The sequence below is a fragment of the Actomonas aquatica genome (assembly GCF_019679435.2).
GTDB lineage: Bacteria > Verrucomicrobiota > Verrucomicrobiia > Opitutales > Opitutaceae > Actomonas > Actomonas aquatica.
On the sequence record NZ_CP139781.1, the window covers coordinates 3,343,494 to 3,458,836 of the forward strand.

Below are 115,343 nucleotides of genomic sequence, written 5' to 3' on the forward strand. Positions count from 1 at the left end.
ACTGTTGAGCGGACGCCCCCCTTTACTATCAACACGGATCGGATGATCACCACTTACACGAGAGCGCAAATCATGCAACCCTTGACGACTCGAATCGCGAAGAGCATCAAATCTACTCGGATCAGGATCCAATCTCCTAATATTATATGGATCACCCTCAACCCCATCCCAACTCGCCAGAAAACCCATCTGCTCCTTAATCGCATAATTCGGAGCGACCATTTCGTCGGATTGCTCGTCGTATCCATCCCACAAACCCACGACAGCTTGATATTGACCGGCTTTCAGGTAAATTGGCAGTTTTATATTTTCGAACCGATACTGGAATTCTGCCCCTGGCTCAACAACTTCGGTTTCAACCGGAGGAACGTCCCACCAGCCGTCCGGCCAATCCCCTGCCCCCGGCTCCTTGTAGCTTAAACCAATCCAAAACCGGGCGGGAATGTTACCGGTATTTTTGCCATTAACTGTCACACTAACTGTATTCCCGGGCGATACCACCGCGAGTCCATTTATAACAGAGACGATTTCCGCATCTTTGGTCTCGTCCAAATCCACGTGCAATGTTCGCTGCGAACCCCAATGCGCTGTATCGGTCGTCTTGCTACCACCCGTTAGGTTATTGGTAATTACCTTGTATACAGCGAAGTAGTCCCCGATTACAGCCGGGGTGAAGGCAGGTAGATCGATGTCTTTTTCCTGCCCGGCAGCTATCGTTACACTACCTGATGTTTGGCTGTAGTCTGGAGCGCCAAAATTTCGGGTCCGCGATAGTCGCGCCTGAACCGATACGCTACGACTTATGCCGGAGTCATTGCGCACCCGTATTTGCGGTATCACGGATTCACCTACTTTGATTTCGTAATTCCCATCCTTTAACTGAACGCCGCTGGTTGCATATGGCAGGTTCCGCACGAAATGCAGCGGGGAATCCACCGTCACGGTTTCATCAATCCAACGCTCCGACTCATCCCAGGGATTGTCGCTGTTGGAGGTGGTATGGGATGCCCATACAGTTTGCTCTCCGGCAGGCACCAGCGTTACCACCGCCGGATTTCCGCTGCCTGTCCGACCACCAATATACCACTGCACATTCTCCGGATCCGCTCCGGTGGCGGTTCCATCCAAAGACAATGTCACGGTACGAGTATCAGGCTCCACCAACAGCGTCCGTTGGCTTCCCCAGTGCGCGGTATCAGTCGTCTTGTCGCCGCCGGTCAGATTTTTGGTCGTCACCTTGTAGACCGCAAAATAATCCCCTGCCTGCGTCGGCGTGAAGGAGGGAAGATCAATGGTCCTTTCCTGACCGTTCGTAATCGAGACGCATTCCGAGGTTTCATTGTAATCCAGGCCGCTGAAGCTCTTCGACCGCGAGAGTCGCGCCTGCACCGTTACGCTCCGGGTTGTGCCGGAATCGTTGCGCACCCGTATTTGCGGAACCACGGATTCCCCAACCAGGGTTTCGTATTGATCATCCTTGATCAGGACTCCGCTCGTCGCATACGGAAGATTTCGTTCGAAATGCAGGGGAGAGTCCACCGTCACCGTTTGGTCGATCCATCGCTCTGCTTCGTTCCACGGATTGCTGCTGTTATTCGTCGTGTGCGACGCCCACACCGTTTGACTTCCCAATGGCACTTCGGTCACCACCGCGGGATTGCCGCTGCCAGTCCGACCACCAACATACCACTGCACATTTTCCGGATCCGCCCCGGTGGGGGTTCCATCCAAGGACAATGTCACGGTGCGGGTGGGTGGGTTCACAACAACATCGTATTCCGCGACATCCCATCCCTGTTGATCCGTCGTATTGCGGTTTTCTCCTGAAATCGATATGTCATTGTAGTGATTCCCGGCCTTGTCGTTCATGGTGACCCGAACCCGAACCCTTAACGTTCCGCGCCTGTCCGGAGTCACTTGAAACGACGCTTCCCGGCGCTGCCCCGCGGGCCAGTCGTATTCCACGAACTCCACCAGTTCGTTCTGCGCGGTCATGGTGCCGCCGTTCATGCGATAAATAGGAGAAAAGCCAGGATTTCTATTTAGCCGCTGGTCCGCCCATGACGCGCTCAACCCCGAAACGTTGAGGTCGCGATCCGAGTCATCTGACCAATAGAGTGAAGCCGTGATCGAAGAATAATCACCGGCCTCCTGCCCGTCATTCTCCGCTTCAATCTGAATCGTTATGGGAACGCCGACCTGAGCGGGATTGGGAGAAATGGACACACTACGCAAGTCCGGGTCCGGCAACGGATCCGAGACGGTCACTGACCCCACAAACAACGTTTTTTCGCCCTGGTGATCGGTCGTTCCCGAGGTAGGAGCAGTGTAGGCTCCACCCGCTGAATCCAACAGATACATTTTGGCATAAACTCGGTAGGTGCCGGACTCGTTCGCCCTGAAGCGAACCGAAAGAGTCTTGCTCGTTTGCGCAGTCCAGTTGTTCCACACCGGCTCCACATGCAAATACTGCGCGGTATATGCACCATTGCTCAAGGAGTCGCCCTGCCACCTTTCGAAAAGGCCCGATGACCCGGAGGCGGTGACTGATTCGATGGATAGCTCCTCATCTTCACCCTTCGCCTCTCTTATCTGAATAGTAATCCCTCCTTGGCTGGCGTTGGATCCCCACGTGTTTTTCCCGGTGATGGTAACCGTGAAGGTCCCGCCGGTGGAGATGTTTTCGCCGGCTATTGCATCGCTGGTTATCTGTTGCGCGCTCAACGGCAACGCGCAAAACACCCCGGCGAACCACACGGCCGATGAACGCAAATTTCGCCAGAGCCGAATGCCTAGCATCGATTTCGACCGGGGCAGTGAAGAAAGGATCGACTGAAAGATTCCTAAGCTAGCCATACGCTCAAGTTTTAGAGATCTCCCAAGCATTCTTACGTCGGAAATTCAGAATGCGGAAATAACCGCATACTGTTCCTCCTGCCCACCGACATTTTCCTAGTCCAAGTTCTTCCAATTAAGTTGCCGGCGAATTCTCTGACATAGGCGGTTCTTAATTTGATAGATCGCGTTTGGCTTCATCCCGAATCCTTCCGCAACTTCGCTAACCGGACGTTTTTTGACGACATATGCCTCGAAAACGGCCCAAGTTCGCTGATCGATATCTGAACATTTTGAAACCTCGAGCAAGGCCTCTTCGTAAATCGACTCGCGCCACAGCTGCATTTGATCTTCTCGCAAACTGGACTGCTTGGCCTCTTCAATTTCCATCGGACTCGCGGAGTCCCACGGGACATTGGAATTTTTCAGTCCGCGTCGAAATACACCCATCGCCTTGCGATGAACAATGGTCAGCAGGAAATTGCGAAACCTCCCGCGAGATCGGTCGTATTCAAATTTCGGCAGGATGCGCATCAGGTCCACCATGGTTTCCTGCAACACGTCTTCCGCCTGGGTCTGGGATAGCCCCAGTTTCCGGCCATACCGAATAATCGCCGCCCAATAGTTGTCGTAGAATTCCTTCCAGGCCTCGTGAGCATCCAGTCGTTGCACGCGCTCCAAGAGTGATTCGTTCGTGGTGATCATCGTATTCGGTCGACGAACTACGGATTTTCCACGGCGTAAATGACCGTCGGGAGTTGCTCAAGGCTGGGCAACGGTTTGGCAGATTCCAGGGTCAAGGTCCAAGCGCTGTCCCGCACGTCGGAGGTTGAAACCGGATCGATCACCAAGCGCTGCTGGATCGTATTACGCTTGGACTCCGCTATCATTTGGAAGATTCGTCCCTCGGACTCCACGATGATCCATCGGTGTGGGAGTGCCGAGAGGACAAAGTTGCGACTGACTCGGGAACCTTGGGTATCACCAGCGTAAGCAATCTCCCACTGCCGCCCCTTGGTCGATGTGAGCATGACTTGGATTCCGCTACCCAGCGCGAGCCTAATGGCGGTAACTTCGTCGGCCATACTGGACAGCTCGACCACCCAGTGCCTTCGCACCACGTCCACCGGTGAGCCTCCACTGGATACGCTTCCCGAGGGCGGCAATTCATGGTCCAATCTCCAGATATTGGCACGCTCTTCCGTCCACCGAGTCTTATCACTCTGACCAGACCCAAGTTTCCGCACGGTAAATTTTCCTGTGCTCGGAACTGTCGCAAGAATGGGTGGCGTGCTCGTCCAAGAACCAAGCGCAAGTTCCTGCTCCCCAACGTAAGCATGAGCGAGGAAGAAGCGAGGAATTCCCCCCGGCATCCGGGTCACCTCGTATTGTCGTTTATCCGTGAATGAAAACTCCCCCCCTCGCGTTACCATCCTGCTATCCCGGTAGAATCCGCTCATCTCCGCCCAAAGCTGCGGCCAAGGTCCGGCGTCGATTTTGAGTTGGTCCCAATCCGCCACCTCAGCCACCTCTCCCAGCTCAGCCCGGACCATCGCCCGCCGGTCGTCATCAGCCGCATACTGCGCCTCCGTCGACCGATAAACATGGTCCTGCTCCCACGGCCACTGGAACTCCGCCGTATGCACGATCGGAGCAATCGGAGGATCATCCTCCAGCCAAAGGCTGAGCACTACTTCGTCATCCAGCGTGCGACGCCAAATGCGAAGGTCATCGAGCACGAAGTCACTTACAGAGGTAAGAGAATGTTGGTCGTGGCCCAGAATGAGGGAATAATGTGGCGAAATACTCAGTGGCAGCGCCCGTTCGATGGTTCGGGTTCCTTGCTCCTGACCGTTGAGGTAAAGGGTCACCGCGAGATCGTCTACCGCCACCGCGAAGTGAAACCACTCGTCATGCGACGTCGGCAGAATAGTAGCAACCTCCACGCCGTCATCCCCCCAATACCCTCGAAGTCCCGCCATCAGGACACCTCGATTCAGCGCCACGCTGAGTCCCAACGCCCCCTGATCGATCGGACGCAGCTCCAAAAACTGCCCACTATTGCCATCGGCCCTCACCCAACCGGCGACGGTTAGCTTGTGCCGGCCGTCCACGGCAAAGTCTTCCTCAAGTGGATAGGTGATTAAACTGCCCCACCCTATTCTCGCCGCCGCCTCTTCACGCCCGAATCGATCCGGAACCCACGCTACCCGCGACTGGGTCGCTTGGGGCAGGTTTCCAACCATATTGACCGTCGAGCCATCGAACGGAAATTGGCAGACCATTTCGACCGCCATTGAACCGTAGACAAAACGCGAACCTGGTAGGCCGGCTTCTTTAGCCCGTGAGTCGCTGCCCGTTCCGGATTCCTTACCAGCGATCAAGTTCGACGTGGTCTTTGCCACTTCTCCAATCTCCCCTTCGCCGGACGAAGCGAAATTATTATCGCTCCCAAGTCTAAGCCACAATGCCAGCCCCACCGCTCCTGCCGCCAACAAGCCCCAACGCAGCCAGTCGCGATGCCGAGATCGCACAACCCCAAAGGCTTTCGCCGCCCTGCGCGATTTGACTCCGTTCCCGGAAAGCTGGCCGACCAGTTCACCGACACTCGACGGTCGATCCTCGACCTTTTTGGCTAGGCACCCAGCAATGGCCTCTTCCCAATACAGGGGAATTCGCGAGCTACTACCAAGGGCCTCCCGTTTGCGGTTGATCAACATCGGCGTGCGATGGACCACTTGGGTGAACAAGTCGCCGCGAAGAAACGGAGGCTCTCCCGCCAGCAGCTCGTAAAGCGTAGCCCCCACCCCGTAGACATCGTCTCCGGTGCAGCTGAGCTCCCCCCAGAGCTGCTGAGGACTCATGTAAACCAAGGTTCCTCCGGACGCCACCGTGCTCACTCGCGCCAAAGTTTCCGTCGTTTGCGCCGCCACTCCAAAATCCGTCACCTTAATCACCCCCTTCTCAGACAGGATTAGATTAGCCGGCTTGATATCCCGATGCACTACGCCCTGCCCATGGGCGTAGTCCAAGGCAGACGCCAAATCGGGCAGCCATCGCAAAATGTCTTCCGGCGCGGCTAACTCCTCGCTCAGACCCAAACGCCAAGTCGACAAGGTCCGCCCAGTGACGAGTTCCATCGCAATCGCCAGCCCGGCTTCACCCACGTGCAAGTCGTGCAGGCGAACGATGTTGGGATGATGTAACTCTCGGGTGCGCCGCACCTCGTTGCGAATTCGGCGCATGCCGGCCTCATCCCAACGTAGAACTTCAGGCAGCACCTTCAGCGCAACCCGCTCCTCCAACACCCGATCCTTTACTTCCCAAACCGACCCCACGCCGCCACGGCCCAACATCCGCACAAACTCGAAACGATCAAACCAGACGACTCCCGGTTGCGGGGTACCGAAATGTTCCGTGGGCTCATCCGGTAAGCGATGGGACATTACTCCATGAGAAACAGTTACTTCGATCACCGGGCAAACAAAACCAGCGGCAAATCACCACAGCCGCGCTCTCTCCGGGAGAGAGCTTTCTCACGCGCTTTAACTATTGAAGCGGTATTCAGATTCTTACTCAGAAATGAAATAATCTCCGCAATACTTCGGAAACGGGGCGAAAACAGATCCGAGCACGTCTGCTCGACTGACCGTGCGTAACCGCGACCCCGATGGTCGTAGCCGCATCGCGAATAACCCAGGCGGCTATTGTGGGAGATAGGCGCATTGAAATCGAACAGGTTGCGCACCACCAGCCCGACCCTGAGTGCGGGTTCCGGCCACCAACCCAGCGATAGGTGAGTGAAGATCCCACTGCTCAGGTTAATCTCACCATCCACCGCATGGCCCCGACCCACTGAGCGGCCGATGTGGTTCGACTGCACTGAGGTGTTCCACTACCCGTGCTGATAGCTGCCGATCGCCCCCCCCCGCCAATGCGGCGCACCGGAATCTCCAGCCAACTGCCGGTTGCCACAGAGAGGATCCTCGCGCAAATCAGACACTTGGAAAGTCGCCACAAAGTTCATCCGCCATGACCCGTCACTGGCATCAGACCACGACGGCTTAGCAATGAAGTCCCAAACCTGCACCGAGGCCTCATTGATGTTCACATGACTATCATCAATCTGGCGTATCCCCCTAGGGCGTGTCTGGGAAAGACCGGAACAGGCAAAGTATCCATAACTGGGATACAATTGTTTGACTCCACTCGGTGCTCTGTTACGGATCTCGTTGTGAATCAGCAACCAAGGTTCGTCCTCGGCGATGTCGAGTGGGGCGAACTAAAAAAATTAAAGCCCGGCGTGATCAACTGACCGGGGCGAAGCGCTGTGGCCGCACGTGTAAAAACATGCGACTGCGCATTGAAGCGATCTTGTGGATCCTGCGCACAGGGGCTCCTTGGCGAGATTTGCCCGAGTATTTTGGCCACTGGAAGAGCGTGTATGATCGCTTTCGAGCGTGGTCTCAAAACGGTCTGTGGTCGGTGCTCTTGGCCCAGATCAGTGCTCAGGCGCGGGATGATGAATAACCCCAAGATTCATCAGTGTTTGTCCTTCCGAGCTTTTCCGACGCGTCGAATGTCGCGAGAATCAGCACGAGCACGTAGCTCCCCGTGGAGTTGCGAGACGCCGATCACCAACGTGCGAAGCTGCTCCAGCAGCGCGTCGATCGATTCCGCACGACGAAGCGCCTCGACATGACGCACTAGAGGCGCGTCAGACGGTAGCGACACGGCGTTCCATTCGAGACTTTGGAGGCAGTCCGTTGCTCCGTGAATGATGAGCGCCAGAGCCCGTAAGTTCGCCGGCGAAGAAAGGTCGTCGGGCCTCCCGCTGGCGACACCCTTGGCTAGTCGAGCGACCAGAGCTTCATGAACAATTTGCGACGCGTCGCAATCTAGCCGTGCTTGCTCTGCCGCGAGGAGCGCTTCTTCCGCCTTAGATATCGCAGTGCTTACTCGCCTGCTTCTCTTCCGTTTACTGCTCATCGATTTGCCCTCCCAAGGCATGTGGTAGGCCACTGCATAAACTTGCTGTCACAGCTCGTAGATCCGTCCGTCCGCCAAACCCTGAAGAAGGAGTGTGTTCCCGCCCTTGATTCAGTTCGTCCAAACAAACCCGACTTCAGTTGTTCCGATAGGGTACCATTCGCCCATCGTGTTGAACCCGATTTCGCGGCGCGTCGCCTAGATGAACTCCCCAAAAGGTTGTGAACCTGAGACACCCACCGAATTGGAGAGTGATTCGAATCTCCCCGAGGGGGCTGCCGTATTTGTGCGTCGACTACGCAACAACATATTCGAACGAGTCCCAGGCCCGTGCAATTAGGGTGAAAGGAAACCGCCCTAGGCTCCTTCGTGAAAGTCGGATCCGCGCTCAAAACAGTTCTCCTTGGCACCATGAACTGTGGTCCAGTTTTTTGGATTTTCTCTGCTCAGGCTCCTTAGGCATGGCAGGACGAATCGCGGGCAGAGATTCTCCCGTCGCCGCGACGCGTCGCGCACGAGCCCGTTCTTTAGCCAGTGCCTTTAACGCACTGGCCAAACCGTAGATTCTGGGACCGAATTTAGCGACGGCCGCCTCAAACAAAGGCAGTTGTTCCGGGGTTAGGAAAATCCGACGTTCAATCAGTTGCCCTTTTGTGAGCGCGCGCATCTTCGCGGCACGTTCTCGGTCCTTTTCACGTTTGATGGTCTTTTTGGTTTTCATAGGAAGGGGGGGGCGCAGCTACAGCGCTGAAAGCGCTTCAAGCACTTTGAGAACGGCCGGCCGCTTTTTCACATCGGCCCACAATGCGAGCATTCGCCGGTCGTCTTCGCTCTCCGCCACCATCACCACAGGGGAAGGCTTTGTGTCTTTCCGATCGCTGGACGGACGAAGTTCCGCTGCCATCGCGAGAATGGAGTCTGGACGAAGCCGAAGCTCCGCCGCCGCCTTGCGATCGAGTTGCTCACCTTGAGCGACCAGTCCAACCAGAATGCCAAGATCGTAACGCAAGACTCGGGCGTTGAGGCGGTCGGGTTCGAATCCTCGGATGGGCTCCCAACGAGCAACGGTGCGCGAGCTCACTCCAAGAGCAGCTGCAAGTTCCTCACGCGTGAGTTTCAGGCTATGGTGGGGCACAGCACAACCGACCAAGCCAATCTCCAGCTTGGGTGGTATGGTTGGAAGTCGACTCCTCCCCGAAAACGAGCAGCCCGGCCGCCCCCTTGTAGGGGGAGCTTTGATGCTCGGACTATCGGTCGGAGGTTCCATCTTCTACTTCCCATTATGGCGGACAGATCCGGGGGTGTGCCCAAACCGGCACCAAGCCCGCCCCCCGGAGTACACGGCCCTCGAAATCCACGGCTATACGGCCCACTAGGACTCCAGTCATCCAGTGCTGCGCGTTGGGAACCACGGGGCACGTTGGACGCGAACGCGGCTGGATCGCCCCCCCCAATCTCGCACAGATTGCAGAATCCTCCCGAACGCCTCGGCGTCTGAAAATTTTGTCATGAAACCGCCATAGTGGCGGCCTCCCACACAGCAGGTGCTTATAGGATTGGGGGCTGGATAGACTGTATGAATCGCGGAACCGCATCGGCCTTTACCTAATTATGGCGAATACCGTGGGGGGGGGGGGCCCGATACGCGTGGGGACCTGCAAATCAGGTCTGCCGATGCAACGTCGGTTGACTGCGCGAGCGCGGCTCTTCCGTGCCGGACAAAGGGGGGGGGGCGTTGGCCGGTTCATCCGGCGTCATTTGCCATAGCCCTCCTCGCGCGCACGCGCGCGCGAGTTTGACTGGCACCATCGACCCGTTACCAGAAATCGCTTTCTCTCGAGACCCCGCCGTCCCCCCCCCCCCCGCGCCCGAAGCCCGCAGAAGGCCCGAATCAGGGGCTCGAGGTAGCCGCAATACTGCAAAAAGAATGGAAGCCACCGGAGGCCCCCCCGGGGGGTGCGCGAGCAGGCGAAAGGCCGATCAGTTCACCTCGTGTATCTCTCCCAGCGCGACGCCGGTGGTGCTGTTCACACCGGAGACGGTAGCCGTGCAGGTGCCGGGATCCAACCCAACGAGCACGGCCGAATCCTTGTCCTCACCCACCAGTGCAGTCCGTGAAGCCCCCGTTCCCTACATTATGGGGGCTTAGTGGGAAGGTGGGGCGAGTCGGCAGGAGGACTGGGAAAATGCGGTGATTCAGGGGGCTATTCGCCGCAGAATGTGCGGCGAATCGGGCCCCGATCTGAAAGTTATCAAAAAACGCTAACTTGGGGTAACTTCGCTATAAATGGCGGCGACCAGTGGGGAGTGCGGTTTCCGTGAGGCCCGAAAAGGAAGCCATATTGCTATCGTTCTCGATCCTTCTGATCGACGCTGCGGATGGTGACAAAAACTTCGCCGCAACAAACCTATGCGAGCGACTTTGAGCGCGTGGGTAAGGAGAAGGTTTGGGAGGACCAAATCAGCAAGGAAGAGTTGGCAAATTCTTGGAAACCAAGGACGATAACCACGCAATGAATACGGACTTCTCAGTCTGCCGCGACACCTCGAGCGGGATGCTCGATCCGGGTAAGGTTGCTGCACTGTTCAGGTACTCTTTGGATGAACTGGCTGCTCTGCTGAAGGTGTCGCCGACGGAACTCATCGGCCAGAGCGACTCCGCGAGGATTCAGACCCTACTAGAGCCGTTTGATCAGGTCGCGCGCTACTTGGGTTGGTGCCGAGACAAACCCGAGCGATTTCAGGCATGGCTGGCTGATCCTAATCCAGACTTCGCCTCAATCGGCAACGTACAGCCATCTCCGCGGAAGCTTTTAGAAATGGGGCACATTAAAATTGTCGCAACCTACGTACGGAATCGATGCCTCGGCCTACCCTCCTGATGGGCCATCTCAGCCTCAAGCCAGTCGTTGGTTCTAGGAAATCCACACTCCCGAACAAGCAAGTTTGCCATGATTCCACTCCCGAGATCGTGGAGGAACAGTTCGCAAATGGGTTTGATTGCCCAGCCGAGCGAATTGTCGTCCTTCTCAGAATCAAGGCTGAGAACGTCGCCGCGATTGAGGAGTCTTTCAGCGCTCCGATGCCTTGGTTTCCGGCAGTGTTTACGGCCAGGGAGCGACATGCCCTCCTACCTAGTAAGCGCTCCTAGGATAGATGATGGAACGGCACACCGCCGCGCGAAGACGACGAACCAGTTCTCGTAGAAAAAGGTACGGTTCGCCTAGAATCACATTCAGGAAAGCACCTTCGCCGGATCGAGCGAGGCAGGCTTCCGCATCCCTCCGATCGCACGGACTGCCTCCGCAATCTCGTCGTCATCCACGTGCAGGTAACGCTGGGTCGTCGAGCAGCTCGCATGACCCATGACCGCCCGGGTCAGATTCAAGTCGTGTTGCGTGATCGAGTAGATTCGGCGGCAGAAGGTTTTCCGCAGGGTGTGCGTGCCGTAGACGCCATCGTCATCAAGCCCAGAACTCCTCAGCACCGCGTGAACAATGTCGGTAAGTCGCTTGCCGCGAAAGCGGCTGGGAAAGAGGGGTAAATTCATCGGCAACTCGCCCTCCCCTGCTCGATCCATCAAGAATCGGTGCAGGCAATCCACCGCAGCATCGTTCAACGGGACAATTCTTGAGGTCACGCCCCGGCGGCGAGCACCGCTGCCACCCTTCATCCGCGCACGCGTGACCTTAACTTGGGGACGCACTCCCGCTCCATCCCACACATCGCCGACATTGAGCGACAGGAGCTCGCTGATCCGAAACCCGGTCTGCAGCCCCAGCGTAACCAAGGCTTGGTCGCGGAGCGGGAAATCGGAAAGAACCGATAGGACGAGCGGGAGTTCGTTTTCGAGGATGGGTTTTCGACCTGGCACAGACCAAGTTGGGGCAACTCACCCCGGAAGACGGCGCCCGTCACGCTGCCCCATGCCGCTATTCCACCGCACCGTCCCGGCATCCAGGTCGATGTCGATACGAGCCGGTTCCGCAGCGGTGCTACGCCGGCGCCCAGGATTGAGGATAACCGACTGACCAACTCGCCCCACCCACCGCTTCGGCTGATGCACGTGTCCCGTCAAAACGAGCCGCGGTTTGAGCAGCTCAGCATCAAGGTAGTCGCGCAGGCCAATGTCGCCCCAATCCACACCTTCGGGCCTTTGAATAGCCGTGCACGACTTTGCCGGCGGCTGATGGCTGAGAAGCAGATCGAAATCTCCCCACATGGGCGCCTCACACCAATCCGAGATCCCGATCCGTAGACCATGGATTTCCACGACGGACTCCTTGGTGCCAATAGTCCGAGCTCGCAGCTCCTGAATCCAATCGGCCGCGCCATAGGGCAATTCGACGTCACGGGTATCGTGGTTCCCCGAGCAGATTAGCAACTTGCCCTGCAAGCCCTCCCCGAATTTCCGAACCATCTCAATCTGCCGATCGACCGGTGTGCGCAGGGCTTCATCGATCAGGTCTCCGGTCAAAGCCACGAGATCGTAGTTCGCCGCGTTGCGGGAAACCCAATCGAACCACGGCTGATGTCCATGGAAGTCGGTTACGTGCAGAATTCTCATCGTCACCAAGTTGGGCTCGTCGGGCGCGCGTCAAACGCCACTACCATTTCCACTCTTTCGCTTCATCGGAATCTTGAGCGGCACCGCATCCGGAGCCGACTGAAGAAATCGGCGCAGACCCTCATGGAGAGCGGGTTGAACGATCTGACACAGCCCGGTCCCCGTCTCGTAACCGAGGTAGCATCGCGGATACACTATCTCGTCTCGTGAGGGATTCTTGGGACGCGGCCTAGGCACCAGGACTTTGTTCGCATCGCCTGAAGTGTATCCATAGGTCGCGAGACATTCCACCGCACGACGAAACACAAAGAGAAGCAGACCGGGCCATGGACATTGGGTCCACCACCCACGTGCATCCATGGCGATCGGCGTTCCTTGGTTGTCGCCAGGAAACATTACAATGCCGAAGACCCACCTGGTGGTTGGTAGGTATCCCAGCTCGAGGTGCTCTTTCATTTCACTGAAAGGAGCGTGCCACGATTCCTGACCACCAAGTTGGCGCCATAGGGTATAAGTCGAACGGGAACCAGGAAGAGCATAGGCCATGCGATCCGCGAGGCAGAGTTCCTCGATGAGATCGGGACGGACCCTGAAATGCCACGGCTCCGGAACCCGCAGATAGATGCGATTTTTCGGAAGGTTTGAGTTCTCCATGACTCAAGTTGGCAACTGGCCATGACCACTTGGCCGGAACTGTGAATCCGAATCGGAGCGCATTGGGGTTTCTTGGAGGAATCGATCCCTCGGTTGCTCAAACCGACTGAAGACGGAAATAAGGGTGGATTCCCAGCGGATCCTCCTCTTCAAACACCTCGTTCTTTTTAGGGCCTGTAGCTCAATGGTTAGTTCCGAGTTCCGCTAGGCGGGACGACTCCCAGCATCGAATTTCGATGCTGGCACAGGGGACCCTCCCCTGCGGATTCACGCGATTCGAATCGCGTCGACCAATGGGTGACCAAGCCAAGTTTATGGGCCTGTAGCTCAATGGTTAGAGCAGGGGACTTTCACGGGTCGCCAGTGGGGAAACCTGTTGGTAGTCAGGTGTAAATTCGGTGAACGGCCTGTCCGTCAGGACGACCCAACGCCGAGCCAAGCTCCACTTCGGTGGAGAAGGTGTAGAGACTATAATCACCCACCTACCGTTCGGGAAACCGAGTCACGGTGAAGGCATAGTCCAGACCACGAATCCGACCAGCCGGTCAGAGCGGTGAAAACCGAAGTGGTAAGCATAATCCCTTGGTTCCGGGTTCGACCCCCGGCGGGCCCACCATTCGTTGCTCAGAAAGAATGGTGAATGGTCACGTTTCAGTATGTTGGCCTACTCATAAGCCGCGATGGCCAAGTGGACTATCGGTCGCTTCAGCAACTAAGGTTCGACCCATGGGAGGCTTCGGTAGAAACCGACGATTATCTGAAACGACTCATCAAAGTCAGCAAGTGGGTGCGGTAGCTCATCGGCCAAGGTGTGATAGTCGTGTTTGGCACGTTCCCTCACTTCTGGGGAGCCTAGGGAGTCAATGCTCGGTTCAATTCTGCGCGAACGGGATTTAATCAAAAGGCTTCCGTGAAATTGGCCGAGGTCGAACTCACACAGGTGGACGCTGCGAATCATCAACGTGGGCCATCAGATTTCGGGAGGGACCTCGGTCTGCTGCCAAACCCAATCACAATTAATCTGCCACGAGTTGAACCAACTCGGTATGGCGAAGTGGTTTGAATTATGTGGTCAAACGGCGGCTCGGTATCAATCGCCCACTGCCCCGACCCCTCCACTTTATGCAACGTGTTGCATGGAGATTGATTTGCCGCGGACAAGCGTCAACGTTGTCCCTGGTTTCCCCCTTACCATCGACTCGACTCGCCGGTGATTTCACCCACCCCGATCGGTAACCCCTGGCCCCCAACCCCGATGAAAAACGACCTCGCCTCCCTCGGTTCGGCGTCCGCGCCTTCCATGGAGACCATTGCCGCCGCCGCCGGTGTTGCCACCAGCACCGTTTCCCGCGCCCTCAAGGGCGACGCGCGCATCAGCCCCCAAACCAGCCGGCGCATCCGCGAGATCACCGAACGCCTCGGTTACCGCCCGAACCCGCTGGTCTCCGCGCTCATGACCCAGCTACGCTACGGCCACCCGCCGGTCGCACGCTGCAATCTGGCTTGGTTGGACTTCTTTCCCGGCCCGGAAGACTGGCGCGACGACCCCGTCCAGGTCGCCTTCTGGCAAGGTGCCCAACGCCAGGCCCAGCGCCTCGGCTACGCCATCAACCGCATCCGCACGCAGGACAAATCACCCAAACGTCTCGCCGGCCAGCTGCACAGTCGCGGCATTCAGGGCGTGCTGGTGCCGCCGTTCGATGAGAGCGACGGACTCGCCACCACCATTCCGCTCCCGCTCGACTCCCTCACCATCGTGGGGGTAGGCACCCGATTCGAAAAACCCGCACTGCACTACTCCAGCGACGACCAGTTTGAATACGGTCGCATGGCGGTGCAGAAACTTTGGGAACGAGGCTATCGCCGCATCGGTTACGTCGGCGAACCACGCGTCGAAAAATTCGTCAACGGCCGCTTCTTCGCCGGCTACTACAGCACCCTCTGCAGCGAACTCGGCGGCACCCCGCTGCCGCCGCTCGTGTCGGCCCGCGACGACGACGCCATCGAGTGGCTGCGCCAAGCCAAACCCGATGTGATCGTGACCGCCAACCGCCGCCTGCTTTCCGTGTTGCGCAAGGCCGGCCTGCGGGTGCCCGACGACGTCGCTCTGGCCCACCTCAACATCGAGGATGTCGAGGGCGCGTCTGCCGCCGAGGTCGCCGGCATTCGCCAGGACAATGTCGGCGTCGGCGCCAATGCCGTGGAGCTCCTCGTAAGTCTGCTCTACCAAAACGAGAGCGGTATTCCCGTGCATCCCCGCGGCATCCAGGTCCACGGGGTGTGGGTCGATGGTCCGACCGTGAGCCGACCCAAGCCGGAACGCCAGACAGCCACCAACTGAGCGACCTCCTTAGCCGCTCCCACCTCACGTTCCATCCTGCCCGGCGGGCTCCCTTCAGGAGCCCGCTTTCATTTTTACAGTCGCAGCAGCGGCACCAGAAACGCCTTCGTTCCGCTCTTCAAAGTAGGCAAAGCCCATCAACTCATCGCGCACCGCCGCGATTTGCGAACGCATGATCGGCGCGGAATAGAGCGAGCGATGCTCCGCCAGTCCGTGCTGCGCCATGAGGGCCTCCAGTCCGTCGTTGGCGGCTTCGATCGCCTCGATGGCCTCGACCACATTAAAGCGGCCCGGCGACGTGGGGGCGGGCGGCCAGCGGGCATCGCTGACGTAGGCCGTGGTGATCCGACGCATGACTTCGCGAAACTCCACGGTATCGCGCAGAGTGGCACCGAGGTGATCGGCCACCGCTTCGAGCCCTTGGTGCACACTGCGGCACACCGGATCGAGGATGCGGGCATGCGGCGTGTTGGCCCAGGCCTTCGCCGTGCCGCCGTGCCATGCACACCCATTCTCCACCCGCTCAAAATCGCGGCCCGACACCACCGGATAGGTGGCCACGGCCTGGCTCGGGGTGATGAGTTCGAAATCGAGGTCGCGGGCCAGTTGCAGCACTTCCGCAAAACGGCGCAAGCTGTCCGGCGCGGGCTCGAAGAAGCGCGCCTCGCCAAACTGCTTTACATAAAAATAGGCGGTCGTGCCGATGTATTCGGCGTCCTCCGCATAAGGTAGGATGAAGCCCTGCCCCCCTGGAATCCGATCGCGCCAGCGCACGAGCGTCTCGCGCACTTCGGCCAACGAGATCGGTTCTTCGCGATTCCCTTCGGTCGCGCCCATGAGATACCAGAGCAGGATGTTGCACATCATGTCCGAGCGCAGGACGACCTTGAGGCCGTTCGCCAGCTCACTCGGCTGAAAGAGCGCCCGCAGGATCTCGGGCCGATCCGCGATCTCCTGCTCGATCTTGAAGAGCGCGTTTTTGTTGCTGTGCCCGCGCACGTCGAAGCGCAGCCCCGTGGCTTCCCGCAGACCGGGCACACTCGACAACAGAAACGAATCGGCGTCACCGATGAGGGTCTCAAAACCCGCCTCCCGATAAATGTCGGGAATGAATCCCGCCCAGCTGCACTCCGGATTCCAACCGGTCACCGGGCGCACACCGGTCAGGCGCTCCCACGTGTCGAGGCCATTGCGCAACGAATCGAGACCGATCACCGGATCGATGTTGGCCAGCATGATGTGGGTCTGCGGTGACGCCACCGCCTCGATGCGCCCGGCCTTGATGCCGGCCACGAGTTTTTCCAACACCTCCGGCGCTTCCTCCGCCACGATTTCCAAGGTCTCGCCCGAAGCCTCAAAAGCGATGGGGGCGTTCGCGCGCTCCGACATGTCGAAGAGCGGTCCATAGGATTGGCGGGCCACCCACGCCCGTTGCTCGGGACGTAGCTGGGAATACTGCAGGTTGCCGTGGGGTAGGAAAATGATTCCGGGTCGCATAGATGAGGCCCCGATTAGCCTACGCCCACCCGGGACTTGCGAGGGCCCGCGCGTGCAATGCCTTGCACATGCCCGACGCGCCCCGGCTCGCCTGCGAGGTTGGGTTACGGCGCGTCGCTCGGACGGTCCGGTCGCGCCGGAAAATCGTCCGTCAGGGGCCGCCCAAATTCGATCGCCCCCATGTCCGGGCCGTCACCGGCAAAGTCGTCGTTAAAACCCGGCAGCCGCACGCCCTGATCACTGCCCGGCGTGCCCGGAGCGAGGGCGACGCTCCAGGATCGCTCCGCATCCAGCGGTGCCGCAAAGACCGGCACCGCGTGCACGCCGTGGGTTTCACTGCCGTCCACCGCCCGCACCAGTCCGTTGAACAGATCGTAGTCAAAGTCGTTGGTCGGCGAAGCCTGCCCATCAAACACCGCGATGTTCCGGTCCATGCGCGTCCACAGCACATTGTTGCGGCTGAAAATCTGGGTCTGGTGTTTGTTGGCCGCGGAGAGACGCACCCCGCCGGTCGCCCCCGAGGTGGCATCGAATCCGCCCCACGGTTCCGGTTGCAGCACCGTGTTGTGCAGCACGTAGGTGCGGCCGTGAGCAAACTCCGCCTGCCGCGGATCGGCCCCCAGCTTCAGGAACAACTGCCCTTTGTAGGACTCCTCGTCCGTCCCCGGTCCGCGCCGCGAGTGCAGGTAGATGTTGCGATAAATGTAGGCCGGGCCGAGCGAGGTGGTGGCCGCGCCGATGCCCACGTAGGTCCAGTCAATGACGTTGCCCCAGCAGCGCACATTCTGGTTGGCGCCCTCCATCTCGATGCCGTCGTCCCAACAGTGCGAGATGCGGTTGCCATGGATGTCGGAGTCCCGCCCCGGAAACCCGGCGTAACCGAAATTATGATACTCGCCCATGGCGTCGTTGAACATGTGTTCGAAGTCCGAATAGATGTCGTTGTGGCGGATGACGATTTCGCCGTCGGCGTTGATGAAGCTGATCGCCTGCGGTCCGATCGGGTGCTTGCTGCCCTTGCGACTGGCGCGCGGCTGCAACCACGAGTTGGCGTTGGCGCGCGGGTGATGCAGGCGGTTGCGCTGAATCACAATGCGGCGCAGCACGCGCGGCGCGTCGTCCTCCACGCGGTGATAGATCGCCGAGTCGAAGTTCCGTCCCCAGCCATCCTCAAGGTCCTGCCCCCAGCCGGAGATGTCGCAGTCTTCGATCACCACGTGTTGCACTGTGCCCAGCTCGATGCCGTGCCGGCGCGCACCGACCAGATCGAGGCCTCGCACGATGACATAGGGCGCGTCGATGCGGATGTTTACCTCCGCCTCATTGCGTCCGTCGATGCGGCTGCGCGTGCCCGCAGGTGAGGTGTAGACGACATAACCCGACTCCGCACTGCCGCCTTCGCTTATGACCAGCGTCTCGTGGCTCAGCGCCGGTAATTCCACCGTCTTCGCCACCGGCCAACGCTCCGCCCAGGTCTGTGTTTCGAGGCGCACTTCCGGCCCGTCCGGCAGGAGCTTGAGGCGAATCTCGTAGGCCGTGCCCGGCGTCAACCCGACCAGACTACCGCGGTATTCCCGGCTGCGTTCCGGTCGCTCCGGATGTTCCATGGCGTCGAACCACAAGGGCATGGCCTCACACCAATCCGCGTCTCCCACCGCCCGATACGACACCGCGCAGGTGCGATCCGCCGCCCCTTCCGCCGGTCGCCAATAAAGCCCGATGTTCTCAAACGTCGGCACCGCCTGCGGCGTCGCTCGCACCAGTCCCGCACTGAGGGCGACGAGCAGGACTCCGCCCGCCAATCGCGCCAACCACCCACGGCCAAGGATTCCGGAAAGGATCATGCCGTCGACATTGGGACGCGGCCCGCACCGAGACCAGTCAATCACCCGCCGCAGCATACTTCGTCTCATGCAACGCCTTGCAGAAAGCCCGACTCACGCAGGCCGCCCGACCTCCATTCGACGCGCCTGCCCGCTTCGCGTTTCACCTCTAAACCGCCCCGCAATTCACTCGCCTTGCCCCCTCGCACAGGCGCCCTGAAATCGCCCCGATTACCTGCGCAACGGATTGCACATGCCACTGCGTTGTTCACCTTCCCGGGTCACGCCTTTATTCGAGTTGCAACCAAGACGCTGATCACTTCGACACGCCCAATGTGGGCCGCTCGTCATGGTCTTGCACCGACCCTTAACCCCCAAGCAACACCATGAAGATTGTATGCGAGGCGCCGATCCGGCGGCATCGTTTGATCATCATCGCAGCGTCCCTGGCCGCTGCCTTTTCTCAGCCGCAAGGCATTCTGGCGCAGTCGGCCTCCGACGCCCCCCCCACCGACGATGACATCGTCACCTTGAGTCCCTTCGAGGTAAACACGTCACAGGATATTGGTTACATGGCGACCTCGACGCTGTCGGGCACGCGCACCAACACCGCCCTCAAGGACGTCGCCAACCCGCTCGACATCATCACCGCCGAGCTCATGGAGGACCTCGCCATCCAGGACATTCAGGACCTCACCAGCGTCGCGAACGGCGTGGAGCCCAACGCCGCTGGCGACCTCAATTCCGACGGCCAGGAACGCGAGGTCTGGAACTACAACTACATGCAGATCCGCGGCTTCAAGACCGGCGTCCTGACCCGCAATTTCATGGATCTCAATGCCCAGTTCGAAGCCTACAACTCCGAGCGCGTCGAATTCTCCAAGGGTCCCAATGCCATCCTCTCCGGCTCCGGCAACCCCGGCGGCACCGTCAACTACGCCACCAAGGTGCCCCGCCTCGAGCGCAACGCCTACTCCATCACCCACCGCACCGATGATCTCGGCAGCCAACGTGTTGCCGCCGACGTCAACCAAGTGCTCATCCCCGACCAACTCGGCATCCGCCTGAGCGCACTCTGGGAAGATCAGGACTTCTACCGTTACCCGTCCTACGAGCGGCAGAACGCCTGGCACCTCGTCGGCAAATGGGCCCCCACCCGCGACACCAGCATCACCGTCGGCCACGAAACCCGCAGTTCCGAACGCGCCAGCCCCCGCGGCATCTTCCCGCGCGACTTCGTGACCGCTTGGCTCGACGCCGGCTCTCCCATCGTCACCGCGGTCCCCTCCAACAACAATGTGACCGTCGATGGCACCACCGTCTCCGCCGCCTCCCAGGGCCTGGCCACCATGAACGGCAACAACTGGATCCTCGATTCCGACGGTGTAATCCGCAACACACGCCGGACCGCCCGCGGCAACTTCACCCGCGCCAACGGCATCAACATGGACACCGTCGCCACCGGCTTCGACTACCCGCTCGATGTCTGGATCGGCGGCCCCAACGGCATCAACGACAGCGACTGGGACATCACCGAGCTCAACGTCACCCACCGCATCAGCGACGACTTCAACGTCGAGCTCGCCTTCGGTCACACCACCAACGAGGTCATGCAGGGCAACAGCGTCGATCGCCGCCTCTTCGTCGATCCCAATGACTTCGGCGACAACGTCCACCCCGGCGAGCTCTACATCGAGACCCGCCCGTTCTGGATCCATCGCGACATCGAGATCGATCACTACCGCGCCACCGCCTCCTACGAGTTCCATCCCGACGAGATCAACGAGTGGTTCGGTTCCCATCAGCTCGCCTTCGCCTACGAATACAACGAGCGCGACGAGGCCTGGAACAGCGGCCGCCTGACCATTACGGAAAATCCGTCCGGCGTGATTGATCCCACCGGTTTCTCCGGCGGCTACAACAACAGCTCCCTCGCCCTCTACGTGCGCGACTACCTCGACCCCTCCGCCGGCAAGGTCGCCCTCCACGACCTGCGCGACCTCTACTACTCCGACGGCATCAATCAGGACGGCTACGTCGCCAAGTTTCTGCCCAACACCAACTATGGCACCGCCCGCACCCTCACCGAGCAGGACAGCCTCCTCGGTGTCTTCCAGAGCCGCTGGCTGAAGGACCACCTCATCACCACCATCGGTCTGCGCAAGGACAAGCGCCGCGTCTACGACGCCCCGATGCAGGACGACGGCACCGGCCTCTTCGTGCCGGTTGAGCTCGAACCCGGCGCCCCCGACGGCAGCACCCTCTCCAACCACGCCGCCTTCACCTCCGCGCCCAACGTCGTTGAAGGTATCTCGCGCAACTACGGCGCCGTCATCCACGCCCTCGATTGGCTGAGCTTCTCGCTCAACTACGCCACCAACTTCTCGCCCCGCACCGAGAGCCGCGACCTCTACGGCGAGTTCATTCCGGCCTCCACCGGTGAGTCCACCGACTACGGCTTCCGCCTCAGCCTGCTCGACGATCGTCTCAGCGTCAGCCTCATCCACTTCGAAACCGAAGAGCTCAACTCCGCCACCAACGGCAACGGCATCAACTCGCCCTTCGACGAGATGCTCGCCGCCGACCAGATCCTGGTGGACAACGGCATCCTCCCCGCCGTGCGCCCCGTCGACCGCTTCACCACCGCCGACCGCAGCGCCAAGGGCGAGGAGCTCACCATCATCGGCAGCCCCACCCGCAACTGGACGATCCGCCTCACCGCTTCGAGCCTGGTCAACAAACAGACCAACCTCGCCCCAGATGTGCGCGCGTTCTACCTCGAGAATCTGCCGTTCTATCAAGCGCAGGATCAAACCCTCACCCGCACCGGTGGCACCACCACGTTGCGCACCTACGTGGAGGACATGCAGGAGCAATACGCCCTCATGAACACCCGCGAGAACGTGCAGGTCTTCCCCGCCAGCAAATACACCGCCCGCGGCACCTTGAAGTATACCTTCGATCGCGACACCGCCCTCAAGGGCTTCGCCATCGGCGGCACCGCCTCCTGGCGCAGCGCGCCCATCATCGGCTACTTCCTCCAGGCCGACGGTTCCTTCGACGTCAATCGCTACGCCCGCGGCGACTCGCGGATCAGCGCCGACCTCTTCCTCACCTACCAGCGCAAGATCGCCCGCGACATCGATTGGAAGATTCAGATCAACGTCAGTAACCTCTTCGACGAAGACGACCCCTTCCCGATCGGCGCGCGCAACGCCACCTCCGACGCCGGTTCGCCGTGGGTGGAAACACTCTACCGTCCGATGGACGGCCGCGTCATCTCACTCACCAACTCCTTCAGCTTCTGAGGTCGCACGCTGATTGAAATTTCACGGTCCGATCGGGCCACACTCAGGACGCCTGCGGGCGTCCTTTTTTTGTGCGCCGTCCTCGCCGTGCCCCGGATGCAACGGGTTGCGCGGGTGGCAACGTTGTCCCAGGCGCGAGCAGGTTTTTTTCCTCATACTAGACAACTCCTAGGGCGCCTTGAGGCTCCTCATGACTAGCCCGATCGGGCGGGAGTTTGTTAACCTCAACCCCAACTGCATCACCATGGAAATCACCTCTGGACCCCCGTCCGTGCGATCCTGGCGCGATCGTTCGCTGACCGCCACGTTGCTCACCGCGTGCCTGCTGCCTCTCAGCCTGGCCGCCCAAACCAATCCCGACACGTCCTCATTCGCCGAAGACGACGAGATCATCACCCTCAGCCCCTTTGAGGTCAGCACCGATCAGGACATCGGTTACCTCGCCACCGCCACCCTCTCCGGCACGCGCACCAACACCGCCCTCAAGGACGTCGCCAACCCGCTCGACATCATCACCGCCGAGCTCATGGAGGACCTCGCCGTCCAGGACATCCAGGATCTCACCAGCCTCGCCAATGGCGTGGAGCCCAACGCCGCCGGCGACCTCAACTCCGACGGCCAGGAGCGCGAGGTCTGGAATTACAACTACATGGAGATCCGCGGCTTCAAGACCGGCGTCCTCACCCGCAATTTCATGGACCTCAACGCACAGTTTGAGGCCTACAACTCCGAGCGCGTCGAATTCTCCAAGGGCCCCAACGCCATCCTTTCCGGCTCCGGTAACCCCGGCGGCACCGTCAACTACGCCACCAAAGTGCCGCGCCTCGCTCGCAGCGCCTATTCCATCACGCACCGCACCGACGACCTCGGTAGCCAACGCGTCGCCACCGACGTCAACCAGGTGCTCATCCCCGATCAACTCGGCATCCGCCTGAGCGCGCTCTGGGAGGATCAGGACTTCTACCGTTACCCGTCCTACGAGCGTCAGAACGCCTGGCACCTCGTCGGCAAATGGGCCCCTTCCCGCGACACCAGCATCACCATCGGTCACGAGCGACGCAGCTCCGAGCGCGCCAGCCCCCGCGGCATCTTCGCCCGCGACTTTGTCAGTGCCTGGGTGGCCGCCGGCTCCCCCATCGTCACCGAGGTCCCGGCCAACAACCGGGTGATCGTGGATGGCGTCAACTATTCCTCGTCCTCCCAGGGCCTGGCCACCGTCAACGGCAACAACTGGGTCCTCGATTCCGACGGCCTTATTCGCAACACCCGTCGCACCGCCCGCGGCACCTTCACCAAACTAAACGGTATCAACATGGATACCGCCGCCACCGGCTACGACTATCCGCTCGACGCTTGGATCGGCGGCCCCAACGGCATCAACGACAGCGATTGGGACATCACCGAGATCAACCTCACCCACCGCATCAGCGACGATTTTAACGTCGAACTCGCCTACGGCCATACCACCAACGACGTGCTCCAGGGCATGAGCATCGACCGTCGTCTCTTCGTCGATCCCAATGACTTCGGCGTCAACACCCACGCCGGCGAACTCTACATGGAGACCCGCCCCTTCATCATCGATCGCGATATGGAGATCGACCACTACCGCGCCACCGCCTCCTACGAGTTTCATCCCGATGAGATCAATGAGTGGTTTGGCAGTCACCAGCTCGCCTTCGCCTACGAATACAACGAGCGAGACGAGGCTTGGAACGGCGGTCGCATGACCATCACCCAAAACCAGAACGGTGTCGTCGACCCGGCCAATTTCTCCGGCGGCTACCAGAGCAGCTCCCTCGCCCTCTACATCCGCGATTACCTCGACCCCGCCGCCGGCAAGGTCGCCCTCCACGACCTGCGGGAGCTCTATTACTCCGATGGCATCAACCAGGACGGTTTCGTCGCTGAGTTTCTCCCCATCGCCGACTACGCCACCGCCCGCACCCTCACCGAGCAGGACAGCCTCCTCGGCGTCTTCCAAAGCCGCTGGCTGAAGGACCACCTCATCACCACCATCGGCCTGCGCAAGGACAAGCGCCGCATCTACGACGCCGCCATGCAGAATGACGGCACCGGCCTCTACGAACCCGTTGAGCTCGTGAGCGGCGCCCCCGAGGGCACCACCCTCTCCAACTACGCCGCCTTCATCGACGAGCCCACCACGGTCGAGGGCATCTCGCGCAACTACGGCGCCGTCATCCACGCGCTCGATTGGCTGAGCTTCTCGCTCAACTACGCCACCAACTTCTCGCCCCGCACCGAAAGCCGCGACCTCTACGGCGAGTTCATCCCGGCCTCCACCGGTGAGTCCACCGACTACGGCATCCGTCTCAGCCTGCTTCAGGATCGCCTGAGCATCTCACTGATCCACTTCGAGACCGAAGAGCTCAACTCCGCCACCAACGGCAACAACATCAACTCGCCCTTCAGCGCGATGGACGCTGCCGATCAGATCCTGGTCGACAACGGCATCCTGCCGGAGACGCGACTCGTCGACCGCTTCACCACCGCCGACCGAAGCGCCAAGGGCGAAGAGCTCACCATCATCGGTAGCCCCACCCGCAATTGGACCCTCCGCCTCACCGCCTCGACCTTGGTCAACAAGCAGACCAACCTCGCGCCGGATGTGCGGGCCTTTTACCTCGAGAACCTGCCCTTCTACCAGGCCCAGGATCCCTCCCTCACCCGCGCCAACGGCACCACCACCCTGGGCTCCTACATCTCCCAGATGGAAGACCAATACGCGCTCATGAACACCCGGGAAAACGTCCAGTCCTTCCCGGCCAGCAAGTATACCGCCCGCCTCACGGCCAAGTATGCCTTCGATCGCGACAGCGCCCTCAAGGGCTTCGCCATCGGCGGCACCACCCGCTGGCGCAGCGCCCCCATCATCGGCTACTTCCGCCAGGCCGACGGGTCCTTCGACATCACCCGCTACGCCCGGGGTGATTCGCGGATCAGCGCCGACCTGTTCCTGAACTACCAACGCAAGATCGCCCGCGACATCGATTGGAAGATTCAGATCAACATCAGCAACCTCTTCGACAACGACGATCCCTTCCCCATCAGCGCCCGCAACGAGGCCTCCGCCGAAGGTTCCCCGTTCGTCCGCACCCTCTACCGCCCGATGTCGGGTCGCGTGATCTCCCTCACCAATTCGTTCAAGTTCTGAACGAGTCGGCCACCAGACTGCCAACTACAACCCAGGGGTGCGCCGCATGCGGCGCACCCCTTTTAGCTTTTCAGCCTTTCAGCGTTTCAGCTTTTCCACGACCAGCCCCCCTTTTTTTAGCTTTTCAGTTTTTCAGCATTTCAGCGTTTCCCACCGCTCCCCTCCCCCCGCCGCAAATGCCACGTGTTGCACAATCCCTCCGTCGCCCCAGCCCGCGCTTTCGCGTCACCTTCCTTTGACCCTTTTAACGCCATCCTTATCCATGTTTCCCTTCATGAGTCTCCCCCGCCGCCTGCCCCGCTGGAGCCGCCTCGGTCTCTGCTGCCTCGCCGTCCTCCTCTCCGCTGTCGCCACCCGCGCCTACGAGAAGGTCATCTTCGCCGGCTCGTATTCAGATATCCATGACTTCGAGGCTTTTGCCGTGCGCGCCCAGCAATCCGGCGCCACCCACATCGATGTCACCCAGGACCTGCCGCTGGCCTACTGGGAACTCGACACTCCCGGTGACCCCTACCCGTCCTGGGTCATCTACAAATTTGGCCTGCTCAAAACCACCCGCCCCGGCGTCATCAAAGATTACGTGCCGGCTGAGCACTCCGAACGTGTCATGAGCATCCTCGAGGAGCGTTGCCGCGTCCTCCGCCGCCTCGGTCTCAAGGGCTGGTTTCTCTCCAGCGAACCCGCCATGCTGCCCGAGGCCGTCTTCACCGACCACCCGCTCTGGCGCGGCGCCCGCGTCGATCATCCTGGCCGCTCCCGCGTCGCCCGCTTCGCGCCTTCCATCGATCACCCCGAAGTGCTCGAACTCATGCGCGAAGGCATGCGCATCCTGCTCACCCGCTGCCCCGAGATCGACTCCGTCCAGTTCCTCACCAACGACTCCGGCTCCGGCCTCGACTGGAGCCCGGGCCTCTACAGCGGCCAGTTCGGCAACACCCTCTACCGCAACCGCTCCATGGAAGATCGCCTGCGCGGTTTCTTCGACGCCCTCCAGGCCGGCGCCGCCGACGCCGACACCACCGTCGACCTGCGCATGACCCTCACCCGCGACCCCGATCCCATGCGCATCGTGCGCAAGCTCACCCGCAACATGGGCATCGAAAACCTCGAGGGCCCCGACGGCCGCCCCTACATGCAACGCGTCGGTCGCACCGAGGGTTACCAGAACTACTTCAACCCCGTCCTCGGCATCCCCCGCCTGCCCGAGTTTGTGCGCGAGCTCGCCGCCGCCCACACCGGCAACTTCCCTCGCGTGCGCGTCATCATCGCCGACGCCCGCACCCGCGACCTCTACTTCTCCATCTACGACCGCTTCCAGCAGGAGCCCGCCCTCGACCAGATCAGCCAGCTCCAGCTCATGAAGGACGAAGCCATCGCCCGCGTCGGCGAGGCCCAGGCCAACACCCAGCTCGCCGTCTGGACCCATCTCGGCGATACCGTCCAGCTCATCAAGCTGCTCAACACCGGCGGCTACATCTACAACCTCGGCAGCATTCAACAACGTTGGCTCGTCCGTCCCTTCGTGCCCTTCCCCGACGAGATTCCCGCCGAGGACAAGGCCTACTATCGTCCCTTCCAATTCCAGGCGCTCAGCGAGGAGCTCGCCGAAACCCTCTCCGATGTGCAGGCCACCAACGTCTACACCGGCTGGAGCGGCCGCCACTTCCTCTTCCGCGTCTCCGTGCCCATCACCGATCACCTCTCGGCCGCCATCCGCCTCTCCGAGCAACTCGGCGACGACGACCTCGCCCACCGCCTCAAGATCTTCCAGTGCTTCGTCAACAACGCCCACAACGCCATCAGCTACCAGGCCCAGCTCGATCGCGTGAAGGACCGCGGCATCGACCTCGACCCCTATCCGGTCGTCGAATCCGCCTCCACCTGGGACCGCCAAATGATGATGGAGACCGCCCGCAAGGAACTCGATAACACGGCCGTGCTCATGCAGCTCCTCGGCGACGATCCCACGCAATACCTCCGCCTCGCCCCGACCAAAGCAGAGGAGGAAATCAGCCTGCTCCCGCCCGACATCCTCGATCAGCTGCAGAAGAAGCTGAACCTCATGAACGAGCGCTGGGAGGACTACAAACGCCTCTTCGACGTCCCCAACTGGTAGAGCGATCGCGTATCCTCCATCCCCCTACAAGCCCGCCCCTCCGGCGGGCTTTTCTGTGCACAGCATCAACCGAATGTCAGATTGGCCGACCACCCACCGGGGACCCGGAGCCTCGTCAGCACAGCAGTAGGTCCGCGCACCCTACTTCTCTCCTGATCGTTTCAGTTCAGTCTGGAGGTAATTCGGATGCTTTCGCTCCTGCACCAAACCGAGGACATACAGAACCTCACCATCGAGTTCGTAATAGACCAAGTAGGGGAAGGGTCGGCACTTCCGGCAGCGGAATCCGTGTGGGCCCACATGATCCCCTCCTGATCGGGCTATGATCGTCCGAACCGCTTCTTTGACCCGGGTATGAAAATCGTCGCCCAGTTTGGTGGAAATCGTCGCGTAGCGGGTTTCGGCCTCCTGCAGGTCTCGCTTGAAAACCGAGCTGAACCGAACGTTCACGCCTTTTCTCCAAACACCTCTTCAAAGGACAATCCCGGGTCTCGGCCATCCCGTAGCGCTTCAAGTCGGGAAATCAGGTCACCGCGGATCTCATCGTCGCTTCGACCATCTTCCTGCACACTGTCCATCAACAGTTTGGCGAGCATTCGCCGTTGGTCGGCTGGAAGCGCGAGAACCTCTTCGGCGAGATAAACGCTGGTGAGAGACATGGCGCCGACGCTATCCAGGGATGGTCGCTCCGCAAGTGCTCATTTCCGCCCAAACAGGTGGCTCGGAAAACCAGCCGCGGTTAGGTCTTCGAGCCGCCAACCGGTAGACCGAAAGTCCGCCGATCGGTCCTCCTTAGGGTGCGGCAGGGAAAGGCCCCGATCTCCATGAGTAGCTGCGCTTGAACCGAAGATGAAAGCGTGGCCCGAAGGCGACCATCCCAGGAACGTGAGGGGGTCGAGGCTCTCCATGGCGGCTACCGTGCAGTCCCGTTCCAACTCCACTCCTGTTTCGGAGGCAAAAATCCGTGGTTACCCGTGTGATCCGTGGCTCCTTGCCTCGTGGCCCATCCAACGAAGTAGAACGAGTCGCCTCCTACCGCGGCTTGCCGCGCATCACCGCGCGCACGTGCCGGCCGAAAGCGCGGTCCTTGCGCCGCTTTTCCAGATACGAACGATCGTGATGTTCGATCTCCCGCCCAAGCTTCTGGTAGCTGCGAAAGCGCTCCTCGCTGAGCGAACCTTCGGCCAACGCCTGCCGCACCGCGCAGCCCGGCTCCGACTCATGCGTGCAATCGCCAAACCGGCACGATCCGGCCAACGCCTTGATGTCGGCAAAACTCTCGTCGAGCCCCTCACTCGCGCCCACCAGACCCAGCTCCCGGATCCCTGGCGTATCGATAACCATGGCTCCGTTCGGCAGCGTCAGTAACTGCCGCCGGGTGGTGGTGTGCGTGCCTTCACCGGTGCCGCTCACTCCCTGCGTCGCCATGACCTCGCGGCCCAACAGCCGGTTGATCAAGGTGCTCTTGCCCACGCCCGATGAGCCCACCAGCCCATAGGTTTTGCCGGGCTCGAGCAACGCCTCGACGCGGTCCAACCCCTGCCCCGTCACGCCGCTCAGCGGAATGATCTGCCCGGTGATCCCCGCCCCCCGCAAGTCGCACACCAGCCCCGCCAGCTCGTCCTCGTCCACCAGATCCGCCTTGTTCAGCAACACCACCGGCTCCACCCCGCCTTCGCGACAGGCCACCAGATAACGTTCCAGCCGCCGCGTATTCAGATCGTAATGACAGGACTGCACCACCAGTGCCGCGTCGAGATTGGCCGCTATCAACTGCGGCGCCATTTCCCGCCCCGGTGACTTGCGGCTCAACACACTCCGGCGCGGTCCCACCGCGTGAATCACCGCCCGATCCGGCGACACCACCTGCACCGTGACCCAATCGCCCACCCCGGGCAGATCCAGCCCCTCCTCGACGCCAAAACGAAACCGGCCCGCCAGCTCCGCGACGCATTCGCCGCTCGCCGCCCGCACCACCCACGCCTCACGGTCCACCGCCACCACCCGCGCCCACTGCAAGTTCGGCTCCAGCGCGGCCAAAGCCACCCCAGCATGCCATTCGCTGAACCCCAGCGCATCCAAATCCATCGTCGTCTTCATCATCACCGTCCCCTGTCCTAACGGACGAAAGACACCGCACGACAATGGCGCCTGAGACTCAACGGACCGATTCGACCTCGGAGCAGGCGTTGCCGCGGCTATTCCGATGGGCTCCTCAAGCCTTTCCGCAGCAAGACCACGCCAATACTCAGAAAAACGAATCCGCCCAAGAGCGCTGCGTTTCCCTCCAGAGGAGCTCCGACACCGTGGCGTTGAACCAATCGCCCACTCCAAAGAATTCCGACACCCCACAACGCCATGACGGCACCCGCGCAAAACACCAAACGACTACCGGCCTTAAGCCAGCCCGAGAGCAGGTAGATAAGTGAAACACCCGCTATCGTGATCAACATCGGCGCCATAGAACTCCTTTCGACTGTTTGCGCTCAATCACTGCAGGACGGGAAGAGCGGTCATCTCGTTAGAATGTAACCTTCTCCGAAAAACAGGAGACATCCACATTTACCTACGGCTACCGTAGTATTTCTAACCAACGCCTTAAAGATTGAGGACCTGTTACATTGTAACGACATGACCCCGTCCGACTACAACAGCGACGCATACAATCGAACAGTCGGCCAAGGATAGCACCGAGGAAACGCAAGCGCGACGAAGCACAGGCAGCTGCTCGAAAGGATGGTGATTCGCGGTTTGCCCATCGTTTGAACTCAGCCGCGACTATTAACGGAGCTGATAGTCGTTGGCTGCGGTGGCTCAATGGGCTCTTCATTTGGTGGGCAGATTACGTCCGCACAAGCCAGTATCAAATTCGCGTAGTGGATGAAATATGGCTCCTTTTTTACTGATCCGAATCCCTTCGAAGACTCGTCGATGAGAAGCTGACCAACATCATAACCTTTCGAGAGCTTCTTGTCTGGACTGAGGCCAATATGGCTTTTGGCGACTACTACGAAATCTTCACGGACCTTCTTCGAGAAATGTGCGACTCGATTCCTAATAACCTTCGCGTCGTGAAGTCTCTGCTTCTGAAGTGCACTCAGATTGCTGAAAGGTGCTGCGTCTTTGATGTAAAGCCCAACTGTGTCCAGAAGTGTCGACCAGGTATCCCAAGACATGAAGTGCTTTGACGCATCATATTTCGGCTTCCCGGAGATTAGCTGGTAAGCGTGACTAATCGACTTCGCATGTCCGAGCAACAGGTTTGGAGAATAGCCACTTGGTGCCGAAGCACCTGCAATATAGCGCATCAAAGTAGCTTCGACTAATTCCTCCCACGCGATCAGCATCTGCATAAACGCTAGACCGACGATTCGTCTCGCGTGGCCGGGGTAATGACCTTCCCAGCCGTTGATATTATTCCAGTTCCCCTTAGCGTCGTCCGCGACTTTCGCGAACAGCTCAACCGCAGACATGATGCGAGCGTCGAAGTCCTCCCGAATCGAATTTAATGCCGGTTTCTTCATCTATTCGCCCGTCGATTGAGCCCACCGCGACTGCCATCGGAGCTGGCGGTCGTTGGCTGCGGCGGCGGCGGCGGCTGCGGCGGCGGCGGCGGCGGCTGGATGGGCTCTTGTCTTGTCCCTATTGAGGATGAGGCAAGAATACTCACGTGTGGTCCAAATTGCTCCTTTTTCTGGGTTACGTAGCAGGGGGGATATTCTGCGTCATCTACTTCTTCTTTTTCGCGCCCTTCGAGGTGGTGCTCACCTACATCTACAATCGAAAAAAGCCAGATGCTGCCGATATCGTGATCAAGTTACCGTTTCGGAATCATCTTGGATTCATTTTACTCGGAGGGGTGCTCCCAATACTGATCTGGATCTTCGCATTCTGGTATTTCGCGACGAGGTCATGAGCTCGCCCATCGTTTTAGGTCAGACAGGCCGACCTATCGGCCTTGTCTGCGCCGACTGGTTGGGCTCTATTGCATGGAATAATGATTTCATCCGAATATCTTCGTAAGAAGAACCGTCGCTAGTGCGACAAAAACGCCAACGATGATTTCGGCAAGATGCTCGCGCCACCATGGAGCTTCTTCCTTATCTGCACCCTTGGCGCTTCGATGTTCCAGAACGGCGTAAAGTGGACATTCGGAATAGTGCTGCGCTTTACTATCTTCCCAATACCATCTGGGATCGTTCGGCGGGATATTCTCTCTGCTCAATTTTCTGTGCGCAGCATCAGAATCAATCTCGTCTGAATATCTCGATAAAAAGCTACTGAAGTATCCGAATCGTTCGAAAACCACTTCCGGACAAAACTGAGCGATGAATGACAACTTGTCATTTGCTTTAAAAACTGAAGAGGCAGCTTCAGCAGTTGCCGGCCAAAGGTCGCTCTTCTTCCACATGCGCAAGAGCTTCTCATCTTCTTTCTTTTCGATTCCCGTGGCACCGGTCGACGGCAGCAAGCTGGTGCTCTGGTAGTAGCGCGGGCATGCCTTAATCGTCGCAAACGGGCACCGCGTCGGCATTTGCTTTTCGCGGCTTATGCGCGAATACCACTCAAGATCGGGAATAGTGGACATATGAGTATTTAATTTGCCCAATGTTTGAGGTCAGGCAGGACGACTTGTCGGCCTTGTCTGCACCGATTTGTTAGGCCTCATTTGTTTTATCGTCACTTAGTAGCTGAAGGTCAGATTCTTCAATTTCGCTGAGCTCGGCGGAGACCCTTCTTCTAATCTTGGTGATGCGAGCATCGTCGATTTCCCCTCTCGTCGCTTCGTAGAGCTCATCTTCAATCCACCTTCGCAGTGACGTGAGACGGTGGATCTTCACGGCTGACGACTTGTGTAATAAGTCGGGCCGAAAATGCTGACTCACGAGAGACGATGCCAAGACGAGGAGGCCGAGGAACCCCACAACGTGCTCACTAAAGGCCGTCGTGACAAAAGAAGAGGTCAGCACACCGCCGACAATAAACTGACCGATCACCAGCGAGGCTGAAGAGTAACGAAATAAACTGCGGCGACGCTCTTCATCGTCTAGGAGCTGGATCACCTCAGGTAGGCGCACCTCCTCACGTGGATCTCGTTTCGGGGTAAGGTCGGCAGAATTCGCCGCAGCTATGAGCTCAATACCCGTGAACAAATGCCCCTGCCTTTTGGCATATGACGCCAGTGCGCCACCGACTACTGTGGCTAAGGCGCTCGAAACTAGTGAGATGATTTCAACGCTCATTCTGTTCGCCTAACGATTTAGCTAAGCCGCGAGTCGCTGCGCGGAGCGCGGTGACTCGTTGGCTCGGGCGACTGGATGGGCTCTTTCATGAACATCAGAACTCTACTGCGAGGTGCCATCTGGAATCGGCCTCTTCTAGACTTAGAAGAACGCGCTTAAACTCACGAAGCTCGTCGACAACAGCAATGCCGGCGCTTGATGGGGAGGATGTGAAATGGCCGAGGAGTGCTTCGATCGTCACGAGCCCTTCAGCTGCCGTAAACCACTGTTCCTCGGGAATCATCGTCTCATCGTCGAAGAACTCGGAAACCTCCTCAGGATCCTGGCTGAAGAAGCTCATGAGCTCTCGCACTCCGAGCCGCTTCGCTAATTGCGAAAGCTGCTCTTCCGAATTTGAGAGAGCGTGTCCGTTCACGTGAATATCCAGTCCGTTCGGTGGGTTCTCGGCTACTATGTAAAGTGAAGCGCTCATAGTATTAATTCGCCCATCAGTGTTATTCACCCGCAGAAAGCGTGGCATATCCGGAAGGTCGGAGGTGGCCGACTAGCCGAAATAGGGTGGCGTGGTTGCTCATGAGCAAGGGGTAGCGTCATTTCTCTATTGGAGGCGCGACGACGAACCAATCCCCAAAAGACATAAAAGGCCATGTCTTTTGGGGTTTTGATCGTCGGCCCCTTCCCCGCCCGCCGACCTCTGACTAGAAGGGCTCTATGCGCGCCAGCAGGTCGTCGACGTGCGCCGTCGCCAGCGCGACCGAAGTATCGGCGGCGCCGTAGTAGAGTTTCACTTCTCCACCCGGCTCCAAAATCATGCCGCAGGGGAAGATCACACTGCCGCGGAAGCCGTTCACTTCGTAGTCGGCCTCCGGCATGATCAGCGGCTCCCGCGCCATGCCGATCACCTTGGAGGGATCGTCCTTATCGAGCAGCATGAGCCCGGAGTGGTAGGTCTTGAACCAACCCTGCGGCTCCCAGCCTTCCAGGCGCAGGTTCGGGTCTTTGTAGACGGCGTGAAACGACGTCAGCCAGCCCCGCTCGGTCTCGATCGGCGGTGCCGCCGGTCCGATCTTGGAGTTGGCAAAGGGCACTTCGTCCGGTCCCAGCACCGGCCGGTGGTGGCCCCAGTGCACGAGGTCGGGCGACTCGCCACACCAGATGGGAAACGCTTCCGGATCCTCCCGCATGTAAACCGGGAAGGGTCGCTCCAGGCGCACATACTTGCCGCCAAATTTGCGCGGAAACAGCACCATGTTGCGGCTGTCCGGCGCACTCACACTCAGCCACTGGAAGGTCTTAAAATCCTCCGTCGTCGCCACGCCCCCACTGATGCCATGGCCGGTGTCGATGGCGAAGCACATGTAGATCCGCCCATCGATCACCGTCAGCCGCGGATCATAAATGCGCCGCACCCAGTTGGCCGGGTAACGATGTCGCAACACATCCCGAAAGGCCGCCTGCACGTCCTCCAGCGCGAAGAGCGGCTGCGGCTCCACCGTCCAGTTCACGCCGTCCCGGCTGATGGCGAGACCGATGTTGGTGCCGTCAAACTGCGGATCGCCGTCACGCCCGTAGTCGTTGCGAAAGACCATGACGTATCGGCCGTCATGATACACGACGCCGGCATTAAAGACGAGGGTGGCGGGATACGGCACCTGACGGGCCGTGAGCACAGGGTTTTGCGAATGACGTTGCATGATAAAAGGGCGCGATGGCGGGACGAAGGCGCGGGCTCAGGGTAAGATTCAGGAAGTCGCCGACGGCGCGGCGGGATCGACCGTCTCTTCGGCCAGAGCCGGCGGCACCGGCGGCGGGCCGCCGCGGTAGTAGCGGTAGAGCACCAAGGCCCCGAGCGGATGCAGGCAGCCGGCAAAGAGGAACATGAAGTCGTAGCCGAAGTGATCGACCAGAGGACCGGCGATGTAGTTGAAGGCCACGCTGGTGAAACCGCCCAGCGCACTGAGGATGCCGATCGAGGTCGCCACCGTGCCGGGCGGCGCGAGGTCGGTCACCAGCACGTTGATCATGGTGAGCCAGGCGTTCGCCATGACGTAGGCAAACACCATCATGAAGAGCACCAGCGGTTTGCTCGCCACCGCCCACGGCGCCAGCGCCAGACAGGGCGCCAGCCAGACGAGGCGCTGCATCGCGATGCGTCGCGCGGTGGCCGCGTCACTGTGCACCTTGAGCAGGCGGTCCGACCACGAGCCGATCACCACGTTGCCGATGGCAGCGACCGCCGGGGGCAGCCAGGTCCACTTGCCCAGCTCGGCGAGCGTCCAACCGCCCCGTTCCTGCAGAAACCCGGCCTGCCAATAGATGAGAAAAAACCACGCCGGATCGGTCAGCAGTCGCGCGATCAACACGCCGCGAATGCGCCGACTCGTGAGCACAAACTTGAGCGCCGCCAGACCCCGCATCGGCTGCGGTTCGGCGGGTTTGGCCGTGCCGTCGGTCGGGCCCGCCGCTGCGGCACTGCGGCGCGGTTCGCGGTCGCTGAGGAACCACACCGCCGCCAGCGCCAGACTGAAGATGCCGGGCAACAGGAAGGAGCTGCGCCATCCGTGTGACAGCGTGATCGCCGCCACCAGCGGGGCCGTCATGATCGGGCCGGCCGATTGCAGGGCCTGATGCATCGTGACCACAAATCCCCGCCGCTCCCGCGGAAACCTCTTGGTGATGAGCACCATGATCGACGGCACCACGCCCGACTCCGCGATGCCGAGCACGACGCGCGCCGCGAGCAGTTCGTGGAAGTTGCGCGCCAGTCCGCAGCCGATGGTCGCCAGCGCCATGCCGAGCAGGAAAATCGACGCACAACGCCGCGTGCCCCAACGATCGATGATCTGCCCCGACACCAGATACCCCAGCGTGTAGGGGATCATGTAACCCGTGATGAGGATGCCGTAGGCCTCGTTGTTGAGATCAAACTCCTCCGAGAGCGTGGACTTGAGGATGGCGAGCGTCTGGCGGTCGATGAAGAACAACACCGAGGCTGACACGAGCATCATGAGCAGGGCCCATCCGGTGGCGCCAATGCGCGGCACCGAAGCGGTCGAGGACGAGGAGGGAGGATTCATGGAGGTTTGGGGTCCGCCGGACGGACCGGGCTTTAATGGGGGGGGCGACGCCACCACCTGCGCGGCGTCTTGCCCCGACGCTGCGTCGACGCTCCGCGTCCGACAACGACCTCACCTGCGCAACGCGTTGCCCTGGGTTGCGTATGACGGAGGTCGGTCGTCGCGGACCCGTTGATATCGGCCGCACGCGGCCGGTCCGGGGTCAACGCCCCCGGCTACAAGTGCCCCGCGATGGTCGCTACGCCGCTACGGCTTCGCCGGCGCCTGCCACGGCACCGCGCCGGCTTGCTGCACCTCGAGCGCGAGCGCTTCGGTCAGCTCCTTCGCCAACTCCGGTTCGTCCGCCATCCGGTCATGTTGCTCCAGCGGATCCTCCTTCAGGTTATACAACTCCAGCGGCGAGAAGGGATCGTTCTGCATGAGCTTCCAGTCGCCGCGAATGAGGGCCTCGTAGGTTTTACCGCCGTAACGCTCCCCCTCGCGGCGCACAAAATACAACTGCCGCTCGTTCTCCGCCGCGGTCGGCGCTTCGCCGCGCAAGGCCGGCCCCAAACTCTGCGCATCCAGACCGGCGGGAACCTCGGCGCCCGCCTCCTCCAGCGCCGTGACGAAGATATCAAATACCAGTCCCACGTAATCGGACTCCGTGCCCGCCGCCACGTGGGCGGGCCAGGTCGCGACAAACGGCACGCGCAGTCCGCCATCGTAGTGGTCGCGCTTCCCGCCGCGCCACGGGTCGTTGTTCTGCGAAAAATTGAGCGCGCCGCCGTTGTCCGATGTCACGAAAACGAGCGTGTTGTCCGCCAGACCGGTGGCGCGCAGGGTGTCCATCACCCGACCGATCTGAGTATCGAGATCCTCGACCAACGCGACATTGAGCGCGCGCTGCTCCGGCATCTCCGGCGCCCGGGCCTGGACGCGGGCCAAGGCTTCGGGCGGCGGTTGCAACGGATAGTGCGGCGCGGTGTAGGCGAGATAGAGGAAGAACGGTTCGTCGCGGTGCGCGGGCGCCGCGCGGTCCTCAAAATAGTCGATCGCCCAATCCGAAAACACCGCCGTGGCGTGGCCCTCCGGCCGCACTTCCTCGCGATTGAGCCGCATGAAATTCACGCCGCGCCGCAGGTGCGTGGTGTAGCTGTCCATCATGTCGTCGAGGAAGCCGTGAAAGTGATCGAACCCGCGGTCGTTGGGCAACTGCCCCGGGGTGAGGCCGAGGTTCCACTTGCCGACCAGCGCGGTGTGATAACCCGCCTCCCGCAGCAGGTCGGCCAGCGTCGGCACCGTGGGATCGAGGTAACCCCAGGTGTTGAAGTTCGAGCGAATGAGTCCCGGCACGCCGACGCGATCGGCGTAACGTCCGGTCATGAGCGCCGCCCGACTGGGCGAGCACACGGTGGCGTTGGCGCGCATGGCGGTGAAGCGCATGCCGTCGGCCGCGAGGCGATCAATGGCCGGCGTGCGCACGTCGCCATCCGGTCGATACGTGGAGGTGTCGCCATAACCCAGATCGTCGGCGAAGATCACCACGATGTTGGGCCGCGGTGCGGTTTCGGCGTGGGCCAAGGCGGCGACCGCCCCGGCCAACAGCCAACAACGGAGAGCAGTTAGGCAACGGGACATCAGCGAGCCTCCAGCCGGTTGAAGGGTTCAATCGCGGCCACGGTCTCGGCGGCGACCGCCCGAAGGTGCGCAGCGAAGTCCGCATCCAAGCCGTCCGGCACAAAGGTCACCGCCGTCGGCGACTCGGCGAACAACACGCCATACCACACGAGTGCGCCGAGGTATTCACCGGCCACATTGGCGTGATTGGCGTCCTTGCCGAAGGTGCCGTCCTTCCAGCGGTAGCCCACGTGCAGGGAGTGCGGTTGCTCCGGCACCGCCGGTTCGACCCAGGTTTGCGCCGCAACCGCGGGGTCGGGTCGGTAGCCCCACACCGGATCCTCGTGCACCGCCTGAAACGCGTCGCCCACCGGCAGGAGACGCAGCCCAAACTCGCGCGCCACCGCTCGATAGGCCGCCCGCGTCGCCGTCCACATTTCCACCTGATCCGCCGCGTTGCGGTCCGGGGTCACCCGACCAAAGCGATCGGCATCCACCCGATACGCCCAAATCTGATGCACCACCTGCTCCGCCTCCGGCTGCACGCGGTGCAGGTAGGCGCTCAGGTCGGCGAAGAAGGGGTGATAACTCGTGGGATCACCCGACAGCCACGACACCTGTTGCAGCGTGATCACATCCCAGGTCTCGTCGCCGAGTAGCTCCGGCAAGGACTGACCGCCGTAGAGGTGTCCCGCCGGATCCGTCGGATCCGCCAGCGCTGCGGCCAACGCGTTCCAATGGCGTTCGAGGAAACACCCGCCGGCCTGCGCTTTCCGCAGGATGAGTTCATGACCACCATCGCGCGCGATGTCCGGCAGGTAGCGGGTGGCGTTTTGCGAAAAACTGTTGCCGATCACAAAGAGGCGCAGGGTGCGCGCCTCCACACTGGTCACCAGCAGCGCCAGGGTGAGCCAAAGCAAAGTCGGGCCGAGCCAACGTCGGCCCCCGAGCGGGGTCTTCATCTGCATCACGAGAAAGGGGACAGGGTTCGCCTTCGGTGGTGCCGTGCGGCGGCTCCGAGCGCAACGCGATCAGGACCGCACGCTGTGCAAGGCCTTGCACGGGCCGCCGCTGGCTCGGGCCCGACCGGCCTGTCTCGCTGAGCTCGGCGGCCCCGCCGTCCGACCCGTCTTCGTGCTCACCCTCGAACCCCGATTTTATGCTACGCTCCCGTTTTCTCCGGTCCGCCGTGGTCGGCCTGCTTTTGGCCGGCGCCCTAACCCGTTCGCTGTTCGCCGCCGAGTCCTCCGCCTCCGCCCCGCGCAATGTCGTGATCATCCTCTCCGACGATCACCGCTACGACTTCATGAGTTTCCATGAGCACGCCCCCGACTTCCTGCAGACCCCGAATCTCGACCGCATGGCGGCCGAAGGTGCCCACCTCAAAAACGCCTTCGTCACCACCTCCCTCTGCTCCCCCAGCCGCGCGTCCATCCTCTCCGGTCAATACGCCCACCGCCACGGCGTGGTCGACAACACCACGCCCATTCCGGAGCGCACCCGCTTCTTCCCCAGCGACCTGCAGGCCGCCGGCTACAAAACCGCCTTCTTCGGCAAATGGCACATGGGCGAATCCGACGATCGACCGCGGCCGGGTTTTGACCGTTGGTTGAGCTTCGAGGGTCAGGGCGTCTACCGCGACCCGCTCTTCAACATCGATGGCGAGGAGGTGCAGTGCGAAGGCTATACGACCGATCTGCTCACCGACTACGCCTTGGACTGGCTGCAGCAACAACCCGCCGACCAGCCCTTCCTGCTCTACCTCTCGCACAAGGCCGTGCACTCAAAATTCGAGCCCGCCGAGCGTCACCTCGACGCCTACGGGGACATAAAGATTCCCTACCCCGCCACCATGGCCCGCACCGAATCCAACGCCGCCGGCAAACCGCGTTGGGTGCAGGATCAACGCTTCAGCTGGCACGGCGTGGAGTATCCCTATCACGGGCGCACCGACTTCGACACCTTCTACCGCAACTACGCCGAGACCCTGCTCGCGCTCGATGAAAACGTCGGTCGCGTGCTCGACTATTTGGAAGAACACGGCCTCGCCGAAAACACCCTCGTGCTCTACCTCGGCGACAACGGTTTCCTGTTGGGCGAACACGGCCTCATCGACAAACGCCACGCCTACGAAGCGTCCATCCGCATTCCCATGTTGGCCTGGTGTCCGGGCTACGTGCCCGCCGGCAGCACCATCGAGCCCCTCGTGCGCAACATCGACATCGCGCCCACCCTGCTCGAGCTCACCGGCGCCACCAGCAGCATCGCCATGGACGGCCTGTCCTTCCTGCCCCTGCTCCACGGCGACACCCTCAACACCGCGACGACCGACCGCGAGTTCCTCTACGAATATTATTGGGAATACGCCTACCCGCAGACCCCGACCACCTTCGCTCTGCGCGGCGACCGCTACAAATACATCACCTATCAGGGCATCTGGGATAAGAGTGAACTCTACGACCTGCAGACCGATCCGGAAGAGCGGCACAACCTCATCGACGTGCCCGCCATGCACGACATCGCACTGGCCATGCGCCACCGCCTCTTCGACCGCCTCGAAGCCGACAACGCCATGCAAGTCCCCGTCCGCCGCGGCGACTACCAAGCCGGCGAACGCCTCCTCCACGACTGAGATCCAAAAGGTGGACGCCAACCTCCGGGCGGCGTCATCCCACCCTGTAGCCGGGGTCGCCGACCCCGGTCGGTCCACCACCACCGGGCTCACCGAGCCCGGCTACAACCATCCCCCGCCACGCGGCCGAGGACGTCCGCGTCCACCCCAAATCCCCAAAGGTGGACGCCGACCTCCGGACGGCGTCGTCCCCACCCTGTAGCCGGGGTCGTTGACCCCGGTCGCTCCACCCACCACCGGGCTCACCGAGCCCGGCTACAGCACTCACCCTCCTGGTTGTAGCAGCGGCCGTGTCGGCCGCTCCCCGTTGCCCCTCAGCCCATCCCCCGCCACGCGGCCGAGGACGTCCGCGTCCACCCCAATCCCCAAAGGTGGACGCCGACCTCCGGGCGGCGTCGTCCCCACCCTGTAGCCGGGGTCGCCGCCCCCGGTCGCTCCACCCACCACCGGGCTCACCGAGCCCGGCTACAACATCCACCCTCCTGGTTGTAGCAGCGGCCGTGTCGGCCGCTCCACCCTGCCCCACAGCCCATCCCCCACCACGCGGCCGAGGACGTCCGCGTCCACCCCAATTCCCAAAGGATGACGCCGCCCTCCGGGCGGCGTCGTCCCCCCGTAGTGCCGGCTTCAGCCGGCATTCCCCACCGGGCTCACCGAGCCCGGCTACAGCATCCGCCCTCCTGGTTGTAGCAGCGGCCGTGTCGGCCGCCCCCCGTTGCCCCTCGGCCCGTCCCCCGCCACGCGGCCGAGGACGTCCGCGTCCACCCTGTAGCCCGCCCCCCAGCCACCAGCTACCAGCCCCGAGCCACCAGCCACCAGCCACCAGCTACCAGCCACCCACCTACCCCCGCCGCGCTTCCAGCTCCGCGCGCATGCCGGCGACGCGGGCATCCTTCAGCGGATAACGCAGGGCCAGCACCAGGCTGCCCAGGAGCAACAACGCGGGCACCGTCGCAAAGGTGATGCGCACCCAAAGCATGGCGCCGTCCGGTTGCGCGCCGCCCAGCGTCGCGTCAAATCCCGAGAGGTCCAGCACCACACCCGACAGCAACATCGTGCCGGTGAGAATCGTCTTCTCCAACCAGTTCGCCACCGCCGCATAGGTGCCTTCACGCCGACAACCGGAGGTGAATTCATCGTAATCCGCCGTGTCCGCCTTCATGGGGTCAATCAACACCCAGAAGCCCGAGATGCTCGGCGACAGCAGCAGCATCGAAAGGTATTGGAGCTGCGGATACGCCTTGCTGAAGAACCAGAACTGACTGATCGAGGCGAGGATGCCGCAGCCGATGCACCACTTGATCACCGCCAGCTTGCCGAAACGGGTCGCCATGCGCGCCACGATCGGCACCGAGATCATGCCGGCGACCGCATACACCGTCTGCGCCTTGGCGTGCAGCGACGCCCCCGCCGCGGTGTCGCCATCAAAGACGTGGTAACTGTTCACGTAGATGCCGAGGTAACCCACCAGATTGGTGCCCACCAGCATGCCGAGCACAATGCCCACGAGGTAGAGGAAGGGACGATTGCGGAAGGTCAGCTTGAGGCCTTCCTTGAGCGGCACCTTTTTCTGCACCGCCGCCCGGTGCACCATGCGCTCCCGGGTGAACAGCACCGCCGGCACTGCCAGCACGATGAACAGGCCGCCAATGATGAAACCCAGCGTGCGCATGCCCGACATCGTGTCCTCGAAGATCGGCCACTGCGCCACGGCGAAGACCCACGGCAGGATGAAGAAGGTGAGCTTCGACACCACCGCCCGCACCGCATGCACCCGCACGCGTTCGTTGGTGTCGGGCGAGATTTCGTATCCAAGCGTCAGATACGGCACGCCGTAGATGGTGAACGCCGTGTAGAACAACAGCATCGACACCAGAAAGTAGCCGAAGGCCCAGCCGCCGCTCCAGGTGGCTGGCACCAACCAGATCAGCGGAAAGGTGATCGCACACAGCAGCGCGCCGATGGCGATGAACGGCCGACGGCGGCCCCACTTGTGTCGGCAGTTGTCGCTCACCGAGCCCATCAGCGGATCGGTGAAACCGTCCCAGAGACGCACGATCGCGAGCACGATGCCAATGAGCGTTGGGCTCATGCCCAGCGTCAGGTTGTAGATCGGGTAGGCGATCTGATTGATGCCGGCGCCACCGAAATTAAAGGGCAGCGTGCCCAACGCGAAACCGATGCGTTCCTTCCACGAGATGCGCTGCGGCGCGGCGGCTGTCGACGAAGCCGCCTCCGGTGCGGCGGGAGAATCAGGTGGGGTCGGGGCGGTGTTCAAAGTCGGAAAGGGTTGAGGGGGGCGATGCGCTGACAAGCGCCAAACGGCGCCAAATGCTGGGTTGCCGGCCAAAGCCGCCACAACGGCCCAACCATGCAACGCCTTGCACGCTGCCGCCCCCCCCGCTCACGACGTCCGCCCCGGCGCGCGCCCGCCGCATGTTCAACGCCCCGGCGATGCAAGGAGTTGCACGGCGAGATTCTCGTCGGTGCCGCTCCCGCTGCCTACGCCAAGAGCCATTCCCTGTTGCGTCGGTCCCGCGCGGACGACGCCTGCCTTCCCCAACCCCTCGTCCCCCCGCATCGCATGCCCTTGCCCGTTCGACTCCTTGTGCGCGCTGCTGCCGTGTTCCTCACGGCGCTGGCCCTCCCCCTCACACTTCACGCCGCCGACGTTTACGCCCTCCCGGCCGGCGCCGGCTCCCAGGACGGCTCCAGCTGGGCCAACGCCGCCCCCCAAGGCTCCCTGCAGACCCTCCTCGATGGCCTCACTCCCGGCGACACCCTCTACGTCGGCAGCGGCACTTACACGGTCTCACCGCTGAACATCGAGGGAGACGGCACCGCCGTCGCGCCGCTCCAATTCATCGGGGTCGATACCGGCGACGGTTACCCGGTTTTCCAAGGCACCTTCGACGTCGCCGTGGCCAGCGGCGGCGCCTGCCTGCGCCTGCCCACCACCGCCAATTACTGGAACATCAAGAACCTCGTGATCCGCAATCACCGCTTCCCGGTGACCATGCTCCAATCGGGCACGACCTACACGCGCTACACCCACCTCCTCTTCGAAAACATCTCGACCGACTCCCTCGAGGATGCCCTGCGCCTCTACAACTGTTCCGACATCACGGTCCGCAACTTCTCCGCCATTCGCTACACCAAGAAGGCCTTTCGCATCAGCGACTACAGCCGCGATGTGCTTTTCGATTCCTGCTACGCCGACTGCACCGGCGGCGACCCGACTTTCCCCGCTCGCGCCATCCCCAACAGCTTCTTTTTGGACGAAACCGACCAGGAGCCGATCATCCACGACATCACCTTCGTCGACTGCACCGCCAAGAACAACGGCTACTATCCCGTCTCCGGCGGCTCCTACTGGAACGGTGACGGTTTCTCCTCCGAGCGCGGCGCCTACAACATCACCCTGCTCCGCTGCTGGGCCATCGACAACTGGGACGCCGGTTTCGACAACAAGGGCGGCAACATGACTTTCCAGGACTGCGTCGCCACCGGCAACATGCGCGGCTTCCGCCACTGGGGCGACACCGCCACCTTCGACAACTGCCTTTCGGTCAACCTCATCAAACGCGGCGGCACCGGCGGCAAAAGCTCCTACTGGATCGACGATCTCGCCATCGATCTGACCTTCCAGAATTGCACCGCCGCCAGCCTCGACGGCGGCCCGCTCGCCTACATCGAGACCAACAACACCAACGGTCCCGTTGTGTTCTACGACAGCATCTTCTTCCACCTCAGCGACGTCGCCCTCTTCACCAACAGCAACAACATCACCCTCGATGCCTCCACGGTGACCTACCGACCCGGCAGCGGCGTGGATCCGCAGTTTGTTGACGCCGACATCGATTGGGTCGGCTCCCCCGCCAACGCCTGGAACAGCCAGACCTACGGCACCTCCAAGGGCTACAGCAGCACCATCGTCAACGCCCCGGCCAACAGCGCCCCCGCCCTCTCGATCGGCGCCTCCGCCACCAGCGGCAACGCTCCGCTGGCCGTCCAATTCACCGCCACCGCCGCCGACTCCGACGGCGTCATCGTCGGCTACGCATGGGATCTCGGTGACGGCACCACGTCCTTCGCCCAAAACCCGTCGGTCGTATTCGCCACTCCCGGCACCTACACGGTCACCTGCACCGTGACCGACAACCGCGGCGCCACCACCACCGCCACGACCACCATCCACTCCACCGCGCCGTCATCCCCCACCGCCGTGCGCATCGAAGCAGGCAGCACCAGCGCCTACACCGACAACGCCAGCAACGCGTGGTCGGCCGACTTCGGTTACGACGCCGGCAGCGACATCGTGGATCGCGGCGCCATTGCCATCGCCGGCACCACCGACGACCGCATCTACCAGACCGAGCGCTACGACATCAGCGACTACTCCCTGCTCATCGCCAACGGCACCTACACGGTGAACCTGCACTTCGCCGAGACCTACTCCGGCACCACCGGCGCCGGTCAACGCGTCTTCACCGCCGCCGCCGAGGGCGCCATCCCGGCCGGCTGGCGCGACATCGACATCTTCGCCCAAGCGGGCGGCGCCAACACGGCGCTCATTAAATCCGCCACCATTGCGGTGGCGGACAATTTCCTCGATCTGTCCTTCGTCGCCAGCACCGGCGGCACCCTCATCAACGGCATCGAGATTCTCCCCGTCGGCAGCGGCGATCTGCCGCCGTCCTCCCCCTCAGGCGTGACCGCCTCCGCCGTCGGCTCCACCGGCTTCACCGTGTCCTGGAACGCCGCGACCGACGACGTGAGCGTCGCGGGTTACGAGGTCTTCCTCAACGGCGTGTCCGCCGCCACCACCACGGGGGCCCTGTCCGCTAATCTGACCGGACTGACCACCGCGACAACCTTCGCCGTGACCGTCCGCACCCTCGACTCCGCCGGCAACCTCTCCGCCGCCAGCGCCCCCATCAACGTGACCACCGGCGGCTCCGCCGACACCACACCGCCGAGCACGCCGACCGGCCTCGCCGCCTCCGCCATCACCACCTCGTCCTTCACCCTGAGCTGGACCGCATCGACCGACGACACCGCCGTGGACTACTACGAGGTCCTGCTCGACGGCAGTCCGGTCACCACCACCTCCGGCACCACCACCTCCGTCGGCGGTCTCAACCCCGGCACGTCCTACGCCGCCACCGTCCGCGCCTACGACACCTCCGGCAATGTCTCCGCGTCGAGCGCCGCGCTGACCGTGGTCACCGACACGCCCTCTGTCGGCACGACCTTTGAGCTCACGCCGATCGATGACGCCCACGTGCAGGCCGGCTCCAACGCCAACAGCAACTACGGCTCCCTCGACAACCTCGCGGTCAAATACCAGGGCCCGACCGACGCCCAGACCCGCGAGTCCTACCTCAAGTTCAGCCTGCCCGCCACCAGCAGCGGCTACATCGAAAGCGCGACCCTCAAACTCACCGTCAAGGCCAGCAAGGACAACCAGACCCATACCCTGAGCTTTGTCGCCAACGACGCCTGGACCGAATCCACCATCACCTGGAACACCAAACCCACCAGTAGCACAATTCTGGATACGGTGCCCGGCTCCGCCGCCGCACTCGCCGTGGTGTCCTTCGATGTCACCTCCCAGGCCATCAGCGAACAGGCCGGCGACGGCGTCATCAGCCTCAACATCGCCGCCAACAACAGCGACTTCTCCAACTACTACTCCAAGGAGGCCGCCGACGCCGGACTCTATCCGGTGTTGGAAGTGGTGCTGAGCGCGGTCCCGCCGCCCACCACCCCGACCAACCTCGCCGCGACCAATGTCACCAGTGCGTCCTTCGATCTCTCCTGGACCGCCTCCACCAGCAGCGTCGGCATCGCCGGCTACGACATCCTGATCGACGGCGTGTCCGCCGGCACCACCACCGGCACCTCCACGACCGTGTCCGGTCTCACCGCCGACACAACCTACGCCGTCACCGTGGTGGCCACCGACACCAATGGCACGCCCTCGGCGGCCAGCAGCGCGCTCTCGGTCACCACCGCCGGCGCCTCCGGCGGAACCTACACCCTCACGCCGGTCCATGATACCTTCGCTCGCGCCGGTTCCTACGCCGGCACGAGCTTCGGTTCCCTGGACAACCTTGCCATCAAGAACCAGGGCTCCACCGACGAGCAGACCCGCGAGTCCTACCTGCGCTTCGATCTGTCTAGCCTCGGCAGCGGCACGATGGTCAGCGCCACTCTCAAACTCACCGTCAAGGCCAGTAAGGACAGCCAGACGCACACCCTGCGTTTCGTCGCCGATGACACCTGGACCGAATCAACCCTCAACTGGAACAACCGCCCCACCGGTAGCACCATTCTGGATACGGTGCCGGGCTCGGCCGCCGCCGACACCGTGGTGAGTTTCGACGTCACCAGCCAACTCGACATCGAGCGCGCCGGCGACGGCCTCATCAGCCTCGTCATCGCGGCCAACAACAACGACTTCTCGAACTACTATTCCAAGGAAGCCGCCGATCCCGCCGACGCGCCGGTCCTCGAAGTGGTGCTCTCGGGCGGGGCTCCGCTGGTGCTCGCCCCGACTATCACCAATGGCGGTGCAGCCACCGGCACCTACGCCACGCCGTTCAGTTTCCAGATCGCGGCCGAATCCGAGTCGACCGAGCTCAGCTACAGCACCGCCGGGCTGCCCGCCGGGCTCGTCGTCGATTCGCTCACCGGCGCCATCACCGGCACTCCCGCCCAGACCGGGGACTTCGCCGTTGAACTCACCGCGACCAACGAGGGCGGCTCCACCACGGCCAATCTCGATCTCCACATCGCACCGGCTGCGGCCGGACTCGAACTCGCCGCCCTTTGGCAATTCTACGACGGGCTGCCGCGGCCGGTGAGCTTCACCACAACCCCGGCCGCTCTGCCGGTTGAGTTGAGCTACGACGGTGCGTCCGCCGTGCCGACCTATCCGGGCGACTACACCGTGACCGCCAGTGTGATGGATCCCAACTACACCGGCACGGCCACCGCCGTCCTGCAAATCCGTGCCGCCGCCCAAAGCCACCGCGCCCCGGTCCTCAACGGCACCGTCGAGGGTTCCTTGCAGGTGAACGCCGCCTCGTCCTTCACCCTCAACAGCGGCGCACTCGTCGCCCACGATCTGCTCGTCGCCGGTCAGCCGCAGCTGGTGCGCAACGGCCAGCCGACGATTGGCGCGGAGCTCACCGGTCCCGGCGCCGCCACCCCGGAAAACTACCGCGTCACCCTGAATGGTGGCGCGACGGTGGGTTACCTCGTGCGCCAGGTCGATCCCGTGGCGTTGCCCGCGCCCGTGACCGTGCTGCCGCCCACCGGCACGCGCCACGTGGTGCTCAACCGTAGCACCGATCCCGTCGGCGACTTCGCCACCCTGCGCCATCTCACGCTCAACGGCAATGCGGGCACCATCGACGTGCCGCCGGGCCACTACGGCATCCTCACCGCCAACGGCCAAAGCACCCTGCGCCTCGGCAATCCGACCAGCGACGAGCCGACCGTTTACCACCTGCAGGGCCTCAACCTCAACAGCCGCACCGCCATCGAACTCGTCGGTCCGGTGGTGCTCAACGTCGCCACGGGTTTCTCCTTCCAAGGCCAAATCGGCAACCCCGCCGCGCCCGAAAACCTGTTGCTGCGCGTCGCCGGCGGCAGCCTCAACCTCAACGCCCAAGCCCAACTGCATGGGTTTGTGGAGGCCCCCGCGAGCACCGTGACCTTGAATGGCCAAAGCCTGCTTTCCGGCGGTGTGGTTTGCGATCGTCTCGTGCTCAACTCAGGCTCGCTCCTTCGCCTCGACGCCTCCTGAAACGACTCCGTCATTCACCGCTTCCGTGATCACCTATTCGGCCGCCCATCGCACCTTCATCCTCAGTCTCAATCGATCGAGCTATGTGCTCCAGATCGATGACGCCGGTCGCCTGCGCCACGTCCACCATGGCGTCCAGACGACCGCGACCGCGCCCTGGGTCGAGCCCACGCCACCAAATCTTGAATACGACCTCACCGACCTCGAATTCCCCGCGCGGGGCGACGTGGTTTACACCGAAGCCGCCCTGCGGATCAGCGCCGTCGATGCGGCCGATGCGACCGCCCCATTTCTGAGCCCGCAGCTCCGATACGAAGACCACGAGGTCCTGCCGGAAGCCGCTCCCGCCCTCGCGCCCACCCACGGCGTGGCGCCCCGGGAAACGACCCCGCGTCCGACGCTGCGTATCCGACTGGCCGACTCGACCGTCGGGGTCACCGTCGACCTGTTCTATCGCATCACCGCCGAACACGATGTGCTGGAACGCTGGGTGCAGGTGCACAACATCGGCCCTCACCCATTCCGCATCGACCACCTTGCCTTTGCATCACTTTGCCTGCCGCCGGGTCCGTGCGAGCTGCGTTCCCTGCACGGCACTTGGTCGCGTGAAACCCAGTTGCACACCCAGCGCCTCGGCCCGGGCGTGTTGAGCTGGGAGGAGCGCGGACTCAACACCGGCTGGCGCCATCACCCCGCCTGCCAATTGCACCGGCCCGGCGCGGCCAGTGAAACGCAGGGCGAAGTGTATTTCGCCACTCTCGCTTACGGCGGCGCTTGGTCCATGCGTTGCGAACACACTCTCCTCGGCGCCACCCACCTGCACCTCGGCTACGCCACCGAATCGTTTGCTCTCACTCTCGCCCCCGGCGCCTCCCACCTCACCCCGGCTGTCGTCAGCGGTTGGTCAAACGAAGGCTGGGGCGGCGCCAGTCGCCAACTGCATGGTTTCACCCGCGACCGCATCCTGCCCGCCCTGCCCGGCGAGCCGTGGCGACCGGTCCTCTACAACGGTTGGGAAGCCACCTATTTCGACGTCGCGGCCGAGTCCCAAATCGCGCTGGCCCGACGCGCCGCCGATCTCGGCGTGGAGCTGTTCTGCATCGACGACGGTTGGTTTGGCGCCCGCCGCTCCGATCGCGCCGGACTCGGCGACTGGCAGGTATCACCCGATTGTTTCCCCGACGGACTCCGCGTCGTCGCCGACGAGGTGCACCGCCTCGGCATGAATTTTGGCCTCTGGGTTGAACCCGAGATGGTGAACCGCGACTCCGATCTGTTTCGCCAGCACCCGGACTGGGTCCTGCATGTTCCGCACCGCGCAAGCCGGGAGATCCGCCATCAACTGATCCTCGACCTCGCCCGCCCGGACGTGCGCGAGCACCTCGCCGCGCAACTCCACGCCCTGGTCGCGGAGCACAGCATAGACTTCCTCAAGTGGGACATGAACCGCTATGTCACCGAGCCGGGTTCGGTCGCCGGTCGGGCGATCTGGCGGGAACACATCGCCGCCGTCTACGCCTTGATGGATGGACTGCGCGCGGCCCATCCGCATCTCACCATCGAGGCCTGCTCCGCCGGCGGTGGTCGCGTGGATCTCGGCGTGCTGAGCCGCACCGATCAAACCTGGCCGAGCGACAACACCGATCCGATTGACCGCCTCGCGATCCAGGACGGCTACAGCCTGTTTTACCCGACCCGCACGATGTCGAGTTGGGTGGCGCCTTCCCCCAATCACACCACCGGTCGTGACACCTCGCGGTCACTGCGCCTGCACCTCGCCATGCGTGGTGTGCTGGGTCTCGCCGAGAACCTCAACGAGCTCTCCGCCGCCGAGGCCGACCAACTGCGCACCGGCATCGCGTTCTACAAACGGATCCGCCCCATCGTGCAGGGCGGCGACCTGCATCGCCTCGACGCGGGGCTGATGGAACCCGCGTCGGTCTGGTTGACCACCCACGCCGATCAAACCACGGCGGTGCTGTCACTGATCCTTCCCTACGCGCCTCCCGGCACCGTCCTGCCGCCACTGCGCCTGCGGGCGCTCAACCCCGACCTGACCTACACGCTTTCCGAAATCGACCGGCCCGACTTCACCACCGCCAGCGGTGCCGCGCTCATGACCCGCGGTATCCCGTGGGTGGATACGGTGCACCAACCCAACAGCAACGGCACCCTCCCCACGCCCCACGCCCGCACGATCCTGCTCCAGGCGGTCTCGTAATTCGGGACCGCAAATTAGAAATCCGCCGGTGCACGTCTGCACCGGCGGATTCTACTACAACAACAATGGTGATCCCCCAGCCCCAACGATTTGGGTTCAGCGTGCTGACCTCGTTGGCAGCACACCCATGGCACGACCTAAAATCTGCTCGGACTGCCGGGGTCCACCGCCGGAGATCCTCCGACACAGCGGTCGCAACTTCGACGCTGCGGCTTGGGCAAATTGGACCAAACGTCGGGTAGATCCCGCCTTCACTTCGCCTCGTCCAAACCGAGGCACTCCCGCACCGCCGCTTCGAGGCGCTCTCCGCGGGCGGAGGTGGAATAAATACGTCCTTCCTTATCGAGGAGAAACATCGAGGGGATGGACTGAATGCCAAACCGCTTGGCCAACGGACTCTCCCACCCTTGCCCGTCATAGTGCTGTGGCCACGGCATGTTTCGTTTCTCCACAAAGGCCTGCAGTTTGTCCTGATAGTTTCGACCATCGAGTGAAATGCCCACGATCTCGAAGCCCTTGTCGTGATAACGTGAATACACATCGATCATATTGGGCAGCTCCTGCAGACAGGGCCCGCACCAGGTCGCCCAAAAATCAACCAACACCACCTTGCCCCGCAGGTGCGCGAGATCCACCTCCCGACCGTCGATGGCGGTAAAGGCCAGTTCCATCGGCTGCTCCTTCGCCGCCGCGACGCGCAGGCGCCCTGCGGCCACTTCCCGCACGCGCGGCATCGGGCTGTCCACCAGTCGCTGCCACAGCGCGATCGCGGTCGGTTCATCCGAGGACTCGTATCCCCGCAGGAGACGCAGGGTGAAGTAGTAGACCGCGGATCCGTCGGGATAACGTTCGGCCAGGTCGTTCAGCCGTTGCTCCGCGACATCCAGGGCGGGCGGTTCGTCACCGGCCAGCAGTTCGTCCGCCGCCTGCTCCACCTCCACTTTTTCCCGAGCCTCGTCGCTGGCATCGTCGGACGCCAGCAGCGCCTGCTGCAACTCGATCCGCTTGTCCGCCCACGCGGCTTTTGCCGCTTCGTCGACTACGATGTGCGCGCGACGTGGGTTCTGGTCGAATTCCGGTTTAAACTCGGTGATGAAGTCCGGCTCCCGCTCGATGATGTAAGCCACCCCTTCCCAACGACGCGGGTCATCGGGATAAGTCGCCATGAAGGTCAATACATCGGTCTGCAGCTGACGCAGGCGGGGCTCATTCCACTTAAAGTAGTCGGCGCGGGTGAATTTCTCCGGCATCGGATCCGGCCGGCTCTGCTTCATCGCCGCCGCAATCGCCGCCCAAGCCGCGTCGGCCGCCGGCGTGGCCGTTTCCGCCGCGAGGGCGTTGCCGGACGTGCCCAACGCCACGAGCAGAAAGGAGAGCAGAAGAGTAAGGGTCGCAGTTTTCATGATCAGTGTAGATGGAGTGGAATCGGTCGCAGCGGGCGAAATCAGGACCCGTGTTTATCACCAGTCCTTCACCGGCCGATTCTCCGGCGCGCTGAGATTCTGTTGTTTTTTCGAGGCCAGATTTTCGTTGTCGAAATCGAGTAGTTTGAGCGCGAGGTCGCCCGGATCTTCGATGTCCTGTGGATCCGACATTTCCTCGCCTTCACCTTCCATTTTGCGTTGTTCGCGCGCGTCTTCCTCCCGCAGCTGACGCAGCAAGGTTTCTGCTTCTATCTTGCCGGCGCGGGCGCCGGCGTGATCCGGCACGAATCCCAAAGCTCGAGCGAAACTCTGCACGGCTCGCTCCAAACTAGCGATTGCGGCGGGCAGATCTTCGGTCGCCAACGCCTTGCCCTGCGTGAGATCAGCGTCACCACGGGCCACAAAGACCTCCGTCAATCGTCGGCCCAAGGTCTGCGCCTTTTCCTGCGTCGCCGTTTGGTCCGGCAGATAACTGAGCGCGGTCTGGTAACGCCCGAGCGCATCCTCCAACAAGGCGTCCCGCTCCGTCGGATCGAGGCCGGATCGCTCCGCCTGTTGCAGACTACGATCACCCAGTGCGACATGGCCGTCATGCAATGCGCGGTCATTTCGCGCCTTGCCGGCGAGCGCCGGACCGTGCGCGGGAGCCTCCTGCAGCACGCGCGCATACTGCACCCCCGCGCGCTCCCAGAAGGTGATCGCATCCGCGGGCGCGACGGCCTGCGCGGCCCGACCCTGCTCATGCAACTGATCCCCCCACTCCACCCGCCAGGGATTCAGTAACGCTGTGGCCTCCGCCAGTGCCCGCGTCGCCGCCTCGTCGCGCGGACGGGCGTCCAAGGCATTTTCAAAATCACCGACCGCGCCTTCGATCAGCCCAATCGCACGCTCCAGCATGCTGCGACGCTGCATCTCCGCCCGCCGACGTTTGTCCGCGCCGACACGCATGAACGCGTCATAGATGCGGGCCGTCACCGCCTGCTGCCGCTCCATGATTGCCGTCCGTCGCGCCGGACTCTCCGCAATCTCCTCCGCCTGCTCGAGTCGGGCAACCGCTTCCCGCCACGCTGGCACGCCTTCCTCCGGCCGCATTCGCGCCGCCGCATCACCTTCCGCCGTTCGTGCGGTCGCCATCTCCAGCAGCAACACAATCAACTGCTCCCGCGCCAGCGGATGGTTGGTTTGCGCCAGCGCGATCTCCGGCGCCGAACGATAGGCGGCGAGCGCCTTCTCCCACTGCACCACCGTGCCCTCGGGATTGCTCAACCGCATCCGTTCTCCCAGCCGGTAGAGGCTGTTGCCCAACTGCGCCCGGCTGCGGGGCTCGATCTCAAAATCCATCGACTCCGCGAGCTCCGCAAAATTCTCCACCGCGACGGTGAAACGTTCGGCGGCATAGGCCCCCAAGGCATAGTTGTAACGGCGTCGCAGGTCCTCCGGCGCCTCAAGGTATTCGTCCCGCAGCAACTCAAAGGCATCCTCCGCCTGGCCGGCTTCGATCAGCGCCTGAGCTTCGGGCAGCCCGGCCCGGAGAGTCGGCGTGCCTCCACCCACGAAACCCAGCAACAGTCCCAGCGCCAGGGTCGCGCCTTTTCGGTCAGCTGTCACCCAACCTGGCTTCGCCATCGACTGCGCCTTCCGGCTTTCCGTCCGCCGTAACCACATTTCCCCTACAAGCAGCAGCAGCGCCAAAACCAGCGGAACCCGATACCATTCATGCAGGTCGCTCAGCTCGATTGTCTCCAAAGGTGCCGCGAGCGGCGCGAGCGAACGTTCCCGCCAGGCGGAAAAGTCGGCCGGAGATTCATCCAGCTCGAGGTATTCGCCTCCGGCCACGGCCGCGATGCGTCGCAGCACGTTGGCGTCGCGTCGCGAAATCACTTCGTTGCGGGCCTCATCACGCACGTTCCCCGTGCGCACCCATTCGCGTCGAGCATTGCGCTCAAAAACCGGAATCGGTCCTCCCGCCGCCGTGCCCACGCCCACCGTGAAGATGCGTAGACCATGCTCCCGAAACGCGGCTTCCGCCGCGACGACCGCATCGCCTTCCGTTTCCTCCCCGTCCGAAACAAGCACCAACACGCGGGAGGCGTGCACCTGCTCCCGGAAAAATTCCGCGGCGCGACCAATCACGTCGCTCAAGGACGAGCCACCCTTCCCTACCAGCTCCGTCGTCAATCCGCGGGACACCAACTGCAGCGAGGTGCGGTCAAAGGTGAGCGGCGCCACGAAGGTGGTTTGACCGGAGAAGAACAACAAACCCGCGCGATCCCCCCCGAGGTTCGTCACCAAATTGTCCACCGCCCGGCGGGCACGCTCAAAACGATTCGGTGCCACGTCCTCCGTCAACATGCTGCGCGAACCGTCCAGCGCGATAAGCAGGTTCACACCTTCCGCCGGAGCGGCCGTCGCCCGCACACCGGCCAACGGACGCGCCAACGCGAGCGCCAGAAGCGCGACCGCACCGATGCTCAGCCAGAAGCGACGCCGACGCCGCGCCTGCACCGTCGCAGCCAGCAACGGCGCGTAGATCCGGACGGCCACAAAGGCGGCCAGCCGTTGTTCCAGACGTCGGCGAAACCAACGCCACCACCAGCAGCCGAGTCCGAGCAGGAGCGGCAGCAGGAGCAGCCAGAGTGGATAATGAAATGTCATGGTGCGCGGGACCTCCCGCCAAAACCGGCCGCCAGTTCGATCATCACCAGTCCCATGGCAGCGCAGGCCGCCCACGGGAACAGTTCGGTAAAGGCACGCAGTTCGTTGCGCTTAAACTCCTGGCGTTCCAGTTGGTCGATTTGGTCGTAAATGCTTTCAAGGCTCGCGCCGTCGGCGGCTTGGAAAAACTGCCCGCCCGCGAGGCGCGCCATCTGGCTGAGCATGAGGTCGTCGACGCCGGTCTGCATTTCATCATAGCTCACCACGGCGATCGTGTAGAGGCGCACGCCATAGCTGCGGGCGAGACGGGCTGCTTCCAGCGGATCGGTGCCGCCGGTGTTGAGCCCATCGGTCACCGCAATGATGACGCGGTTGCCGCCGTCGGTTTGACGCAACAGGTCGACCGCGGCCTCCACCCCGGAGCCCAGGGCGGTGCCGAGCGCGGTCTTCATCTCCGTCAACGCCTCCATCATCCAGCCGTGATCCAGCGTGAGCGGACTGATCAGGTAGGGTTGCTCGGCAAAAGCCACAATACCGATACGGTCCTGCTCACGCTCGGCAATGAAGTCTCCGATCACTCGCTCCAGTGCCGCCCGACGACTGATTTGCTGACCTTCAAAATCGAAGTCCGCCGAATCCATCGAGCGCGAGGCATCGAGCACCAGCATCACGTCAATGCCTTCGCTTTCGTTTTCATCGGCCCCCCGCTCGATTCGCGGTCCCGCCAAGGCCACCACGACGGCGACCACCGCCAACATCGGCAGCCAGGACGGTCGGCGCGTCGCGGCCGGCGCAACCTTGCGACCCAAACCGGCGAAATGGCGCAGCGATGAATACGACACCGCCGGCGTCACGCCCGCCCGTCCGGTTCGCCGCCACCACGGGATCAAAGCCAGCAGCAGCAACAACCACCAAGGCTGGGCAAACTCAAAGGTCGCCAAGCGGGTCCACCACTCGCTCATGAGTGTGCCTCCCGGTTGATAGCGGTCTCCGCCTGCACAAAAACCTTGGCCTGATCGAGCACCTGAAAAAACTCGCCAACCTCCGGTTGCTGCCCCGCGTAGCAGGCCTGATTGGCCATGGTCAGAAAGCGGCGACAGAACTCCAGATGCCGCGCCGGCACCGCTGCCCGGGTCGTTTGCGCCGACCAAAATTCCTCCGTCGTGAGCGTGGGCGCATCGAGCCCAAAACGCGCGGCAATGAAGCGACGCAAGGTGCCCGCCAAAACGGCGATGGCTTCGCGCGGCCCCGCCTCACGCACGAGCGTTTCACACGCCTCCAACTCCCGCAGAGCCACCGCACCGGGCTCCGGTCCGGTCGGCGCGGTGACCGGCGCAGAGCTATGGCGGCGCCAAAGATACCACCCCAACCCGCCGGCCAGCAGCGCCATCACCAGCACGATGCCGCCGACCCAAAACTCCACGCCGCTGCCACTGGCTTCCGGCGGTGGCGCCAGCAAGGTGAGGTCCTCCTGCAGGATCATGGATTCGTGCGACGGATCACTCATCCCAATCGCCGGCTCATGCGCCGCTCCATGTAGTTCTGCAGTGCCCGCTGGCAGGATTCTCCGGTGCGCAGAAACACGCCATCGGTGCCCATGCGCAGGAAGCGATGACGCAGCGCCTCGCGTTCTTCCGCCGCCCGCTGCGCAAAGGTCTCCCGCAATGCGGGATCACTGGTGTCGATCTCCATCAGCTCACCACTTTCGGCATCCTCGACCAGAATTCGGCCCACGTCCGGCAGCGCTTCCTCCCGCGGATCCCCGATGCTGAGCGGCACCAGATCGTGGTGATGCGCGGTGGCTTTGAGCACGCGATCAAATCCGTCGTCGATGAAGTCGGAGATCAGGAAAACGATGGCCCGACGCCGTTGCACGTGGTTCAAAAACTTCAGTGCCTCCCGCAGCGAAGTGCCGCGGTGACGCCCCGCGTGCTGCAGCACGTCGCGAATGATCCGCAGGCCCTGCGGCCGGCCTTTGCGCGGCGGCAGGTATTTCTCCACCCGCTCGCTGAAAAGCAAGAGGCCGACCTTGTCGCCATTGGCCACGGCACTGAATGCCATGGTGGCGGCCACCTCCGCGGCGAGTTCCCGTTTGCTCTGGGCGCCGGACGCCAGTTCGCCCGAGGCACTGACATCCACCGCGATCATTACGCTCAACTCGCGCTCCTCGGTGAACTCGCGCACATAGGGTTCGTGCATGCGCGCCGTCACGTTCCAGTCGATGAAGCGCACGTCGTCGCCAGCGGTGTAACCCCGCACATCTTCAAAATCGAGGCCACGCCCCTTGAAGACGGAACGGTAGGCGCCGGCCATAAAATCCTCGGCCAGACGGCGGGTGCGGATTTCGACGCGGCGAATCTGCCGCAGGTAGTGCTTTTCGTCAGCAACCGACACGGCTCAGGGAACAGGCAGCTTGGCGAGCAGCGACTCGACGATGGATTCGGCGGACACCTCTTCGGCTTCCGCTTCGAACGTGGTGATGATGCGGTGCCGCAACACCGGTCGCGCCATCGTCTTCACATCCTGCGGCGTCACAAAGTGGCGGCCCTGCAACAGCGCATGAGCCTTGGCCGCCAGGGCGAGGTTGATGGTCGCGCGCGGCGACGCGCCGAATCGCACCATGCCATCGAGCTCGGGCACATGTTGCGCGACGGACCGAGTCGCGACCACGAGGCGCACGATGTAGTCCTCGACCTTCTCATCGAGATACACCTCGTCGACGAGATCGCGCCAGCGCAGCACCTGCTCGCTATCGATGACGGACTCGAGTTCGGTCTTCGGATGACTGCGCGCCATGCGCCGCAGAATTACCTTTTCCTCCTCCGCCGAAGGGTAGTCGACCACGACCTTGAGCATGAAGCGGTCAACCTGTGCCTCCGGCAGCGGATAAGTGCCTTCCTGGTCCACCGGATTTTCCGTGGCCAACACCAGAAACGGTTCCGGCAGGCGATAGGTGGTTTCGCCAATCGTGACCTGATGCTCCTGCATGGCTTCGAGCAGAGCGCTTTGCACCTTGGCCGGCGCCCGGTTGATTTCATCGGCCAATACGATGTTGGCAAACAGGGGACCCAACTTGGTCGAATACTCGCCGCGTTGCGGGTTGTAGATCAGATTGCCGATAAGGTCGGCCGGCAGCAGGTCGGGCGTGAACTGGACGCGATGGAACTTGGCGTGCATCGAAGCCGCGAGGGCTTTGACGGCCGTGGTTTTGGCCAGACCCGGCACGCCCTCCAGCAGGACGTGACCATTGGTCAGCAAGCCGATCAACAGAGCATCAACCAGTTGGGGCTGACCGACCAGCACCTTGGCGATTTCTTCGCGCACACCATTCAGATCCGCGACAGCGGCGTTGATGGCACGGGAAAGTGATTCGGAAGGCGTGGCGGACGGGCCACGAGGCGAGCGGGTGGAAGGAGGAGACACAGCGACAGACATGAGCGGGTGGAGCGAAGGCCAGCAGGCCGGTTGTCTCTGAGGAGACGTCTACCGGCGCACCGAGGCGAAGATTGCGTATGGTAAAATTAGCCTATCGGACGGATGACCGGAGGCATGGGCGGGAAGTCACCGGGAGCGCGGCTCAGCGGGCCGCGCTTTCCAACTCTGCGGCGGAGATCGCAAAACCGATCTGCGCCATCGCCTGGTAGAACGCGAGTTGGTTGACCTTGTTGGTGAAGTTGCGCGCCGCGAATACGACCCGGCCTTCGGCGTCGAGCAGGAGGTTGTTGCGACCACTCAACTGCAAATTGTGGTAGGCGCTGCTTTGGATACCCTTCTCGATATCGATATCGATCGCGATCGGGTAGTTGAAGCGGCTCACATCGGGCATCCAGTTGAGCATCATCTCGTCCTTCACATCCGGCGTGATGCCGAGTCCGCCCACGATGCAGACCACCGCGAGCCCCTGCTCTTCATACTTGTCCTTCATTTCCTGCAGGACGCGCATCTGGGCGAGGTGGGTGTCGGCATTGCCGGTCACCTTGGCCGCTTCACCATCAAGCACACAGATGTAGAGGCCCTTCTTGCCTTCCAACAAGCCCTCGAGCGTGAACTCGCCACCGTCGTGGCCCGGCAGGGCAAAGTCGGGCGCTTCGGCTCCCATGCGCACCGGATCGGTTTCAATCAACGGCATCTTCGCCGGACGTTCCTTGTCCCACGTGGCGACCGGCAGCGCGGTGTTGATGCGGAAATTGCGATACTTTTGGGAGTAGACGTCACCGTCGAAGTAGGTGTCGACCTGATACACGAGCTTGTCGGTGCCGACATAGATCTGCTGCCGAATATCGGTGCGCTTGGTGCTGTATTTGATTTCGACCACCTGGTAACTCCGGCCTTCCAGCGTGCGCTCCCCCAGGAGGATCAGTCGGGTGTCACGATCGTAGGCCGACATGTTGGTGTCGAAGAGACTGATCGAGCGGCGCCACAGACCATCGGTGGGATCAAACGAGATGCCCTTCGGATCGAAGAAGAACTGCACCAGGAAATTCTGACCGAGATAAAAATTCTCGGCGCGCACCGGCTGTTCAAAGGCCGCGAAGTTGTAGCGGTTGATCTTGGTAACCGTCACCCCGTCGCTCACCGCGATGAGGTTGCGTTCCTCGACCACGGCGCCGGTCACCCGCTCGACCCGAAACTTGTTGGGGCGCTCGAGATAGATCTCGGACTGCTTGTCGAAGTTCTTGGTGGAACCTCCGCGGGTCGATTCGAAGTCCGCCACCAACGACTGCAGGCTGAGCAGCTTGGCTTTGGCTTCGTCGAGCAGCGCCCGTGCCTCCGGGTCTTGCCGGGCGGCTTCCTCGGCGGCCTCCTTGGCCTCCTCTTCGGCGGCGTCGACGCGGATGTAGTTTTGTGCGGTGAGCGACTGAGCGAGCCCGCTCAACAACAGACCGCCGACCAACAGGGAACGCAGGCGCGTCCCCGTGGTTGAGTGACGAATGGTGTGCACGGCGGCAGGAATGGAATTCGGGAAGTGCATGAAGTGGGTGTGGTTTTGCGGTGGCAGATTAGCGGGCGGTGCCCGAGGGCTCCGTTTCGGGCGTGGGCGGAGTGTTCGGTGGGGCCGGCGGCACGCCCGGCGTGGTGGGCTCCGGCGTCGGATCACCGCCCTCCGGTTCCCCCTCACCGCCATCGGTCGCACTGCCACCGAACATGAAGCTGCCTTGGTCGGCGGCCGCGGTGATGGCTTCGCCGCCGAGCAGATGCTCGCGGAACCACCCCTGCACCCGGCGATGGGCTTCGATGCCGGTGTTGTGGCCCTTGCGCAGGTAGCGGGCGAAGATGACGTTCTTGTTGAGGTGCTTGAGCGCCTTGAAGGATTCCCAAGCGTGACGCACAGGCACACGGCGGTCGTATTCGCCGTGCACGATGAGCAGCGGCGTCTCGATCTTGTCAAAATTCATGATGGGCGAGGCCTCGACGTAGCGCTGCGGGTCCTCCCAAAGCTGCTTCACAAAACGCCCCTGACCATACTCGTGGTAATAACCGGAGACATCACCGCCGCCCATGTAGTCGGCCACCCAGTTGGACAAACCGGCCAGGCTGGCGCCCGCCTTGAAACGGTTGGTGCGCGACAGCATCACGTTGACCATGATGCCACCGTAGCTCGCGCCCATGATGCCCATGCGGTCCTCGTCGACAAAGCCGGTGGCCAGCACCGCATCCATCGCAGCATTCACCCCGTCGGCAATCTGCTGGGACGGGTTTTCATACACGCCGGTGTCGGACATCGGAATGTCGGCAAACAACACCGCCATGCCTTCGCTCAACAGCCCGTGCAGCGAATCGTCATAAAAGCGCGCACCGTCCTCGGCGCGTTCGTCGACCTGCGAAAAGTTCTCCGAAGGGTAGCCACGGAAGATGAGCGGGACCTGGTTGTCCGGGCTCGCTTCGTCCGGGAGGTAAAGCAGACCAAAGCCCTTGTAGCCGTCGGGCGTCGTCCACGCCAACTGCTTCGACCGCGGGTAGCGGCGCTCGGCGAGTTGGCCATTGAAGGTCGTGAGCCAACGGGGTTCCGCGCCGGGGGTGAGTTCGACGCTGCGAAGATTCATCGCGGATTCCGCCGTCTGGCCGGTGGTCACGAGCGTGTTCACGTCACGCCCGGTCGTGAGGGTGAGGTTCGTCCACACCTCCATCTCCGCAACAAGCGTGTTTTCGCCGGTGCGAGGATCGAGCAACCAAACCGTATCCAGGCGCTCGAGACGTTGGCGGGTGACGATGGCCGCCAAACCTTCGTCCGTCAGCGCGACCTCACGGAGGTTGCGCGCCGGCAGGATGCGGATCGTTTCCTGCGGTTGGTCGGCGGTGAGATTGCGGGGCGCTTCGCCTGCGGCGACGGGAATCGACCACACATCGGACTTGCCCACCGCCAGGAGCGATTTGCTGTCCGGCATCCAGAGGGGATTGAAGAGGAAACCGAAACGCGGACTGTCGTAAACGTGGGTCAGGTTTTCGCCGTAACCGAGACCCTTGCCCTCCTCCGCCAGCGCGACGTCCTTGGTCAGGTTGCGCACCGTGCCGGAGCTCGGCTCAAAGAGGTAAACATCACCGGTGGAGGACCGGCCGACGGAGGCGTAAGCGATGTAGTGACTATCTGGTGACCAAACCAACGCCGGGTTGCCATTGGTGCCCATGGAGAAGGGCGGAAGAAAGGTGTTGGTGTTGTTGGTGGGCACATCCGTCAGCACCGGATCAATGCGTTCGCCGCGGAAGTCGGACCAGCCCGCCACCCGATCCTCAAGCCCTTCGAGATCGATCTCCGGCAGTTCCGAGACCGGAATGTCGTCGGTCGCCAGCAAGTAAACGTCGCCGAGGTATTGCTGGCTCCAGGAACCGGAGAGCTTTTCATCGGAGTTGCGCTTCACCTGCATGGCGGCGAGGGAGCGTCCGTCCGGCGAGAGGTAGATCTCGTCGATGTCGTTTCCTTTGGCCAGTAGGCCCACCCGACCGGATGCGACATCAAGCGCCAGGATCAGACTGCGGTTCGATTCCGCGTAGGCCTCTTCGTATTCCTTTTCGAAACGGCGGCGCTTCGGATCGGTGTCATAATCACCCGACAGCTCCAGCACGACGTTGTTGTCGCTCGTCGGCGGGTTGTCGTCATCCGGGTGCGATTTCGGCCACGGCAGGTTTTGATTCAGGACAAAATAAAGCACCGAACCATCCGGGGACCAAACCGGCGGCAGGCGCGGATACAGCTTGCGCGGGAACTCAAAAACCTCGCGCACTTCCTTCGAATCCGGATCGGCACCCAAGGGCCACAGAGTGAGCGCGTAGCGGCCCTCGCGGCGGTTGCGAAAAGCGAAGATCTCCCCGGCGGGATCCCACGAGCCCACCGGCGTGCTGGCGTTGAAGGTCCAGCCCGACTTCACGTTGGCCATCTTGCCGGTGGTGAGGTTCACCATGCCCTGCCCCTTCGTGGTCGAAAACACCGCCCATTCACCGTCCGGGGTCAGCATGAGACCGGACGAGCTGACCCGCAGGCCGGCTGATATCTCGCGCGGCGACGCCGGCTGCGCCTCCTCGGTGGCCGCGACCGTCGACCAGGCCGACGTAACCAATATACTGATACAAAGTAGACGAAGAGTTTTACCGAGGGCTGTCATAATCTTATGCCTCCCACTGAACGCCGCCGGACGCACGCGGGCCACCAACTGCTTTGATGAAATTGGCCTACAACGTCGCTCTGCGGCGCCCGTTCGGATGGAGGCGGAAAAGCAAAAGGCCGCGGGAACAAATCCCACGGCCAGGCCAGCCCAAGCAGAGTTCCGAAAGCGAAACTCAGAATGCCTTTTTGACGGTCAGTGAATAGCTGCGCATGTCCTGCACACCACCAAAGGGACTGAGGTAGAAGCTCGTGTCGTAGTAGGGATCGAGCCGCGGCACGGTATCGAACACGTTGCGCACGTTGACCTGCACCGACAGACCGTCGAGCAGACGGCGACCGACGCCGCCGAGTCCGGTTTCGCTGCCGTCGCGCGCCGGCCCAAACGTATAGCCGACAAACATATCGTGGAAGGTTTGCGAGGGAATCACTTCACGACCACCCGCCCGCACATAACGACGGCTGTAGGACGTCGGGCTGTCCGAATAATAGGAGCTGCCGACGGCCGCATACTGTTTGTAGGCGCCGAAGTAACGCGTGGTCCAACCCGCGGACCATTGGCGCCAGGCCCAGTTGACCGAGAGGTTGGATTTGTAACGGGCGGCGCCGTTGGGCTCGTTGGGGAAGCCGGCTCGATCAACCGCCGGAGTGGTCAATGAGGTCTGGGTGACGAGATGGTCGATGATCGATTGTGCCCCGATCAGTTGGAACTGACCAAACGGCGTGCGCAGGTCGTAGCTCGCACTGATGTCCCAGCCTTCGGTGGTGCGGCGGTAGAGATTAAGACTGCTCGTATCCACCAGGGTGATCATGCCGCCAGCGTCCCGCGTGATGCGATCCGGCCACTGCTCGGCCAGATCCACAATGGCCTGCGCCGAGAGTGAACCGATGGCATCGAACTGATCGATGGTGTAGTGCTCCAAGTTGAGGCGCAGTCCGCGCAGCGCCTCCCAGGAGGGTTCCCAGATCACCCCCAGATTGAGACTGCGGGAGTTTTGCGGCGTCAGGTTGGGGTTGCCGCCTGAGACGGTCTGCACGGAGACCTGCGTTTGGGTGACCGGATCGAAGACGTTTGAAGGATAGGTGTTGGGGATCGGGTTACGCACCAGTTGCGACGGCGTGGGCGGCAGAAACGCGGTGGCCTGCGAGGCGCGAAATGAGAGCTCCTTCACCGGGCTGTATTTGAAACCCACGGTGTAGTTGTGGGAGTCGTAGGTAGCCTTGGTGAAATATGGCTCACCATCCAACGTGGGTCCGGTGTAGTAGCTGTAGGGCGGATCCGCGTTGGGTCGCTCCCCCATCGATACCGTGCCGGCATCAACCCGATAGTGTTCGGTGCGACCGGAGAGCTGCAGCTCGAGATCATAGAGGCCGGGCAACCAATCGGTCTTCACCAACGGCACCGCGGTTTCGAGATAACCAGCGAAGGTCTCCGCCTCGCGCGCAAAGTAAGTGCTGTTGAAGTTGTTCTCGGTCGTGATCGGGTATTCCAACGAAGACTTTCGCTCCGGCGAACGAGACGCACGGTATTCGGCGCCCACCGTGAGATTGGCCTGGCCCCACGGCAGCTCCGGCAGACCACCGGCGGCCCGCACCGACAGATCGTGCAGGCTGTTCGAGCCGGAGTAGGTTTGCGGCGAATAATACTTCCGGTGATCGACCTGATACATGATCGAGTCGACGAAGGGGTTCAGGTCGCCGCTCAACAGATCGTTGGTGCGCGCGGTGCCGTCGATCGAGATCCACAGGTATTCAAACGTGTTTTCCGACCACGTGTAATCAACGAGTCCGGTCCAACCGCCCGGCAGGTTCAACAATCCGCCGAGAGTGACACTCTGGCTGATCGAGGAGGTGTCGCCCGGGGACTCGTAGTCATCGGGCATCCAAATGTAGACGCGCGAGTTGAAGGGGTTGATCACGGACTCGGCCGGCACAATCACCTGCGAGGTCGAGGTGAGCGGTTGGAACGCATCGTTGCGATTGTAGGAGAACCCGGCGTTGAGCTCGAGCCATGGCGTCATCTCGCGCCGAATGCTGGCTTGCAGCGAGGTGGTTTCGATCTCGTTGCCGATGGTGCGATAGAGGCCGGTCGGCTGCTGGGAGGTCGGCGGGAGATCGTAATTCCACTGGCCCGCGTTGGCGAGCAGCGCCGCCGCCAGCTCTTCCGGACTCGTGTCGGGCGAGGTGCCGGCCGGGACGTAGGTGATCTCGGAGCCGAGCGGCGTGCCGTCTTTGAAGTATAGGGGACCATAACGGCTCGCGAAGTATTGGATGATGTTCGGCAAAGCACCAGGCCACGGCGTTGCGCTGCTGGAGACGTAACCCGGCGAGTTTTCCTGAATGATGTCGATGTTGCGACGGAAGAGCGGGGCGATGTCCTGCAGGCGCAGCGGATCGGTATCGGACCACGCCGCCGACACGCTGACATGCGTGCGGCCGTCTTCGAGCGACATGCCGTAGTTCATCGCCAGGCGCCGCGTGGGTGCGTCGGCATCAAAGTAATTGTCGTAGCCAACGCGGATTTCGCCGCCCTGATAGTCGCGCTTGAGGATGACGTTGATCACGCCGCCCATCGCGCTGCCGCCGTAGATGCCCGAAGCCGAAGATGGCAGCACCTCGATACGATCAATCGCGCTGAGCGGAATCCCGTTGAGATCGGGTTGGCTTTCATTGCCGGTGCCACGCAACACGCCCGCCATGCGACGACCGTTCACCAACACCAGCGTCTTGTCCGCGCCGACGCCGCGCAGGTTGATGCTGCTGACGTTGCCGTCCAAGGTCGGTGCGGCGCCACTGGAGGCGCCCGACACCTGATTGGCCGACTGCACGGTCGTGTTCATCGTGAGCCGCTGCTTGAGAAAGTCGTCCACACTCACGGCGCCCGACATGTCGATCGTGGCGGAGTCGAAGATGTAGTAGGGCTGCACGTCATCGATGGTGCGCGGGATATCCATATTCCCCATCGCGAAGGGCTGCGTGCGAAAGCCTTCGACCACGTAGGAGTCGAGCTCCGCGACATGATCGGTCCGACCACGCACCACCACGGGTTGCATCTCAGTGTAGTCGGCGGCGCGGCGCAGGGTTTCACTGCCGAGGTTGATTTCCCGGCCGTTTTGCACGGTGAGATTGGTGATATGCATCGTCTGATACCCCTCGGCCGTGACCACGAGGGTGTAGCTGCCCACCGGCAAAGAACGGAATACGAAGTCGCCGTTGTAGTCGGTGCGCACGCGACGACGTGAACCACCAACCTGCACCAGGATGCCATCGGCCGAACCGCCATCGGCTTTAAGAATCGTGCCACTCAGCGCGCCGATCGCCCGACCGGACTTGCGCGACGGAGAGATGACAAAGTTGCGATCCGTCGTTTGCGCGGCGACATAGCCGGTGTCCCGCAGAAGCAGATTGAGCGCCTCCGCCGGTTCCATCGTGCCGGTGACCGCGGGCGTCTCCACACCGTCGAGTTGTTCACCATACAGCACCTGCATCTCGGATTGTTGGGTAAACTCGCGCAGGGCATCGGGGGCTTTCTGAGCCGCGATTTCAAAGCGGACCGGTGCGGCGCACGCGACTCCAGTCATCCACGCCAGGAAGACCAGGCTCAGCAGCTTGCGCCCGGGATGACGCAAAGACGTTAACAATCGAATTGCAGATAGGTTCATGCCCCTTGCCACGAACCAACCGCCCAAACCCCGTAGCCAAATTGACCAAAATTTTTCCTTTTTCGCTACTGTGGTCATCGCAAACGACAAAACCACCTCACTGCTGGGCCGCTGCGGCGGCTCGCAGCCCGACGTAAATCGAACCGTCGGCACGGTGCTCCACGTGAATCGGCAGCGCAGCCTGCAAGGCCAGCAGCAGCCCGCGGAGATCGTCCATCGGATAGTTACCCCGGACCCGCAACTGCGCCGCTGCCGCCGAAACTTCCACGTGTCGCCCATGAAACGCACTGAGGCGCCGCAACGCTTCACCGAGTTCCACGCCATCAAACGCAAACTGGCCATTCCGCCACGCCGTGATGCCGTTCAACTCGTCAGCCGTGAGCGCACGCACGCCAAGACCGGAGACGTATTGTTCACCAGGCTGCAGCACCGCCCCGACATCGTCGCGCACGGTCAGACGCACACCGCCCTCCAACAAGGTGAGCTCCGCCTCGTCGGCGGTGTTGAGGCGTAGGTTAAACTCCGTGCCCGTGACGGTCACATCGCCCGCCCCCGTGCGCACGACGAAGGGATGAGCCTCGTCCTTAGCCACCGTAAAGAAAGCTTCGCCGGCCTGCAGGTGCACGAGACGCCGCCCGAAGCGGAAGTCCGTCGAGAGGCGGGTGGTCGCGTTGAGTTCCACCGTGGATCCATCAGGCAACTCCAGGTGCTGACGCCGCGCCACGGCCACCGTGACCGCATCGGTGTAGAGCGCCCACGGCATCACCCAGAACAGGCATACCAGCAAGGCCACCGCTCCGGCGGCGCCCGCCACCCGTCGGCGACGGCGGTGCCGGTCCCGCCGACACTGCGCCTCCACTTGCTGCACAAAATCATCCTTCAGCCCGAGCTCGCTGGGCCAGTCGAGCACGTCCCCTCCCTTGTCGGTCACCAGAGGTTTGTCAGCCGGGTTCTTCGGTTTGCGTTTCATCGGATCAATCGCGCAACGAACACACGCCCTGACCGCGCAGGAAGGTTTCGCAATGCCGCACGGCGTTGCGCACGTGCACCTCCACGGTGCGCTCAGATATCTGCAGCTTGGTCGCGACTTCGCGTTGGCTGAGTCCACGGAACTTGTGCCACAGGACCACCTCGCGACAGCGCGGCGGCAACGCCGCCACCGCCTGCACCAGCAGTTGGTAGCGCTCGTGCATCGACAGAATTTCGATCGCGTTCGGCGCGTCATCCACCACCGCTCGGCCGAGATCGGGGTCGGCATAAAGATCAATCGGGGAACGCCGTCCCCGGCGCAGCCAATCGATGGCAATGTTGCGCGCGGCGATGAAAAGAAACGCCTTGGCCGACGCGATCGGCTGCACCGCCTGTCGCTTCCAGATCTTCAGGTAGGACTCCTGCACCACATCGTCCACCTCGCTGCGCACCCCGGGAAACGAACCCGACAGCCAGGACTTCAATTGCCCACCGTGCGGGTGCACCTCCTGTTCGAACCAGTGCTTGGCCGAGCGTTCGCTCAGCGCAGGTGAAGAGGTGGTGGACGGTGAACTCATGGGCTGGTGGCTAAGCAATGCGCACACCAAGCCCATCCGTCGCGGCCTTCGCGTTTGGTTATTTTTGCCTACGCGCCCGCAGAACGAGGCCCAAAAAAGGGGCCGGCGCGCGTGCACCGACCCCGTGAACAGCAGACTCGCGAGAACCTTTAGAACTCCTTCTTCACGCTCAGCCAATAGCGGCGCAACTGGGCGTTGCCGTAGGTGCTCATGTAGAAGTTGGCCGAGTGATAGGCATCCAGCGGCGGCACCGCATCGAAGACGTTGCGCATGCCGAACTGCAGCGAGAGGCCATCCAGCAGTCGTTTGCCGGCGGCGCGGAACTTGGAGTCGCTCGGCGACTCGCTCCACGGTTGGTTGCCGAAATCGTAGCCCACGTAAAAGTCGTGATAGATCTGCGACGAAATCACATCGGAGCCTTGGCCACGGAGGTAGTTGTTCGGATAGGGGGCGCCGTCAAACACCTGGACCGAAATCGGACCACCGGCCGCGCCATACTGCTTGTAGGACGGAAAGTAAGTGGTGGTCCAACCAGCACTCCAACCCCGATGAGCCCAGCTCAGGGTGGCGTTGGTCTTGTAGCTGGCCGCGCCACTTTCCAGCGGGGATCCCACTCCGTCGGTTTCCTCTCCGTCCTGGCGGATTTGGTTCCGCAGACCGAGAATGAGCGAGTGCGCCGCCTGAAGGCTGAAGGTGCCCATGCTGGTCTTGTGGTTGTAGAGGACATTGAAGTCCCACCCTTCCGTCTCACGGCGGTAGAGGTTCATGTAACTCGTATCAACCGTCGTGATACGGCCGGTCTCATCCCGGATAACCCGTTCCGGATAGAACTGCTCCTGATCCACAATCGACTGCGGCGCCAGGGTGCTGATCGCATCGAACTGCTGGATGCGGTAGTACTCCACATTGAGTCGCAGGCCGCGCAGGGCCTCCCAGTGCGGCTCCCAGATGATGCCGCCATTGAAGCTCTCGGAATTCTGCGGCGTGAGATCCGGATTACCGCCCGTGATGCGTTGGACCGAGACCGTATTGCCGGAAACCGGATCGATTACATTGGTCATGCTCGGATTCGGGTTCGGAATGGGCACCAGTTGCGCCGGCGTCGGCGGCAGGAATGCCGTAGCCTGGGAGATGCGCAGCGTGATGTCCTCAATGGGTTGATACTTCAGACCGTAGGTGAAGTTTTCGGAGGAGTAGCTCGCTTTTTCGATGATCGGCTCGCCGTCGATCGTGCGGCCCGAAAAGCTCCGCGGCGGAGCAGGGTCCTGATTGTAGTAGATATATTCGGCCTGAGTGCCGTTATCGATTTCGTTGCTCTCGATGCGACCGGAAGCCTGCAGCTCAAAACTGTGCACCGCCGGGAAACGATCCTCCTGCACGAGAGGCACCGAGGCTTCCGCGTAGAAACTGTCCGTGGTGGAAGAGCGCGGGAAGAAAACGAAGTTGTAGCTGCTTTCGACCGTGATGGGACGCTCCGTCCGCTGCCAACGATCCGGGGTGTTGGCGCGACGGTGTTCCAGACCCACCGTAATCCGCGGATTGCCCCAGGGCAGCGCCGGCAGCAGACCCGAACCACGCAGGGCAACATTGTTGAGTCGCGAATCGCCGTAGAACGTGACGGTGGAGGCGTAGTCCTCCAAACCCACCGGGAAAGCCAGGGTGTCGAAGAACGGGCTCATTTCACCATTGGCCAACGCGGCATTCATCGCGGTGAAATCCGAGCTGGAATTAAAGTAAGTGTAGATATTCTGGGACCAGGTGTAATCGAGCGACACCACCCACTCCGCCGGCAGGTTGAGCAGCGCACCGATCGAAGCCGAACGGGTCTGCGACGAAGTGTTGATCGGCATCGCCAGCGTGGTGGGGAAACGGATCGTCACGTCTTCGAGGAACGGGTTGCCGGGCGCGGATGCCGGAATATTAAAACCGTTGGTGAAGGGCGTCATCACCGAGGTGGTGGAATTGTCCGCGTGCCCAAACTCTGCATACATCTCCAGTCGGTCGGTCATCTCCCGCTGCACACTCAGTCGCAAGGATTCGTTCTTCGGCGTCGAACCAAAGGGGCGCAGCAGGCCCGTGTTCGGCTGGATGGTCGGAGGCAGATCAAAGTTCCAGGTGCCCGCATTGGCCAGAAGGTCCGCGGCCAGTTCCTCGGGCGAAGCGTCCGGTGACATTCCGGCGGAGATAAAGGTGTTGCGGCTGCCGAGCGAGGTGCCGTCCTTCAGCGTCAGCGAATCCACCGCAGTGGAGCGCGGAGCGATGTTGGGCAGTCCTCCCACCGGAGGGTAGGTCAGGGAATTGAAGAACGTGGGATAGTTGCTCTCAATCCGCGCGCGGTATTCGTCGTAAATCTCCCGGCGGTCCTGAAAGAGCAGCGGTTTGCTGTCGGACAACGCGGCGTTGAGCATGACGCGCGTCCGGCCGCCCTCGAGGGCAAAACCATAAGTAAGGGAGGCAGACCGGCGCGGGGTGTCGCTGTCCCACGTGTTTTCATAGTTCAGGCGAATTTCTCCACCATTGTAGTCACGCTTCAGAATCACGTTCACGACACCGCCAACCGCACTGCCACCGTAGATGCCGGAGGCGGAAGTCGGCATGACCTCGATCCGGTCGATCGCCGAGAGCGGGATGCCATTCAGGTCGGGCTGCACCGCGGCGGTGTTGAATTCACTCACCCCCGCCATGCGTCGACCGTTGACCAGCACCAGCGTCTTGTCCTCACCGAGACCACGAAGGTTCACCGTGCTGATGTTGCCGTGATTGCTGGCAGAGTCCTGGCCAAACGCCTGCACCACCGTGTTCATCGTCACGCGTTGGCGCAGGAAGTCCTCCACGTTGACCGCCCCCGAGACATCAATCGTATCAGCATCAAAAACGTAATAGGGCTGCACGTCATTCATAGTGCGAGGGATGTCCATGTTGCCCGCGACGAAGGGCTTGGCACGCAGGCCCTCGACGACATAGCGGTCCAGTTCCAATACTTCGTCCATGCGACCGCGCACCATGAAGGGCTGCATTTCCGAGACCGTGTCGGCCGGGCGCAGGGTTTCCTGCCCGAGCACCACCTCGCGACCGGCCCGCACGACCACATCGGTGATGTGCATGGGTTGATACCCGTCCGCCGTGACCACGAGCGTAAACCGACCGCGCGCCAGACCCGCGATAATGAACTCGCCATCCCGGTTGGTGAGCGCGGAACGTTGTGAACCGCCCACCTGCACCTGAATCCCACTCGCCGACGAGGTGTCGGACTTGCGCAGCACGCCGCTCACCGAGCCCGTAGTGGCCTGTCGGATACGTCCGATCACGAAGTCGTCGCCGCGCGTCTGGGTGATCTCGTAACCCGAGCCTTCGAGCAGGCTGGCCAGCGCCACCCGCGGCAGGTAGGCGCCGATCACTGCTCGGGTCCGCACCTCGGTCAACTCATCAAAAACGTAAACCACCTGCACCCCGGATTGCTCAGAGAACTGCTGGAGGGCCGTGGCCCCGTCCTGCGCCGGAATATTGAAGTTCACTTCCTCGGCCGCTCCAGCGGCAGTCCAAGCCATGAGGCCCAGCACAACAGCGAAGACGCGAAACCAGGATCGTCGGCGATCCAGAACAAGTCGAAGGCTTCGCGGTGACGAAGCGCCAAGTAAGCATGGTGAAGTCATGCCTCTGGGACGAACCGTTGCTGAAAACTACGCCATCCGGGCGGCAAATTTGCCCCAATTTTTTCCGCGCCGACGTTTCGCATGTCTCGATTCACTGCGCGCCGATCCGATGCACGCCGTCGGGATCGAGGCTTACGCGCAGCGCCCGGGTCGCCGTCATCGTCGCGAGGAACTCATCGAACGAATCCAGCGAACAGGTCCCGCCCAGTCGCAGCGTGGCGACCGCCTCGTCGACGCGAATGGGTTTGTCATGAAATGTGGATACACGGGCCGCGGCTTCCGCCACCGTGATGCCATCGAGCACCAGTTGTCCGTCCCGCCACGACACCGCCCGCTGCAACTCGTTCGCCGAAAGGGTGAACAGCCTCGACTCGTCGCCGTTCCGCAATTGCTGGCCCGGAGCCAGAGAAACCACCGTCTCGTCACCCACCGTCCAATCCACCGAACCTTCGACCAGAGTGACCTCGACCTCCCCCGAACCCGCCAAACGCACATTAAACGCCGTGCCCGTCACACGCACTGCGCCCCGGGGCGTCTCGACCACGAACGGCTTTCCCTCGTCGGAACGCACCGCAAAGTAAGCTTCACCCTGCTCAAGTTTCACCACCCGCCGGCCGTAACGGAAATCCGTCCACAGCCTGGTCTGCGCATTCATGTCCGCCGTCGACCCGTCGGCCATCGCCACCGTTTCGCGGCTGCCCGCCGGGGTCTCAATGGCTTCGGTCTGCATCGCGTAGGGCACCGCCCAGAGCAACAGCGCCGCCACACTCAAAGCGGCACCGGCCGCCTTCACGGCCAAGCGGCGCCGCCGTTTCCGCTGCCGCACCTGCAGCTCGATGCGATCGACCAAATCATCCGCCCAGCCTTGCTGCCGCACCCGATCCAATAGGGTTTGATCACATTCCGGCTCGGCGGAAGAGGGGGAGCTGCGGGTGGATGAAGATCGCGACATGGTGAAGTCGTTTCAGCCGAAAAAGCCGGCGATGCCGTGCTCACGCAAGCGGCGTTCACATTGATTGAGTCCACGCAGACAGTGTTTCTCCACCGTGCGCACCGACAGGCCCAGCTGCGCGGCGACGTCCTTCTGCGGCATGCCCCGCAACTTGTGCAAAATCACCACCGCACGGCAACGGTCCGGCAGTTGACCGATGACTTCGGCGAGCAGATCGAGCAACTCACGCGTGATCATCACCTGTCCACTGTCCGGCGTCTGGTCCGCCACTTCGAGTCCCGCCAGATCCGCACTGCGCTCCAGCGGAGCAACCTGCTCCCGTCGCAACCAATCCAGTGCGATATTGCGGGCCACCCGAAATAGGAAGGCCTTGGCCGAATTGATCGGTTGGGCCGCCTGCACCCGCCAGATGCGCAGATAGGATTCCTGCACCACATCATCCACATCGCGCACGGCCGGGAAACGCCCGCGCAGATAGGCTTTCAGCTGACCATCATGCGGATGGACTTCGCGCACAAACCACTGCGTCGACCGGGAATCGGGCGTGGTCGGTGGTGAATTGGTGGTGGAGTGACTCAAAGGCGAAGGGTGGTTTCGGTCGCGCTTCCGAGCAAAAACGACGCCACCCCGGCGCCAGCACGAAAGGAGCGTTTGGTGAATATTGACCAGGCCGATGGGGGCGAGCCGATCTGCTTCTCGATGCTCAACGCCTGAATTCAAAGCGTTGTCGCACCAAGGCCACCACCGCTTCGCCGTCTCGCCGGGGTCGGGAGAACCGCCATTGGCGCACCGCCGCCAGCGCCGCTTGCGCCATGACCTCGCGGTCGGCTTCCAACGCGACGGGCACTCTCACTCCACCGTCTTCATCAACCAAAAACTGCAAAAGGACTTCACCACTGCGCAGGTTGGTCACTTGGGAAAAATCCGGCGGCACATCGATCAGCAAACGCGGCGGTGAATCGAGCTCCTCCGCCCGAAAAATGCGCGCGGCCGCCGGCGCCTCCCCCCCGGAATCGGTGACGGCGAACAACCACTGCTCGACCGGCGTGGTGGTCGCCCAGGAATCTTCGGCCGCCACATGCAACTCGATGCCCACCTGCATCGTGGACCGCCAACCGCGCACCCGCCCCGGTTCAAAGCGGCACGCCCGCAGGTGCTCCAACACCTCCTCATTCGCAGCCGGCCGGTCGGAGGAAAGCACCACGGCATCAAGCAGGTCACCGCGCGCACTCACCAAACCGACCAGTGTAAATATAAGTTCCGATTGGCCTGCCAACGGTCGCAGATTCTCCGCCAGATCCGCTTCCGGGTGCTCAATCAGCGCCGGTGCCACCACCGCGGGACCGGACACCAGCGCACAGCCATTCCAATTGAGAACGGCACCGGCAAACAGGAGGCTGGCGAAACAGAACTTCATTGCGGCGATGCGACCATGCGTGAGGGCCGCCCGGCCGCCGACCAAGCAAAAACCGGTCCGCCTGCGGAGACCGTCCCCAGCTACACGGGCAATTACCCGCGTTGAAGGGTTCGCCCCGGTGGTAGCTGTGATGCGCCCCGCTCCCCCAGATGCCCCCTCCCCCCCACCAAGCCCCGTAGGCGTTTGGTGAAATTTACCCAGCGGGGCCGCTTCTCGTTGCCAACGGCATCCGGGATGCTCCGACCTGCACTCCGCTTGATCGCCGTTTCTTCAACTCCCGCTCGCCACATTCTCGCTGCGTTCACCACGCTTCGCCCGCGAGTCCGGTGGCAATGTTGGCGGAGACGGCGGACACTCCATCACCTTCGAGTCGCGCTCGCGTGCACCGGTCTGCTCGCCGTCACTGCGTCCGGCGTCCTCGGTTGGGATCATCCCCAGGAGGGCCAACTGCTTAGTCGCCGCATCTCCATCTCCAACTATGGCGGACAAGGCGCGGCCTGGGCCGTCGCGCAGGTGCCTACCGGAGAGTTTTTTGTCGGCGCCGACCGGATCTACGTCGTGCGAGGCACCTATCGTTACGCCCCCATCGAAGGCATTCCCGGCCGCAACTTTCGCGCTGTCACCGCCGACCAGAATGGCCGCGTATGGATCGGCGGCTGGGACGAGTTGGGTTACATCGAAGCCGATGAAACGGGCGAATTTGTCTACACGTCGCTGACCGCCGAGTTCAACGCCGCCAGCGAGGGCAACCGCCTCGGCCAAGTCATCGCCGCCGAAGCCCATTCCTCTGGCGCCCTGTTCATCACGGAACAAGGCGCGCACTGGTGGAACGGGTCCCGGTTTCAATCGTGGACCCTCGCCGACGATGCGCCGCTCAACGCGCTGCGACCACAGCTCGACACCCTCTGGGTCCATCGCCCTGAGATGGGCATCATTGCCTTCGCGCGCAGTGGTCCGCGCCTGATCTCTCCGCAATCCCAGTTGCCCGGCGCTCCGGTTTGGATGCTCGCGCCGCCCGAGACCGACGGTTTGTCCCGCCCCGATGGCAAGTGGCGCGACGGCTGGATGTTGGGCACTGCCGATGCCGTGTTTGTGCATCGCGACGCCGCGTGGCACCTCCTGCCCGAGCTCTCCGCCGAACTGCGCGGCGCGAGACCCACCGCCGCCGTCCGCCTCAACGACTCCACTATCGCCATCTCCAGTCAGCAAAAGGGCGTGCTGGTGGTGGATCCCGAGGGCCACGTGCTCAATCGCATCGAAGGCGACCCCACCCTCGGCGACAATCAGGTGCTGTCCCTCTGGCTCGATCACACCGACACGCTGTGGGCCGGCACCGCCCTCGGTTGGACCGAGATCGTTTCACCCCGCGAGATCTCCACCCTTTGGCCTCTCGACGAGAAACGCAGCAACACCATCCGTAGCCTCACCTACGTCGGCGCCGAACTGTTCGCGGCATCGTCCCGTGGCGTATATCGCCTACAGCCCGGCATCGGATCCGACGGACGCGCCCGACTCCTGCCCCTCCCCGCCACGCCCGGCCCCACCTGGACCCTGAGCGCCCATGGCGATGAACTCTACGCCGGCGGCGTCGGCGGGCTTTGGCGACTCGTCGCCGGGTCCTGGCAAATCGCCAAAGAGACCGCCGGCGACGTCCTGGTTTCACTGGCATCACAACATCACCCGGGGCTCATCTTTCACTCCAACGGCACCCGCATCGAATCCTACGCCCCCACCGGAGCCACCGCACACACCATCGAGCTCGGCGAAATCCCCGCGGAGATGATTGAAGGCCCCGATGGAAACCTCTGGATTTCCACCACCTTGGGGACTTTGTGGCAGATGCAACCCACCGCCGCCGGCTTCACCGTGGTCGCCGAATATCGGCCCGGGGCAGGGCTCCCGACCGGCACCACCCGCGCTTCCCCCGGCGCGGTCGGCGAAGAAATCGCCGTGTTCACCGACGAAGCCATTCTCGCGCTCGACGGCGACGCCTTCAGACCCATTCCCGCCTTCCATGGCCTGTCGGTCAGCTCGATCAGTCCCAGACAAAGCAATGGCAAAGCCTATTGGCTGATGGGGCGCCGCCACAGTCCGACGTCCCGCTACACCTTTCTCGCCGAAGCCAGCCACAACGCCCGCAACGGCTGGCAGATCGAAGTGCTCACCGGCGATCGCCTCTACTCCTCCGCCAGCACGCAGGCACTGCTGCCCTCGCGCGATGGAGCCGCGCTCTGGTTTGGATCCACCAGTAATCTCATCCGACTCGGCCCCGACAGCCTGCGCCCTCGTCCACCTCCAGGCATCCCTCGCTTCACCAGCGTGCTGGCCAACGTGCCCGTGCCCGAATCCGACATCGAGCCGTCCGAAACCACCCCGGCCAACAACGAGCGCATTCCCACCGAGGAAATCCATTTCCCCCTCACCCCAAGCGACACCCCGATTCCAGACGAGGCCCAGTCGCTGCGCTTTACCTTCTCCACCGGCTCCGATGTCCGCGACGGCCTGTTTCAAACCCAGCTGGGCGGCCTCGAAACCGAATGGCAGGGACCGACCTCCTACAGCCGCGAGTTCACCGGTCTGGCCGCCGGCGACTATGAGTTTCGAGTTCGCACCATCGATCGGGCGGGCCGGATCGGCCCCACCATCACCTACCCCTTCACCAAACAAGCCCCATGGTATGGGCGGTGGCCGGCCCGCATCGGTTACGTGTTCATTGCGCTCGCCCTGTTTGCTCTCGGGCTGCGCTGGCGTCTGCGCAACCTGCAGCGGAAGAACGAGCAACTGAACCTGATCGTGGAGGAACGCACCCGCGAACTGGCTATGGCCAACTCCGCCAAGATGGAGTTTCTCGCCAGCATCAGCCACGAGATCCGCAATCCCCTCAACGGCATTACGGGCCTCGTCGGTCTGCTCAGCGATGCCCCGCTCGCCCCTCGCGAACGCGAGCTCGCCCGCTCGCTCTCCGCCTGTGCCCGCAGCCTGCGCCGGGTGTTCGACGAGGTCCTCGGCTTCGCTCGCCTCGAGGAAGGTCGGGTGACGGTGCGCGACCAGCCCTTTCGTCTCGCGCCGCTTCTACGCGAAATCGCGCAGGTCTTTTCGGCCGAAGCCACCCAGCGCGGCAATCGCATCGCGGTCGCGGCCGACGACGACTCGCCCGCCTTCCTCGGCGACCCGGAGAAGATTCGCACCGTCATTTCAAACTTTGTCGCCAACGCGCTCAAATACGCGCCCGGCACTCTCATCGAAATCAACGCACAGATCGACCCGATGAGCCCGAACCACAGCGCGGTCAGTCTGCAGGTGACGGATCACGGCCCGGGCATCCCCGCCGCCGAGCAGGAGTTGATCTTCAAAAAATTTGTCCGCGGCAGCGGGGCCGATTTGCATCGAGAAACCGGCGCCGGACTCGGCCTCGCCACCTGCCAGGCCCTGGCCTCCTTGATGGGCGGCGGCGTGGGCGTCGAAAGTGAACCCGGCCAGGGCACCACCTTTTACCTCCAGCTCACTCTCACCCACGCCGCCCGGGAGGCCATCGAGCAACTGGCCGAAGCCGCCTCCACGCAGGACTTGGTCGAGAATCCGGGCCCACCCTCCCAAAAACGGCGAGCCCTCGTGATCGAAGATCAGGAATACAACCAACTCGTCGCCCGCAGCATTCTGGAACGGATCGGCTACAACGTCACCATGGCGTCGAACTCCGACGAGGCTCACACCGCCATCGAAGCCGGAGGCTATTCCCTCGCCCTCGTCGACTGGGATGTCCCCGGCGCAAAAGGGGACGAACTCGCCCCATTGATCCGCGCCACCCCAAGCGGTCAGCAAGTTGCCATCCTCGCCGTGACCGCTCACGACGCCGAAGAGATCCGCGAGCGCTGTCTCAACGCCGGGATGGACGGCTTCCTGGTCAAACCGCTCGACGAAACCCTGCTGCTTCACACCTTGCGGTCACTGCACGAGCGCGGTCGACAGATGACGACGCCAACACCTGCGAGCTCCGGACCGGCGGACTTTCGTGTATTCGAATACTTGGGACGCGGCGATGAGGTCCAGGCCCGTTCAGCCGCGCAGGATTACCTCGCCCAACTCGACTCCGAACTGGACGGTCTGCGCAGCAGCGCTGCGACTGGCAACACCGCCAACATCAGCGCCCGCGCGCATCGGTTGCGGGCCCATGCCGCCGTGGTGCAGTTTGCCGCGCTCAAAGACACCGCACGAAAACTTCAGGAGTGCGCGGTGCGTCAACAAAGCGAGGAGCTTAAGCCCCTGTTGCGGGACGTCGAAACCCACGGCGAACACCTGCGCCGGATGATTGAGCGTTACCTCGCCCGCACGACGGTCACGTCTTCCGCCAACACCCCGAAGACTTAGGAGTCCGGCCGCACCCGGGAGAACCCGTGCTCCAACGCGTAGCGGATCAACGTAGGGGTGCTGTGGATACCGAGGCGCGACATGATGTTGCGACGGTGGTTGCGCACCGTGACCTCGCGCAGCCCCACCTGCTCCGCGATCGTCGCATCGGACCAACCTTGCCCGAAGAGCCGGAGCATCTCCTGCTCGCGGTCGGACAACAATTTGGCAAAGGCATGCGGGTCGGTGCGAAAACGCGCAAAAGCGGCTTCGACCGACGGACTGAAATAGCGTTTCCCGTCCGCCACCCGGCGCAGCGCCTCTTCCAGCATTTCCGGAGAGTGTTCGTTTTTGTCCACAAACCCGTCGACCTGAGACGCCTGCAGGCGGTGCAAAACATAGGACTCGGTATGGGAAGACAGCACGAGGATGCGGGCCCGCGGCGCCACTTCGCGGATCCGGTCGATCAGCTCGAAGCCTTCGACATCAGGCAGTTCCAAATCCAGCAGCACCAGCGCCGGCTGCACCTGCTGGCACAAATCGACCCCAGCTTCGCCCTCCCGCGCATCATGAACATCAGGCGCACCGAAGGCGTCCTCTGCGACCCGTTTTACCAAACCACGAATGATGGCATGATCTTCAATGACGACGATGGGGAGATTGGTTTCCACTACCATAATTGAATCAGCGATTTCGCACCGGGACAACCCGGTGACTCGACACAGGCTAGCAGGACACAAGCCCAGATCCCTTCTCGCGAAGGGTTTGCTTGGTTAATCTGGCCCATATCCGCCGCGGAGATAGGAAACGGTTCTCCCGCGTCTGATCCTCGCTAGGTGACTTGATCCCCTGATAACAGGTATGGCGAAGAAGGGTGCTTCCCCTCCACGAATGCGAAATCCGGGTGTGGGTCCGCAAGCCACCGACGGAAACGCGATGGATCGTCGCCGCACTAGGGGCTGTTTGCAAAATGGAAGAGGTTAAAGTTTGATCCAAATTAAGATGCAGGCGAGGGAGATCATGGCAGCGAATGTGGCGTGAAGCTTTTCGTAGCGAGTAGCGATGCGGCGGAAGTGCTTGAGACGTTGGAAGAGGTTTTCGATCCGGTGACGTTCACGATATAGATGCTGGTCAAAGTCCGGTTTCTGCGATCTACCCGGATGCAAGGCTATGACGGCGACGCCGCCATGTTGATTCACACACTCGCGGATGGCGTTGCTGTCGTAGCCCTTGTCCATGATGGCGTGCGATTGCGCAGCAAGGTGCTGTCTGATGAGGGGTTTACACTGGTCGAAGTCCGAAACGTTGGCGCCGGTGAGGATGAAGCCCAAGGGGTAGCCCAAGGCATCACAGGCCATGTGGATCTTTGTCGAGAGACTGGCTTTTGAGCGCCCCATGGCTTGGGCAATCTGGCCACCGGCAGGTCCTGCGGCATGTTGGTGCACACGCGCGCTGGACCTGTCGATCATCAGATACTCATCGTCGCGCAAGCTCCGGTTGAGGGCCTCGAGCACAGCCGACCATAGTCCGCATTTTGACCATCGACGGGAACAGGCGTAAGCGCTTTGCCACGGTCCAAAGAGACTTGGAAGGTCGCGCCAAGGTGCTCCGGTTCTCAATATCCACAGAATCGCCTCAATCCGACGCCGTTCGTTGATACATTTGCGGCCACGCCGCCTGGGTCCGGTCAAATGGCTTCGCCGGGCTTTAATTTTTTTAGTTCGCTCCAGTCGGAATCCGACAGGGCGAACCTAATACGTTGATTCACAGCGTCATGCTGTCGTCACCTGGCCCTTCGATCAAGCAAAATGTATCCTATTAATGAATACTTTTAGGCTAATTTGAAAACAGCCCCTAGCCCAAATACCCCGCGATTTCCTCATAGGGCTCCAATGCTTGCTGGATTCGCGACGCTAACCGAGTCGAAGCAGCTTACCCAACCCCGTAGTCTTTTCACGTCGATCATCGGCATAGTAAGTCGCGGTGACGGTTGGGCTGCTGTGGCGCAAGGCCAGACTGGCTGCGAACAGACCCAGCTTCTCCGTGATGAGTTTTCCGAATTCCTTTCGGAGCGTGTGGATCGGCTTCTGGGCATCCACGCCCTTTGACCTGAGCCAATCACAGAGCTCCGTCAGGAACGGCTGGGCTCGGTAGGCGTCCCAACCGCCGGTCCGCTTAGGCATCCTGCCGCAAGAGATCACAAAGATTCCGCCAGCCCGCTTAAACTCGCTCTCAAAATACTGCGCGAGTTCTGGTTCCAGCGTGAGATCGTCCTCAGATCCCTCCGATTTGAGTTGGGCGTATTGAGTCGTTTCGATGTGCAGAATGCGGCGAGGAAAATCGAACTGGGACCACATGAGCTTATCGATTTCGTTGCGCCGTAGGCCAAGGTGCAGTGCCAACAGGAAAATCTTCAGCAGCTCCGGCTTCTCGTCCTGAAACTCCTCGACCGCCTGCTTCGTCAGCAAGGCTGGATCGATGCGGGAGCGATAGCGAAATGCACTGCGGCCCCGTGAAACAAAACTCGTGTTCGCGAAGGGCACCGGCTCGGGCAACGTGATCCCGACGTTGGCCAGACGCTTGCGGATCTTCACGCCAAACATCGCCTTCGATGCCCGGATGTAGGAGTCGAGGGTATGCTTGGCACGAAGCTCTTCGATCGGTGTGCCGCTGCGCTCAGCAAGATACCTCCCCTTCCATGACTCAACCCGCTGGGGAGAGAGATCACTCAACTTCACCGCACGCAGAGCTTGATTGGCCTGCTTCAGTTTTGAGCGACGCTTCTTCATGCGCTTGGGCTTCCCCTCATCCGCTACGATCGACCGCAGCGCGGTGAAGAACTTGGTGACGTTGCGAAAAAGAGCTTCCGGAGTGTAGAAGTGATTCGCTTCCAGGAAGTCGAGGTAGTCCCCGACGGTCTCGAAGGTAGGGGCAACGTAGATCGCCTGAAGCTTGAACTCCTTGAGCGTTTCCTCCCAACCGTTGGCCACGAGAGAGGCCCAGATCCGTTTGGCCTTTCGGGCAGCCGCAGCACGATTGGCCGTATTCAGTGGGAAGGTCTCCCGACGTCGGGAAAACTGAATTTTGACCGAGTAGTTCGCCGTTTCCTGCAGTCGGCCTTCGGTCCGGTATTTGGGTCGATAGACCTTCTTGAGCCAGGAGTCTGAGTGGGTCTTCCCTCGGGACCCACTGGACACTTCTTGGACACTTTTTGTGTCCTCAACGTGATGACATGAATTTTCGAATGGCTGAATCATGACGCCAGAATTTCGACGTAACTTGCTCTTTTTCAAAGAGCTAGTTGTGGACATAGCGGTGCGATTTGTGGACATAGGTGCCTGGTTGTGGACACCCTGCATGCCAGCTCATAATCCCTTGGTTCAGGGTTCGAATCCCTGCGGGCCCACCAACTTTTGATATAGAGCCATACGCACGCCGCGCCGGCTTCGATCACTGCCGGGGCTTCCGAGAAACTTGCTGCACTTCCTCTCGCAACAGGGTTGCGAACGTTTCGGCGTGGGGATTCGGGCGCGTGGCAGACACTCCGATCTTCGCCACCATCGGAGCGAACTTCGGGGAAAACGGCCGGCATACCAGCGAACGCGGCATGAATTCGGCGACACTGTCGGCCAGGATGGCGGCCGCTTGATAAGCTTCCAGGCTGGCAAAGAGCGTCGACACCCCGTCCGGCTCCAGCGCGACGAAGCTCGGTCCGAAACCGAACGGCTTCAGCAGCCGCTGCACGTGAGCCACGTAGTCCGGGAAGTCCGGCGGCCCCAATCCCACCAGCGCAAGATCGCGCAACCGCGCCGGCGCGATGCGTTTCAATTTCGCCAGCGGGTGATCCGCCCCCATCACCAGCACGTGCGTGATGTGCCGCAGTTCGGTCCATTGAAACCCCACCGTCGCCGTTACCGATGGCTCCAACGCGACAATGAGATCGAGCCGTCCATCGATCGCCATCCGGATCATCTCGGGCGGTGACACGTCGGACAACTCGATCCGCACCTTCGGGTGCTCGGTTTGGAAACGCTGCATCACCCGCGGCAGGATCCCGGCGGTGGCCGAAGGTGCGTAGGCTACGCGCAACACGTCTTCACCCGATTCCCCCCGCGCCCGTTGCACCGCCAGCTCGGCCCGAGCAAGCACCTCGCGCGCCTCGTCATAAAACCGCGCGCCGGCTTCGGTGAGCTTCACCGCGTTCTTCCCGCGGTCAAACAACGGCACGCCCAACTCCTCCTCCAAATCCTTCACCTGTCGACTCAACGCGGGTTGGGTGAGGTGGAGGATGCGCGCCGCCCGGTTGAAGGATCCGTGCGCCGCCACGATGACAAAATAGCGGAGATGGCGAAGTTCCACCCCTCACCCGCTAGTCATACTAAAAGTATTAGCTAGCCCAAAAACACGGCATTGGACGCCTCCTCGGTAATTCGATATTCTACAGCAACTTCCGAGCGATGAATACCAACCCAACCCATCAACTCCCCTCCGTGGTGGCCCGCTATTTTGAGGCCGCCAATCGGTTCGACCCGCCGGCTGCCGCAGCCTGCTTCACACCCGACGCCGTCGTTCACGACGAACAACAAAGATACGTCGGTCCCGCTGCGATCGAGCGCTGGGTATGCGACACCAGCCGAGCGCACCGCCCGCAGGTCACCGTGACCCGCGTGCGAACCGCGAACGACTTCGTCCGCATCGAGGGCACCGTGAGCGGTGACTTTCCCGGCAGTCCGGTGGCGCTCGACTACGAGCTCCGGCTGCAGGACGGCAAAATCGCGCAACTCGACATCTCATGAAAACCACCCAACCCGATCTCACGATCCCAACCCACGAATTTGCCGGCCAACGTGTCTTCGTCAGCGGCGGCACCAAGGGCGCGGGCGAAGCCATGATGCGCCGATTCGCCGCCGGCGGCGCTTCCGTCGCCACCACCGCCCGGCGGGCGCCCACCGGGACCGATCTTCCCGGCCTCTTCATTGCCGGAGATTTGTCCTCGGCGGCCGGTGTCACCAAAACGGTCACGGCGCTGCTCGATGCGTTGGGCCCACCAGACATCGTGGTCCATAACCTGGGCGGATCCGATGCCTCCGGCGGTGGCTTCGCCGCGATCGACGAAGAGCGCTGGATGCAGGAGCTGAACCTCAACCTGCTGGCGGCCGTGCGCATCGACCGGGCCGTTGTGCCGGCGATGGTGCAGCGGCGTTCCGGCGTCGTGATCCACGTCTCGTCAATCCAGCATCGCCTGCCCTTGCCGGAATCAACCACGGCCTACGCCGCCGCCAAGGCCGCGCTCTCAACCTATAGCAAAGCCCTCTCGAAGGAGGTCGGACCTCGCGGGGTGCGCGTCACCTCCGTCTCGCCGGGGTGGATTTACACCGAGGCGTCGCAAGCCCTCGTCAAACGCCTGGCCGCCAGCGGCGGCACCGACGAGGAAACCGCGCGCCAAGGCATCCTGCAGTCGCTGGGCGGCATTCCTCTCGGTCGACCGGCCTGGCCGTTGGAAATCGCGGAACTCGTCGCATTCCTCGCCTCCCCCCGCGCCGCCTCCATTCACGGCGCCGACTACGTCATCGATGGCGGCACTGTGCCCACTGTTTGAATACACCGGAAAGCTTCCCGCCTCCGCCCCGGTCCGCCGAATCGCGCCACCTCCACGCAACTCACTCATCACCGGCCCCCTGAATCCACCGGGTCTTGAAACTTCCTCATCGTATCCCCACCGCAGTCGGCACCCTCGCCATCGCCTGCACCTCCTCCTGTGCCTCCCTCCCGGCGCAAACCTTCACCGCCGCCACCTCCGCTACACCGGCCCTGCCGTGCGCAACGTGGTGCTCGTCCACGGCGCGTTCGTCGACGGCTCCGACTGGCGCGGCGTCCACGACGGACTCACGGCGCGCAGTTTCCGCGTCACAATCGTGCAGAATCCACTCACCTCGCTCGCAGATGACGGCGCCACGCTCAAGGTCTACCCGGGCGGCTCCCACGCCCTCGGCGACACCAGCAAGGACCAACTCAACGCCGACCTCCTCGCCTTTGCGCGCGCCTGATCACAGGTCCGACCTGCCAATCTCGGCGCCGCCAAAACCGCTGCGCTTCGTTACAGAGTGCGCCCCGGGGAAGGGCTTACGCGCCCGGCGGGTTTAAATCAGCGTGTCCAGCCGCCCCTACCCCGCCTGCCTGCTCGTTTTACTTACCATCATCGGTCCGCTTTGCGCGGAGCCTGGTCTCTACATCCAGTGGGCCTTCCAGACTGATGGTCCGGTGCGAGGGGAAGCGGTCGTTTTCGACAACTCGGTCTATTTCGGGAGTGCCGATGGTCGCCTCTATGCCGTCGCCGCTGACGATGGGTCGCTGCAGTGGAAGGTCGATACGGGCGGCGCGATCGCGGGAGCCCCAGCCGTGACGGACGATGTGGTGGTGGTCGTTGGACGTGGCGAACAGGTCTACGCCCTGAGTCGCGCCGATGGGGTGGTGCGTTGGTCGTTCGACCTTCGCCCGGACCTGCCGACCACCCGGAGCTGGAACTACTTTACGGCCGCTCCCGTGGTGAATGGCGACCAAGTGCTGGTGCCGTCCGGCGATGGGGCGCTTTACGCTCTCGATCTCGCCGATGGCTCTGAACATTGGCGCTTTCAAACCGACGATAGCCTGCGTGCGTCGCCGCTCGTCGCGGATGGCGTGGTGTATCAGCCGAGTGGTGACGATCACGTGTATGCGCTGTCGACGACCGATGGTTCTGAGCTTTGGCGCGTCGCGACTGAGGGCGTGGGCTTCGACCTCAGCCAAGGCTTCATTCGCAGCGACATTTTCACCCGCCCTACCCTCGCCGATGGCTTTCTCATCAACGGTTCGCGGGACTCAAACGTATACGCCATTGACGTCGCGACCCACGAGGTCGCGTGGACCTTCAGCTACGACTCCACCTGGGCTATGTCGACCACCGTGCACGATGGTCTCGTTTATGTCGGCTGGTCGACCAACAAGAGGGTGAGCGCGCTCGATCTGCACACGGGCGAGCTGGTGTGGGACCAGACCGTGGGCGCGCACACCTATACGACTGCGTCCGTGATGGATGGCGTGGTGATTTGGGGTTGTGCCGACGGCACCCTGTATCACTTCGACGCCAAGACCGGTGCCCCCCGCGGCACCTACACGGTCGGCAGCGAGATCTACGGATCTCCGATTCAATCCGGCGACGTGACTTACATCGGCACCGACGATGGTCGCCTACTGGCACTGGCTCCGACCTCCGGGCCCGCCGCCAAGGCGGTCTACCTGCCGGAAAACATTCCGGGCAACCTGCAGGGCTTCATCATCGACGCCCAACTGGCGCCCTACCTGACCGAGCGCGGCTACCCCCACCTCTCCGACACCGCCGCCCTCGTCGGGTGGTTGGACACGCACACCGATCCCACCGCGCGCAGCGTGCTCGTGTTGGCGTATCCACTTATTCCTGACGAAGCCATGGGCACAGAACCGGCCGACGGTCCCTTGCGGGCCTACCTCGAGGCCGGGGGCAAAGTTGTCATGCCTTGGGGCGTGCCCAACAAGGTCACCTTCAACGCCGATGGCAGCTTCAAGGCCTACGACCTTTCCATCGCCGAGCGCTTCCTGGGCGTGAAGGTGCTCGGCTTCGAAGACAGCGGCAACTACGCCGCCACCGCCACGCAGACCGGCCGCAATTGGGGGCTGCCCGCCTCTACCAAAACCACCTTCGCCTACCTCGATCCAACGAGCTACGAACGCGTCACGGCACTCGCCATCGACGAGTATGGCCGACCTTCCGCGTGGGTGCGCAACTTCCGCGCCGATCGGCCGACCAGCGGGTGGGTGGCATTTTTGCCGTCGGCCTTCGGGGTGCCATTCACGGCTGAGCAACTCGCGCTGCTGGAGCGTGTCGCGGGGTATGGGATCGACTGAGGTGCCCGTCTAGCGTGAGGCCACGTTGTCGCTTTGCTCCAACACAGCTACGGAGCTGGAAGAGTTAAGGGGCGATCGGCGTTTTCCGCAGATTCCCTGTAACAAGAATACAGGCTCGGGGGTATTCCTCCCATACCCGCCATGCTCCACGATCTTCGCCTCGCCCTGCGCAACCTCAGGTCCGCCCGCGGTTTCACTTTGGTTGCCACCCTCACCCTCGCTGTCGGCATCGGCTCCGCCACCGCCATGTTCAGCGCCCTGCGCGCCCTCGTGGTGCACCCCTTCAACTTCCCCGAATCCGACCGCCTCGTCATGGTGTGGTCCGGCGACGGTTGGCCGCTCTCCCCCGCCGACTTCCTGACCCACTACGAAGACTCCACCTCCTTCGAGTCGTTCGGCGTTTACTCCCCGGAATCCGTCAACGTGGGCGAACGCAACGCGCAGGTCGTGAATGGCATCAACACCACACACGGCGCACTCGCCGCCCTCGGCATTCAACCCCTCCGCGGACGTCTTCTCACCCCCGAGGATGAGGTCAAAGGCGCGCCGCCCGTCGCCGTCATCGACTACGCTCTTTGGCAAAGCGCTTTCGCCGGCGCTGAAGATCTCATCGGTCGCACGGTGCGCCTCAACGGCGGCGACGTCACCGTCGTCGGCATCATGCCGCCGGCGTTCGAATTCCCCGGCCCGTGGATTCGCACCGAACTCGTGCAGGTGTTTCTGCCCATCACCTATCTCGAAGAAAGTCGGGACAGCCGCGACAGCCATTGGCTCTGCGGTCTCGCCCGCCTCAAACCCGGCGTGTCCGTCGCCGCCGCCGACGCCGAAATCAAAACCATCGGCGCGCGTCTTTCCGAACTCTACCCGGACTCCAACACCAATAAAAAATTCCTCGTCCGCTCACTGCACTACGAGATGACCCACGACATCGGCGACGATGTGTGGATGCTCTTTGGCGCCGTCGCCATGGTGCTGCTCGTCGCCTGTGCCAACGTTGCATCCATGTTGCTCGCGCGCAGCGCCCGCCGCCAAGGCGAGTTTGCCGTGCGCGTGGCCCTCGGAGCCACCCGCCGCGACCTGGTGCGGCTCGCCCTGACCGAAAGCCTGGCGCTCGCCCTCGCCGGCGCGGTCCTCGGCCTTTTCTTCGCCTACGGTGGCGTCGCCGTGCTCAAAAGCATCGCACCGATCAGCGAGGCGCGCAGCGCCGCCATGGGTCTCGATGGCACCGTCCTGCTGTTTGCCGGCGGAGCCACTGCACTGACCGCGCTCCTCGCCGGTGTGCCGCCCGCGCTCGCCGCCGTGCGCACCTCGCTCAACTCCGTCATCCGCACCGACGCCCGCGGCGCCGTCGGCTCCAAGTCGCGCCACCACATGCTACGCGCGCTCGTCATCGCCCAGATCGCGGTGGCTTTCGTTCTCGCGAATGGGGCGGTGCTCTTCTCCGCCGCCTACCTGAAGTTGCTCGAGGAGAACCAACTCCTCGCCACCGAAAACGTGGTGACCGCCAAACTCACGCTGCGCGGCGAACGCTACGAGGAGAACGAACAACGCGTCGCCGCCTGGCGCGATATTGAGCAACGCCTCGCCGCCCTGCCCGGCGTCACCGCCGTGGGCCTCACCTCCAAGCTTCCGCTTGAAGGCGGCAGCAATACCAACGCGCTGGTGAACGACGAGGTTTACGATCCCACCCAACGCCGCACCCAGGTGGAGCGATCCTCCGTCTCCGCCGACTACTTCGCCACCATGGGCCTCACCCTGCTGCAAGGTCGCCTGCTGCGCGACGAAGACGACATGCAGGAGGACGGCCGTCTCGGCATCGTCGTCAACCGCACCTTCGTCGAACGCGCGTGGCCCGACCAAAACCCCATCGGCCAAGTCATCCGCGCCAATCAACCCGCCGACCCGTGGTATACGGCCACTGTCGTCGGAGTGGTCGAGGACGTGAAACAATGGGGCGCCGGCGCCCCAATGCAGCCGGAGATGTATACGACGCCCCCCGGTCATTGGGGCAACCGCGTCCACCTCAACCTGCGTTCCCCGCAAAACGCCAGTGCGCTCATTCCGCAGGTCCGGGCGGTGATCGCCGCCTACGATCCCGAGCTCGCCATTGAGGATCCGCGCACCCTGCAACAGGTCGTGCTCGACTCCACCGAAGGCCAGCGCGTCGTCGCCGGTTTGGTGAACTTCTTCATGGGCATCGCGCTCGGACTCGTCGCGGTCGGCCTCTACGGCACCCTTTCTTATCATGTCGTGCAACGCACCCGGGAGATCGGCGTGCGCATGGCCATCGGCGCGCTCAAGGGCGACATCCTCAGCCTTATCTTCGGCCAAGGCCTGCGTTGGGTGCTGGTGGGGGTGGTGCTCGGCATCGGCGGCATCTTCGCTCTCGCCAAAGTGCTGGCGTCGCTCGTTTACGACATGGATGGCCTCACCCTCGCGCCCGTGCTCATCGCGACTGGCGCGGTCGCGGTAGCCACCGTAGTGGCGACGTTGATACCCGCCTGGCGCGCCGCCCGGATGAACCCGATCGAGGCGCTGCGGCTGGATTGAGCGGCATACAGCGGCGGCCTCACACCGGGTGAGGCCCTTCAGGAAGGCACCGCCGCCGGAACGCGGACGACACGCCCGCGGCTACATTTCTGCCTTGGTGTAGCAGCGGCCGTGTCGGCCGCTCCCATTGCCCCTCCGCAGGTCGCCAAAACGTGCCGTCCCGCCGTCGTCACTCCGGCGTTAGCGCGAACGAGCTCGCGGCCTACATTTTGTGTTCGTTACCACAGTGTAGGCTGCGAGTTTACTCGCGCTATGTTGCCTCTCCGCCATCCCGACCAAACGCGCCGTTCCGACGAACGCGGGCGACATGCCCGCGGCTACATTCCTGCCCTGGTGTAGCAGCGGCCGTGTCGGCCGCTCCCGTTGCCCCTCCGCAGGCCGCCACGATGCGCCCAAAACGCAACCCGACCGCTTTTGTGTAATTTTATGCAATTCTAATTGCAGGGGGCGCATCCAGGCACCAGCGTGCCTGCACCCCTTGCCCCATGTCCGCCCCTGCATCCGCCCCCATTTCGGTTCGTGAAAAGATTGGTTACGGTCTCGGTGACACCGCGTCCAACTTCGTCTTCCACACCGTCAACGTCTTCCTGTTCTACTACTACACCGACGTGTTCGGTCTGGCCCCGGCCGTCGTCGGCACGCTCGCCTTGGTGGCGCGTATTTTCGACGCGGTCAGCGACCCACTCATGGGCGCGATGGCCGACCGCACCCAAACCCGCTGGGGCAAATACCGTCCCTACCTGCTGTGGGTGGCGGTGCCCTTTGGCATCCTAGGTTACCTGCTGTTCCTCGGCCCCGAGCTGAGCGATTCGGGCAAGGCCTGGTATGCCTACGTCACCTACGTCGGTATGATGCTGATCTACACCGCGATCAACATCCCCTACTCCGCGCTGATGGGCGTCATCTCTTCCTCCTCGGAGCAGCGCACCTCCCTCTCGGCCTACCGCTTCGTCTTCGCGTTTGGCGGCCAGTTTCTCATCGCCACCGCAACGCTGCCTCTCGTGGCCTACTTCGGCGGCGGCAATGAAGCCGCTGGTTTCCGCACCACCATGGGCATCTTTGCGGTCATCGCGGTGGTGCTCTTTGTCATCTGTTTCGCAACCACGCGCGAACGCGTGACTCCGCCGCCGAGCCAACAATCCGACCTGAAAGCCGAGCTCAAACTGCTCTTCAAAAACGGCCCCTGGAAAGTCATGTCGATCGCCGGCATCATGACTCTGGCCAACGTGGCGGTGCGCGGCGCCGTGACGGTGCAATTTTTTAAGTATGTCGTGCAGGACGACGGTTCGCCGTGGTTGTTCGGCTTCAGCATGACGACCATCTTCTTCTCGAGCGGCACGCTGGCCATGATCGTTGGCTCGGCGCTGACGCCTTGGCTGGCCAAGCTCGCCGAAAAGCGGACCCTCATGATCTGGCTCTCCTTGGGGAACGCCGTCGCCATCGGTTCGCTGTTTTTCATTCCGCCCGAGCAGGCCACCCTGATGCTGGTCATCAACATCATCGGCACCGTGATCGTCGGCCCGACGCCGGCCCTCGTTTGGGCCATGTTCTCCGAAGCCGCCGACTACAACATGTGGAAACTCGGTCGGCGCATGACCGCCCTCACCTTCTCCTCAGCCCAGTTTGCGCAAAAGATGGGTCTGGCAATCGGTTCCTTCATTCCCGGCATGGTGCTCGCCGCCACGGGTTTTGTCTCCAACGCGGAACAGACGGCCGAGAGCCTCATGGGCTTGAACCTGCTCTTCACCATCATCCCGGCGCTCTTCGCCATCGGCAGCGTGGTGGCGATCTGGTTCTACCCGCTCCGCGAAGTCGACGTGCAGCAGATGGAGCGCGACCTCACCGCCCAAGCCGAGCAGCAAGGCTGACAGACCTGTTTTTACAAAAGACAACGGAGAGAACGAAGCCCCTCCAAGGCGGGTTTTCTACAGGAGGAAACGGAGGAGAACAGAGCTACTCCGCCGCAGCGGCCGACTTCGTTCCCTTCTGTAAAAAGAAGCGCCCAGCCTCTCGCTCTGTTTCCTCCTGTAAAACAGAGTAGCCCGTTCAGCCCTTCGCCTTGGCGCGGGGCTTCTTTGGCTTGGCCACCGTCTCGCCCTTGCGGAGGTCGCAGTTGAGCAAGATGTGCTGCTCGGAATCGAAGCGTTTGTTGATCAAATCGAGGAGGCGTTTGCCACCCGTCACGCCGATCTGGTGGAAAGGGATCTCCACCGTCGTGAGACGCAACGCGCCGCGGGGCGGCGCCAAGCCGTCAAAGCCCACCACGGACACCTGCTGCGGCACTTTCACGCCGTGTTTCTTCAGGTCCAACAAGAGGTCAAAAGCCTGGTGATCCGCCGCGCACACCCAAGCCGTGGTGCCCGCCTTGATCCGCTCGCGCACCCGGGCGTGAGCCTGCGGCAGCTCTAATACCTCGCGCGGACTCACGTTGATCGTGTCCGCCGGATCAATCACCAGCCCGCGGGCGGTCATCATTTCCACAAACGCACCGTAGCGACGCAGCGCCCAGCTTGCCTCCACCGGATAGCGCCAGGTGAAAAAGCCGATCCGTTCGTGCCCCTGCTTGTGCAGGTGCTCGACCAAACGCTCGATGCCGCGATGGTGATCGACATCCACACAGTCGAGCGGTGTGCGGCCGTATTGCTCCACCAATGACACCACCGGGAAAGTCGACTTGAGCTCGTCGACGATGCTCTGCGGAAACGGATAAATCAGCACCACGCCATCCCACAACTTCCGGCCCTCGGAGATGATCTTCTCATACGACGGACCATCGATGTGCAGGTCCTCCGGACGCACGAAATGCAGATCGAGTCGCACGTTCTGCACCCGGGCCACTTCGGACAATCCATTGAGCAACTCCTGCCCCGGATTGCCGTAACCGGTGCGGTCAAAATTCGGCAGGTCGACACAGACCAACACCCCAAACGCCAGCGTCGAACGCGTGCGCTGATGCGCCGCCGGCTCCCGTTTCTCGGCGTGAGTGTAGCCCATGCGCGAGGCCAGCGCGAAAACCTTGGCGCGCGTCTTGGGGTTGATGCCGGGGTGGTTGGTAAAACAACGCGACACCGTCGCGCGGGAAATGCCCAACTCCTTGGCGATGAGTTGTTGGTTGATCTTGGCCATGTGCTGAGGGGTAGAGAAGCGGAACAGAACGCGCCCGAGAGCGACGCGCCTGTGCAACCGTGCCGGTTATGGCTATGAATCTCAATGCAATCTTTAATGCAATTTTATGCATCATATGCGCTTGCCTCTCCCCACTCGGCCCGGCTTTCATACCCCCTATGAACCCCCTTGGACTGGGCTGTGCCCTCGGCTTGGCCTCCTTGCCCCTCTCTCTCGACGCCGCCTCCCGTGTCACCGTGGAACCCGATCCGCAGGGTGGCTGGCAGCTTCTGCGCAACGGCGAACCCTACGTCATTCGCGGTGCCGGCGGCTACCGTAACCTCGAAATCCTGCGTGCCGCGGGCGGCAACACGCTGCGCACCTGGGGGGCCGAACAACTCGGCCCCGATGCCTCCGGCGAGCCCTTGCTCGATCGCGCCGCCAAGCTCGGCCTCAACGTGCTGGTGGGCATCTGGATCAACCACCCGCGCCACGGCCACGACTACGGCGACGAGGCCATGCTCACCGCGCAGCGCGAACGCGTGCGCGCCATGGTGCGCCGTTACAAGGACCACCCCGCCGTGCTCATGTGGGGTCTCGGCAACGAGATGGAGGAAGACGGCAGCGATCCGCGCATTTGGCAGGAGCTCGAAGTGCTCGCCCGCATCGTGAAGGAAGAGGACCCCGACCATCCCGTGTGCACCGTGCTGGCCGGAACCTACAACGACAAGCTCCGCGCCATGCAGGAGCACTACAGCTCGCTGGATCTGCTCGGCATCAACATTTACGGCGGCGCGGAAACCGTCGACGACGCCCTCGCCGCCCAGGGTTGGGACAAGCCCTACCTGATCACCGAATTTGGTCCGCAAGGTCACTGGGAAATCGCCAGCACCGATTGGGAAGCCCCGATCGAGCCGAGCCCCGCCGAAAAAGCCGCCACCTACCGCGGATCGCACGAGGCGGTCATGCAGGCGTCGCGCAAGTTATGCCTCGGCACCTTCTGCTTCCTTTGGGGCCACAAACAGGAAACCACTGCCACGTGGTTCAGCATGTTCCTGCCCAGCGGTGAACGCACGCCCTCGGTCGACGCCATGATCGAGGCTTGGACCGGTTCGCCGCCGCCTCACCCCGCCCCGGTCATTCACGACCTCAGCGCCGATTTTCGCGAGAAGCGCGTGGCCGTCGGCGGCGAACATGAAGTCACCGCTCAAGTCACCTACGCCGGCGAGGACGAACTGAGTTTCGAGTGGCAAATCGTCGCCGAAACCAAGGACCGCAAATTTGGCGGCGACCCGGAAAAGGCTCCGCCCGCCATCGCCGACAGTGTGATCTCGAGCGACGGCACCCGCGCCCTGCTCCGGTTGCCGAGTGAGCCAGGCGCCTACCGCGTCTTCCTCACCGTGCGCGACCCCCACGGCGGCGGCTCCACGCACAACTTCCCCTTCTACGTAGAGTAGGCAAAGCACCGCGGCGCGGCGCGAGACGGAGCCCTCCAACGTGACGCGGCCGACACGGCCGCGTCTACATCCAGACCTTCTTGTTGTAGCAACGGCCGTGTCGGCCGTTTTCGTTGTAAGAGCGATCCTCCGTGTATTCGTCGATGGAGCTTTAGTCACCGAGGTGTCGGCGCGCGCGCCACGGTCTGACGCGAAGGCCTATAGAATCAAACCGCGAAGGTCGCGAAGACACGCGAAGGCGAATCGCGGAAATCCCCGCAATATTTTGGCTCTGTGACCCCGGTGTCTCCTCTATGATCTCTGTGACGAAAAGACGATGCCTCTCGGCTGCCTACTCCTCGATCGGGGGCGGGCCGTTGCTGGTGCGTTGGACGGGGAGGATTTCGCCGTTGGGGCCGTAGTGCAGTTCGTCGATGCACACCGACCGGCGATAGACGCCGCCACCCGGGAGCTGCGAGTTGTGGTAAACAAAATACCACTTCCCCTTAAACTCCACGATGCCTTGGTGGTTGGTCTCCGACTTCGGCATGAGGCCGTTGATCACGCCACCATAAGTCCAGGGACCGGCCGCGCTGTCGCTGGTGGCATACTCCGTCTTCGACGGGTATCCGGATCCTGCATACGTGAGGTAGTAAGTGTCACCGCGTTTGTGCAAAAACGGCGCCTCGAAGAAGTTCTTTGCGTCCACCGTCTGCACCTCGCCCGCCAGTTCCACCATGTTGTCCTTCAACAATACCATGCGGGCTTCGTCCCAGGAACCCCAATACAGGTAGGCCTGGCCGTCGTCGTCGACGAAGACCGCGGGATCGATGTTCAACACGACCGAGTTGGGTGTGTCGTCGGTGATGAGGGCGTGGCCCAGCGCGTCCTTGAACGGACCGAGCGGTGAGTCTGCCACGGCGACGCCGATGGCAAACCCTTCGCGGCGGCGAATGTCCTTATGCCGCAGCGACACATACCAGTAAAACTTACCGTCCCGCTCGGTCACGTGCGCGGCAAAGGCATCGCCGGAGGCCCAGGCAAAATCGTCGGCCGAGAGCAGCGGACCGTGCTTTTCAAACGAGCCCAGATCGGTCGTCGAGAAGGCATACCAGTCGTGCATCTTGAAGGAGCGCTCGGTCTCATTCTGGATGTCGTGGCCGGTGTAGATGTAGAGCGTGCCATCGTGCGCGAGCGGGGCGGGATCGGCCGTGAACATGTCGGTCACGATGGGCTTGCCGGCCGGCATCGGGTCGACCGCCGGCGTGGCACCTTCGATTGTCTCGTGGATCGGCAGGATCTCGCCGTTGGGGCCGTAGTGCAGGTCCTCGACGCCGACTGAGCGTCGGTAGCTGCCGCCGGTCAGCAGGCCGCCGTTGTGGTAGAAGAAGTAGTCGCGGCCCTTGAAGGTGATGATGGCCTGGTGATTCGTGTTACTGTTGCCGGCGATCTGCTTGATGATGCCGCGGTTTTCCCACGGGCCCGTGATGCTCTTGGCGGTGGCGTAGGCGGTGCGCTCGGGGAAACCCCACGCGTAGCTGAGGTAGTAGGTGTCGCCGCGTTTGTGTATCCACGGAGCCTCTACATAACGCTCGAGGTTGGGGATGGTGTGAATCTCGCCGTCGAGCTCGAGCAGGTTGGGCTTCAGTTTGACCCAGTAGCAGTTGGTGTTGCCCCAGAACATGTAGGCCTGGCCGTCGTCGTCGATGAACACGGCCGGATCGATGTCGTCCCAGGTGACGCGGTTGCCCTCGGGGTTGATGGGATCGGGCGTCATGTCGCTGGTGATGAGCGGCGCGCCGATGGCGTCTTTGAAGGGGCCGGTCGGGCTGTCGGAGGTGGCGACGCCGATGGCGAAGCCTTTGCCGTGTCCGCGCCAAGTGGTGACAAACCAATAAAAGGTGCCGTCGTGCTCGATGGTGTGCGCCGCCCAGGCGTTGGCTTCGGCCCACTCAAAATCGGACACTGCGAGCGGAGAGCCGTGCGCGGTCCAGTTGACCATGTCCGTCGAGGAAAACACGAGCCACTCTTTGATCGAGTAGGTGGGATCGCGGGGACCGGCTTCGTCGTGGCCGGTGTAGAGGTAAACGGTGTCGTTGTAGACCAGGGCCGCGGGATCGGCGGTGAAGACGTCGGTGATGATGGGGTTGGCAGCCGGCAGGCGACTCAGGCCGAGGCCGAGCGCGCCCACCACGGAAAGAGCAAGGCGGGTAAGTTTCATGGGTTTGCAAAAGGGGGTCTGAAAAGACAGTGCGTCAAACGAGGCCCAAACCCGTCAGCACTGGCGCAATCGAACGGTCGGAACCTCGACACTCCTCGCCAAAAAAAATGCCCGCCCCGGACGAACCGAGGCGGGCACCTACCCTGACTATGCTTACCTAAAACGCGTTGGCTAAACTCAGAACCGGTAGCCGAACTCCACGCGACCGGACATGCCCGGAGCGTAGATGAGGCCGTAGAGGTCTTCGTCGTTGAGCAGGTTGTTGATGTTCAACTGGACGTAGGCCTCGCGGTTGTTGAGGTCGAAGTCGTAGCGGGCCATGAGGTCGAGGTTCAGGCGGGACTTGTGCTTGAGCACGATGAGGTTGCCGTTGCCGTCGGTCTGCTTCTGGCCGGCGACGGTGATGCCGGAGAAGTATTCACGCTCGGATTCCCACTGGCCACCGAGGCCGATGGTGAGACCGGCGAGGGGTCCTTCGTCGAAGCTGTAGTTGGCCCAGCTGCTGACGGCGTGCTCGGGGGTGTCGTCGCGCGACTCGCCCGCGCCCCAGCCGATACCGGTCCAGGTGGAGGTGTCGTTGGGATCGGTGTAAACCTCGTCGAGCGAGTAGCCGGTGAGGCCCCAGTTGCCATCGGGGAAGAACCAGACGGCCCAGCGGTTATCCGGATGCGGATACTCGATGAAGCGACCGGGGTTGGTGATCTCGCGCTCGACGTGGGCGTAGGACACGAGGAACTGGAAGTTGTCGGTCGGGGTGAAGAGGAGCTGAGCGTCCCAGCCCTTGGACTCGTCTTCCTGCTGCACGTAAGCCTGCCAGCCACCGGCGTTGCCGATGTCGTTGAAGCTGTTGTTGGTGTGCGCGTCCTCGGTGTAGAGCCAGCCCGCCCAACCCGGGTGGGTGGTCTTGGTGAGGTTGAAGACCTGATCGAGGTAAGCGGCGCCGGTCGCCTCGGAGGCGTTCACATACCAGCTGGTGGTGCCGTTGACTTCATATTGGTAGATCGAACCCGCGGCGACACCGGCATCCCATTGGGCGATGGCGGCATCGGCGGCACCGTTGCCACCGTTGGAACCACCCGGAGCGGAGGCCGGGCTGAAGTTGCCGACATTGTAGATGATCGGACGGGATTCATCGAAGTTGCCCTTGAGGGTCGGCATCCACCACTGACCGAACGGGACGCCCTTACGCTCGATGGTGAACGCACTCACGGTGCCGGAGATCTTGCCGTCGAGGAAGTCGACCTTGAGACCGATTTCTTCGCTCTCAGCTTTGACCGGACCCAGCGGGTCGCCCGCGGCGTCGCGCAGACCGTCGAAGTTGGGCTGCAGACCTTCGGACTTGAGGGCGTAGACGCTCAACTGCGGGAGGACGCGGAGGGTGACGCCGTATTGGGCGGTGTCTTCCTTCTGCACCGGACGGCGGGTCGAGGTGCTGTCCTGGGTCGGATAGAAGGTGTCCTGTTCGACCCCGAAGTCGTTGCGGTCGCGACGCACGCCACCGACGAAGGAGAGACGGCCGTCGAGCCACTTGCCTTGATAGACCGCGTAGTCGCCGGTGTTACGACCGGTGGAGTCGACGTGGTTGATGCGCACCATGTCGACATCGGCGCTGCCGTCACCCTGAGTGCCGAAGCGGATGTAGGAGGTGTCGGTCGGGCTCTTGTAGTTGAAGAACGTATCCTTGGTGCGGGTGAGGCGGGTGAGGCGCTCGGCCTTTTCGTAGGAACGGCCGACGAGCACGCTGCTCTCGAGACCGAGCCACTTGCTGTCCTCAAAGAGATCGAACTGGTAGTTGAGTTCCACGCGGGCCTGCTCGCGCTCGGCCAACTCGTAGTTGTCGGTCCAGTTGTATTTGAAGATCGTGTTGGGCGTCTCGGTTTCGATGAACTCGCTGGAACCGTTGGCCGAATCGATCGGCACCACGCGGATGGTGTCGCGCAGCGCCACCGGACCGATGTTCTGCTCCATGGCGCCGTTGACGTCGCGGCCTTCGAAGATGACCGAGGAGGTATTGTAACCGGCGAGAAGGTTCAGGTTGTCGGTGATCTGCTGGGTGAGTTGCAGGCGCAGGTTAAACTGCTCGGACTCACGGAAGGTGTCCGGACCGGACCAGCGGAAGGTGCGCGGGTCCTTGCCGTCGAACTGCACGAAACCAGAGCTCTGCAGGCGGTCGGCCTGGTCAACGCCGTTGATGTCGGAACGGGCGCGCACGGAGAGGAAACCAACGCCGGTCTCTTCGCGTTGGCCGTATTCAAGATCCACCAACACGTCGGTCTTCTCGAACGGCTTGAAGCTCACGCTCGGCGAAATGAAGACGTGGTTTTCGTCGTAGAGCTCGGTGTAGTTGCCGGTCTTCTGTGCGGCACCGGTGACGCGGTAGGCGGCTTCCCACTTGTCGCCCAAGGGACCGGTCGTATCGAAGGTGCCGCGAATGAAACCGTCGGTGCCGATGGCGGCGGCGAGAGTGGTCTCCGCTTCGAGCGACGGGAGCTTCGGCAGGTAGTTCACGATACCACCAAAGTTGCCGATACCGTAGAGCAAGGCAGCCGGACCACGCACGACCTCGATACGGCCGATGTTGATCGAGTCGGTCGCGCTCTGGCGGCGGAAACCATCACGCAGCACAACGTCGGTCACATAACCGCGCAGCTTGATCGTGGTCTGGTTTTTGTCGGCGGTAACGCTCTCAGGATTGTTGACGCCACCCGGACCGTAGAAGGCGTTCACGCCCTGGGTGTTTTGCGACTGCAGCACGACGCCTGCGCTGTAACGCAGACTCTCGCGCAGGTCCGTCGCACCCACGTCCTTGAGGAAGTCTTCCGTGATGACCTCGATGGGCATCGGGATTTCCTTGATGGCCGTGCTGATGCGGGAACCGGAAATGGAATTGGTCGCACGATAGCCCTTGTCGGCAGTCGTATCGACGGTGAAGGGGGAAAGCTCGACGATGTCCTCTTCGGTCTCATCGGTCGGCGAGGTAACAGGGGTCTGCTGCGCGTGGAGCGCAGGGAGTAGGAACAAGCCAGCCCAGGCTAGCGCCCGGCGGCAATTGGGTGGTTGGGTCATTTTGGGTGTAGGGTTTTGGCAAACGCGATATTCAGCGCAGGGGAATGCCGTTGTGTTGCATAGATGTGCACTAAGAACTCTCCGTCAATGCAATTCTATGCACATTCAATGCAACCTTTCATTTTGCCGAACGAAACAGCAGCGCAAAAAACTGCCGGGGATGGTGCCGCTCGAGGGTTATCCCTCCGAACCGTCGGACTCCCCAGCGCGACCCGTGAACCGTTAACCCACCTCGGCATTTGCCGCCACGAGCCCCACCAACACCTTTGCGCCAACACCTCCTCCTCTGCATGACCATTTTCCGCTCCTTCTGCCTCCTTTCCCTCGTCTCGACCGCGTTGTTGTCGACCGGCTGCGAAACCGCCGCCCCCACCACCGCGTCGACCACGCAGGTGTCTCCGGCGGCCGCTGCAGCCGCGGCCAATGACTTCCCCCGCGAGTCGATGAAGCAACTGCGCATCGGCATGCAGAAGGAAGCCGTGATCCAACTCGTGGGCAAGCCGACCGACATTTCCCAAAAGGACGGCGAAGCCGGCCCGCTGGAAGTCTGGACCTATATCAACACCCTCGCCCCGCGCTACCGCGAGGTGGCCGTCGAAATGGATGAGACCTCCTACGTCGACCCCATCACCGGCATCGAACGCACCGTCCTCGACCCGCGCCAACAGATGGAGCGCATCGAACGCCGCGAGTATTTTGAGCTCACCTTCGACGCCAGTAACAGCCTCGTTGATCTCAACTACGACCTCGTCCGATCCAGCGAGATCTGACGTCCGCCCCCCACTCTCATGCTCTCGCCCCGTCGCGCCGCCTGCCTCACGAGTTCACTTCTCCTGTGGGCCGGAGCACTCGCTGGGTGCGCGAGCACGGACCAAAGCGCCGGCCCCATCCGCGCCGCCGACACCTCCGCCGTCGGCCACGACAGCCCCGCCCGCATTCAACGCGCCGCAATGCTGCGCGTCGGCATGCACCAACCGCAGGTGCTGGAATGGTTGGGTGAACCCCAGCATCGCGAGCCGGCCACCAACGCCACCGGCATGCGCGAAACCTGGGTCTACACCATTCGCCACGCCCCCTCCTACAAAACCATCGTCGCGGAGATGGAGGAGGTCCCCTACGTCGATCCCTTCACCGGCGAATTGAAGATGCTCGAGGAGCCCGTGCTCAACCAGCAGCGTATCCAAATACTGGAGACCATCACCCTCATCTTCCGCGGACCACGCATGATCGACCTCAGCCGCGAGACCGAAACCCGGTCCACGTTCCGCGACTGACCGGCCCCGGACCGCCCGGCATAACAACGTTGTGCCGCCGGTCGCATCCCGCCAAGGTGCGCCGGATCGACCGCGGCATGCCCCACCGCCCCACCCCAGTCATCCTCGCCCCCGGCACCCTGCCGCCCACGTGGGAACGGCCCGGTATTTTTGTGGCCAACCTCCTGAGCCTCTTCTTCGGCAACGAGGCCCAAACCGAAGCCCTGCGTCAAACCGTCGGACGCCTCGAATCCTACGGCGGCCGCCTCCTCCCCATCATGGGCCTGCTCTATCGCGGCGCGCACCCCAACATCGTCGTGCTCGAACAAGCGCCCCAGCAGGCCCTCCTCAATTACTTCGCCGACACCCTCGCGCTCGACCTGCCGCAGACCCACGTGCTCCCGCACGACGACCTCGCCGCGCTCGCCACCGCCGGTGCCGACCTGCGCGACGCGCCCGCCACCGTCGACGCGCTGCTGCCCCACCTGCAGGCCGCCCCCGACGCCTGGCTCGATGGTTTCGTCACCGATCCCGCGCTGCTCGCGCTCGCCACCCGCGCCGGCCACCAAACCCTCAATCAACCCACCGCCAGTTTCGCCGGTAACAACAAACACCTGCTGCACGACTTTCTCGTCGCGACCGAGCTGCCCGTCTTCACCACTCAACTCGTGCCCGAGCTCGCCGCTCTGCCCGCCGCGCTGCGCCAACTCGCCGCCGCCGGCTTCGCCCGCGCCGCCCTCAAGTCCCCCATCGGCGCCTCCGGCATCGGCCTGTGGACCTACGCCACCGACGATCCCGCGCCCGCCCCACCCGCCTACGCTTTCGCCCACGGCCCTTGCCTGCTCCAAGGTTGGGTCGACGCGTCCATCGACACCACCATCACCGCCACGCGCTCCCCCAGCGCCCAGCTCCTCGTGCGCCCCGAGGCGGTGCACGTCTACGACCTCACCGATCAGATCCTCAGCGCCGACAGCATTCACCAAGGCAACGCCGCGCCCCCGCCTTGGCTGACCGACTCCGCCGAAGCCCGCGGTGAACTTCTCCGCCAAGCCTCCCTCGTTGGCCGTTGGTTGCATCGGCAGGACTACCGCGGCACCGCCAGTATCGACTTTCATGTTACAGAACACGCCGACGGCTCTCACGTCATTCGCGTCTGTGAGGTCAACGCCCGCGTGACCGGCGCGACCTACCCCGCGCTGCTCGCCCGCCACTTCAACCCCACCGGCGCCTGGCTCATGCGCAACGTGCGCTTCGACCCCGCGCCGCCCGCCGCGACCATCCTGCAGCGCCTCCGCGAGGCGGACCTGCTTTACCAACCCGGCGCGACCGCCGGCCTCCTCCCCATCAACTTCAACCCTGCCCCCGACGATCACGGCATCGCCAAGGGACAGTTCCTTTGTCTGGCCCCAGATCTCCCCGCCGCCACCCAACTCCTCGAAGCCCTGCCGCAACATCTGCCCGTGGCCGATTCCTTTGACCGTGACTGACCCCGATCCCAAGTCCCTCGAGCGCCTGCGCAACCGCCTCGTCGCGCTCACCCGCGATCTCGTGCTCATGCCCAGCACCGAACACGACCACGCCGCCCGCCGCCAATGCTACGAGTTCGTGCGCAACCACGTGGAAGGCTTCCCCGGCATCACCATCCAGGACCACCTCGACGGCGGCGTCGCGTCCCTCGTCATTCTGCCGGAGACGGAACCCCGCCCCGACATCCTGCTCGTGGCCCATCTCGACGTCGTCGCCCATGCCGACTCCCGCGTCTATCGCACGGTCCTCCAGGACGGCCGTATCATCGGCCCCGGCGCCGGCGACATGAAAGGCGCGCTCGCCATCCTCATGGTGCTCTTCCGTCGCTTCCACCGCGCCCATCCCGGCGTGAGTCTCGGGCTCGCCGTCACCACCGACGAAGAAACCGGCGGCGAACACGGCGTCGGCCACCTCGTGCGCGAACGCGGTCTGCGCTGCAACCTCGCCATCGTGCCCGACGGCGGCGCGCTCAACCACATCACCATCGAGGAAAAAGGCATCCTGCACCTGCGCGTCGAAGCCAACGGCCAGACCGCGCACGCCGCCCGCCCCTGGCTGGGCGACAATCCCATCCCCCGACTCCTCGCCGGCCTACAACGCGTCGAAACCCACTTCGCCGCCCTTGCCCGCACCGATCACCATTGGCACCCCACCTGCGCCGTCACCCGCATCGGCACCGAAAACCGCACCGTCAACCGGCTCCCCGCCGAAGCCCACGCCTGCCTCGACGTGCGTTTCACGCCACCCGACACCGCCGATACAATGCTTACGACGCTGCGCCAGTTGCTCGGTCCAGACCTTACCCTGCGCACGCTCATCGCCGCCGAGCCCACCCACCTGTCACCCGATCCGCGCTTCGCCGAAATCACCACCGCCATCACCGGCCAAGCCACCCAATTCGTGCGCGAATCCGGCGGCAGCGACGCGCGCTTTTTCCACCCCCACGGCATCCCGGTTCTGCTCTCCCGTCCGACCGTCGGCAACCTGCACGCCCCCGACGAATGGATCGATATCGACTCCATGGTGAGCTACTACCGCATCTGCGAAACCTACCTCGCCGAACGTTTCGGCGTCGAGCTGCCGGCCGAACCCTGACGCTGCAGGTGGACGCGGACGTCCCCGGCCGCGTCTTCCCGTCTGCCTCTCCACCCTCGCCTACTCCACGCCGGCCGACAGCAGCACCATCGACATCTTCTCATCACCGTCGACCGCCTGCACCATCTTCACCGGCGGGCCCGGCAGATCCTGTGCAAACCAGAAGCGCGACACCGCCGTCTTTTCGCCCACGTCACTCGGGATGTTGCGCGTCACCGTGTAGAGCCAACACGTAAACGTGCCCATCGGCACCGTCACCTCCACCTCCTCGACCGTGGTCAACTCCGCCGGAAACGAGGCGTGCGCCTGCAACTCACGCCACGTCGCCTCACCCGTCTTGGCTTCACCCAGCATGTCACCGGCTTCATTCGTATTGTAGTAACGAAACGCGGCGACCGCTTCGCCGTCCTCCGCCGCCACAAATGTGTTCACCGTCACGGTAGTCGGCTGCCCCTCCACCCGCACCACATGCCGCGTGGTGTAACCCTCCGGCGACGCCTCCCGGATCTGCGCCGCGCTGAACGGCGTGGGCAGGTGATCCGGCTGCAGACGATGCGTCTCCGGCGGCAAGGCCGCCACCGCCGCATAAGCCATCGTCATGAGAATCATCAGGAACCGGACACCGCACCGTTTCATGACGACGAAACCCTCCGCAAAGCTTTGGCAGCGCCAACCCCAAATCGCCTTCAAACCGGTCCGTCCCGCACTTTGTCCCAAGCCTGCGACTATTTGGTTTACATCATAAACCTTTAGGTTCATGCCATAAACCATGACCACGTCCTCTTCCCTCGAATCAGGTCTCTTCGCCTCGTTTTGGGACGACGGTTTGCTCGACCTGCTCCTCGGCTGCGCGGTGCTCACCACCGGCCTCGGCTGGGTGGCCTGGGGGCCGCTCGCCATCCTGCACGTGCCGATTTGGATTACGCTCTGGGCTCCGCTGCGACGCACCTTCGTCGAGCCCCATGCGGGCTACGTGCGATTCTCCCAGTCCCGCCGAGAACGCAACGCCCACTACCTCGCCTTTTCCCTTACCCTCGGCATCGGCGCCCTCGCCTTGATGGGTCTGGCTGCCCTGCGCCTCGCGGCGGGACCCACCGCCCCCACGGTATCCGGCCCGCTTTGGATTGCCGGCCTGCCCGCCTTCCTCATCGCCTTGGGCATCTTGGGCGGCAGCCTGCTCACCCACTCCCGCCGCCTGTTGCTCTACACGCTCTGGCTGACGCTCTGTGCCATCGGCGTGGCTCTCCTACGCGGCGAACCCTCAATCTCGCTGCTCGTCGGCGGCGGCGGACTCCTGCTCGGGGCCATCTTGCAATGGCGGCACTTCCGCCACGCCTCCCGCGAGTTCGAGCAGACCTCCTCCTCCTGAAATGCCTCCCGAGTCGAACCCTCCTCAAATCGACGCGCTTATCCACGAGCCCGCCCGCCTCCGCGTGCTGGCCCTGCTCGCGAGCGTGGAGGAGGCCGACTTCATGTTCATCCTACGCTCCACCGGACTCAGCCGCGGCAACCTTTCGGTGCAAATGACCAAGCTCGAAAACGCCGGCCTTGTGACCCTCAACCGTCGTCTCGACGGCAGCCGTGCCCGCACCTGCTACCGTCTGTCCACCGCCGGCACCGACGCCCTGCGCACCTACAAAAAAACCGTGCGGCAGTTACTCGACGCCCTGCCCGATTGAGCCCTGCTCGCCCCCCTACCCCTGATCGTCATGAAAGCCCCCCGCTCCTATGTGCTCAACGGCGGCCTGGCCTCCGTCGTATTGTTCTACGCCTTCCGACTCAGCCACGGCGACCGCGGTCCGGTCGACTGGATCGTGCTCACCCTCATCTCCCTCGCCGTGCTCTGGAATATCTTCAAAGCGGGCCAACGCCTTCACCGTGGCGGTGGGCGCAAAGCCCTCTGGCACCTCCAACGCACCCTGCTGTTTTGGGTTGTGGGTCTGATGAACACCCTGCCCGAACTCAGCCGCGCTTCCCCCACCTGGCGACTGCCGGTCGGTGGCGCGCTGCTGCTGATCGCTCTGGCTGACTCCATCTGGCTCCATCACCGCGAACGCACGCTGATCGCCACCACCACAACCTCCGTGCCCGAAACCCCTCCGCGCTGAACGGTCAGCCCCGGCTGTGACGCCACGCTTTGCGCCCAACCGGCGGCTGCGCTACGTCCCTCTCTCTTATGAAACGCGTCCTCGTCACCGGTGGCGCCGGCAAAGCCGGCCACTGGATCATCAAACACTTCCTCGAACACGGCTACCAGGTCACCAACGTCGACACCCGCCCCCCCGCGCCCGAGCTCGACTGCCACCACCTCACCGCCGACCTCACCGACCTCGGTCAGACCATCGACGCCCTCGGCCCGCACAGCACCGGCAACCGCGCCCCCTACGACGGCGTGGTGCACATGGCCGCCATTCCGCGCCCACAGATGCACGCCAACCAGGAGGTTTGGCGCATCAACACCAACACCACCTACAACGTGCTCGAAGCCTGCGGTCTGCTCGGCATCAAAAAGGCCGTCATCGCCTCCTCCGAGTCCTCCTACGGCATCTGCTTCGCCAACGCGTTTTTTGAGCCCGACTACCTGCCCATCGACGAGGCCCACCCGCAGTATCCAGAAGATACCTACGGCCTGACCAAGGTCGTCAACGAAGCCACCGCCGACATGTTTCACCGCCGCGACGGCACCCAGATCCTCTCCTTCCGCATCGGCAACGTCGTCTGTCCCGAAGATTACGCCGGCATCAAAGCCCGCGCCGCCGAGCACCCCGAGGACCGCCTGCGCATCCTCTGGTCCTACATCGACAGCCGCGATCTCGGCCAGGCCTGCCGCCTCGGCATCGAGAAGGACGGTCTCGGCAGCCAACCCATCATCATCGCCGCCGAGGACACCTCCTCCCCGCTGCCTTCCCGCGACCTGATGCAGCGCTTCTGCCCTGGAGTCACCGACCTGCGTCGCGACTACACCGACCGCGAGGCCTTCATTTCCAATCAGCGCCTCAAAGACCTGCTCGGTTGGCAGCAGGAGCACTGGTTCTAGGAACAACGGTCGAGGTTCACAGTCCAACCGGTTCAGCCCCCCTCGCCTATGAAGACACTTACCCCGCTCCTCGTTGCTTCGGCGCTCTGCTTTTTCGCCGGCTGCTCCTCGACTTCGTTCCGCGCCCAATCGACCGCCAACCTGCCCGCCGGTGCTTCGCGTTTGGTGGTTAACCAAAACGGAGCCCCGGTCTCGACGCGGATCATCAATGTCGAATCGGCCGTCGGCGCGGTCTCCTACCTACCGCATCAGGTCGACCTCCCCGCCGGCTCCCACAACCTGATGTTCGCTTTGAGCGGCGACAGCGCGGGCGGAAGTATCACGCTCCCCATCGAAGCCGAAGCCGGCCGCCTCTACCGCGTGCGCACGATCCAGGACGGGCTCGGTTTCCGCGTCCGAATCTGGGACGAAACCGAAGGCCGGAACCACCGCACCCTCGTGACCGAAGTCAACACCACCAGCCGCAGCACCCTCGCCGGTGACCCGGGATTGGTGGAGGATCGCTCCGAAGCCAGCCGCGACAGCTACCGTCTGCCGGATATCAATACCAACCCGCTGATCTATCGCGGCCAGTAGCAGTCACGGTCTGTTCAGTTCTGCGCCACCGCCTCCGTCTGCCACGGGCCGACGAGGCTTTCGTAGGCCGTCATCGCAACGGTGCGCAGGTGGTCGGCATCCGTCCCGGCGCGCGTCACCACCCGCAAACCATAGAGTGAGGTCGAGAGGCAACCCGCCAACACCTTGGCATCGGTGGCGGATTTTAGCTCCCCCGCGCTGATCGCCGCCTCCAACTGCGCGCGGATCCACCGCTCGCCGGTGGTCAAACCCTTGTGCAACTCCGCACAGATTTCCGGTTCCTGCGGATCCGCCTCCAAACAGGTATTTACATAAAAACAGCCGCGGGTGCCCTCGGGCCCGAGCGCCTGGTTCACCAGCACCTCGTAAAGCGCCCGCAGTCGGTTCAACGGCGTCACCTCCTGCGGCAACGCATCCCGCAGTCCATTCACCCACTCGCCGTAGTGCGCCAGACACTCCACGAAGAGCCCCTCTTTGTTGCCAAAACGACCATAGAGGCTGCCCGGCTGCAGTCCGGTTACTTTGACCAAGTCAGCCACGGACACCGCCCGATAGCCCTTCTCCCAGAAGAGGGTCATCGCCTTACAGAGGACGTCCTGGCAGTCGAATTTTGCGGGTCTCGCCATAGCTCAGTCCTCCCAAGGAAGTTTTTTTGAATGTTTATTCAAGAACCGATTGACGATTCCAGAAACCCGCGCCCGTTCTTGAGCGTTCACTCAACAACTAACCTGAACCTTCCTTCATCTCCTCCTATGAGCACCTCCCTCACCTCCACCGTGGCCCTGGTCACCGGCGCCAATCGCGGCATTGGCCGCGCCCTCACCGAAGCCCTGCTGGCTCGCGGTGCGACCAAGGTCTACGCTACGGCGCGCAACGCCGACAGCCTCGCCGACCTGGTCGCCGCCCACCCGAATCGCATCGTGCCCCTCACGCTCGACGTGACCCAGCCCGACCAAGTCGCCGCGATCGCCCGCACCGCCGCCGACGCCACCCTCATCATCAACAACGCCGGCGCCCTCGCCAACCCCGACCTCTTCGCCGCCACTCTCGACGACGCCCGCCAGGAGTTTGAGGTCAACTACTGGGGCACCCTCCACGTGATTCGTGCCTTCGTGCCCCAGCTCAAAGCCCACGGCTCAGGCGTGATCGTGAACCTCTCCAGCGTCGCCGGCCTCACCAGCTTCCCGATGTATCCGACCTACAGCGACTCCAAGGCCGCCGTGCACTCCCTCACCGCCGGCGCCCGCCTCCTGCTTGCCGACGCCGGCATCCGTCTCATCGGCGTGTATCCGGGTCCGGTCGACACCGACATGGCCAAGGACATCGAAATGCCCAAGGAGACGCCCGAGACCGTCGCCGCCACCATCCTCGACGGTATTGAAAACGGCGCCGAGGAGGTCTTCACCGACGAGTTTGCCCGCACCTACCGCGAGCCCTACGAGGCCGGCCAAAAGACCCTCGAAAAACGCATCGCCGCCATGATGCAACCTGCCGCCTAAAACCCGCTCCCGCCGAAAACCAAACGCCCGCGTGCCGAAAGGACGCGGGCGTTTTGATTACAAATCCGGAGAGGGCCAACTCAGGGCACCGACTTACGATTCTCGCGCCGCCGCGCCCGAGCCTCTCGCTCGCGCTTACGATCCAAAATCATCGGATCGTGCTGCCGTTTGATCGCCCAGGTGATCAGTCCCATCACCACGAGCGCCGGCAGAATGATGAAGGCGGCCAGCCTTAATATTTCCGGGGTATTGTTCACGTGAACGTTACCCAAGCTCCCCCCACCGTTCCAGCAACTCTACAATGGATGTTTAAGTAATATTACTAGCGCTTTACGTAAGGACACTGAGGTCCATTCCTAAGCCCATCTAGCCCCGTAATTTGCAGCATAGTCGCCCCTAATACTTAAGCCCCCTGGATATTTATAGAAAACCAGCCGCCTGTTATTGAACCGGTTTGTAACAAAACTGTTTCAAACCGAGATAACCAGCCCGCCATCCGCCTTCAGGCCAGCAACAGCGCTCCCCTCACCTCCTCCGGCAACATGGCCAGCTGGCGGCGCAACGCCCGGTTCATTCGCAACCGCACCTCCACGCTCAGCGACCGCGGATCTTCCAGCGACACTGTCACCAACGACGACGTCGGACCCGTCTCGCTCACTCGCAGCGGCACACGCCACGGCGCGTGCGCTGTCCCCTCGCCCACCCAGAGCTCGATCAAGCCCATGCGGGAGTCGGCCTCAAAGCGCAGACCATCCCCGGCCACCCCCTCGGCGTTCCACTCTCCCGCGCACGCTTCTGTCCAGCGCACCAGGTTCTCCCGGTTGGCCAGAAAATCGAATACCTCCGCCTTCGCCAGCGGCACCTCCACAGCTTCCGTGAATCGTTTCATGCCGGCACTCTAGCCGCCCCGGGTGACAACCCTCTGTCAGCAGCCCGTCAGCCCCGGCCGACTCAACGTCGATTCACCGGAAACAGACAACCGCAGCCCTTGCCGCAACAGTCCCTGCGCCGCCAACACACGTAGCGCCGCGCCCACCACCACAGCGCCGCCAGCGCGACGCCACTCGTCGCACCGATCACCAGCAAAATTCCGAGGCCACTGCTCATCCCTCCATGCAACGCCCCGGCCCGCGCCTGGCAAGCGACCCGGTCATTCCTGTCCCTCGCGCATCACACCATGATGCCGCGCCAGCGCCGCGATCTCGCGCCGCACCGCCTCCTGCAGTTCGACCGGCGCGATGACCCGCGCCTGTTCGCCAAACGGCAACAGCCACCGCGCGATCCACGACTCGCTCCACACCAGCGCCGTGATTTCCCAACCGCCCACCTGCTTCACCGCCTGCTGCACACTGGTGCCCAACTCCCGCCGCGCCCGATCGGCGGCAAAACCATCCGCAAACCACAACTGCACCCGCCGCGTCATCTCTTCGTCAAAGGCCGCCTTCAAGTGTTGCTCCAAATCAAAGTGCGGCCGCAGCGGCACCCGCTCCGCCACCAGCTCCATCGCCACCACCCGATCCAGCCGGAAGCTCCGCATCGCCTTCCGCAACCGGCACCACGCCACCAGATACCAGTGGAAATCATACAACACCACCCCCAGTGGCTCGACGTCCCGCTGTGAACGCACCGCCTGCGCCGTCGTGTAGTCCAGACGCAAGACCCGCTGCTCACTCACCGCCCGCGCACACGGCACCAGATTCTCTGTGCCCGGCACCGCCGCTCCCGCACCAAACACCGTCGCCGCCTTCGCCAGGCGCACGATCTCCTCGCGCCCTTGCGGCGACAAAATGGACCGGATCTTCAACAACGCCCCCGCCGCCGCGTCACCCGATCCCTGCCCCCCAAACTTCGCCAGCAACACCGCGCCCAATGCGAGCGCCTGCGCCTCGTCCGCCGTAAACGCCACCGGCGGCAGGAAATACCCGCGCGGCAACGAATACCCCACCCCCGCCTCGGCCACCACCGGGATGCCCGCCTCACTCAGCGCCCCGAGATCCCGATAAACCGTGCGCAGACTCACCTCAAAATGAGCCGCGATCTCCGCGCCCGTCACCACCCGCCGCGACTGCAGCAACAGGGTGATGGCAAACAGGCGGTCGATTCGATTCACCGGCCCTTCCTGAGCGGCCCCGCCTCGCAGTGCAAAGCCTTTACGTCTCGCCAAGCGCCAACCTTTTGCCCCATAGACGAGCCCCTCTTCGCCCGCCATGTCTTCCGCCGAATCCCAACGCCAACCCGAGCCGTCCTCGCCTCCTCCTCGGATCGATTTTGCGTGGGACGAGACCCACCAGGTGTTTATCGCCACGTGGCACGGCAGCATGGACGACGCCACGCTGATCGAGAGCTTCGAGCGCTACTACAGCGCCCCCGATTACGATCCCGCCTGCCTCGAACTGGCCGACCTGCGCGCGATCACCGGCAACCGCCTCACCACCGAGGGCATCCGCCGCATGGCCTTCCTCGCCAAACGCTTCGGCCGCTGCGGCCCGACCGCCATCGTGACGACCGACGACCTCTCCTTCGGCCTGGGCCGCATGTATAACGTCTTCGGCCCCGACAGCGCCGAACGCTTCCAAATCTTCCGCGCCGTGCCCCCCGCCCTCGAATGGCTGGGCCTGCCCCCCGACGCCCTGCCGCAACTCCGCCGGAGTTCCGCCGCCTGAGTCCCGCCCCGCGGCGCCTCGACTCGACTGGCCCCGCCCCATCCTTGCTTCGCCGGCACCGCCCGCTCAGCCTCGCGGCCATCATGCCGCCCATGCCACCGCTTCGCGTGCTCGAGACCTGCATCTACGCCGAGGACCTCGACGCCGCTCATCACTTTTACACCGAGGTGCTCGGTCTGCGCACCCACTCCCGCGCCGAAGGCCGCCACAACTTCTACCACTGCGGCGACGGCATGGTGCTCGTCTTCCACCCCGGCGCCACCAACGAGTGCCATGCCGACGGCATTCCCTGCCACGGCAGCCACGGTGCCGAACACATCTGCTGGGCCGTTGAGCGTGACCAGATCGACGCCTGGCGCGCCCGCCTCGTCGCCGCCGGCGTCGCCATCGAACACGAGCACACCTGGCCCAACGGCGCCCATTCCGTCTACTTCCGCGACCCCGCGGGCAACAGCCTCGAGTTCGCCACGCCCCGCCTCTGGGAAAACGACCCAGAGGACTGAGTCGCCGCCGATCCACCGGTCCTACAGCTTCAGCCCGAAGCTCAACTTGAGCATATCGACTTCGTCGTCGACCACGTTGGCCGCGCCATAGTCGTAGCTCAGGATGAACGAAAGATCCGGTCGGAGCTTATATTCCAGATCGACCTCCAGGAAATCCGTCGTCGAAGGATCCCCCCACAAGGCGGTGAGATAAGTATAGTTCACCGCCAACAGAATACGTTCCCATTCCTTGCCAGCCGGCCGGATCTTCACCCCCAGCGTCCCGCCGAAACGCATCGAGTCACTCTGCTTGGCGAGTTTCTCGTCGGTGCCAGCCCGCATCACGTCCCGAAACTGTCCGCGAGCCGTCAGGTCCCACTGGATCGCCCACATGCTGCCCAGCGGCTGAAAAGAACCCAGCCGGATATCGTCCACGATAGGTCGCCAACTGAAGTCTGCCGTCAGGAGCTCCGCCCGCTTCAACCGATCCACGCTGTAAGTCATTGAAAACAATCCCTCCGCCGCGCTGATCACATTCCGACGACTCGTCCCCGGCTGGTCATAATTCACCCACAATGCGCCGACGCCCAAGCGAAACGTCGCCAGATCGATATCGTCGTTCCCGCCCGACACCCGCTGGTATTCCAGCGAGGGGAACGCCACCAACGCCCGCGGCGAACCGATGGCACCCACCCAAGCCGGAGTCGGCTTACCCTTCTCCGCGTTTTCATCGAACAACGCGCCTGGAAACAGCAGCGCCATCTCCAAACCGAGGGTGCCGCTGTCCTGCTTTTTGTAATCACGCGAGTAGCTGATTTCCGCCGCGTCATCGTTATACACATCTCCCCCCAACCATTCGCTGATCTTCAACTCCCCGTTCTTGCGCAGAATGATCTGACGTTGGCCTCCTTTCCGCCGACCGATCTCCACAAACATGTCCTTAGCGACGAAGGCGTCGTAGACTTCCTCCACCGTCCAGTCTCCCTCCTTCACCTCGGATTCGTCCTTCTTCGCACGGGCCACACGTTCTCGGCTCATCTGCTCCTGCAACTCCGTGCGCAAGACGCTGACAACCCCCTTCCCGTTGCCTTCCGGGTCTTGGCTAAACAGGTCCAGACCCGCAGCCGCTCCCGTTCCCACGAGCAACACATTCCGGCGCTTCTTGTCCGCCGCCAAGTCGGGCAGACTCAACTTGCCGTCGGAATCCAAATCCGTGAGCAGGAACGGCGCTTCCTGCAACGCGAACAACAAACGCGTCAACGCTTCCTCATCGTAGCTCACCCCGCCGTTGGCGTAGCGCCGCAACAGCGCATCGTTTCTCGGCGCATTGACCACCGAGTGATGCTCGACCTCCGTCTCGTAGCGAGGAAGCACGACCTCCGCCACCAGGGCCTCCAGATCCGCCTCCGGCAGATCACTCATCAGCCTCTTCACTGCTTCCTTCTGCTCCACCGATGCAGCCGCATCACGCTTCGCATCTGCGAAGACCTTCGCCCCAGCCTGCACAAACTGAAAAAACTCCGCCTCGGAAACCTTGCCGTCCCCGTCCGTATCCATCGGCGGCAAACGGTCCTCATTGATCTCTGCAGTCTGGGCCCAAACCATCGTCGCCCACGCCACGTATCCAAAAATCACGCACAGTTGCTTCATCGGATTTCCTTTCCAGTTTAAGCCTCTTTGTCGTTCACCAGATCGCGCACCAACGACCAGTAGTCGCCCACCTTGGTGAAGCCGGCGGTCTCACCCTCGAAGAGCCGAATCCCCTCCGGCTCGAACGCCCAACTCACTTTGATCGCCAACCCCAGGTTGTAGTTGCCGATCTCCGCCAGCGTAGTCTCCAGCTTGATCTTGGGGATCGGCACCAGTCCCCCGGCGCCCAACGCGGTCCGCAGGCGCAACCACGGACTCGGGTTGGTCAAAATCTTGATATCGTGCGCCTCACTCGCAGCCGCGCAGTCCGCCAACGTATTCGACAACGTTTCCAGAGTTGTGATCGGGATATACGCCCCGGCCTGATCGAGCCGACGGATCCAATGCCCGTGCGCGCCGGTGGAAAATCCCAGCGCCCTGAGCGTCTCCGAGGGTTGGACCGGACGTCCGATCGCTTGGGAAAACTCGGCGACGATCGTCGCCAATAACTCTGGATTAACCAATCTCTTCAACTGGGTCATGATAGGGGTGGGGTGGAGGGTGAATGAAAGCAGGTCGAAAAAGCGGCGCTAACTCCGCTTGAAACCCCCGTATGATACGACAGGACTCTCGTTTTTAGGCGGGAAATTCGGCCAAACTACCGGCCAGACTTCCCGTTGAAGCACGACTTGTTCCCACCATGACCGTTCAACACCCATGCAACATCTGAATCCCCGCCTGGTCCTCCTCGGCGGTTGCATCCTCGCCTTCGGCGCTTCGGTGGTGAACGTGACCTTCATCCTCCAAGCCGGCACCTCCGTGAGCCATCTCACCGGCGACCTCTCCCGCATCGGTCGAGACGTCGCCAACGAGTCCGGCGCCTTCAACACCGACCTGCTGCGCGTAACCGCCGCCACCCTCGGCTTCATCCTCGGTGCCGCCACCTCCGGCTTTCTCATTCACCATCCGCAGCTGGAGATCGCCCGCCCCTACGGCCGCACCTTATCGAGCATGGGCCTGCTGCTCCTACTCTCCGCCTACCTGCGCGCCGATCACCTCGTCGCCGCCATCGCCATCGCGGGCTTCACCTGCGGCATGCAAAACGCCCTCGCCTCACGCTACCGCGGTGTCGTCCTGCGCACCACCCACGTCACCGGCATACTCACCGATCTCGGCATCACCCTGGGCATGAAACTGCGCGGTCACGCCATCGAACGTTGGAAACTCGAGATCCCCTTTCTGCTCGCCGTCTCCTTCTTCACCGGAGCGGTCTGCGGCAGCGTGCTCAACCTCACCACCGAGCTCCCCGTGCTCCTGCTCTGCGGCATCGCCTACATCCTCGGCGGACTCGGCGTCACCATCACCAAACGCCTCCCCTCCCGAAAATCGGCCACCCCCGCTTGATCCCCCGCCCCACCCCACCAAGCTCCGCCGTCACCAATCCAAAATCGAGAATCCAAAATCGAAAATCCCATGTCTCTTTCCACCCCCCTGGGTCGCGTCCGCCTCCTCAGCCTCATCGAAGGCTGGTCCTTTGTCGTCCTGCTCTTCGTCGCCATGCCGCTGAAATACTTCGCCGATCAACCCATGGCCGTGCGCATCGTCGGCATGGCCCACGGCATCCTCTTCCTCGCCCTCATCGCCGCCGCGCTCCAAGCTCAGGTCGAGGAGGACGGCTGGCCGCTCAAACGCACCGCGCTCATCGTGCTCGGCGCCCTCCTGCCCTTCGGTCCCTTTGTCGTGGAAAAACGAATACTCGCCCCGCTCGCCCGCACCTGATGTGAGCACCGCTGCTGCCCCTGCCCCCGCCCGTCAGCCCCGCCCGTGGCTGCTCACCGCGCTCGCGCTGCTGCTCGCTGCCACCGCGCTCTGGACCGTCAGCACCTACACCTCACCCTACGCCAGCAACGCCGACGCCTCCGGCTACCTGCATCACGCCCGGCTGCTCGCCGCCGACGCTCCGCAGATCCCGCTCGAACCCATCGTGCCCCTCGAGCCGCCGCGCTGGCGCCCGATCCTGCAACAACCCCTCGGCTTCGCCGTCGCCCCCGACGGCCAACACCTCGTGCCGACCTACCCGGTCGGCTATCCGCTGCACCTTCGCCTCGCCGCCGCCGTCGTCGGATTTGATCGCGCCACGATCCTCACCAACGTCCTCCTCACCGCCGCCGCCGGCCTGCTCCTCGGGCTGCTCGCCCACCGCTGGGGTCTGCCCCCAACCTGGAGTCTGGCCGCGGTCGCACTGTTCTTCGCCAGTCCGCTTTTTCTGCACATCTCCACCCAGCCCATGAGCGACCTCTGCGCCACGGTCTGGGTGCTCGCCGCGCTCGGCTCCGCCCAACGCGGCGTCGATACCGACCGCCTGCGCTGGTTTGCCCTCGCCGGTCTCGCCACCGGCCTCGCGGTGTTGGTGCGACCCACCAACGTCTTCCTCGTCGCACCGCTCATCTGGCTGCTGCGCACCCGCGCTCGCGCCTGGCTCGTCTGGGCGCTCACCGGCATCCCGGCCGCCCTCTTCCTCGCCTGGCATCAACTACGCCTCTACGGCAGTCCCTTCGCCACCGGCTACGGCTCGGCCAATGTCCTGCCCTATCTGAGTTTCGCCCACGCCCCCGGTGCCCTGCGCCACTTCGCCCTCGGCCTCGGCCTGCATCTGTCGCCCTGGGTCGCCGCCAGCATCGTCGGCCTGCCCTGGCTGCGCCGACCCGAGCGCGGCTTCTTCATCACGTGGATCGCCGCCTTCGGCGCGTTCTACGCCTGCTACTCCTTCTCCACCGGTGATTGGTGGGGACTCCGCTTTTTGCTCCCGGCCTTCCCCGCCCTGCTCATCAGTGCCCTGCTCATCTGGCGCCGATGGCTGCAGGTGCTGCCCTCATCACGCCTCGCCACCGCCCTCGCCCTCAGCGGACTCATCGGTGCCTTCGTCTGGCAGGGCGTCACGGCCGATCGCCACTACGCCCTCATCATGAAACGCGGCGAGGTCATCTACGCCGAGGCCGCGCAATGGATCAACGACCACACCCCGGCCAACGCCATCGTGCTCGCCAGCCAGGCCAGCGGGGCGATCTGCTACTACACCGGTCGCGACATCGTGCGACCCGAGCTCCTGCGTCCGGCCGACGCCATCCGCCTCCAGCAATACGCCCGCGCCGGCGGCCGCCCGCTCTACGCCGTCGCCTTCGGTGGTGAAGCCGAGTCCTTCCAAGCCAAGCTCGGCCGCAATTGGACCGAACACGCCCGCTACGGCATCATCACCCTCTGGTCCTTCGAAGTCGACGCCCCGGAGTAATCCGGACTGTCGGGCATAAAGCCCGACCCACCTCCCGTGGTGTAGCAGCGGCCGTCTCGGCCGCTCCCTGCTGCCCCTCGGCTTTCCCCTGCTAGTCCCTCAGCTCTTCGCTTCCGTCGCGGCGTTGCGGCCACTCAGGCTCACGTCGCTCGGCAGGAAACTCCGCTCGAGGAAACGCAGCGCCGCCGACGTGTCCGATCTCAGGGCCTGCAACTCCGCACTCAATCCGTCCTTCGGCGCTTCCGCGGGCACCGTCGTCGGCGCGCTGAACACGCGGTCTTTGAACGACGCCACACTGGCGGTGAGCTGCTGCATGTCTTCCGGCGAAAACTCGACGTCGGCGGCCGCCACATTCTGATCCGGCGTATCCGAGCTTCCGATACCGGTCCACAACACCGTGGCCAGCGCGACCGCGGCCGCCGCACCGAGGATCGCCGGCAGCCGGCGTTGCCAGGCCGGAGCGCGGCGCACCCGCGCCTGCTCCCGCACGATCGGTCGCACCGCCGCGAAGATGCGATCTTCCATGCCCAGCGGCACCTCCACCTCAGCCATGGCCGCGGCCTGTTCGCGTGCTTCGCGCCGCAGCCCGGTCTCCAACTCGCGCAACGCAGTGAAGTGTTGGGCGCAGTCGGGGCAGCGTTCGACGTGACGCGCCGCCCAGCCGGACGCCGGCACCGGCGCGTCGTCTTCGCGCCATGCGCTCCACGCCCGCACGAGGCGGCAGCTCAGCGGCGCTGGAGTGGAGGAGGAGCGATCGGAGGAGGGGGCGTGGTGATTCATAGGAAGGATTCCTTGGCGGCCAGCAGACGCTGACGCGCACGAAAGATGAGGGTTTTGATGCCGGGCAC

At 62.8% G+C, this 115,343-nt stretch carries 83 protein-coding genes and 3 pseudogenes (2 of these 86 cut by a window edge); 32 read left to right on the forward strand and 54 right to left on the reverse strand.

Annotated elements, in window-relative coordinates:
- The 3 genes from K1X11_RS13040 to K1X11_RS13050 form a co-directional block, all read right to left on the reverse strand.
- Window positions 1-2,856, reverse strand: the beginning of a protein-coding gene (locus tag K1X11_RS13040) for an immunoglobulin domain-containing protein (RefSeq protein WP_221033172.1). Its footprint begins 7,158 nt before the window's first position; the window shows 2,856 of its 10,014 coding nt (coding positions 1-2,856); it begins with the start codon at window positions 2,854-2,856; its stop codon lies off the left edge, out of view.
- A 96-nt stretch (window positions 2,857-2,952) separates the two neighbouring features.
- Entirely contained in the window at window positions 2,953-3,540 is a 588-nt protein-coding gene (locus K1X11_RS13045; protein WP_221033173.1) for an RNA polymerase sigma factor, read from the reverse strand.
- 17 nt (window positions 3,541-3,557) lie between these two features.
- Window positions 3,558-6,281: a protein kinase domain-containing protein gene (locus K1X11_RS13050; RefSeq protein WP_221033174.1), complete on the reverse strand. Its 2,724-nt coding sequence runs from the start codon at window positions 6,279-6,281 to the stop codon at window positions 3,558-3,560.
- Between the two features lie 865 nt (window positions 6,282-7,146).
- Here K1X11_RS13050 and K1X11_RS13055 point away from each other — a divergent pair.
- Window positions 7,147-7,329, forward strand: a pseudogene (locus tag K1X11_RS13055) (transposase); the annotation flags it as partial.
- A gap of 883 nt (window positions 7,330-8,212) precedes the next feature.
- Here the strand turns inward: K1X11_RS13055 and K1X11_RS13060 are convergent.
- The 3 genes from K1X11_RS13060 to K1X11_RS13070 form a co-directional block, all read right to left on the reverse strand.
- Complete coding sequence (locus tag K1X11_RS13060; protein ID WP_221033303.1) at window positions 8,213-8,545, reverse strand: hypothetical protein; 333 nt, start codon at window positions 8,543-8,545, stop codon at window positions 8,213-8,215.
- A gap of 18 nt (window positions 8,546-8,563) precedes the next feature.
- Entirely contained in the window at window positions 8,564-8,833 is a 270-nt protein-coding gene (locus K1X11_RS13065) for a hypothetical protein (protein WP_221033302.1), read from the reverse strand.
- Window positions 8,834-9,804: 971 nt separating this feature from the next.
- Complete coding sequence (locus K1X11_RS13070) at window positions 9,805-9,927, reverse strand: hypothetical protein (protein WP_255600028.1); 123 nt, start codon at window positions 9,925-9,927, stop codon at window positions 9,805-9,807.
- A gap of 410 nt (window positions 9,928-10,337) precedes the next feature.
- On the opposite strand from K1X11_RS13070, the gene K1X11_RS13075 reads away from it, so the two are divergent.
- Complete coding sequence (locus tag K1X11_RS13075) at window positions 10,338-10,706, forward strand: hypothetical protein (RefSeq protein WP_324725976.1); 369 nt, start codon at window positions 10,338-10,340, stop codon at window positions 10,704-10,706.
- Between the two features lie 353 nt (window positions 10,707-11,059).
- On the opposite strand, the gene K1X11_RS13080 is transcribed toward K1X11_RS13075, so the two are convergent.
- Together K1X11_RS13080 and K1X11_RS13085 are read right to left on the reverse strand one after the other, a co-directional pair.
- Window positions 11,060-11,698, reverse strand: coding sequence for a tyrosine-type recombinase/integrase (locus K1X11_RS13080; protein ID WP_221033193.1), 639 nt, complete (start codon window positions 11,696-11,698; stop codon window positions 11,060-11,062).
- 18 nt (window positions 11,699-11,716) lie between these two features.
- Window positions 11,717-12,391 carry a metallophosphoesterase family protein gene (locus tag K1X11_RS13085; protein WP_221033192.1) on the reverse strand — a complete coding sequence of 225 codons (675 nt, stop codon included), beginning with the start codon at window positions 12,389-12,391 and terminating at the stop codon, window positions 11,717-11,719.
- 1,909 nt (window positions 12,392-14,300) lie between these two features.
- Here K1X11_RS13085 and K1X11_RS13090 point away from each other — a divergent pair.
- Complete coding sequence (locus K1X11_RS13090; RefSeq protein ID WP_221033191.1) at window positions 14,301-15,386, forward strand: LacI family DNA-binding transcriptional regulator; 1,086 nt, start codon at window positions 14,301-14,303, stop codon at window positions 15,384-15,386.
- A 54-nt stretch (window positions 15,387-15,440) separates the two neighbouring features.
- Here the strand turns inward: K1X11_RS13090 and K1X11_RS13095 are convergent, their stop codons facing one another.
- Window positions 15,441-16,883, reverse strand: a complete 1,443-nt coding sequence (locus tag K1X11_RS13095; protein ID WP_221033190.1) for a polysaccharide deacetylase family protein — start codon at window positions 16,881-16,883, stop codon at window positions 15,441-15,443.
- Window positions 16,884-16,987: 104 nt separating this feature from the next.
- Window positions 16,988-18,727, reverse strand: a complete 1,740-nt coding sequence (locus tag K1X11_RS13100) for a right-handed parallel beta-helix repeat-containing protein (protein ID WP_221033189.1) — start codon at window positions 18,725-18,727, stop codon at window positions 16,988-16,990.
- Window positions 18,728-19,092: 365 nt separating this feature from the next.
- On the opposite strand from K1X11_RS13100, the gene K1X11_RS13105 reads away from it, so the two are divergent.
- The 3 genes from K1X11_RS13105 to K1X11_RS13115 all read left to right on the forward strand — a co-directional run bounded on the left by K1X11_RS13105 (window position 19,093) and on the right by K1X11_RS13115 (window position 27,305).
- Window positions 19,093-22,014 carry a TonB-dependent siderophore receptor gene (locus tag K1X11_RS13105; RefSeq protein ID WP_221033188.1) on the forward strand — a complete coding sequence of 974 codons (2,922 nt, stop codon included), beginning with the start codon at window positions 19,093-19,095 and terminating at the stop codon, window positions 22,012-22,014.
- A gap of 190 nt (window positions 22,015-22,204) precedes the next feature.
- Window positions 22,205-25,189, forward strand: a complete 2,985-nt coding sequence (locus K1X11_RS13110) for a TonB-dependent siderophore receptor (RefSeq protein ID WP_221033187.1) — start codon at window positions 22,205-22,207, stop codon at window positions 25,187-25,189.
- Between the two features lie 274 nt (window positions 25,190-25,463).
- On the forward strand, window positions 25,464-27,305 hold the full coding sequence (locus K1X11_RS13115; protein ID WP_221033186.1) for a hypothetical protein: 1,842 nt from the start codon (window positions 25,464-25,466) through the stop codon (window positions 27,303-27,305).
- A gap of 141 nt (window positions 27,306-27,446) precedes the next feature.
- Here K1X11_RS13115 and K1X11_RS23515 read toward each other — a convergent pair whose 3' ends face one another.
- From K1X11_RS23515 to K1X11_RS13165, 11 genes are all read right to left on the reverse strand, one after another.
- Window positions 27,447-27,755: a type II toxin-antitoxin system RelE/ParE family toxin gene (locus tag K1X11_RS23515; protein WP_221033185.1), complete on the reverse strand. Its 309-nt coding sequence runs from the start codon at window positions 27,753-27,755 to the stop codon at window positions 27,447-27,449.
- On the reverse strand, window positions 27,752-27,964 hold the full coding sequence (locus tag K1X11_RS13120; RefSeq protein ID WP_221033184.1) for an addiction module protein: 213 nt from the start codon (window positions 27,962-27,964) through the stop codon (window positions 27,752-27,754). Before K1X11_RS13120 ends, K1X11_RS23515 begins: the two co-directional genes overlap by 4 nt.
- 373 nt (window positions 27,965-28,337) lie before the next feature.
- Window positions 28,338-29,408 (reverse strand): ribosome small subunit-dependent GTPase A, encoded by a 1,071-nt coding sequence (gene rsgA, locus K1X11_RS13125; protein ID WP_221033183.1) that lies wholly within the window; start codon window positions 29,406-29,408, stop codon window positions 28,338-28,340.
- A 665-nt stretch (window positions 29,409-30,073) separates the two neighbouring features.
- Entirely contained in the window at window positions 30,074-30,829 is a 756-nt protein-coding gene (locus K1X11_RS13130; protein WP_324725977.1) for a hypothetical protein, read from the reverse strand.
- A 479-nt stretch (window positions 30,830-31,308) separates the two neighbouring features.
- Window positions 31,309-31,893 carry a hypothetical protein gene (locus K1X11_RS13135; protein ID WP_221033181.1) on the reverse strand — a complete coding sequence of 195 codons (585 nt, stop codon included), beginning with the start codon at window positions 31,891-31,893 and terminating at the stop codon, window positions 31,309-31,311.
- A gap of 70 nt (window positions 31,894-31,963) precedes the next feature.
- The gene (locus K1X11_RS13140; protein WP_221033180.1) at window positions 31,964-32,548 is read right to left on the reverse strand and encodes a hypothetical protein; all 585 of its coding nucleotides are present in this window, start codon (window positions 32,546-32,548) and stop codon (window positions 31,964-31,966) included.
- A 94-nt stretch (window positions 32,549-32,642) separates the two neighbouring features.
- On the reverse strand, window positions 32,643-33,020 hold the full coding sequence (locus K1X11_RS13145; protein ID WP_221033179.1) for a hypothetical protein: 378 nt from the start codon (window positions 33,018-33,020) through the stop codon (window positions 32,643-32,645).
- A 226-nt stretch (window positions 33,021-33,246) separates the two neighbouring features.
- Entirely contained in the window at window positions 33,247-34,242 is a 996-nt protein-coding gene (locus K1X11_RS13150; RefSeq protein ID WP_225919737.1) for a glycoside hydrolase family 130 protein, read from the reverse strand.
- Between the two features lie 48 nt (window positions 34,243-34,290).
- Entirely contained in the window at window positions 34,291-35,625 is a 1,335-nt protein-coding gene (locus K1X11_RS13155) for an MFS transporter (RefSeq protein ID WP_221033178.1), read from the reverse strand.
- Window positions 35,626-35,871: 246 nt separating this feature from the next.
- The gene (locus tag K1X11_RS13160; RefSeq protein WP_221033177.1) at window positions 35,872-37,245 is read right to left on the reverse strand and encodes a sulfatase family protein; all 1,374 of its coding nucleotides are present in this window, start codon (window positions 37,243-37,245) and stop codon (window positions 35,872-35,874) included.
- Entirely contained in the window at window positions 37,245-38,192 is a 948-nt protein-coding gene (locus tag K1X11_RS13165; RefSeq protein WP_221033176.1) for a DUF4886 domain-containing protein, read from the reverse strand. The genes K1X11_RS13160 and K1X11_RS13165 overlap by 1 nt, the downstream gene beginning before the upstream one ends.
- Window positions 38,193-38,383: 191 nt before the next feature.
- On the opposite strand from K1X11_RS13165, the gene K1X11_RS13170 reads away from it, so the two are divergent.
- The gene (locus tag K1X11_RS13170; RefSeq protein WP_221033175.1) at window positions 38,384-39,856 is read left to right on the forward strand and encodes a sulfatase family protein; all 1,473 of its coding nucleotides are present in this window, start codon (window positions 38,384-38,386) and stop codon (window positions 39,854-39,856) included.
- A gap of 841 nt (window positions 39,857-40,697) precedes the next feature.
- On the opposite strand, the gene K1X11_RS13175 is transcribed toward K1X11_RS13170, so the two are convergent.
- Window positions 40,698-42,134, reverse strand: a complete 1,437-nt coding sequence (locus tag K1X11_RS13175) for an MFS transporter (RefSeq protein ID WP_221032576.1) — start codon at window positions 42,132-42,134, stop codon at window positions 40,698-40,700.
- 306 nt (window positions 42,135-42,440) lie between these two features.
- Here K1X11_RS13175 and K1X11_RS13180 point away from each other — a divergent pair, with 306 nt between their 5' ends.
- Together K1X11_RS13180 and K1X11_RS13185 are read left to right on the forward strand one after the other, a co-directional pair.
- Window positions 42,441-47,672, forward strand: a complete 5,232-nt coding sequence (locus K1X11_RS13180) for a CBM96 family carbohydrate-binding protein (RefSeq protein WP_221032577.1) — start codon at window positions 42,441-42,443, stop codon at window positions 47,670-47,672.
- A gap of 25 nt (window positions 47,673-47,697) precedes the next feature.
- Entirely contained in the window at window positions 47,698-49,893 is a 2,196-nt protein-coding gene (locus tag K1X11_RS13185) for an alpha-galactosidase (RefSeq protein ID WP_221032578.1), read from the forward strand.
- A gap of 251 nt (window positions 49,894-50,144) precedes the next feature.
- Here K1X11_RS13185 and K1X11_RS13190 read toward each other — a convergent pair whose 3' ends face one another.
- From K1X11_RS13190 to K1X11_RS13260, 15 genes are all read right to left on the reverse strand, one after another.
- Complete coding sequence (locus K1X11_RS13190) at window positions 50,145-51,296, reverse strand: TlpA family protein disulfide reductase (RefSeq protein WP_221032579.1); 1,152 nt, start codon at window positions 51,294-51,296, stop codon at window positions 50,145-50,147.
- A gap of 57 nt (window positions 51,297-51,353) precedes the next feature.
- Window positions 51,354-53,972, reverse strand: coding sequence for a VWA domain-containing protein (locus K1X11_RS13195; RefSeq protein ID WP_221032580.1), 2,619 nt, complete (start codon window positions 53,970-53,972; stop codon window positions 51,354-51,356).
- Entirely contained in the window at window positions 53,969-54,934 is a 966-nt protein-coding gene (locus K1X11_RS13200; protein ID WP_221032581.1) for a VWA domain-containing protein, read from the reverse strand. Before K1X11_RS13200 ends, K1X11_RS13195 begins: the two co-directional genes overlap by 4 nt.
- The gene (locus K1X11_RS13205) at window positions 54,931-55,479 is read right to left on the reverse strand and encodes a hypothetical protein (RefSeq protein WP_221032582.1); all 549 of its coding nucleotides are present in this window, start codon (window positions 55,477-55,479) and stop codon (window positions 54,931-54,933) included. The genes K1X11_RS13200 and K1X11_RS13205 overlap by 4 nt, the downstream gene beginning before the upstream one ends.
- The gene (locus K1X11_RS13210) at window positions 55,476-56,366 is read right to left on the reverse strand and encodes a DUF58 domain-containing protein (RefSeq protein WP_221032583.1); all 891 of its coding nucleotides are present in this window, start codon (window positions 56,364-56,366) and stop codon (window positions 55,476-55,478) included. Before K1X11_RS13210 ends, K1X11_RS13205 begins: the two co-directional genes overlap by 4 nt.
- Before the next feature lie 3 nt (window positions 56,367-56,369).
- A complete protein-coding gene (locus K1X11_RS13215; protein WP_221032584.1) occupies window positions 56,370-57,407 on the reverse strand; it encodes an AAA family ATPase in 1,038 nt (345 codons plus the stop codon).
- A 142-nt stretch (window positions 57,408-57,549) separates the two neighbouring features.
- Window positions 57,550-58,944 carry a hypothetical protein gene (locus K1X11_RS13220; RefSeq protein WP_221032585.1) on the reverse strand — a complete coding sequence of 465 codons (1,395 nt, stop codon included), beginning with the start codon at window positions 58,942-58,944 and terminating at the stop codon, window positions 57,550-57,552.
- A 28-nt stretch (window positions 58,945-58,972) separates the two neighbouring features.
- Window positions 58,973-61,525, reverse strand: a complete 2,553-nt coding sequence (locus tag K1X11_RS13225) for a S9 family peptidase (RefSeq protein ID WP_221032586.1) — start codon at window positions 61,523-61,525, stop codon at window positions 58,973-58,975.
- Window positions 61,526-61,745: 220 nt separating this feature from the next.
- Window positions 61,746-65,150: a TonB-dependent receptor domain-containing protein gene (locus tag K1X11_RS13230; RefSeq protein ID WP_221032587.1), complete on the reverse strand. Its 3,405-nt coding sequence runs from the start codon at window positions 65,148-65,150 to the stop codon at window positions 61,746-61,748.
- 178 nt (window positions 65,151-65,328) lie between these two features.
- Window positions 65,329-66,201: a FecR family protein gene (locus K1X11_RS13235; RefSeq protein ID WP_221032588.1), complete on the reverse strand. Its 873-nt coding sequence runs from the start codon at window positions 66,199-66,201 to the stop codon at window positions 65,329-65,331.
- 4 nt (window positions 66,202-66,205) lie between these two features.
- Window positions 66,206-66,778: an RNA polymerase sigma factor gene (locus K1X11_RS13240; RefSeq protein ID WP_221032589.1), complete on the reverse strand. Its 573-nt coding sequence runs from the start codon at window positions 66,776-66,778 to the stop codon at window positions 66,206-66,208.
- Between the two features lie 149 nt (window positions 66,779-66,927).
- A complete protein-coding gene (locus K1X11_RS13245) occupies window positions 66,928-70,326 on the reverse strand; it encodes a TonB-dependent receptor domain-containing protein (RefSeq protein WP_221032590.1) in 3,399 nt (1,132 codons plus the stop codon).
- Between the two features lie 196 nt (window positions 70,327-70,522).
- Window positions 70,523-71,383: a FecR family protein gene (locus tag K1X11_RS13250; RefSeq protein WP_221032591.1), complete on the reverse strand. Its 861-nt coding sequence runs from the start codon at window positions 71,381-71,383 to the stop codon at window positions 70,523-70,525.
- 12 nt (window positions 71,384-71,395) lie between these two features.
- Window positions 71,396-71,962 carry an RNA polymerase sigma factor gene (locus tag K1X11_RS13255; protein WP_221032592.1) on the reverse strand — a complete coding sequence of 189 codons (567 nt, stop codon included), beginning with the start codon at window positions 71,960-71,962 and terminating at the stop codon, window positions 71,396-71,398.
- Window positions 71,963-72,086: 124 nt separating this feature from the next.
- Window positions 72,087-72,800 carry an energy transducer TonB gene (locus K1X11_RS13260; protein ID WP_221032593.1) on the reverse strand — a complete coding sequence of 238 codons (714 nt, stop codon included), beginning with the start codon at window positions 72,798-72,800 and terminating at the stop codon, window positions 72,087-72,089.
- Between the two features lie 255 nt (window positions 72,801-73,055).
- On the opposite strand from K1X11_RS13260, the gene K1X11_RS13265 reads away from it, so the two are divergent.
- Window positions 73,056-77,168, forward strand: coding sequence for an ATP-binding protein (locus K1X11_RS13265; RefSeq protein ID WP_324725978.1), 4,113 nt, complete (start codon window positions 73,056-73,058; stop codon window positions 77,166-77,168).
- Here K1X11_RS13265 and K1X11_RS13270 read toward each other — a convergent pair.
- The 4 genes from K1X11_RS13270 to K1X11_RS13285 all read right to left on the reverse strand — a co-directional run bounded on the left by K1X11_RS13270 (window position 77,165) and on the right by K1X11_RS13285 (window position 81,506).
- Entirely contained in the window at window positions 77,165-77,818 is a 654-nt protein-coding gene (locus K1X11_RS13270) for a response regulator (RefSeq protein WP_221032595.1), read from the reverse strand. The genes K1X11_RS13265 and K1X11_RS13270 overlap by 4 nt on opposite strands.
- Before the next feature lie 309 nt (window positions 77,819-78,127).
- On the reverse strand, window positions 78,128-78,838 hold the full coding sequence (locus tag K1X11_RS13275; protein ID WP_221032596.1) for an IS5 family transposase: 711 nt from the start codon (window positions 78,836-78,838) through the stop codon (window positions 78,128-78,130).
- A 222-nt stretch (window positions 78,839-79,060) separates the two neighbouring features.
- Window positions 79,061-80,404 carry a site-specific integrase gene (locus tag K1X11_RS13280; RefSeq protein ID WP_221032597.1) on the reverse strand — a complete coding sequence of 448 codons (1,344 nt, stop codon included), beginning with the start codon at window positions 80,402-80,404 and terminating at the stop codon, window positions 79,061-79,063.
- Between the two features lie 193 nt (window positions 80,405-80,597).
- Window positions 80,598-81,506 (reverse strand): LysR family transcriptional regulator, encoded by a 909-nt coding sequence (locus tag K1X11_RS13285; RefSeq protein ID WP_221032598.1) that lies wholly within the window; start codon window positions 81,504-81,506, stop codon window positions 80,598-80,600.
- Window positions 81,507-81,604: 98 nt separating this feature from the next.
- Here K1X11_RS13285 and K1X11_RS13290 point away from each other — a divergent pair, with 98 nt between their 5' ends.
- The 6 genes and pseudogenes from K1X11_RS13290 (at window position 81,605) to K1X11_RS13315 (ending at window position 89,485) form a co-directional block, all read left to right on the forward strand.
- Window positions 81,605-81,943, forward strand: a complete 339-nt coding sequence (locus K1X11_RS13290) for a nuclear transport factor 2 family protein (RefSeq protein WP_221032599.1) — start codon at window positions 81,605-81,607, stop codon at window positions 81,941-81,943.
- Entirely contained in the window at window positions 81,940-82,746 is an 807-nt protein-coding gene (locus K1X11_RS13295) for an SDR family oxidoreductase (protein ID WP_221032600.1), read from the forward strand. The genes K1X11_RS13290 and K1X11_RS13295 overlap by 4 nt, the downstream gene beginning before the upstream one ends.
- 157 nt (window positions 82,747-82,903) lie before the next feature.
- Window positions 82,904-83,110 (forward strand): annotated as a pseudogene (locus K1X11_RS23430) (hypothetical protein); the annotation flags it as partial.
- A gap of 187 nt (window positions 83,111-83,297) precedes the next feature.
- The gene (locus tag K1X11_RS13305; protein WP_221032602.1) at window positions 83,298-85,067 is read left to right on the forward strand and encodes an outer membrane protein assembly factor BamB family protein; all 1,770 of its coding nucleotides are present in this window, start codon (window positions 83,298-83,300) and stop codon (window positions 85,065-85,067) included.
- Window positions 85,068-85,208: 141 nt separating this feature from the next.
- Window positions 85,209-87,617: an ABC transporter permease gene (locus K1X11_RS13310; protein ID WP_221032603.1), complete on the forward strand. Its 2,409-nt coding sequence runs from the start codon at window positions 85,209-85,211 to the stop codon at window positions 87,615-87,617.
- 485 nt (window positions 87,618-88,102) lie between these two features.
- Entirely contained in the window at window positions 88,103-89,485 is a 1,383-nt protein-coding gene (locus K1X11_RS13315) for an MFS transporter (RefSeq protein WP_221032604.1), read from the forward strand.
- Between the two features lie 178 nt (window positions 89,486-89,663).
- Here K1X11_RS13315 and K1X11_RS13320 read toward each other — a convergent pair whose 3' ends face one another.
- Entirely contained in the window at window positions 89,664-90,743 is a 1,080-nt protein-coding gene (locus K1X11_RS13320) for a LacI family DNA-binding transcriptional regulator (RefSeq protein ID WP_221032605.1), read from the reverse strand.
- 158 nt (window positions 90,744-90,901) lie between these two features.
- Here K1X11_RS13320 and K1X11_RS13325 point away from each other — a divergent pair, with 158 nt between their 5' ends.
- Window positions 90,902-92,179 carry a glycoside hydrolase family 2 TIM barrel-domain containing protein gene (locus K1X11_RS13325; RefSeq protein WP_221032606.1) on the forward strand — a complete coding sequence of 426 codons (1,278 nt, stop codon included), beginning with the start codon at window positions 90,902-90,904 and terminating at the stop codon, window positions 92,177-92,179.
- A 331-nt stretch (window positions 92,180-92,510) separates the two neighbouring features.
- Here the strand turns inward: K1X11_RS13325 and K1X11_RS23435 are convergent, their stop codons facing one another.
- From K1X11_RS23435 to K1X11_RS13335, 3 genes and pseudogenes are all read right to left on the reverse strand, one after another.
- Window positions 92,511-93,407, reverse strand: a complete 897-nt coding sequence (locus K1X11_RS23435) for a glycoside hydrolase family 43 protein (protein WP_343212927.1) — start codon at window positions 93,405-93,407, stop codon at window positions 92,511-92,513.
- Between the two features lie 12 nt (window positions 93,408-93,419).
- A pseudogene (locus K1X11_RS23440) lies at window positions 93,420-94,379 on the reverse strand (glycoside hydrolase family 43 protein); the annotation flags it as partial.
- Between the two features lie 177 nt (window positions 94,380-94,556).
- Window positions 94,557-97,400, reverse strand: a complete 2,844-nt coding sequence (locus K1X11_RS13335; RefSeq protein ID WP_221032608.1) for a TonB-dependent siderophore receptor — start codon at window positions 97,398-97,400, stop codon at window positions 94,557-94,559.
- A 335-nt stretch (window positions 97,401-97,735) separates the two neighbouring features.
- Here K1X11_RS13335 and K1X11_RS13340 point away from each other — a divergent pair, with 335 nt between their 5' ends.
- The 4 genes from K1X11_RS13340 to K1X11_RS13355 all read left to right on the forward strand — a co-directional run bounded on the left by K1X11_RS13340 (window position 97,736) and on the right by K1X11_RS13355 (window position 101,320).
- Window positions 97,736-98,215 (forward strand): hypothetical protein, encoded by a 480-nt coding sequence (locus tag K1X11_RS13340; RefSeq protein ID WP_221032609.1) that lies wholly within the window; start codon window positions 97,736-97,738, stop codon window positions 98,213-98,215.
- Between the two features lie 18 nt (window positions 98,216-98,233).
- Entirely contained in the window at window positions 98,234-98,719 is a 486-nt protein-coding gene (locus K1X11_RS13345; RefSeq protein WP_221032610.1) for a hypothetical protein, read from the forward strand.
- 77 nt (window positions 98,720-98,796) lie between these two features.
- Window positions 98,797-100,185, forward strand: coding sequence for a hypothetical protein (locus tag K1X11_RS13350; protein WP_221032611.1), 1,389 nt, complete (start codon window positions 98,797-98,799; stop codon window positions 100,183-100,185).
- Window positions 100,178-101,320 (forward strand): M20 family metallopeptidase, encoded by a 1,143-nt coding sequence (locus K1X11_RS13355; protein ID WP_221032612.1) that lies wholly within the window; start codon window positions 100,178-100,180, stop codon window positions 101,318-101,320. Before K1X11_RS13350 ends, K1X11_RS13355 begins: the two co-directional genes overlap by 8 nt.
- Before the next feature lie 60 nt (window positions 101,321-101,380).
- Here K1X11_RS13355 and K1X11_RS13360 read toward each other — a convergent pair whose 3' ends face one another.
- Complete coding sequence (locus K1X11_RS13360; protein WP_324725979.1) at window positions 101,381-101,929, reverse strand: hypothetical protein; 549 nt, start codon at window positions 101,927-101,929, stop codon at window positions 101,381-101,383.
- A gap of 160 nt (window positions 101,930-102,089) precedes the next feature.
- On the opposite strand from K1X11_RS13360, the gene K1X11_RS13365 reads away from it, so the two are divergent.
- From K1X11_RS13365 to K1X11_RS13385, 5 genes are all read left to right on the forward strand, one after another.
- Window positions 102,090-102,689, forward strand: coding sequence for a hypothetical protein (locus tag K1X11_RS13365; protein ID WP_221032614.1), 600 nt, complete (start codon window positions 102,090-102,092; stop codon window positions 102,687-102,689).
- A gap of 1 nt (window position 102,690) precedes the next feature.
- Window positions 102,691-102,999, forward strand: a complete 309-nt coding sequence (locus tag K1X11_RS13370) for a transcriptional regulator (RefSeq protein ID WP_221032615.1) — start codon at window positions 102,691-102,693, stop codon at window positions 102,997-102,999.
- Window positions 103,000-103,029: 30 nt separating this feature from the next.
- Window positions 103,030-103,428 (forward strand): hypothetical protein, encoded by a 399-nt coding sequence (locus tag K1X11_RS13375; protein WP_221032616.1) that lies wholly within the window; start codon window positions 103,030-103,032, stop codon window positions 103,426-103,428.
- Between the two features lie 68 nt (window positions 103,429-103,496).
- Complete coding sequence (locus K1X11_RS13380; protein ID WP_221032617.1) at window positions 103,497-104,357, forward strand: NAD-dependent epimerase/dehydratase family protein; 861 nt, start codon at window positions 103,497-103,499, stop codon at window positions 104,355-104,357.
- Between the two features lie 48 nt (window positions 104,358-104,405).
- Window positions 104,406-104,933, forward strand: coding sequence for a hypothetical protein (locus K1X11_RS13385; RefSeq protein WP_221032618.1), 528 nt, complete (start codon window positions 104,406-104,408; stop codon window positions 104,931-104,933).
- A 14-nt stretch (window positions 104,934-104,947) separates the two neighbouring features.
- On the opposite strand, the gene K1X11_RS13390 is transcribed toward K1X11_RS13385, so the two are convergent.
- Complete coding sequence (locus K1X11_RS13390) at window positions 104,948-105,559, reverse strand: TetR/AcrR family transcriptional regulator (protein WP_221032619.1); 612 nt, start codon at window positions 105,557-105,559, stop codon at window positions 104,948-104,950.
- 126 nt (window positions 105,560-105,685) lie between these two features.
- On the opposite strand from K1X11_RS13390, the gene K1X11_RS13395 reads away from it, so the two are divergent.
- Window positions 105,686-106,432, forward strand: a complete 747-nt coding sequence (locus K1X11_RS13395) for an SDR family oxidoreductase (RefSeq protein ID WP_221032620.1) — start codon at window positions 105,686-105,688, stop codon at window positions 106,430-106,432.
- Between the two features lie 80 nt (window positions 106,433-106,512).
- On the opposite strand, the gene K1X11_RS13400 is transcribed toward K1X11_RS13395, so the two are convergent.
- The 3 genes from K1X11_RS13400 to K1X11_RS13410 form a co-directional block, all read right to left on the reverse strand.
- The gene (locus K1X11_RS13400) at window positions 106,513-106,689 is read right to left on the reverse strand and encodes a hypothetical protein (protein WP_221032621.1); all 177 of its coding nucleotides are present in this window, start codon (window positions 106,687-106,689) and stop codon (window positions 106,513-106,515) included.
- 245 nt (window positions 106,690-106,934) lie between these two features.
- Window positions 106,935-107,321, reverse strand: coding sequence for an SRPBCC family protein (locus K1X11_RS13405; RefSeq protein WP_221032622.1), 387 nt, complete (start codon window positions 107,319-107,321; stop codon window positions 106,935-106,937).
- Between the two features lie 261 nt (window positions 107,322-107,582).
- Window positions 107,583-108,542, reverse strand: coding sequence for a helix-turn-helix transcriptional regulator (locus tag K1X11_RS13410; RefSeq protein WP_221032623.1), 960 nt, complete (start codon window positions 108,540-108,542; stop codon window positions 107,583-107,585).
- 97 nt (window positions 108,543-108,639) lie between these two features.
- Between K1X11_RS13410 and K1X11_RS13415 the strand changes: the two genes are divergently transcribed.
- Both K1X11_RS13415 and K1X11_RS13420 read left to right on the forward strand, forming a co-directional pair.
- Complete coding sequence (locus K1X11_RS13415; RefSeq protein ID WP_221032624.1) at window positions 108,640-109,095, forward strand: hypothetical protein; 456 nt, start codon at window positions 108,640-108,642, stop codon at window positions 109,093-109,095.
- Window positions 109,096-109,187: 92 nt separating this feature from the next.
- Window positions 109,188-109,598, forward strand: a complete 411-nt coding sequence (locus tag K1X11_RS13420) for a VOC family protein (RefSeq protein ID WP_221032625.1) — start codon at window positions 109,188-109,190, stop codon at window positions 109,596-109,598.
- A gap of 21 nt (window positions 109,599-109,619) precedes the next feature.
- Here K1X11_RS13420 and K1X11_RS13425 read toward each other — a convergent pair whose 3' ends face one another.
- A complete protein-coding gene (locus K1X11_RS13425) occupies window positions 109,620-111,197 on the reverse strand; it encodes a hypothetical protein (RefSeq protein ID WP_221032626.1) in 1,578 nt (525 codons plus the stop codon).
- 47 nt (window positions 111,198-111,244) lie between these two features.
- On the reverse strand, window positions 111,245-111,748 hold the full coding sequence (locus K1X11_RS13430; protein ID WP_221032627.1) for a hypothetical protein: 504 nt from the start codon (window positions 111,746-111,748) through the stop codon (window positions 111,245-111,247).
- 175 nt (window positions 111,749-111,923) lie between these two features.
- Here K1X11_RS13430 and K1X11_RS13435 point away from each other — a divergent pair, with 175 nt between their 5' ends.
- From K1X11_RS13435 to K1X11_RS13445, 3 genes are all read left to right on the forward strand, one after another.
- Window positions 111,924-112,610: a YoaK family protein gene (locus tag K1X11_RS13435; protein ID WP_221032628.1), complete on the forward strand. Its 687-nt coding sequence runs from the start codon at window positions 111,924-111,926 to the stop codon at window positions 112,608-112,610.
- A gap of 69 nt (window positions 112,611-112,679) precedes the next feature.
- Complete coding sequence (locus K1X11_RS13440) at window positions 112,680-112,985, forward strand: DUF3817 domain-containing protein (protein WP_221032629.1); 306 nt, start codon at window positions 112,680-112,682, stop codon at window positions 112,983-112,985.
- Window position 112,986: 1 nt separating this feature from the next.
- Window positions 112,987-114,495, forward strand: coding sequence for an ArnT family glycosyltransferase (locus K1X11_RS13445; RefSeq protein ID WP_221032630.1), 1,509 nt, complete (start codon window positions 112,987-112,989; stop codon window positions 114,493-114,495).
- 99 nt (window positions 114,496-114,594) lie between these two features.
- Here K1X11_RS13445 and K1X11_RS13450 read toward each other — a convergent pair whose 3' ends face one another.
- Complete coding sequence (locus K1X11_RS13450; RefSeq protein WP_221032631.1) at window positions 114,595-115,275, reverse strand: anti-sigma factor; 681 nt, start codon at window positions 115,273-115,275, stop codon at window positions 114,595-114,597.
- Window positions 115,272-115,343, reverse strand: partial view of an RNA polymerase sigma factor gene (locus K1X11_RS13455; protein ID WP_221032632.1) — the final stretch only. It continues 519 nt past the right edge of the window; the window shows 72 of its 591 coding nt (coding positions 520-591); its start codon lies off the right edge, out of view; it ends in the stop codon at window positions 115,272-115,274. The genes K1X11_RS13450 and K1X11_RS13455 overlap by 4 nt, the downstream gene beginning before the upstream one ends.

What these genes read in the sequence shown, in the direction of transcription:
- K1X11_RS13045 (WP_221033173.1), bottom strand. Translation starts at nt 3,540, where the DNA reads ATGATCACCACGAACGAATCACTCTTGGAGCGCGTGCAACGACTGGAT.
- K1X11_RS13050 (WP_221033174.1), bottom strand. Translation starts at nt 6,281, where the DNA reads ATGTCCCATCGCTTACCGGATGAGCCCACGGAACATTTCGGTACCCCG.
- K1X11_RS13060 (WP_221033303.1), bottom strand. Translation starts at nt 8,545, where the DNA reads ATGAAAACCAAAAAGACCATCAAACGTGAAAAGGACCGAGAACGTGCC.
- K1X11_RS13075 (WP_324725976.1), top strand. Translation starts at nt 10,338, where the DNA reads ATGAATACGGACTTCTCAGTCTGCCGCGACACCTCGAGCGGGATGCTC.
- K1X11_RS13085 (WP_221033192.1), bottom strand. Translation starts at nt 12,391, where the DNA reads ATGAGAATTCTGCACGTAACCGACTTCCATGGACATCAGCCGTGGTTC.
- K1X11_RS13090 (WP_221033191.1), top strand. Translation starts at nt 14,301, where the DNA reads ATGAAAAACGACCTCGCCTCCCTCGGTTCGGCGTCCGCGCCTTCCATG.
- K1X11_RS13095 (WP_221033190.1), bottom strand. Translation starts at nt 16,883, where the DNA reads ATGCGACCCGGAATCATTTTCCTACCCCACGGCAACCTGCAGTATTCC.
- K1X11_RS13100 (WP_221033189.1), bottom strand. Translation starts at nt 18,727, where the DNA reads ATGATCCTTTCCGGAATCCTTGGCCGTGGGTGGTTGGCGCGATTGGCG.
- K1X11_RS13105 (WP_221033188.1), top strand. Translation starts at nt 19,093, where the DNA reads ATGAAGATTGTATGCGAGGCGCCGATCCGGCGGCATCGTTTGATCATC.
- K1X11_RS13110 (WP_221033187.1), top strand. Translation starts at nt 22,205, where the DNA reads ATGACTAGCCCGATCGGGCGGGAGTTTGTTAACCTCAACCCCAACTGC.
- K1X11_RS13115 (WP_221033186.1), top strand. Translation starts at nt 25,464, where the DNA reads ATGAGTCTCCCCCGCCGCCTGCCCCGCTGGAGCCGCCTCGGTCTCTGC.
- K1X11_RS13120 (WP_221033184.1), bottom strand. Translation starts at nt 27,964, where the DNA reads ATGTCTCTCACCAGCGTTTATCTCGCCGAAGAGGTTCTCGCGCTTCCA.
- rsgA (WP_221033183.1), bottom strand. Translation starts at nt 29,408, where the DNA reads ATGATGAAGACGACGATGGATTTGGATGCGCTGGGGTTCAGCGAATGG.
- K1X11_RS13130 (WP_324725977.1), bottom strand. Translation starts at nt 30,829, where the DNA reads ATGAAGAAACCGGCATTAAATTCGATTCGGGAGGACTTCGACGCTCGC.
- K1X11_RS13135 (WP_221033181.1), bottom strand. Translation starts at nt 31,893, where the DNA reads ATGTCCACTATTCCCGATCTTGAGTGGTATTCGCGCATAAGCCGCGAA.
- K1X11_RS13140 (WP_221033180.1), bottom strand. Translation starts at nt 32,548, where the DNA reads ATGAGCGTTGAAATCATCTCACTAGTTTCGAGCGCCTTAGCCACAGTA.
- K1X11_RS13145 (WP_221033179.1), bottom strand. Translation starts at nt 33,020, where the DNA reads ATGAGCGCTTCACTTTACATAGTAGCCGAGAACCCACCGAACGGACTG.
- K1X11_RS13150 (WP_225919737.1), bottom strand. Translation starts at nt 34,242, where the DNA reads ATGCAACGTCATTCGCAAAACCCTGTGCTCACGGCCCGTCAGGTGCCG.
- K1X11_RS13155 (WP_221033178.1), bottom strand. Translation starts at nt 35,625, where the DNA reads ATGAATCCTCCCTCCTCGTCCTCGACCGCTTCGGTGCCGCGCATTGGC.
- K1X11_RS13160 (WP_221033177.1), bottom strand. Translation starts at nt 37,245, where the DNA reads ATGTCCCGTTGCCTAACTGCTCTCCGTTGTTGGCTGTTGGCCGGGGCG.
- K1X11_RS13165 (WP_221033176.1), bottom strand. Translation starts at nt 38,192, where the DNA reads ATGCAGATGAAGACCCCGCTCGGGGGCCGACGTTGGCTCGGCCCGACT.
- K1X11_RS13170 (WP_221033175.1), top strand. Translation starts at nt 38,384, where the DNA reads ATGCTACGCTCCCGTTTTCTCCGGTCCGCCGTGGTCGGCCTGCTTTTG.
- K1X11_RS13180 (WP_221032577.1), top strand. Translation starts at nt 42,441, where the DNA reads ATGCCCTTGCCCGTTCGACTCCTTGTGCGCGCTGCTGCCGTGTTCCTC.
- K1X11_RS13190 (WP_221032579.1), bottom strand. Translation starts at nt 51,296, where the DNA reads ATGAAAACTGCGACCCTTACTCTTCTGCTCTCCTTTCTGCTCGTGGCG.
- K1X11_RS13195 (WP_221032580.1), bottom strand. Translation starts at nt 53,972, where the DNA reads ATGACATTTCATTATCCACTCTGGCTGCTCCTGCTGCCGCTCCTGCTC.
- K1X11_RS13200 (WP_221032581.1), bottom strand. Translation starts at nt 54,934, where the DNA reads ATGAGCGAGTGGTGGACCCGCTTGGCGACCTTTGAGTTTGCCCAGCCT.
- K1X11_RS13205 (WP_221032582.1), bottom strand. Translation starts at nt 55,479, where the DNA reads ATGAGTGATCCGTCGCACGAATCCATGATCCTGCAGGAGGACCTCACC.
- K1X11_RS13215 (WP_221032584.1), bottom strand. Translation starts at nt 57,407, where the DNA reads ATGTCTGTCGCTGTGTCTCCTCCTTCCACCCGCTCGCCTCGTGGCCCG.
- K1X11_RS13220 (WP_221032585.1), bottom strand. Translation starts at nt 58,944, where the DNA reads ATGCACTTCCCGAATTCCATTCCTGCCGCCGTGCACACCATTCGTCAC.
- K1X11_RS13230 (WP_221032587.1), bottom strand. Translation starts at nt 65,150, where the DNA reads ATGACTGGAGTCGCGTGCGCCGCACCGGTCCGCTTTGAAATCGCGGCT.
- K1X11_RS13235 (WP_221032588.1), bottom strand. Translation starts at nt 66,201, where the DNA reads ATGAAACGCAAACCGAAGAACCCGGCTGACAAACCTCTGGTGACCGAC.
- K1X11_RS13240 (WP_221032589.1), bottom strand. Translation starts at nt 66,778, where the DNA reads ATGAGTTCACCGTCCACCACCTCTTCACCTGCGCTGAGCGAACGCTCG.
- K1X11_RS13245 (WP_221032590.1), bottom strand. Translation starts at nt 70,326, where the DNA reads ATGGCTTGGACTGCCGCTGGAGCGGCCGAGGAAGTGAACTTCAATATT.
- K1X11_RS13250 (WP_221032591.1), bottom strand. Translation starts at nt 71,383, where the DNA reads ATGTCGCGATCTTCATCCACCCGCAGCTCCCCCTCTTCCGCCGAGCCG.
- K1X11_RS13260 (WP_221032593.1), bottom strand. Translation starts at nt 72,800, where the DNA reads ATGAAGTTCTGTTTCGCCAGCCTCCTGTTTGCCGGTGCCGTTCTCAAT.
- K1X11_RS13280 (WP_221032597.1), bottom strand. Translation starts at nt 80,404, where the DNA reads ATGATTCAGCCATTCGAAAATTCATGTCATCACGTTGAGGACACAAAA.
- K1X11_RS13290 (WP_221032599.1), top strand. Translation starts at nt 81,605, where the DNA reads ATGAATACCAACCCAACCCATCAACTCCCCTCCGTGGTGGCCCGCTAT.
- K1X11_RS13295 (WP_221032600.1), top strand. Translation starts at nt 81,940, where the DNA reads ATGAAAACCACCCAACCCGATCTCACGATCCCAACCCACGAATTTGCC.
- K1X11_RS13310 (WP_221032603.1), top strand. Translation starts at nt 85,209, where the DNA reads ATGCTCCACGATCTTCGCCTCGCCCTGCGCAACCTCAGGTCCGCCCGC.
- K1X11_RS13315 (WP_221032604.1), top strand. Translation starts at nt 88,103, where the DNA reads ATGTCCGCCCCTGCATCCGCCCCCATTTCGGTTCGTGAAAAGATTGGT.
- K1X11_RS13320 (WP_221032605.1), bottom strand. Translation starts at nt 90,743, where the DNA reads ATGGCCAAGATCAACCAACAACTCATCGCCAAGGAGTTGGGCATTTCC.
- K1X11_RS13325 (WP_221032606.1), top strand. Translation starts at nt 90,902, where the DNA reads ATGAACCCCCTTGGACTGGGCTGTGCCCTCGGCTTGGCCTCCTTGCCC.
- K1X11_RS23435 (WP_343212927.1), bottom strand. Translation starts at nt 93,407, where the DNA reads ATGCCGGCCGGCAAGCCCATCGTGACCGACATGTTCACGGCCGATCCC.
- K1X11_RS13340 (WP_221032609.1), top strand. Translation starts at nt 97,736, where the DNA reads ATGACCATTTTCCGCTCCTTCTGCCTCCTTTCCCTCGTCTCGACCGCG.
- K1X11_RS13345 (WP_221032610.1), top strand. Translation starts at nt 98,234, where the DNA reads ATGCTCTCGCCCCGTCGCGCCGCCTGCCTCACGAGTTCACTTCTCCTG.
- K1X11_RS13350 (WP_221032611.1), top strand. Translation starts at nt 98,797, where the DNA reads ATGCCCCACCGCCCCACCCCAGTCATCCTCGCCCCCGGCACCCTGCCG.
- K1X11_RS13360 (WP_324725979.1), bottom strand. Translation starts at nt 101,929, where the DNA reads ATGATTCTCATGACGATGGCTTATGCGGCGGTGGCGGCCTTGCCGCCG.
- K1X11_RS13365 (WP_221032614.1), top strand. Translation starts at nt 102,090, where the DNA reads ATGACCACGTCCTCTTCCCTCGAATCAGGTCTCTTCGCCTCGTTTTGG.
- K1X11_RS13370 (WP_221032615.1), top strand. Translation starts at nt 102,691, where the DNA reads ATGCCTCCCGAGTCGAACCCTCCTCAAATCGACGCGCTTATCCACGAG.
- K1X11_RS13375 (WP_221032616.1), top strand. Translation starts at nt 103,030, where the DNA reads ATGAAAGCCCCCCGCTCCTATGTGCTCAACGGCGGCCTGGCCTCCGTC.
- K1X11_RS13380 (WP_221032617.1), top strand. Translation starts at nt 103,497, where the DNA reads ATGAAACGCGTCCTCGTCACCGGTGGCGCCGGCAAAGCCGGCCACTGG.
- K1X11_RS13385 (WP_221032618.1), top strand. Translation starts at nt 104,406, where the DNA reads ATGAAGACACTTACCCCGCTCCTCGTTGCTTCGGCGCTCTGCTTTTTC.
- K1X11_RS13390 (WP_221032619.1), bottom strand. Translation starts at nt 105,559, where the DNA reads ATGGCGAGACCCGCAAAATTCGACTGCCAGGACGTCCTCTGTAAGGCG.
- K1X11_RS13395 (WP_221032620.1), top strand. Translation starts at nt 105,686, where the DNA reads ATGAGCACCTCCCTCACCTCCACCGTGGCCCTGGTCACCGGCGCCAAT.
- K1X11_RS13405 (WP_221032622.1), bottom strand. Translation starts at nt 107,321, where the DNA reads ATGAAACGATTCACGGAAGCTGTGGAGGTGCCGCTGGCGAAGGCGGAG.
- K1X11_RS13415 (WP_221032624.1), top strand. Translation starts at nt 108,640, where the DNA reads ATGTCTTCCGCCGAATCCCAACGCCAACCCGAGCCGTCCTCGCCTCCT.
- K1X11_RS13420 (WP_221032625.1), top strand. Translation starts at nt 109,188, where the DNA reads ATGCCACCGCTTCGCGTGCTCGAGACCTGCATCTACGCCGAGGACCTC.
- K1X11_RS13430 (WP_221032627.1), bottom strand. Translation starts at nt 111,748, where the DNA reads ATGACCCAGTTGAAGAGATTGGTTAATCCAGAGTTATTGGCGACGATC.
- K1X11_RS13435 (WP_221032628.1), top strand. Translation starts at nt 111,924, where the DNA reads ATGCAACATCTGAATCCCCGCCTGGTCCTCCTCGGCGGTTGCATCCTC.
- K1X11_RS13440 (WP_221032629.1), top strand. Translation starts at nt 112,680, where the DNA reads ATGTCTCTTTCCACCCCCCTGGGTCGCGTCCGCCTCCTCAGCCTCATC.
- K1X11_RS13450 (WP_221032631.1), bottom strand. Translation starts at nt 115,275, where the DNA reads ATGAATCACCACGCCCCCTCCTCCGATCGCTCCTCCTCCACTCCAGCG.